Origin of the sequence: Streptomyces sp. NPDC050704 (assembly GCF_040654355.1) — a bacterium.
Taxonomy (GTDB): domain Bacteria; phylum Actinomycetota; class Actinomycetes; order Streptomycetales; family Streptomycetaceae; genus Streptomyces.
Genome location: NZ_JBFAHW010000020.1, coordinates 1 through 114,451, shown reverse-complemented (window position 1 = coordinate 114,451; position 114,451 = coordinate 1). Strand labels below are relative to the sequence as shown.

Genomic DNA, 114,451 nt, shown 5'->3' with positions numbered 1-114,451 from the left:
CCCGGTCGAGGTCCTCGTCGGTGAGGACGTCGAATTCGCACTCAGCGGTCTCCAGCCAGTGCACGAGGGACAGGTCGGCGGGCAGACCCCAGGGGCCCTCGCTCATGAACGAGGCGCGGTACCGCGGCTGCAGGCTGATCAGCGGGCGGCGGACACTGCCGAACACCACGCCGGACCCGTCATTGTGGATCTCGTACAGGGAGCGGCCGAACTCGGGGTGGTCCTGCAGGACCAGGTCTTCCTTGTGGACGATGGGCGTGTGCCCGAGGAGCATCTCCATGCCGTCCGCCTCGAACGCGATCCGGTCGTTGGCGTAAGCCAGGTAGGTGGCCGTGGGGAACAGGACGGCGACGTCCTTGCGCCGGCGGCTCGGCCCGACGAGGAAGGGCACGTGCTGCTCGATGCCCTCGGCCCGCAGCCGCACCGCGTAGACACCACTGGGCAGGTCCTCGGGCACCTCGAAGGTGAACGCCGCAGGCCACTGGGCGTCAGCGATGTCGTCGTCGTGGAAGTGGATGGCGTCGAACTCGTCGGGCGCAAGCCGGAAGTCCTCCACGACACCTTGGAAGGTGGGGCCGGTGACGCCCCGGACGGGCGCGTTGACGCAGCGGCCGTGCAGCATGTGCGGCCCCTCGTCGACCACGTCCCACAGCAGCAGCCCGTCGGGGCGGCGGCTGCGGCCGAAGTGCCAGGCAGCCACCGGCTCGCGCGCCTTGAGGGCGTCGTCGGTGGCGCGTTCGATACGGATGCCACCGATTTTCCCGTTGAAGGCGGTTGCCGCGAGCAGCCGGTCACCGTCCGCGCGAGCCAGCGCACCGATACGGAACGGCATCGAGGAAGCCGTCCAGACCGCCGAGGCGGTTGCGTTCGCCTGCTCGGGTACGGCGGCTGCGGCGGCCGGTGTCACCCGGTCCGCGCAGTGGTCCAGCGGGGCCTGCCGCAGGGTGATCTGCCCCGCCGAACTTGGCAGTTCGACCTCCAGCCGATACCACTGGTGGGCCGTCAGCTCCTGTTCCAGGGTGAGGGTCCGCCGCTGACCGCCCTCGCTCCATACGAGGGACGGTTTGCCGTCATCGAGCAGCAGGGCCCAGCCGGTCGTGGTCGCCGCGTCCCAGGTGCCCATGACCGCCTGGCGCTCGCCGGTGAAACCGACCGAGCTCTGGCTGACCCGATAGGCGCCCAGGCTTCCTGAGCGGTTGTCACGCGGAAGGGTAGGGAAGACGGCAGCGCGGATGACCAGCGCGTCGGGGTTCGCCAGCAGGCCTTTCGGGTCGGGGACTTCGACGTAGGAGCCGGGCTGGCAGGTGTAGTACTGCCCCGGGTACGTCCCGTCGATGGTGGAGGGGACCTCGTCCTCCAGGAAGCCCGGCCCCGCCTGCCCGTCGTATCCGTGTCGCAGGCGCACCAGCGCGGCGTCGTAGGCCGACGGGCCTTCACAGCTGATGTGGAACGACAGTCGCTCGCCGGGACGGGCGGAGAAGCGATCGGTGTAGCCGAAGACGTTCTGGGTCGTCGTGCGGCCGCTGGGGAGTGCCATGACCCTCCTCAATTCTTTCTAGTTCTGCAGTTCCGCGACACGCGCGGTGAAGATGTACCGCATGGCGTCTTCGTAGTCCTCGAAGGACTGCTCGGTCAGGAGCAGGTTGCCCGGCATACCCAGGACGATCTGCGCCACGTGCCAGGGGCCGTCGGGGCCTTCGGAGAAGACGATGTGCTTGCCCGAGACGGGCAGGCTGCGCAGCGCCCGCAGCACGCGTTGAGTGCGGTCGTCGTGCGGCCCCAGCGGAGCCGCGTCATGGGCAGCGACGACCTCATCGGTGCACTCCTTGCGCAGACGTTCTTCGCTGCGCAGACGGAACACTTCGAGCAGCTCGGCCGAGCGGTCTGCACTGGTACGCATCAGTTCACCTCCTGCTGCTGGGACACCGTTGCGGTGCGGCGGGACAAGGACGATGGGCTCACGGGAGGTGGCCTTTCTTGTGCTGAAGGAGCTCGCCAGCGCCGGGCAGCGACTGAAGCGCCTCGATGTGACGGTGTCTCAGACCGATGCCTGTGCTGCCCGGCGGTATGCGCGAGTGCGGTCAGGCGTCGGAGTCGCCGAGCGAACGGCCGGTGAGCTTGAAGTACGCCGCCACGCCGAGACCGATGACGAGCCAGCACGAGCCGACGATCTTGGCGTTGGAGTCCGCGTTCCACAGCGCGACCAGGAGGAGCGCGGCGCCGAGGATCGGGGAGACCCAGTGGACGAAAATGTGGCGGCTTCCGCCTCGGACGGCGAAGTGGGTGAAGACGCTGACGTGGAGAAGGACGTAGGCGGTGATCGCGCCGAAGGTCACCAGGGTGGTCAGCAGTCCCGACTGCTCCACGCCGAGGATGCCGACTCCCACCGAAAGGAGTGCGATGAAGATCATCGCGTTGAGGGGGACCTGGTGTCTGTCGCTGACCCGCGACAGGAACTTCGGCAGCTGTCCGTCGCGGGCCATGCTGAAGACCAGACGGGCGGAGGTGGCGTTGGAGGCAATGGTGTTGGCGAAGATCGCGATCAGGGCAGCAGTCAGCAGGAGGACCGTCTTGAACCAGCCCGCCATGGCCGTGCCCACCACGTTGTAGAAGGCGTTGTTGACCGGGTCGCCATCGGCGAATTCCGTCCCGCTCGGGACCAGGCTGCCCGCCACGAAGACCTGCACGACGAACAGCGCGGTCACCTGGTAGAGGACGATCATGGTGGCCTTGGAGACGGTTTTGCCGCCGCCCTCGGCTTCCTCGTTCAGTGTCGAGATCGCGTCGAACCCGATGTAACTCAGGGCGGCGACCGGAACTGCACCGAGGATCAGGGACCAGGAGCCGCCGTCGGCGGGGACGAACGGGCTGAGCGAGAGACGGGCCCGGCCCTGGAGGATGAGCACGGCTGCCCACACCAGGAACACGGCCAGCACGACCAGCTGGATGTAGAGGAAGATCTTGTTCATCGTCGCGGTGACACTGATGCCCATGATGTTGATCAGGGCGGTCGCGGCGACGAAGATCACCACCCAGACCCAGGCGGGCACCCAGGAGACCACTCCGGTCATCGCGCTGGCCGCGAAGACGCACAGCAGCGCGGGCAGCAGCAGGTAGTCGAGCAGGATGGCCCACCCGGAGACAAACCCGAGGAAGCGGTTGCTGCCCATCCGTACGTAGCTGTAGACCGAGCCGGCGACCGGGAACCGGACCGCCATCTCCTTGTAACTGACAGCACTGAACAGCATCGCGATCCCGGCCACCACGTAAACCGCGGCGACGGCGCCGGCGGACATGTTGTAGACGACGCCGAACACCGCGACAGGGGCGAGCGGCACCATGTAGATCAGGCCGTAGATGACAACGTCGGCCAGGCTGAGCGTACGGGCGAGCTCCTGCTCGTAACCGAGTTCATGCAGCCGGTCGCGGTCGTCATCTGTGCCGCCGGGTCTTTCGGACATGGCTTGCGGAGCTTCTGAAGCGTTCATGGCCGGGCCTCCTGAGGGATGAACGAGCCCCGGTCGGCAGTCGGCGCGGTGGGCGGCGACAGCGAGGGAGGACGCGGGGGTCGGCAGCAGCCGGCTCGGCGGGTGAAAACCGCCTACAGCGCGGGCTTCTCTTCACCTCGAATATGGCGCTCGGCCACCTTGCGCCTCAATACGCATTCCTACCGACAGCGGCGGTCAGCGGTCCAGGCGCAGAATCCCGTCGCGCAGCGCCGACGCCACCGCGCCGGCTCGCGAGGGCTGTCCCATCTTGTGCAGGATCCGCTCCACGTGCGTGGTCACAGTGCGCAGGGCGACGTCTCGCTGCGATGCCAGCTGCTGGTTCGAGAACCCCGCCGCCATCCCGTTCAGGATGTCGTACTCGCGCGGCGAGAGGGAATGGGGCAGGCCGGCCGTCGGAAGCTCCTGCACCAGTACGGCCGGTTCCGGCCGTCCCAGCGGATCAGCCACCTTCAGGACCTGCAGCGTGAGCCACCCTTCACTCGACGCCTGCAGCCCGGTGGCGGCGACCTGCGGCGAGGCCATGAAGCGGTGCAGGAAGCCGTTGAAGTCGGGCTGCGTGGGCGCGAGCGCCGGGGCGCACGACTCGACGGCCCAGGCACGGCCGGTGTGGTCGATCAGGGTGGCGTTCGCTCCCGAAGGTATGGCGCATCCGGTGGTTTGCCGTCGAGCCACGTCGCACATCCGCGCCAGCGCGGGCGCCAATGCCTTGAGGAGTTCGGCCGCGTCATCGCGGAACGCGCCGCGCGCCGCCGCGGAGAAGTGCAGCATGCCCGTGTACACACCGCTGTCCGAGAAGAGGCAGGCGGTCATGCCGTCTGCGAAGCCGGCAGGTCCGAGAACCTCTCGGTACATCGGGGACCGTCGGTAGTCGCCCGGCACGTCGTCGATCCGCATCGGCAGGCGCCGCTCCCGGACCAGCCGGTTCTCAGCACTCGCCGCATAGCGGTCACCCAGTGCGGCAACTGTTTCGTTGCCGTAGGTGACCGCAGCGAGCGCGCGGTGCGCATGGTCCCTCGGGTCCCAGAGCAGGAGGGCGCCGGCGTCGTGATGAGTCACCGGCTCGAGCAGCCTCAATACCGTCATCGCGGCCTCGTGCCGGTCACGGGCTCCGGCTGCATAGGCAGCCTCGGCCAGAATCCGGGTGTGGGATGGCTTCATCAGCGGATCCCTCTCGAAGCTGGGCTACCCCACCTCACGATAGCAACGTCTTCTCGGGCTCTGAGGATGAGAGCTGCGGTCGCGGGTGCACATCGCGCTCGCGGTGACCGCCTGAGTAGAGGAGTCGGCCGGCCCTGCTCTGCGGGTGGGCGACGCTGCTGACTGTCACTCAGCCATGCGCGGATTTCATCGCTGTCTGGGACGGTTCTTGCCGCGAGGACCACTCCCTCAATATGACGTCAGTGGTGTATGCTGTCAGGGTAATAAATTGCAGATGGGGGCGCATGCATGGCTTGGAAGATCGTCGTGGTCGAGCCAGCCCTTTCGTGGCTTCACGGCCTGCGCCGTACTGACCGCGACACCCTGATTCAGGTTAGCCAGGCTGTCACCGCCCTTCAGGAGGAAGGTCCCGCGCTGGGCCGCCCTCTGGTGGACACGATCAAGGGCTCGGCGCTGTCCAACCTCAAGGAGCTCCGCCCCGGCTCGGCAGGGACCACGGAAGTGCGGTTGCTGTTCGTGTTCGACCCGGACCGCCAGGCCGTGATTCTGGTCGGTGGTGACAAGGCGGGTAACTGGTCCGGCTGGTACCGCGTCGCGGTGCCCCAGGCGGAGCAGGCATACGCGGAGCATCTGAAGCGAATCGATGGAGAGGACGGGGCATGATGACGGATCACCTCAAGGACCCGCAGGCCGTCTCCTGGGGAGACCTGGCCGAGGATTTCGCCTTCACCGATGCCGAAAAGGACCAGATTCAGAAGGGGGCGCAGGCGATGGTCCTGGCCTCCCGTGTGCACCGCCTCGCCGAGTTGAGGAAGCGGCAGCACACCACACAGGTCCAGGTTGCCGAAGCCATGGGTGTCACCCAGGCCCGCGTCTCACGCATCGAGAAGGGGCAACTGGAGCGCAGCGAGGTCGACACCCTCGCTGCCTACGTCAAGGCGCTCGGCGGCAAGCTGAAGATCGTCGCTGACTTCGGCGATGAGACCTACGTCCTCGGCTGACGCGACCGATCGGCAAGCTGTGACCCAGGTTCATGCGCAGTCCCGGGGGCATGCTCGCCTCTTGACATCGGAAGCGATGCTCCGCCCCGGGATCAAGGGGTGGAGCATCATCTCGTCGGTAAGGGACTCCGCTGTGCGTAGGTTCCATCCTTGTGGCTGAACTGGGCGGACGCGGCTGCTGCTGTGGTACGCGTCCAACTCAGCGGCTTCCAGGGGCCATTGAGGGGCCACAAGGACAGGAACGCATCGACAGGCACCACACAGGACTGACACTGATCAGCAGGTCTGACCTGGGAAAACGTCAAGGATGAGCACTGATCGGCAAGGACCGCCAAGATCCTCAAAGGACTCATAATCCGTCGGCCGTGGGTTCGAGTCCCACCCGCCCCACTTCGCGCTACGCGGGAAGAAACGATCTGACCAGCAACTTCGCTGGAGGATCAGGGGAGTTGAGAGGGCTTGGCGGTCCTTCTCGATCACGGTTTCATGATCGACAGGACAAATCCGGGACGTTGATTCCCGATAAGTCGGACATGGCTTCCATGGCTCGATTCGCAGCTCTGTGGAGCGACGACCCGCGCCGGGCGGTGCCCGCCCCCTGAGCCCTGCAGCCAGGCGAGCAGGTGCTCCGGGCTGCCCACCGTCGCGGAATGCCCGATGCGTTGTACCGGTCGTCCAACCACCCGCTGCAGTCGCTCGAGTACGGCCAGCAGGTGCCATCCCCGGTCGTCCCCCGCAAAGGCGTGCACCTCGTCGACGACGATGGCGCGCAGTCCGGAGAAGAACGCCCGGTGATCGACATTGGCGCTGACGAGCATCGCTTCCAGCGATTCCGGTGTGGTCAGCAGCGCCTTCAGCGGACAGACATACAGCACCGAGGTACCGGTCCGGTTCTCCTGCGCCATCTTCGAAAGCAGTGGGAAGGAGGCGGCCTCGGTCTTGCCGCCGGCGGTCGGGGCCGGAAGAACAGCGTCCGAGCCGTCGAGCAGCGGCTCGATCGCCTCCCCCTGTAGAGGGCGTAGCCCGGGCCATCCCAGGGTGTTGACGATGTGATGGACCAGCCCGGGATGCAACCGGTCGAGTGGCTCGGGGCGCCTGTCATGGCAGCTCCAGCTCGATCTCGGCGGGGCTGTCGGCTGCCGTGTTGCGCTCGACCTCGCTCAGCTCGTCAGTTCTGTCGTGGGCCGTGGATCGCGGTCCTGCGCCAGGGAGCGTATCGAGTCGTGATCATCGAGTGGTTCTGGTGAGGTCTTTGATCCAGATCATCGAGGCGTGCAGGTGGAGACTGGCGAGGTAGCTGTCGGGAGTCTTGCCGTATCGGGTGTCTCACCGTCCCGGTTCCGGCCTCCTGGTACGTCACGCTCTGGGGCGGGTGAGGCACGTGGAGCCGACGTGAGCCGACCGGTGCACTGATGTCCGGGCGGGGACTCATGGGACATGGCCCGGCACCCGGCTCAGGTTCCGGGGAGGATACGGCGCGTCTCGTAGGCCCACATCGCGATCTCGACCCGGTTGCGGGCGCCGAGTTTGGCCATCAGGCTCGCCAGATGCGTCTTCACCGTGCTGAGGCTGATGTGCAGCGCGTCGGCGATCTCGGTGTTGGTCAGCCCGCGGGCGACGGCGAGGAGCACCTGCTCCTCGCGGGCGGTGACGGGGGAGACCGGCTGGGCCGCGGGCCGGCCGGCGGGCAGGTCCGCGAACGCCTGGAGCAGACGGACGGTGACGCTGGGCGCGATGAGCGCCTCGCCGTCGGACGCCGACCGTACGGCCTGGGCCAGAAGGTCCGGTCCCGTGTCCTTGAGGAGGAATCCGCGGGCACCCGCACGCAGTGAGCCGTAGACGTACTCGTCGAGGTCGAACGTGGTGATGACGACCACGACCAGCGGGTCGGCGACGCCCGGGCCGGCGATCAGCCGGGTGGCCTCGAGCCCGTCGAGCACGGGCATGCGGATGTCGAACAGACAGACGTCGGGGCGCAGTTCGCGGGCCAGACGTACCGCTTCGTGTCCGTCGGCGGCCTCGCCGACCACCTCGATGCCGGGCTGGGCGTTCAGCATGATCCGCAACCCGGTGCGGATGATCGCCTGGTCGTCAGCGACGAGGACGCGAATGGACACCGCTCTCGCTCCTCGCTCTCGGCAGTTCGGCTTCGACATGCCAGCCCCGGTCGGTACCCGGGCCGGCTCGTAGCGTGCCGCCGAGCAGGGTCGCGCGCTCGCGCAGTCCGGTAAGTCCGTATCCGTCGCGACCCCGGCCGGTGCGCCGGCCGTTGTCGCGCACGCTCACCCGTACCGTGTGCCGTTCCGCGGCGACCCGGACGACGAGCTCGGTCGCGTCGACCGCATGGCGAAGCGCGTTGGTCACCGACTCCTGCACGATCCGGTAGACGGCCGCGTCCACGGCCGGGGGCAGCGAGTCCAGCTCCCCGTCGAGCCCCAGGTCGACCTTGAGGCGATCACCCGGCGTGCGCACCAGGCGCTCCAGATCCGCGACGCCGGCAGGCGGCGCCAGCTCGGCGCCGACCCCGCGGTCGCGCAGCGCGGCGACCATGGCGCGCATTTCCTCCAGCGTGCGCGCCCCTTCCTCCTCGACCCCCTCCAGCGCCTCGACGGCGGCGGACGGGTCGGCGCCCGCGAGTACCCGGCCCGCCTGGGCGGTGATCACCATGGCCGACACGTGGTGGGCCACCGTGTCGTGCAGTTCCCGGGCGAGCTGCTCACGCTCGCGGGAGCGCACCTGCTCCAACTGCCGCTCGCGAGCGGTCACCCAGAACCGCACGGCAGCCCCGACCACGCCGGGCAGCAGCAGGAAGACGAAGCCCACGACCTTTTCGACGACCGGAGCCTCGTACGTGACGACACACAGCGCGCCGACCGCGAGGATCACCGCGCCGCCCAGCACGATCTCGCGTCCCGATCCCCACCGGGGCAGCGCGTACACCAGCACGAGCACGATTGCGCCGGTGTCCAGGCCGACGGGCTCGCGCGGTGCGGCGACGAGCGAGGCCACCTGGAGCAGCATCACCGAGCCGAACGCCAGCGTGATCATCGCCAGCGGGCGGGTCCGGCGCCATCGGGGCAGCAGGCACAGCCATACGGTGAAACCCACCGCCACCGGCCGCCACACGACGTTCTCGCGCAGGGTGGCCTCCAGCACCACACCGCCCAGGCCCGCGGCGAGCAGCGCCCAGTCCCGCCGCACCCGGGCGGGCGCGTCGGGCGGCCGGGGTTCGGTCCACAGGGTTCGCAGGTCGTCTCGCAGCACGGTTCTCAGCGTAGGGACCGTGCCGTGCCGCGCATCGGCCGAAAGGACGGGGCGTCACTCCGACTTGGGGCCGATGGATCCGCGGCCCGCGAGCCGATGCCGAAGAGCGCCGTGGCGACGAGCCTCGGCATCGGCGGCCGTACAAGGACGGCCGACGAGGTGGTTGGAGGACCCGATGCTCTCGAAAGCCCTGTTGCGCCTGGGCGCAAGCGCCGCCCGCCATCCCTGGCGGGTGATCGCGGCATGGCTGGTCGCCGCCACGCTCGCCGTCCTCGCCGCCGTCGCCTTCGGCGGGCGGAATGTGGATTCGATGACCGCTCCGGGACTGGACTCCCAGCGGGCCGCGGAACTGATCGAGCGGGCCGGCACCGGCCAGGAGGGGATGACCGCCCAAGTGGTCGTCACCCCCCTCGACGGCGCTGCGAGGTTCTTCGACCACGGCAGCGCGCGCACCGCTCTCACTCGGCTGCAGACCGAGGTGAAACGGCTGCCGCACGTGCTCGGCACGAGCGACCCGGCAGGGGCACTCGACGCAGGCGGGGACACCGCCGTGCGCGGCGGCCTCGTCTCGGCCGACGGGCGGATCGCGGTCGTCCGGGTGCAGTACCCCGACCAGAGCCGGCTGTCGGCCGAAGACCTCGACGCCCTCGTCGGTCTCGGCGACCGGCTGCGCGCCGAACTGCCCCTGCGCATCGAGATGGGCGGGGACCTCTTCTACGCCTTCTCCGACCCCGACGGCGGCGTGAGCGAGTTGATCGGCCTCGTCGCCGCGGCCGCGATCCTGTTCCTGGCGTTCGGTTCGCTCGTCGCCGCCGCGCTGCCGATCGGCATGGCGGTCTTCGGACTGACCGTCGGTGTCGCCACGATGACGGTACTGGCGGGGTTCACGGACGTCCCCGCCTTCGCACCGGTCCTGGGCAGCATGGTCGGGCTCGGAGTGGGCATCGACTACGCGCTGTTCGTGCTCGCCAGGCACCGGGAGTACCTCGCGCGCGGGCTCGATCCGCACGAGGCGGCCGGACGAGCGGTGGCCACGGCGGGGGGGCCGGTGGTCTTCGCCGGCGGAACCGTCGTCGTATCGATCCTCGGCATGGCGGTCGCGAACGTGCCGTTCATGACGGTGGGCGGACTTGCCGTCTCGATCGTCGTCCTGACCATGGTGCTCGCGTCGGTGACGCTGCTGCCGGCCTTCCTCGGCGCCGCCGGCCCACGCCTGGCCCGGGCCGGCCGGATCGGCCGGGCTCTGCAGACCAGGAAGCCGGGCCGACTCGCACGGCGGCGGGACCCGGCGGCAGGCGCCGCCCACGCCGCCGGGTGGCGTCGCTGGATCGGGCACGTCAGCCGGCACCCGGTGCCGTACGCGGTCGGCGCGGCGGGGCTGCTGCTGACGGCGACGCTGCCCGTGCTCGGCCTGCGTGTCGGCCTGCCCGACGACGGCTCACTGCCGCAGAGCCGGACCGAGCGCCGCGCGTACGACCTCGTCGCCGAGGGATTCGGCCCGGGCACCAACGGTCCCCTCGTCATCGCCGCGGACCCCACCGGTGATCCGGGAGTGCTGGACCGACTCGTCGCGACGGTCGCGGCGGATCCGGGCATCGCATCCGTCGCGCCGACGCACATCGATCGGGCCACCGGCATCGCGACCCTCGTGGTGTTCCCGACCACCAGCCCTCAGGACAAGGCCACTGCCGACACCATCGCCCGGCTGCGCACCGACGTGCTGCCCACGGCGATCGGGCACGGCCCGGCCAGGGCCCACGTCGGCGGCGCCGCCGCGAGCCTGTCCGATGTGGGCCAACGCACCAGCCAACGCCTGCCGGTGTTCGTCGCCGCCGTGCTGGCGATGTCGTTCCTGCTGCTGATGCTGGTCTTCCGCTCGATACTCGTACCGCTCAAGGCGGTATTGCTGAATCTGCTGAGCATCGGCGCGGCCTACGGCATCATGGTCGCGGTCTTCCAGTGGGGCTGGGGAGGCGCACTCATCGGGCTGGAAGCGACGGTTCCGATCGTGTCGTTCATCCCGATGTTCCTCTTCGCCATCCTGTTCGGCCTGTCGATGGACTACGAGGTGTTCCTCCTCTCCCGCGTACGCGAGGAGTACCTGCGCACCGGCGACAACGGCACGGCGATCGTTGAGGGCGTCTCGGGCACCGCCCGGATCATCACCTCGGCCGCCCTCATCATGGTGGCGGTCTTCCTGTCCTTCGCCGTCGCCGAGGACCCCTCCATCAAAATGTTCGGGCTCGGCCTGGCCACCGCGATCTTCATCGACGCCACGGTCGTACGCATGGTGCTGGTACCGGCGACCATGACGCTCCTCGGCCGGACCAACTGGTGGCTGCCGAAGTGGCTGGACCGGATGCTTCCCCGCGGCCCGGTCGGCACCGACGACACCGACGCGGAATCCACGGGTGAGGCCCCGCGTCCACGGCTGGTTGACCGTTGACCCAACTCCTGCCCGCCCTTGGCGTCCGGCACCTCAGCGCGTCACCTGGGGCATATCGAGTCGTGATCATCGGGTGGTCCTGGTGAGGTCCTTGATCCAGATCATCGAGGCGCGCAGGTGGAGACCGGCGAGGTAGCTGTCGGGAGGCTTGTCGTATCGGGTGGCGATGCCTCGCCACGCTTTGAGCTTGTTGATCAGGCGTTCGACGGTGTTCCGCTCCTTGTAGAGATCGGCGTCGTGGCTGACGGGTCGGCCACCTCTGGAGCCCTTCTTCTCCGGGATGACCGCCTTGATACGGCGTTTGCGCAGGTGGGCGCGGATCCGCGGGACGATTACGCCTTGTCCCCGGCGACCGCGTCCGGCCGGATGCGAGGTCGGCCGACGGGCCCGCGTACCCGTACCTTCTTCAGGACGGGGATGAACTGCGGGCTGTCCGCTGCCTGGCCTGTGGTCAGGATGAACGCCGGCGGGCGGCACTTGCGGTCGGCGGCGAGGTGGACCTTTGCTGGTCTGCCCGCCTCTGGAACGTCCGAGGAGCGCGGCCTTCAGCCGGAGTTTCCGCCGACGCCGGATGCGTCGTCGTTGTTCCAGCGCGGGATCACTTTCGGTCTCTTGCCCGTTTTGCTCTTCGAGGCCGCCCCCTTTGACCTGGCCTTCTCCTCCTCGGCCGCGGCTTTCTCCAGGGCGGTGACGACGTCCTCGTCGAGGTGTATCCCGGCCGCGTCGTGGTGGGCTCGGGCGGTGGTGGAGTCGATGCCGACCAGGGACAGGTCCACTTCACCCCGCTTCGCGGCTTCCGTGATCAGGCCCTCCAGCAGGGCCTCGAAGACGCCGGCGTCACGCCACTGCCGGAAGCGGTTGTGGACGGTCGACCAGGCGCCGAACTCCGTCGGCATCTCCCGCCACTGCCCGCCCGTCTTGAACCGGGGGCCGTCCTTTCGGCGTGACGTTCTGGCCCCCGGGGAACCATGCTCTCGTTCGCGCCGAACGCGGAGGCCGTCACGACACTTCGGCGAGGCTGTCGAGCACGCGCGAGTCGAAGTACTCCTCGATCCGTGCCACGAGCCCGTCGGAGTCGATCTCCAGCCGCATCATCGCCGGCATTCGGAACCGGCCTCCGGAGTGGAGCACCGCGGTCAGCGTGTACTGCAGGAACGCCTGCGAGCCGACTGTCGTGATGCGTCGGTCCTCACAGTTCCGGCTCGTAGAGAGGGCGCAGAGGTGACCGAGCATCGCAGCCATGGCATGGACGTCCTGCTCGGTCTCGTCGAGGCGGGCTCCGCGACATCGCCCGCGGGTAGGCTCTGCCTGATCAGGCGAAGTCGGTGGGGACGAGGCATGGGCGGGGTCGAGAAGACGCGGGGTGGCGGGGCCGAGCGGGCGACCTCGCGGGATGTCGCCCGGCTCGCCGGGGTGTCGCACACGGCCGTGTCCTTCGTCTTCAACGGGCGTGCCCAGGGCAACCTCTCCGCCGAGACGCAGGAGAAGATCCGCAAGGCGGCCGAACAGCTCGGCTACCGGCCGAACGCGGTCGCCCGTGGCCTGCGCCGGAGTCGTACCGCCGTGATCGGTCTGGTCACGGACGAGATCGCCACCTCGCCGTTCGCCGGGCGGCTGCTGCGCGGGGCCATGGACATGGCGTGGCGCAGTGAGCACCTGGTACTCACCGTCGACTCCGGGCAGGACCCGGTCGCCGAGGACGCGGCCGTCGCCGAACTGCTCGACCGGAGGGTCGACGGGATCATCTACGCCGCGCTGTCGTTGCGCCGCGCCCGAGTCCCGGAAGGGCTGCACCGCACGTTCGCCGTGTTCGCCAACTGCCTCCCCGAGGACGGCTCCCTCCCGGCCGTCATCCCCGCCGAGCGGGCCGGTGGCCGCAGCGCCGCGCGCGTCCTTCTCGACGCGGGCCACCGCCGTGTCGCCCTGGTGGGCGGCCTGGACGACATCGCGACCGCGGAACGGCTGCGCGGCTTCCGGGACGCGCTGCGGACGGTGGGGCTGACGGCCGGGAAGGACTGGGTCGTGCGCACGGGAGGGGAGATCTCCGCCGGGTACGAGGGAGCGCTGCGGCTGCTGGACGGTGTTCCCGCCGACCGGCGGCCCACGGGGATCGTCTGTTACAACGACCGGGTCGCCGCGGGCGTCCTGCACGCCGCCGCGCGCCTGGGCCTCGACGTGCCCGCCGAGCTGTCCGTCGTCGGCTATGACGACCAGGAACACATGGCGGCTTACCTCAGCCCGCCCCTCACCACGGTCGCCCTGCCCCATCGCGCGATGGGAGAGGCGGCCGTACGTCTGCTCCTGGACGCCATCGACAGTGGGACCGCGCCGCCGGTCACCACCCGGCGGCTGGAGTGCCCCGTCGTCACGCGGGGTTCGGTGGGACCAGCTCCCAGCCTGTGACCTCGACGTCCGTCCCCGTCCCCGTCACGGTCAGCTCCGCGATGTCGTCGTCGCGTCGGTACACCCGTTCCGTGGCCGCCGCCCGGTCGCCCGCGAACAGTTCCAGCAGGGAGCCGTCCACCAGGATCCGTACGGTGAGGGTCTCGCCCGGCGGGGTCGGCAGGATCAGGGGAGCCGTGCCGTCCGGGCGGGAGCGTGGCCAGGCCGTGCGGTCCAGGGTCACCGTGCCGGACGCCGGATCGAGTCGCACGGTCAGTTCGGCCCCGGACGTGGCCCGCAGCAGACTCACGGTCGCCGCCGAACGGGCGGTCACCAGCAGGTCGTACGCCAGGGGGAGTGGCCGGTGCGGTCCCGGTGCGGCCGTGAACGGGGCGGCCGCGCGCAGGAGTTCGAGCTCCGGAGCCGGTACGACCCGTAGCGTGCCGTCCTCGTGGGTGTCCATCACCCGGGGTGCCGTGAGGACGCCGGACCAGCCCGCGCGGTCCACCTCCTCGGGCGGGCGTGACTCCCAGGACCAGCCCCAGAGCAGGGCGCGGCCGGACTCCGTGTCCTGGAGGACGGAGGGGGCGTAGAAGTCGCGGCCGAGGTCCAGCGGGCCGCCGCCCGTACCGGCCGCGAACCTCAGTCCACCGTCCGCCCGCTCCACCAGGCGGCCCGTGACGTACGCGGTGCTCAGCGGGTCGCCGTCCCACAGGGCCACCGCCAGCACCCAGTCGCCGCCGGGGGTCGCCCACAACTGAGGGCACTCCCAGCCGATCGCCCGCCTGCCGAAGGCGCGGGCCGCCGCCGGGTCCCGGCCGTCCAGCAGGACCCCGGCGAACCGCCAGTCGTACAGGTCCTCACAGTCGTACACCAGGACGGACGGGGTGCCGTCGGCGTGGCCGGCGCCCATCAGCGCCCAGCGGCGTCCGGCGAAGCGGAAGACGAAAGGGTCCCGGAACATCGTCACGTCCAGGCCGGGTGGTGGACCGGCGACCACCGGCACCGGCAGTTGCTTCCACCTCTGGAGGCCGTCGTCCTCGGCCACGGCGAGACAGATCGCGCTCAGGCCCCGGTGGTCGTGGTCGATCCCGGAGTACACCGCTGTCGGTACGCCACCGTCGTCCACCACGCAGCCGGACCAGCAGCCCGCCTCGTCCGGGCCGTCGGGCGTGGGGCGCAGGGCGATCCCGTGGTCGTCCCAGTGGGCGAGGTCGGGGCTGGAGGCGTGGCCCCAGTGGACGTTCGAGTGCACGGGGGCGTCGGGGTTGTGCTGGTAGAAGAGGTGGTATCGATCGCCCCAACGCAACGGGCCGTTCGGGTCGTTCATCCAGTTGGCCGGCGGGCGGACCCTGAAACGCGGGCTGTTGGCGTCGGTCTCTTCTACCGGCGACCGGCTCACGGAACTCAACGATTGACTCCTGCTGATGTGATGCCCTCGCGCAGAGGGCGCTGGCCGACGACGAACACGAGGACGGCGGGGATCATGGAGAGGACGACTCCGGCGAGGACGACGGAGATCGAGCCGGTGCCGAGGTTGCCCTGGAGGGAGACCAGGCCCAGGGGCAGCGTGAGGTTCTCGGTGGACGTTTCGAGGATCAGCGGCCGGAAGAACTCGTTCCAGTGGTAGTTGAAGGCCAGCACGCCGACGATGGCGAGACCGGGAGCCGCCAAGGGGGCGTACACCGACCGGAAGACGCGCCACGGACCCGCGCCGTCGATCATCGCCGCCTCGCCCAGGTCCTTCGGCATGCCCATGAAGTACTGGCGCATCAGGAAGGTGCCGAAGGCCGTCGGGAAGGCCGGGACGATGAGGCCGAGCAGGGTGTCGGTCAGACCCAGCGTCTTCAGTTCCAGGAAGACCGGGACCATCGTGACCTGCAACGGCACCATCATCGTGGCCAGGACCAGCGCGAACAGCGCCTTCTTGAAGCGGAATTCGAGGCGGGCGAAGGCATAGCCCGCAAGGCCCGCGGTGATCATCTGGCCGACCGCGATCAGCGCGGTCACCAGGGTGGAGTTCAGCGCGTACAGCCAGACGTCGATCTGGTCGAAGACCCCGCGGTAGGCGTCGACGGTGGGGTCCGTGGGGATGATCTTCGGCGGCAGGTCGAAGGACTCCGCCGGCGTGCGCAGTGACGTCGACACCGTCCAGATGACCGGGCCGAGCGTCAACAGGGCGCACAGCGCCAGGGCTGCGATCCGCCCCCAGGGCGCCAGGCCGTGCCGTACGCGTGACGCGGTGGGGTTCGTGGGGTTCGTGGGGCTCGTGCGGGGACCCGGCGTCGAACCCGATGCCGAATCCGCTGCCGAACCCGCGAGGGAACTCGTACTCATCTGACTCACCCGGCTCACTGGTAGTGGACGTAACGCCGGCTGAGCCGGAACTGGAGTGCGGTGACCGCCATGATCAGGGCGAAGAGCAGGACGCCCACGGCGGACGCCTCGCCGAAGCGGAGCTGCTCGAAGGCCGTCTCGTAGATGACCATCACGACCGTGCGCGTCGAGTCGCCGGGACCGCCCGCCGTGAGGACGTACGGCTGCTCGAAGACCTGGAGGGCGTTGATGATGCCGACCACGGACGCGACCAGCAGCGTGGGCGACAGCAGCGGCAGGGTGATGGCGAGGTGTTTGCGCACCCCGCTCGCGCCGTCCAGCGCAGCCGCCTCGTGCACCTCTTTCGGGATGTTGTTCAGGCCGCCGACGAACAGCAGGAACGAGAAGCCGAACTGCTGCCAGACGTACGCCAGGACCACGGCCGCCATCGCCCCGTTCTCCGAGGTCAGCCAGGGGACCGCGGGGATACCGACCGTGCCGAGCAGCCAGTTCACGGGGCCGAAGTCCTGGTTGAACAGGTACTTCATCACCACCGAGATGGACGCGGCGGACAGCACCAGCGGGAAGAAGAACGCCGAACGGAACACGGACCGCAGCCACTTGGGCATCCGGCCGTTCACCGCGATCGCCAGCACGAGCGCGATCAGCAACTGGAGTGCGACCGCGAGCACCATGAAGACGAGCGTGTTGCGGAAGGAGACGAGGACCGTCGAATCGGTCAGGATCTCCCGGTAGTTGGCCGCTCCGGCCCACCGCGGGTCGTCGATCACGTCCCACTGGAAGAGGCTGAGGACGACCGAGCCGACGATCGGTACGACCGTGAAGACGACGATGCCGACGACGGTGGGCGCGAGGAACAGGATGGCGAGGAGGCGGGTGCCCCGGGTGCGGATGGTGGTGGCGGCCGTGGACTCGGATGCCTTACGGGTCCGACCGGTCCCGCGGCTCCCTCGGCTCTTGCGGCTCTTGCGGGTGTGGGCAGGCTCCGGCCCCACGGGCCTGATCTCGGTGTTCGTCACACTTCACGCTCCATGGCCTTCTCCAGGTCCCCCTGCAGTCGGCGCAGCGCGGGACGCACCGCGCCGGGGCTCGCGAGGGCGGTTCCGGTGTGCTTGATCAGCAGCTGCTCGACCTCGTTGACCTGCGGCGGGGCCGGTATCGGGCCGGTGGTGGGGATCTTGTCGAGGGTGTCGTAGAAGACCTGCCAGTGGGCCGGTCCCGTCTCCCGGTAGCGGGCCTCGTCGACCATGGAGCGGCGGGCCGGAGTGGTCTGGTTGGCCGCGAAGAGCTGGGTCATCACGTCCTTGCGGGCGGTGTACTTGATGAACTCCCAGGCCTCGTCCCGCATCTTCGACGTGCGCAGCATCGCGTACCCGGCGGCGCCGAACTGGTGACGCCGGGTGCGCCGGCGCGGGAAGTACCGCACGTCGTAGTCGGCCGGTTTCATGCCCGCCTCATGCAGGCCGCCCGCCCAGAAGCCGCCCGCGGGCGTGACACCGACGCGGCCGGTGGAGAAGACGCCGACGAGGTTGCGGCCGTCGCCGCCCTCCGGCCGGGTGCACAGGTCCTCCTGGACGAGGGAGGAGAGGTAGTCGTAGACCTCCGCGACGCGGTCGGAGTCGGCCAGGGGTGTCGTCCACCGGTAGCCGCCGCCCCGGCCGCTCCGCTGCGCCTCGGGATAGAAGGAGTTCCAGAGCCAGTCGCCGCCGGGGGCCTTGGACTCGGTGAGGAGGTTGGTGTCGTTGGCGAAGAGCCAGGGGACCACTCCGCCCCACAGCCGGTTGGTCCAGAAGTACGGGGTGAACCGGTCGCCGTTGCTGCGTTTCATCGCGCGCAGCAGCGTGGTGAAGTCGTCGTGGGTCCAGTCGTCGGCGGGGAGGTCGGCGCCCGCGCGTTCGAGGACCCGGCTGTTGAGGTACATGTCGGCGGCGTTGAACTCGACCGGCAGCTGGTAGAGGCTCCCCTCGTACATCATCGACTCGACCAGCGAGGGATGGACGTCGGCGAAGTACGTGCGCAGCTCGGCCGCGTCCCGCTTCGCCCACCTGTCCAGCGGCACGCCGAGCCGCTGGGCGAAGAGCTGCACGCCCTCGGTGGCGACGTACACGAGGTCGGGTGCCGTGCCCGCGGCGATCTGGGTGAGGATCTTGGAGAAGAAGTCCGACCAGTCGTAGGCCTGTACGGGGTTGATGCGGATCCTGATGTCGGGGTGGGCCTGGCGGAATCCGTCGCGCAGGGCGCGCTGCGCCTCGGGGTTGAAGGCGGAGCCCAGGGTGGCGATGACGAGCGAGCCGTCGTCGCGGCCGGGGATGTCGGCGGCGGTGAGGCGGTCCCAGCCGGCCGCGACACCGGCGAGAGCGGCGGCGCCGGCGCCGTATGCGCCGTAGCGCATCAGGGCCCGTCGGGAGAGGAGCGAGTCGGTCATCGGCGAGCCTAACTCGTGTTAGCCGAAGTTGATTTCATGATGATGAGAACCCCGCTGCGGCCCTGTCAAGGGATGTGCGCGGATGGGAAGTACGGATGGGAAGTTGCGAACGGCCGGTGCGCTAGGGCTTGACCTTTAACGAGTTAGGTATACGGTTCCGGTCCCATGAGCCGCGTCCCGACGACGACGTCGGGGGAAGGGAGCCGCACGATGCGTGGCATGAAGAGGAGTTCGCTCGGCCTGGGGGAGACCTCGGCGGAGGCACTGTCCAGGCGGTCGCTGCTGACGGCCTCGGCTGTCGGCGCCGCCGGTGTTCTGCTGCCGGACCTCGTGAGACCGGCGGTGGCGGTGGCGGCGGCCCGCGAGGCGACGGCCGCGTGCGCCGGCAGCTACCGCGCCGAGTACCACTTCACGGTCCCCGACCAGTGGATGAACGACCCGCAGCGCCCGGTCTGGATCGACGGCGAGTACCACTACTACTACCTCTACAACCCCGACTACTCGACGGGCGGCACGACGGCCGGCACCGCCTGGCGCCTGGCCACCAGCACCGACCTCGTCTCCTTCACCGACCGCGGCATCGCCGTGCCGAAGGACACGACTCCCAACGGTGATGTCTGGTCCGGCTCGGCCGTGATCGACACCGGCAACACCGCGGGCTTCGGGGCGGGCGCGGTGATCGTCCTCGCCACCATGGCGCCCGACGACGTCACCCAGGCCCAGTACCTGTACTACTCGACGGACGACGGCCGCACCTTCACGAACCACGGCACCGCCCCGGTCCTCCCCAACCCCGGCGTACGGGACTTCCGCGACCCCAAGGTGATCCGCGACGAGGAGCGCGGGCGGTGGGTGATGCTGCTCGCCGAGAACGACAAAGTCGGCTTCTACCACTCCGCCGACCTCAAGGCGTGGACGTACGTCGGCGGCTTCATCAAGGGCGGCATCGGCGTCCTGGAGTGCCCCGACCTGTTCCGGATCAGGGCGGACGACGGGACCTGGAAGTGGGTGCTGGGCGTCAGCGCCAACGGCAAGGGCTCCGGGCTGCCGAGCACGTTCGCGTACTGGACGGGTTCCTTCGACGGTACGACCTTCACCGCCGACGCGTCCGATCCCCAGTGGCTGGACCACGGCTGGGACTGGTACGCGGCGGTCACCTTCGACAAACGTGACGCGAGCGGGGCCCTGGACCCGGACGCGCGGTACGCGATCGGCTGGCTGAACCACTGGGACTACGCGAACACCACGCCCACCATCGAGTGCGACGGCTTCAACGGCACCGACTCGATCGTCCGCGAGGTACGGCTGAAGCGCGGGTCGGGTACGTCGTATTACCTGGCGTCCCAGCCGGTGGCGGCCCTGGACGACCATGTGTCGCGCACGGTGGACCTCGGCGACATCGCGGTCGACGGCACCCGACCGCTCGAATACACGGGTACCGCGTACGAGCTGACCTGCGAGATCACCTGGGACCAACTGGTGGGTGCAGGGCTCCAGTTGCGGCGGTCGGCGGACGGTGGGCGGCACATCGACGCGGGGGTCTACGGCGACTACGCCTTCGTCAACCGCGGTTACACCGTGAGCCCCGACACCTCCGGCCGCTGGCAGGAGAGCCGCACGCCGTTCGACCTGTCCGCCGGCACGGTCCGCCTGCGCATCCTCGTCGACCGCACGTCCGTCGAGATGTTCGTCGGCGACGGCCGGTATGTGCACTCGACCGAGGCCTTCCCCGACCCGTCCGACACCGCACTGGCGCTGTTCACGATCGACGGGCAGGCGGTGTTCCGGAACGTGGTGATCCGGGAGTTCACGGTCTGATCCGACGGGAGGTGGCAGGGGCGGGCCCTGAGACCTGCCAAGCCACCGACCGACACAGGAAACCGTCTGGGCGCGGGTGGAGTCACGGGCCCGCTGTTGGCGTACTCGCCCGCAGATATCAGAGGACGCGCCGATCAGAGGAGCTTGGCCAGGCCGGCGAGCGCGGACCGGTAGTCGGGGCCGACCGGGCTGAGGACGGTGGTGGTGACGCCTGACTCGAAGAGGTCCTGTAGGCGGGTGCGGACCTGGTCGGGGGTGCCCGTCAGGGCCAGTCGGTGTGCCCACTCCTCGGGTATCGTCTGGGCGAATTCCTGCGCGCTCCTGCTGGTGCGGCGCAGCGCGGCGAGCTCGTCGTGGAAGCCGAGGGGGACGATGTGGGGCGCCCAGTCGGGATCGCCCAGGGGCTGCAGGGCGGGCCGGGCCGCGGCGAGGGCGGCGTGCGGGTCGTCGTCGACGACGGTGATGTTGTAGGCGGCGAGCCGGTGCGGGCGCCGCGGGTTGATGCTGGTGAGGGCCTGGCGGACGTACTCGGGTGATACCGGCTCGGCGAGCAGGGTTCCGTCGGCCACTTCACCCGACAGGGCCAGCGACTTGGGGCCGCGTACGCCGGCGAAGATGTCGGGGACGTGCTCGGGCAGTTCGGGCAGCACCGATGGGTCCAGGCGTACTCCGTCTCCGTCGAGTCGGATGTATCGGCCGTCCGTATCGGCGGGCCGGCCTGCCAGCAGTGCCTTGAGCGTGCGGATGTACTCGCCGAGCAGTGTCAGGGGGCTGGCGGGCCAGGCTCCGACGCTGCGCATCCAGTCGGGCATGCCGTGTCCGACCGCGATGTCGAGGCGGCCGGGGTGGAGTTGGGCGAGCGTGGCCACTTCCATCGCGGCGAAGGCGACGTTGCGGGCCGCGGCGGGCAGCAGTCCGACTCCGACGCGGATCCGGCGGGTGCGGGCCAGCACGGTGGCGGCCTGGACGAGCCCGCCGCGGTAGCCGAGGTCTTCGACGACCCACAGTTCGTCGAAGCCGTAGTCGTCCGCTTCCTGCGCGAAGGGGATGAGGTCGGCCCGGGGGATGTCGCGGGGGAGGAGGACGCCGATCGTGCCGGGCGTTTCCTGCGGGCTCATGAGCGGTCTCCTTGGCGTTGGCGGTGTTGTTCCGCGGGAGGTGTGCCGGGTTGAGTGCCGGGGCGCGTGCGCTGGGCCACGTCCACATCCATATCCATATCCACGTCCACCGTGGCGGCGGCGCGGTCGCGGGTGTCGGCGGCGGGAGCGATGAGGATGGCGGCGGCCACGAACACCAGGACCACCACCATGGCCGAGCGCAGCCCGTAGTGGTCGCCCAGGAACCCGAGAGTGGGCGGCCCCACGAGGAAGGCGACGTAGCCGATGATGGCCACGAGCGAGACGCGGGCGGTCTGGTCGGGGCCTGAGTCGCCCGCCGCCGAGAGGGCCACCGGGAAGCCGAGGGAGGCCCCGAGTCCCCAGAAGAGTACGGCTGTTGCCGCTATGGCAGCGTTGTCGGAGAAGATGACCAGGAGGAGTCCGACGGCGCCGGAGACGGCGCTGGCGCGCACGACGGCGGCCCGTCCGAAACGGCTGAGGAAGAAACCGCCGCTGAAGCGTCCCAGGGTCATCGCCGCCGCGAACCCCACGAAGACGAGTGAGCCCATCGCGGCGTCGAGGCCGTGGCCGTCGACCATGAGCAGCGGCAGCCAGTCGTTGGCGGCGCCCTCGGCCAGCGCCATGGCCAGCACGATGGCGCCGATCAGCAGCAGCTTGCGGTCCTTCCACACCTGCGGCTTGGACCGTTGCGCCGGAGCTGAATGTGAACCCGGACCCGGCGTCTCCCGCGCGGCGCTGATGCCGACACCGGCGGGAACGGCACGCAGGGCGTGGACCAGGATCCCCGTCGCGATCAGGGCGACCACCATCAGATGCCAGTGGACGGGGAACGCGGCGGCGGTGGCCGCCATGCCGGCCGAACCCCCGATGACCGTGCCCAGACTGAAGCAGCCGTGCAGCGTGGGCAGCACCACGGTCCCGGTGATGCGCTCCACGTCGGCGCCGTCCACGTTGACCGCCACTTCGCCGCCGCCCATGCCCGCGCCGAACAGACACAGTCCTGCGGCGACCAGGGGTGCCGACGACACGGCGCTGCCCACGCCGATGACGACCGTGCCCGCGATGATCAGGAGAGTGCCGAGCGCGATGACCGGCCGGGTGCCGAACCGGGATACGTAACGGCCGGAACACAGGATGCCGATCATGGAACCCACGGACAGGCCGAACAGGGTCAGCCCCATCTGCCCGGTGGACAAGCCCAGTTGATCGCGGACATCGGGGGTGCGCGTGACCCAGGACGACATGGCGATGCCGGGAAGAAAGAACAGGAGGAACAAGGCTTGACGGCGTCGGCGTACGGCGCGGTCTATCAAGGGGGAGCTCCGCTGGGTTCGGAAGATGGAGTCGAAGGCGATACGGCGGATCGCCCGTCGAGTATCCGCACATCCGGCAAGCGATCGACAAGAGTAGGCAGACAGCCGGTGGGTGCCGATCCAGGGCAAGCCGAGGCGCCCTCCACACACCAGGTGATGTGTGGAGGGCGCCCCGTACTGCCTGTCGAACCCGGCCGAACCCGGCCGAAGCCGGTGGTGACGACGGTCAGACGCCGACGTCGGCCAGCCACTGGCTCGTGGTCCGGGGAGTGACGCCCAGCAGCTTCTGGGCGGAGGTCTCCGGTGTGATCGAGCGGCCCGGCATGGTGCTCATCACCTGGTAGGCCGCCGCGACATCAGCGGCAGCGCCCGCCCCCATCAGGGGTGCGAGCGCGGTGCGCAGCTGCTCGGGGGTGATCGGCTCGAAGACCACGTCCCGGCCGAGCCGGGTGGCGAACGCCGCGGCCAGGTCCGGCCCGGTGATCGCCGGGTACTGGCCGACGGAGACCACACCGCTGACGTCCGTGCGCTCGAACAGGGCGACCGCGACATCGGCGATGTCCAGGTGGGAGGCCCAGGAGACGGGGAAGTCGGCCCGGATCGCGTAGGGCAGCACACCCCGCTCACGGACCGAGTCGATGACGTAGGGCATGAGCAGGTTCTCCAGGTACAGCTCGGGTGCGATCACCGCATGGGACACGCCACTGTCGGCCAGACCGGCAACCAGTGTCGCGGAGGGTCCGCCGATGGCGGGATCGATGGGGAAACCGCTGGTGGAGAACACCACGCGAGCCGGCCGGGCCGCACGGACGGCGGTGAGGATGTTGCCCGCGAAGATCTTGCGGTCCTCTTCCGAGGACACCGGCAGGTGGACGAACACCCCTGCGGCACCGCGGTAGGCGTCGGTCAGGTCAGCGGCGGAGGAGTAGCCGGCGGCCACGACGCGCGCGCCGTCCACGACGGCGTGCTCGTTGCGGGTCAGTGCGGTCACGGGCTTGCCCGCGGCGGCGAGAGCGGAGACGACGGGGGCACCCTGGGCGCCGGTGGCGCCGTGAATCACGTAGGTCATGGGCCTCATTAGTGCATGCAATGCATCAGTTACATCAACTGCACTAATGGGCTACGCTCGAAAAATGCCTGATCCCTGTCTTCCTGAGTGCGGTGTCGCCCGGTTCCTCGTGCTGCTCAACGGCCCCTGGGCCACCTTGATCGTGCGCGAGCTCCTGCGCGGCCCGCATCGCTTCACCGAGCTGCGCGACGGCCTGCCCGGCATCAGCCCGCACACGCTGACCAGCAGGCTGCGCCAGTTCGAGACCCACGGCATCGTCATCCGCACCGCCTACGCGGAGATCCCGCCGCGCGTCGAATACCGGCTCACGCCTCTCGGCGAGGGGCTGCGCGACGTCCTCAACGCCATGGACACCTGGGCGGCGGCGGTCCCCGATCCCGAGCCCGACTCCGACCCCGAGCTCGACGCCGTCATCTGAAAGGGTCCGGCGTGTTTCGGAAGCGTCACGGGTCTTGTCACCAGTGCGGGCGGCGTGCCAGTGTCCGGCCATGGTTACGTAACCATGGCCGGTTTACACGGGTCCGAGTGTCTGTATCCGGACCTGGTTCATCACTGCCTCGACTCAAGTGACGAACCCGCACTCCGCCCTCCGCGATTCACGTCACTGGAGACGACATGCCCAAGACCCCGACGAGGTCGAGAAGACTGGCCAGTGTGCTCACGGCCGGCTTCGGCGCGACACTCATGTTCCTGACCGCCCCCGCTCCCGCCCTCGCCCAGTCGGACGCCGGGACGTCGGCCGCCTCGTACACGCCGGTGAAGTCCGCGTCGAAGGGCGGTACCAGTGACTTCCGCGGCGTGAACTGGGCGGACCCGCGGGACAACTACGCCAGTGACGCCGTGGTGCCCAGCGGGCTGAAGGTGACCGACGACTACCGCACGGTGTACCGCACCACGGGCCACATGGTGCGCGGCTTCAAGAAGAACCTGGGCGCCAACACGCTGCGACTGCCGATCAACCCGGCGAGCGTGGGCACCACTTGGTGGAAATCGTACCGCGCGACGATCGACGCGGCCACGGCCTACGGTGACAAGGTCATCGTCAGCTACTGGGAGGCCGACACCAGCAAGGACGGCCTGGTCGACGACACGGCCGCCTGGAAGAAGATGTGGAACACCGTCGTGCGGGAGTACAAGCACAACCCGCGGGTGTACTTCGAGCCCATGAACGAGCCGCACGGCTACACGCTGGACGAGTGGGTGTCCGTCACCAGCGGTTGGCTGGCCCAGCACAAGGACGTCCCGCGCGGCCGTGTCGTGATCAGCGGCACCGGCTACAACGACAACGTCACCGGTGTGGGCGCGGCGCGCGCACTGCGGGGAACGCTGCTGTCGCTGCACTTCTACGGCTTCTGGGCCGACCACACCCAGCAGGCGGACTGGGTCGCCGACCTCGAAGCCCGGATCGGCGAGTACGCCGGCCGGACCATCATCGACGAGGCCGGCTCCCCGATGACCACCGGTCTGAACTACGGCGCGTGGGACGGCAACATCTACACGTCGTATCTCGCGGCCGTGGCCAACACCGCCCGCAGCAAGGGGATGGGACTGGTCTACTGGCCGGGGCTGCGATTCGACGACGCCTACTCGATCGAGTCGCTGGACGCCGAGGGCAACCTGGTGGACAACAGCGCCACCGGAGTCGCCCTGCTGCGCTGGGGCTACGGCTTCGGCAAGACTCCGCCCGTCAACGACCTGCCGCCGGCGCCTCCCGGCGAGGTCCTGCGCGGAGTGGGCTCCGACCGCTGCGTCGACGTACCCGGCTTCAGCACGACCAACGGCACCCAGCTCGACCTGTGGGACTGCAACGCCGGCGGCAACCAGATCTGGAACTGGGACGCGGACAAGCAACTCACCGTCTACGGCAACAAGTGCATGACGGTGGGCGGCACCGGAGCCACGTCGGGAGACCCCGTGGTCATCTCCGACTGCACCGGCGCGGCGGCACAGCAGTGGAACGTGAACGCGGACCTCACCGTGACCAGCGTCGCGAACCCGGCGCTCTGCCTGAACGCGGTCGGCGGCGGCACCGGCAACGGCACGGCGGTCGATGTCTGGAACTGCGACGGAAGCACCAACCAGCAGTGGGCCAGAAGCTGATGCCAGGGCCAGGACCTGTTTCCCTCGACCACTGATCCGACCGCACGGGTCCTTCGCGTACTCTCGCCGGGCCCGTACGAGTCAGCGCCGTCGCTCTTCGCCATCCGGTGAGGGCGGCGGCGCTCCGGTGCTCGCGCGGACCACCAGCCGGGTCGGGACCAGGGTCTTGTCGATCAGGTCGGGACCGGTACGGCCGATCTTGCCCAGCAGCTTCTGAACGCTGAGCCGGCCGACCGAGGCGAAGTCCTGCCGCACGGTGGTCAGCGGTGGCCAGAAGGCGTGGGTCTCCTCCATGTCGTCGAACCCCACCACGCTGACGTCCTCGGGAATCCGGCGGCCGAGCTCGTGCAGAGCGCGCATGACACCGAGCGCCATATGGTCGTTCGCGGCGAAGATCGCCGTGACCTCCGGCCTTCGCCCCAGAGCCAACCCGTGCTGATATCCGGATCGGGTGGTCCAGTCGCCGTACAGCACCGGGGGCGCGACGACGCCGGCCTGCTGCAGGGTGCGCCGCCAGGACTCGACCCGATGGTCTGCGGAGAACGAGGTCGGGGGTCCGGCGATGTGCCATACCCGCTGGTGGCCGAGTTCCAGCAGGTGTTCCGTCGCCTGCCGGGCGCCCTGGGCCTGATCGGTGTCCACCACGGTGTAACCGGGGCCGGTGTCGGAGTCGACGACCACCATCGGAACCCCTGGCGGGAGGCTGAACTCCGCGTCGTCCAGGAGATGCGCCTCGAAGACGAGGATCACTCCGTCGACGGCTGCCTCGCTGAGCCGGTCGTAGGCACCGGACACCCTGCCCATGGTCGGGTCCGACACGGGGATGAGGGTGACGGCGTACTTGGCGCGGGCGGCTTCCTTGGTGATGGCGTCGAGGGTGCGGGTGTTTCCGAACGTCTTGAGCGTGAAGGTGATGACACCGATCGTGTTGAACCGCCCGCTCTTGAGCGCGCGGGCGGCTCCGTTCGGCCGGTAGCCCAGCGCCTGCATCGACTCGACGACCCGCTGCCTGGTCGCCGGGTCGACGTTGGTGTGGCCGTTGGACACGCGCGAAACCGTCTGCGGCGCGACACCGGCGTGCCGGGCGACATCCGCCATCGACGGCCGGGGTCGTCCGGACGTGGGTTTGTCCCCGATCGCCATGATCCCTTGTTTCCCCTGTTTCTCGGGCCCTGACAGCAGCTTAGGCCCACTCCCCGGGCGTGTGCGGGGCGAGGAAAATACCTCGGCAGTGAGGCCCACGGCACGGTGGGCCTCCAGAGGGAGCCGTGATGGCCGAATGCCGTCTGTGCACGGGTGGGTGAACGTCGTACGCTGTGCGACCTTCGGGCTCTGGGGGGTCTCGTGAACGGTCTCCGTGCAGTCACTGTCCGTTCAATGATCGTGTGCCTTGTGATCGCGTGTGGCGCGGTGGTGTCGCCGGCCGTGGCGGTGACACCGAGCTGGTCGGCGCTGCCGGTGCCGGCGGCGGTCCCGCCGATGACCGTGTCCGACCTCGCCGCCCGCGGGCCCGGCGAGGCGTGGGCGACCGGGTACGACAACGCCGCCGACGGAACGCGGCCGATGCTGTACCGGTGGGACGGCACGGCGTGGAGCCGGGACACCACCTTCCCCGGCGCCGGTGAGTGGGGCTGGCTCGGCAAGGCGCAGTTCGTCGGCGAGGAGTTGTGGATCTTCCACAGCCGTGACGGAGGGGGCGAGATCCTGCGCCGGTCGGCGGGCGGGTGGAGCGTCGTCCCGCTGCCGCAGACCATGTGGATCTACCAGGACTTCGCCGCGGTACCGGGTGCCGCCTGGGTCGTCGGTCAGGACGACGACGGACTGAAGGTGCTGCACTACGACGGCTCCGGCTGGACCGCACAGTCCACCCCGGACGGTGTGCTGTACGTGATGGGGATCACCGCGCGTACCGCCACGGACGCCTGGGCCTGGGCGGACACCAGCACCGGCACCACCCTCCTGCGCTGGGACGGCACGGCGTGGCGGGACGCGCAGGTGTCGCTGCCGCCGAACAGCAACGTGCACACGATCCTGCCCGAACCGTCCGGCCGGGTCACGATCGGCGGCAGCCAGTACGCCGACGGCGTGTCCCGCACGTACCTGATGACCTTCAACGGGCAGGCCTGGCGCACCACTTACCCACCGCTGGGCGACACCCAGACCGAGGCCATGGTGCGCGGCCCGGACGGCGCGCTGTGGCTGCCGGTGCGCAGCGACCGCGCCTTCCAGTCGAAGTACGCACGGGTGGACGGCTCCCGCACCACCTTCTCCTACGGCCCGGAGCGTACGAACGCGATCGACGTCAAACCGCGGGCACTGGCGAGGGCCGGGTCCGCACTGCTGTCCTTCGGGACCGCCGAGATCTACGGCTCGAAACCGAACCTGATGAGCGAGCGGCTGGGAGGCCGACCATGAGACGTCGGCTTTTCGTCGTGGCCCTCGCTGTCGCCATGACCATCCTGGCCATCATGACCCCGGCCGCGGCGGAAACCCCGTCCTGGCAGCACGTTCCGGTCCCGACACAGGTACGCCCCCAGGCCGGGCTGAACGAGGCCGTGGCGTTCGGGCCCGACCGGGCGTGGGCGGTGGGCGCGGACGCCGTCGGGCGCGAGGCGCCGGGCTTCCCGCTGCTGCTGCGCTGGGACGGAACCGCGTGGCAGCGCCAGAGCCTGCCCGGGACCGGCTGGCAGGGAGATCTGCTGTCCGTCGCCGCGACCTCGCCGACCGCGGTCTGGGCGGTCGGCCGCGACTCGGCGGGCGGTGCCCGCCTGCTCCGCCACGACGGAAAGTCCTGGTCGGTGAGCCGGCCGCCGAGTGGCGTCGTACTGACCAAGGTCGTCACCGGGGGCGGTGAGACCTGGCTGATCGGTTCGCGGGACGGCGCGCAGGTGCTGCTGCGCCGGGACGGGAACGGCTGGCGGGACCTGCCGGTGCCGCCGGGAGCCGTGTACGGCCTGCACATCAAGGCGGCCGACGACGTCTGGGCCGCGGGCGAGACCGTCTCGGGTGCGGCCGTGTCGCACTGGGACGGGCAGGCGTGGCAGCAGACGATCGTGGACGGGTTCCCGCGGTCGGCCGTGGGCAGTGTGCTGGCGGTCTCGCCGACGGAGGTGTGGGCGGGTGGCACGGCCGGGTTCGTCGGCGGCCCGGTGGGCCGGCCGATTCCGCCTCTGCTGGTCCGCTGGGACGGGCAGACGTGGAGCCGGGTGACCATGCCCACCGACTTCGGCTCGGTCACCTCACTGGCGCCCACCACGTCCGGCGAACTGGGCTGGGTCGCGGTGTCCCGCTCGCAGAAGAGGGACCCGGACAGCTTCCCGCCGTTCGTCCCCGGGCCGGACTTCCTTGCCTGGAACGGGCAGTCGTTCACCGGGTACAGCGAACCGGCGGTGGCCGGTGAGGGGCGCTCCACGCTGCTGCGGCTGGCGCCGGTGCCGGGCACGGGGACGGTGTGGTCGGTCGGCCGCGCCGACGGCCCCGAGACCACCTTCGCCCCGCGCATCCTGCGGTTCGGCTGAGATACGAGATGTGAGCTGACGAACGGGGCTCCGTCCGAAAGGGGCGGAGCCCCCAGTGCATGGCACACCAGGGCCTGTTGCGGTGCCCTGCCCGCACCTCGCCGCCGTGCCCTCTTCATGCATCAAGTCGCCCTGCGTGACAACCTGTTGCGTGTCGCGTCGGGCCTGCGTCTCTTCGACGTGGCGTACGTTCCGTGGCTCGCCGGACTGCGGACGACGTACCGGACCGAACCCTCGGCCGGAAAGCTGACACGGTGGTGCGAGGACCGGCTCGACGCGGTACTCGACGTCCGTACCGAGGCGCGCCGCGGAAAACCCGCACTCGTGCCGGCTCGGCCGGACGGCCATGTGGACTGGATCGCCAGGGACGCGCTCACGATGAGGGCACGGCTCACGGACCTGTTCCGCCCCCTGCTCGGCGCCCGGCAGGACCGGCGACAGCAACAGCAGCAGCAACAGCGGAAAGAGAGGGAACACACCGCATGAGTCTCATTCCTGACAGCCACAAGGACCTGCTGGAGCGGCCGCTCTTCGGCCATCTGGCCACGATCCGGGCGGCGGGCGGCGGGCCGCAGGTGAACCCGATGTGGTTCTCCTGGGACGGCGAGTACGTCCGCTTCACCAACACGACGGTCCGCTACAAGTACAAGAACGTCACGGCCGATCCGCATGTCGCGGTATCGGTCAACGACCCGGAGCAGCCGTACCGCTACCTGGAGATCCGCGGCGAGGTGGAGCGGATCGACGACGACTCGTCCGGCGAGTTCTTCGCGCAGCTCGCGGAGCGGTACGGCATGAAGCTGGACGGCCCGCCGCCGGACGTCGCGCACCGCATCGTGTACGTGGTGAGGCCGACGGCGGTCAGCTACCAGTGAGCCCGGCCCGCGGAGAGGCCCGGCCGCGAGGTCAGTGCTCGGCGGTCAGTTCCGGCCGGCCTTCGCGGCCACCAGGTCCGCGACCAGGCCGGTGCGCGCGCCGAGCGCGATGAGCCGGTCGAGTGCCTCGCGGTGCTGTGCCTCGTCCGCGCCGGCGGTGGCGTCGGAGACGACGACCACTCCGTAGCCCAGACGCAGCGCCGTGGCGGCGGTGGCCGCGACACCGTGTGCGGTGGACAGCCCGGCGACCACGAGCTCGGTGACGCCTTCGCGGTTCAGGCGGTCGTGGAGGTCGGTGCCCTCGAAGGCGTCGAGGCCGTGCTTGGTCACCAGGTGTTCACCGGCCCGCGGTTCGAAACCGGGGACCAGCTGGTTCGGGGCGGCACTGACGCCGCCGTCGGCGCCGTCCTCCCGTACGTACCGGACGAGGACGACGATCGAGGAGCCAGAGCCGGATTCGGACCTGGAGCCGGAGTCGGAGTCGGTGAAGTGCTCGCGCAGCCTTCCGCAGGTGTCGGCCACCACGTCGCCGCCGACCGGCTGCCACGGCATGTCGACGATCCACCGCTGCAGATCAATCAGGACAAGTGCCGTGCGTGCGCGGGTCATTCTGTTCCCCCAGGACGGATGATCAGCGGTCCAGCGCACCCTACCAAGGGGAAAACACAGCCAGATGGAGAGGCCAATCGCGACCCGGGACGGTCTGCGACTGTGGACGCAGACGTTCGGCGACGGCGGCGATCCGGCCGTGCTGCTGGTGATGCGCGGCACCGCGCCGGGCATCTGCTCGGCCCGCAGTTCTCCCCGGCGGGCGACGCGACCACGAACGTCCTGCGGACCCTGTCGGTCTTCGCCGTCGGGCTCCTGTTCCGACCGCTCGGCAGGGCGCTGACCGGTGCGTACTACGACCGCCACGGCCGCAGTCCCGCACTGCGGCTGTCCCTGCTGATGATGGCCGGCGGCAGCCTCCTGATCGCACTCGCCCCGCCCTGCCGGACGGTCGGCGTACTGGCCCCGGCGCCGGCGGCGGGTACCGGGAGACCAAGGACGTGGACCTGGCGGCTGTCGGAAAGGTCCAGGGCCTGTGTCGAGAGAGCACGTGCCCTCCCGCATGGATGCCGGGAGGGCGGGGTGTCAGTCCGAGGCGCGTAGTGCCGTCCAGGTCTCGCGGGCCACGATGCCGTCGGCGTTCAGCCCCTTGTCGCTCTGGAAGCTGCGCACCGCGGACGCCGTGCCGGGGCCGAAGTTGCCGTCCGCGCCGGAGTCGCCCACGCCGTACCCGCGCTTCGTCAGCATGCACTGCAACTGCAGCACGCGTTTGCCGCTGTCGCCCTCGCGGGTGCGTCCGTTGCCGGAGTAGTGCGTGCAGTCGGAGATCCAGGGCGGGGTCGCGGACTCCGGGGGCGGCGGGTCGTCGCTCGGGGACTGCGTGGGGTCGGTGGGGGCGCTGGTCTTGGCGGCGGGAGTAGCGGGATCGCCTTGGCGGCCGTCGTCGGCGGAGCCGGAGACGTCAGGACTTGAGGTGTCGTCGCCGGGGCGGGCGCCGCCGTCGGGACTCTTGCCCGACGCTTCCGGGAGAGACGTTTCCTCCGAGGTCCCGGGCGCCGGCGGCAGGGCGTCGTCGCCGGGCGTGGTGCCGGCGGCGGACGTGCCACCGGCTCCCGGGGAGGACGCGGACGCGGGGGTGTCCGGCCGAGTGAGGACGAAGACCCCGGCGGCCACCGCGCAGACGGTGATGCCCGCGGTGACGGCCAGCACCGGCTTCTTCCGTGTCCAGGAGCGCCAGGAGCGGGCTCCCGCCGGGCGCGAGCGTGCGGGCGGCGTGACGGCGGACGGACCCGCCGCCTCCACCGGTGGTTCGAGACCGGGCTGAGCGGACCGGCCCACCTGCTGGGGCTGGGGCTGCGGCTGGGGCGGCGGCTCCGCCTTCGGACGCTCGTCAGAGGGCGAGGGCGAGGGCGAGGGCTGGGGCGGGGGCGAGGGCCGTGGGTGAGCCATCCGTTCGACGGGAAGGCGGTGCAGCACCTCGTACGCCCGCTGCCGGGCCAGCACCCTGCCGCCCAGCGGCTCGGGCCAGCTCGACGTACTGGCGTGTGTCCCGGTGTGAGCCCGCGCCTGCGCCGCGGCCGCGTCGGTCAGGTCCTGGGGAGTGGGCCGCTGCTCGGGCTCCTTGGCCAGGCAGGCGGACAGCAGGGCGCCGAGCACCGCGTCCGCCGCCGAGATCTCACCGATCAGCTCCGGATTCGGCTCCTCGAACGCCACCCGGTGCATCACGTCGACACCCGTGCCGTCGCCGAACGGCGCACTCCCCGTCGCCGCGTAGACCAGCGTCCCGGCCAGCGAGAACACGTCCGACGCCGTGTCGGACAGGCCCGTCCGCAGGTGCTCGGGCGACATGTAGGCCGGCGTCCCCACCCGGTTGCCCGTGCCGGTGATCGCGCTCGCGTCCGCGGCCTTCGAGATGCCGAAGTCGATCACATGCGCGCCCCGGACGGACAGCAGGACGTTCGACGGTTTCAGATCCCGGTGCACGATCCCCGTGGCCGCGAGGTCGGCGAGCGCCCGCCCCAGCTCCGCCACCAGCCGCCAGACCGCGGCCGTCCCGAGGGCGCCGTCCTCACGTACGGCGTCCGCCAGATCGAGCCCAGGGAGGTACTCGGTGGCCATCCACAGCAGTTCGTGCTGGAAGCCCGTGCCGCACAGCCTCGGCGTGTACGGCGTACGGACCTGGGCGTGCACCGACGCCTCGTGCTCGAACCGGCGCCGGAACTGGGCGTCGTCCGCGTACTCGGGCCGGATCACCTTCACCGCGACCAGACCGGGGCTGTCGTCCGCGGGACGTGCCAGATAGACCCGCCCCATGCCACCGCTGCCGAGCAGCGCCACCGGCACATACGGGCCGACGCGGCGCGGATCGGTGGGGCGCAGGGGTGAGACACCGGTCTGCCGGAGTGCGGCGACCTCGCTCGCCGTTAAGTCCGGTGGCACCGGCCGGTGTTCTGACACGGATCCCCCGAAGTGATTTTCGCCGTACGCCAGTTCGCGCCAAAAGACGGGAAGACGAGATTAACTCAGCTCCGGCGTACCTTCAGGGTTTCAAGCACTTCCGTCACGCAGGTCACTCGGGCCGGCCTGTTCCGGGTCGGTGGATCAGGTCGCCGGGGTCGGTGTTCGCCCCGCAGAGCACGACGGCGACCTTCTCGCCGCTGCCGGGCCGGTAGCCGGTCCCGTCCGGCGCCTGGTCCGCTGCCTGGCCCGGCGCGGTGGCCAGTGCCGCGAGAGCGGTGGCGGCGCCGTGTTCGACCACCACCTTCCGGTCGTCCCACAGGGCCCGGCGGGCGCGGACGATCTCGCTGTCCGGTACGAGGACGGAACGCACACCGTCCTGCCGGGCGGCGTGCAGCGCCATCGCGGAGGTGCGGCGGGCGCCGAGGGAGTCGGCGGCCACCGAGTCCACGGTGACGTCGACCGGACGACCGGCGCCGAGTGCGGCGTTCAGCGCGCGGCAGTTCGCCGGCTCGACCGCGACGGTCCGTATGCCGTGGTGCCGGGCGGCGGTGGCCACCCCGGCGAACAGCCCGCCACCGCCCACGGCGACCAACACGGTGTCCAGGCCGGGAACTTGGGCGCGGATCTCCTCCAGCAGGGTGCCCGCGCCCGCGGCGATCAGCGGATGGTCGTAGGCGTGGGAGGGGAGCGCGCCGGTGGCGGCGGTGAAGTCCTCGCAGGCGGCCAGGGCTTCGGCGTACTCGGTGCCGACCAGGCGGACGTCGGCCCCGTAGGAGCGCAGCCTGTCCACCTTCACCGCGGGGGCGGTCGCGGGGAGGAAGACGGTCGCGGTGACGCCCTGCAGCCGGGCGGCCCAGGCGCAGGCCAGTCCGGCGTTGCCGCCGGAGGCGATGGTCACCCCGGCCGCGGGGAGCGAGCCGGCGTCGCGGTGGGCCTGGATGAAGTTCTGCGCGCCGCGTGCCTTGAAGGAGCCCGTGTGCTGCATGTACTCCAGCGCCAGCCAGACCTCGCCCGGCCGCGACCCGCTCTCGTCCACGGAGTCGTCCCGGACGAGGGTGACGGGGCGGACGCGCCCGGCGATCCGTTCGGTGGCGGCCTTGATGTCGCCGTAGGTCAACTGGTGCACTGCGCTGCTCCTGCCCGGGTCCGTGGAACTCGCGGATCGATACACCGTATCGTACGATGACCCGTATGCCACGGCACTCCGCTTCCCTGGACCTCGCCACGCCCGAGCGCATCGCCGAGACCGCCCTGGCGCTGGTCGACGAGGGCGGTCCCGAAGGGCTGACCTTCCGCACCCTGGCCGCGCGGCTGGGCATCTCCCTCGCCTCGCTCCAGCGCCGCTGCACCGACCTCGCCGGGCTGCTGGACCTGTGCACCGACCACCTGGCGGCCCGCCTGCCCGAGATCGGGCCGGGCACCGGCTGGGCGGTGGCCACCGAGACGCGGTTCACCTCGCTCTACCGGCTGCTGACGGACCGTCCGGGCCTGGTCGCCCTGCGGGGCTCCCGCCCCTGGCTCGGTCCGAACCTGCTGGCCCGCCTCGTCGAGCCGCAACTCGCCGACAGCATCGCGGCCGGGATGACCCCCGAGGAGGCGATCACCGCCTACCGGCGGATGTACCTGCTCACGCTCGGCAGCGCGAGCTTCGTGGACCACCGCGACCCCGAGGCCGCCAGGACCGCCACCCGCACCGCGCTGGCCGCGCTCGACCCGGCGGACTTCCCGGTGCTGACCGGCAACCTGGCGGCGATCCTGCCCGCCATGAGCGACCACGAGGTCTACTACGGCGCACTGCGCCAGCTCATCCACGCCGCCGACCCCGGGAGAGCGTGACCCGACCGAACGACTCGACCGGCGCGCCCGCACCGCACTCGACGAGGTCGCCCCCGTCGTGGCGACCGCGGTCCACCTGGCCGCCGTCACCCGGGCGCTCCGCGAGTCCCGCGGCCGGCTCGCCGCGGCCCGCGACGACGAGCGCCGCGCCCTGCGCCGGGAACTCCACGACCAGCTGGGCCCCGCACTGGCCGGCATCGGCTCGGCCTCGCCGCTGCGGGCAACCTGCTCCCCGCCGACTCGCCGGCCGGCCCCCTGCTGACCCGCCTGCGCACGGAGGCCGACGCCCGAGTCGACGAAGTCCGCGTCCTGGCCCGCGGGTTGGTGCCACCGGTACTCGCCGAGCTGGGCCTGGTACCCGCCCTGCGCGAACTGGTCATGCGCTACGAGGCGGACGGCCTCCAAGTCCTCGTACGGGCCGACAGCGAGGCCCCGACCGACGCACAGGCGGCGGCACGCGAGGTATCCCCGGTGCCTCCGGTAGCCCCGGATGTCGCGGGCACCGTGTACGCCGTCGTCGCCGAAGCCCTGCGCAACGTCTCCCGGCACTCCGGGGCCCGGACCTGCACGGTGACCCTGGTGGGCCTCGCCCCCGGCGCGGGCCCGCGATTGACGGTGAGCGTCGAGGACGACGGCCGGGGCGTCGGCCCGGCGGCCCGCCCCGGTGTCGGCACCCAGTCCCTGCGGGAACGCGCCGAGGCCCTCGGAGGCACGGTCACCTGGCGCCCGGGCGAGGGCGGCCGCGGCACCCGGATCGACCTCGACGTGCCGCTCGTACCCCCAGCGTCCCTCGAATCCCGCGCGTCCCTCGAATTCTTCGACCCCCTCGGACAGGAGGACGAGGTGCGCGGCCGTGTCCGGTGGGACCGTCGTGTCCGGAGGGACCGCCGTGTCCGGTGAGACCGCCGGGGGCGGGGCGCTGCGGATCGTCGTCGTCGACGACCACCCCGTGTTCCGTATGGGCATGACCGCGCTGCTCGGTTCGCTGCCCGGGCTGACGGTGGTGGCCGAGGCCGAGGACCTGGAGACGGCCGTGGCCGCGGCCGCGGCGCACGGTCCCGACGTGGTCGTCATGGACCTGCGCCTGGGCGACCGGACGCGGTCGGGTGTGGAGGCCACCCGGGAGATCCTGCGCCTGCGGCCCGCGACGGCCGTCCTCGTCGTGACCATGCTGGACGACGACGATTCCGTCTTCGCCTCGATGCGGGCCGGGGCCCGGGGCTATCTCCTCAAGGGCGCGGCACCCGCCGAGATCGAGAGGGCGGTACGGGCCGTCGCGAACGGCGAGGTGATCCTCGGCCCCGCGGCCGCCTCACGAGCCGTCGCCTACCTGACGGGGCTGCGGTCCGCGGGCGCCCCGCCCGTGGTGCTGCCGAGCTGACCGTGCGGGAGCGCGAGGTCCTGGACCTGGTGGCCAGGGGTCTGGACAACCTGGCGATCTCCCGGCGCCTCGTCCTCAGCCCGAAGACGGTCCGCAACCACTTGTCCAACATCCTCACCAAGCTCCAGGCCGCCACCTGGGCGGAGGTCATCGTCAGGGCCCGCCAGGCGGGACTGGGCGAGAGCTGAACCGCGTGGCGGTCACCTCGTCCCGGGGCCGCCGCCGCCGAACGAACCGCTGGAACCCGGGCTCCAGCGCGGCCTTCTCTGGTCCTTGCTGCGTTTGCTGCGCCTGTTGCCGAAGGCGGGCAGCTGGTGCGGGGTCAGGCGCTCGCTCTCGTCGCGCGCCACCGGTACCTCGTCGGGCTCCCGCATCTCCCGGACCTCGTGGACCGGGCCGGAGTCGGGCAGCCGTGGCTGCTCGTCGGGGCTTGGCGGTCCCGGTTCCTCGCGGCGGACCCGGATACCGAGCCGTACGGCCCAGATCAGCGCGCAGACGACGAGCAGGCCCACGATCAGCGGTGCGATGCCGCCGACCATTCCGCTTGGTGCGGCCGTTTCCATTTCCACGGTCAGGTTCTCCACAGTCAGGGCAGTCATCCGCGCCGAGTACCCGGCGGGGGCGGCGATACCCATGGATGACCCATGGATGCCGATACGCCGTGCCCCTTCCGTCAGGGCGCCTGCCCCGCTGTCCGGCCGGGCGTCGCCGTCCGCGTGCTGACGAGGGTCTCGAGGTCGTCCAGGAGCCGCCGGGTGTCCGCGATCAGCCCGCCCAGCGCGGGCGTGGCCGCGTGGCGGTCGTTCGCGAGTACGGAGGTCAGACGCCGATGCGCCGCGTTCGCCGCGTCCAGGGCCCGGCGGCGCTCGTCGGCCGCGTCGTCCTCTGTGCCGAGCACGTCACCGGCCGCGCGCAGGAGCGACGACAGGATGTCCGGTACGCCGTCCGGGAGCGTGGAGGCGTCGGTCAGCGTACGCGTCGTCGCCCTGATGTGATCGGTGATGCGGTCCCAGGTGAAGTCCCACTCGGCCGCCGGAGGCGGGAGGGCGGACCGGCGCAGCCTGCGCCCCGGATTGAGGCGGTAGCTCTCGTCGGACCAGCGCCGCTCGGTCCGCAGGTCCGTCACCACGTCGGTCAGCCGCATCGCCCTGTCGTACCGGCCCCGCGCCCGCCGCTCGTCGTACGAGTCGAACGTGTCGCCGATGTCATCCATGGCGTCCATGTCAGCCATGTCGTCGGCGACCGTGTGCAGCAACTCGGCACAGTCCCGCGGCAGCCGGTTCCGCAGATGGTGCACGCGGTGGGAGTAGACCGGCGGCAGCACCAGGGCGTTGACGCCGATACCGATGACCGCCCCGAGCAGGGTCTCCAGGACCCGGTGCAGGATGTCGAACGCGGTGTACGAGCCGTAGACGAGTACGAACAGTGCGGCGGTCGGAGCGTAGAGGCCGTGCGAGCCGAAGCGGGCGTAGTTGCCGAGGAGAGCGGTGAGGGGCAGGGCCAGCGCCATCGCCGCCATGGTGTTGTGGGTCAGCACGCCCGCACCGGCGGCGAGCAGGGTGCCCGCCACGACCACCACGAGCTGCTGCACCGCGGACAGCACGGAACGGTAGACGGTGTCCTGGACCAGGAACAGCGCGGTCCAGGGCGCCAGGAGGGCCATCGGCGCGTTCCACCACCAGCCGGTCAGCGCCCAGGCCAGCAACGCGGCACCGGCCGCCTTGAGGGACTGCACCGCCGTGTCGCGTTCGGGCCCGGCGTCCGTGACGCACCCGCGGACCGAGCGCCCCACGGCCCTGGCCTCCCAGGTCAGTGAGTGCCATGAGATGACGCTTTCCTCCCCACCTTCCTCTTCCTCTTCCTCACGAGAGCATCAGCTTCCTCACGCGTGCATCAGCCGCGGGCCTGTCGCCGACGCGACACAGGAGCGAGCCGTTTGCCCGTGCCGCCAGGGGTACCCGGACGGCACGTCCGACAGGCCTGCGGGACGAAGGCGCCGGAACGTTGAGACATACAGCGTCCGGCGCCGCATCCTCGGTCACTCATGCGCCTCGGTCACTCCTCGTCACCACGCCGCATGGGCCCCCACCGGCCCTCCTGGTCGGCGACCGCCGACCGGGCTTCCCGGATGACGTCCTCGTCGATCCAGCTGACCGGTTCCATGTCGCGGACCAGGGGCTCGTTGTCGGGTCCGCGTCCCTCCACCCGGCCCCGTAGGACCCATGGGCGTACTCCAGGGCCCTTCTCCCGCGGCAGATGCGAGTAGTCGTACAGCCGGCGGGCCACCCAGAGTTCGACCGGCCGGTCCTCCCACCAGGGTTCGACGTCGAGCGGATTGGCCGACAGCCCCGCCATGGGTACGCCGGTGAGGTCGTCCGTACTCTCGGCGGCCTTCCGGTCGGCCTCGGGGCCGTGCGACCAGCGCACATAGAGGGAGTGGCCGCGCTCCACCATGGCTCCCAGTTCGCCGAGGGTGCGCACGACGGGCAGTTCGTCCGTGCTACTCATTCAGCCGTCACTCCTTGCAGCCGCCCGTACGTGTCGCCTGTACGTGTCGCCCGTACCCGTCGCCCGGACCTGTCCGGCGCGGTTCACGGGTACCCCGGATGCCTCCGGAACACCTCGTCGGCCCCATGCGGCACGCGATGCGTGGCGGCATCGGTGCCGGGGTACTCGTCCGCGCGCCACCCCATCGGAGTGCCGAGAGGAAGGACCTTCACCATGTTGATGGCCCACCCCGCAGTGCTCGACAACCTCGTCGCGGAGTACGACGCACTCCGCCTGGTGAACGCCGAAGCCGGCCGCACCGAGGAAATCCACCGCCGGCTGGAAGACGTCTCGTACACGCTGTGCGTGGCCACCGGCACCCGGGACATCGACGCGGCCCTGATCGCGGCCCGCCACCGCCTGCCCGGTGCCCGGGTGGAGGACGACTCCCTCCTGGCCGCCGCCCCCGCACGCGAGGACCGCGTCGGGCCGTGACGCTCGCACAGCCCGACCACTACGCCGTCGTGGCCGACCCGGACCGGTCCGGGTCTCGGGCGTCCGGTCGGTCGGGCTTCGGCCGCTTGCGGTGGCTCTTGCGGTGACTGGTGTCGCACCAGGGATAGGTGCGGCTGCGCCGGCAGGTGCACAGGGCGACGCAGAACCGTTCGGAGGACACGGTCGTGCCGTCCTCCAGGACGACCTCGACGGGCCCCTCCAGGAGCAGCGGGCCGTCACGCGAGGTCGTGATCCGGCGGGGGCGTTCAGCGGATGTGTTCGGCACGGATGACCACCAGCTCTTCCTCCGAGGCAGGCTGGGCGGGCCTGTCAGACGGGCGTACGCAGCGACGACTCACCGGATCGCCAGGCGCCGAGGAGCCGCTCGGCGAGGCGGTCCTCGAGGTGGCCGGTGGCGTCCACGCCGAACGCGACATCGCCTTCCAGCTGGGGCTCCTCCTCCAGGAGGCCGGCCACGACGTCCCGGCGGACGACCTGCTCATGGACGGCGTCGGCTTCGACGTGCTCGTCGTAGAAGTGCTCCGCGGCGAGGCCCGCGCCGGTACGCCGCATCGCCTGGGCCAGCCGGCGGGAGCCGGGGGACGAGGTGATCTCGACGCTCGCGAAGTGCCCCACCAGAGCGCCCCGCAGGGCCCGGTGCAGGCCGAAGAGGGACATTACGTTGACGACCGCGAGGGCCTCGGCGCCGGCCGCGTCGAGATAGTGCCCGTACGTGGTGTCCAGGCCGAGGTCAGCCATGAGGTCGGCGAACAGCCGCGCGTGCACCCGCTCGGCCCGGCCGCCGCCGAACTCGTCGAACTCCACGGCCGCCATACCCGCCTTCGCCCGGCCCCACAGCCGTGGCAGCACCCAGGCGTGCGGGTCGGCCTCCTTCAGGTGGTACAGCGAGCGCTGCGCCGCATACTCGCGCAACTGCCACAACTCGCCCTCGTCCCGCAGGAAATGAGTGACACCAGTGCCGTCCACGGGTTCGACCAGCAGCTCGTCCAACGCGTCGGCGGCGCGTGCGTGCCGGGTCGCCGAGGCACGCAGGGCTGTGAGGAACGCCCGCTCCAGCGCCGCCCTGGCCCTGAGCAGGTCGGGGTCCCACTCACGGGACGCGGCCACGTCCGCGAAACCCCGGTAGTGCAGCTCGTAGCAGAGGTAGAGGGCGAGCTGCGGGTCGTCCCCGAAAGGGGAGGCGTCGGCGATCGCCCCCTCGTCCGGCGGCGGTCCGGTACCGCGCAGGCAGTCGGTGATCGCGGCCGATATCCGACCCCTGCTGGGCGGCAGGGGCTGTTCCTTCCTCGGCACCTTCGTTTCCTGGGACGTCGGCGCCCTCGTTTCCTCGGACATGGGCGCCGAGTACCCGAGATCGAGAAGCCTTCACCTGAGCCCTGTCAGCCGACGGCGCCTCGCCGACGCCCGGCTGCTCCTTGCAGCCGACCGGTTCGACGGGTTACACCGAAAAATGAGGCACTGGGCCTGGTACTCGAAGGATTCCTATGGAGATACCGCAAGCACATGGGCGACCTTCCTACGATTCTGAGAAGGAGATCTGGCGTACTCTCTGCGCCTATTGCGAAGCCATTGACACGGGCGATCTCGACGGGGTCGCGAGACTCTGGGAACACGGGACGTGGCCTTTTGCGGCCGAGGCAGGAGCGCAGGCGGTCGGCCGCTGGCTTGATGAGCACGTGATCCTCTACGACGGGGAGACACACACCAAGCACCAGCTCACGAATGTGGTCATCGACGTCGACGACGAGGCGGGAACCGCCTCCTTCACCAGCTACGCAAGCATCTGGCAGGCGCTCCCGGACTTCCCGCTCCAACCCATCATCTATACGCGCTTCAACGGCACCTTCGAGCGGATTGGCGGGCGGATTGGCGGGCGCTGGTGGTGGCGGACGCTCGAAGTGATGCCGGACCTGGTGGGTGACACCAGCCGACACGTTCGGCCGTGAAGCGGTCAGCGGCATGTCGGAACGGACGCTCGTCGGCCGCTCTCCACGAGAGGCACTGCGGATGCGGTTGCCGCATGGTTCGCCCGGAAGGGCATGGGTACCAGGGCGGAGCCCCGACGACCCATGGAGGTGCCATGAGCGACAAGAAGCCCCTCAAGGACGCGGCCGCCGAGGCCGTCGACGCGTTGCGCGGTGACGGCCCGCCGGACGGCGTCCCCGGCAGGCCCGGAGCCGGGCCACCGCCGGTCGCCGAGCCCACCGAACCGCGCGAACCGCTGCCGCCCAAGCCCGACCAGGGCGCGCCGGAGACGGTCGGCCCCACCGGGGCCACCCCGGACAGCATGGCCCAGGGCGACGCCTACCTGACCACGGCCCAGGGCAACCGGCTGTACGACACCGACCACTCCCTGAAGGCCGGTGACCGCGGGCCCGTCCTCCTCCAGGACCACCACCTGCGGGAGAAGATCACCCACTTCGACCACGAGCGCATCCCCGAGCGGGTCGTCCACGCCCGGGGCGCGGCCGCGCACGGCGTCTTCCGGGGGTACGGGACCGCGGCCAAGGTCACCAGGGCGGCCTTCCTCGGCGACGAGGTCGAGACACCGGTGTTCGTGCGCTTCTCGACGGTCCTCGGCTCGCGCGGCTCCTCGGACACCGTGCGCGACACCCGGGGCTTCGCGACGAAGTTCTACACCGACGAGGGCACCTTCGACCTGGTCGGCAACAACATCCCGGTCTTCTTCATCCAGGACGCGGTCAAGTTCCCGGACATCATCCACGCCGGGAAACCGCACCCCGACCGCGAGATCCCGCAGGCGCAAAGTGCCCACGACACGTTCTGGGACTTCGTCACCCTGCACACCGAGGCCACCCACCACACCCTGTGGAACATGTCCGACCGGGGCATCCCGCGCTCGTACCGCATGATGGAGGGCTTCGGCGTCCACACCTTCCGGCTGGTGAACGCCGAGGGCGCCACCACCCTCGTGAAGTTCCACTGGAAGCCCAAACTCGGCGTGCACTCCCTCGTCTGGGAGGAGGCGCAGATCGTCAACGGCATGGACCCGGACTTCCACCGGCGCGACCTCGCCGACGCCATCGAGGCGGGCGCGTACCCGCAGTGGGAACTGGGCATCCAGGTCTTCCCCGACACCCCCGAGCAGACCTTCGAGGGCATCGACCTGCTCGACCCGACGAACATCGTCCCGGAAGAGCTGGCGCCCGTGCAGGCGGTCGGCCTGCTGACGCTGAACGCCAATCCGACCAACTACTTCGCCGAGACCGAGCAGGTTGCCTTCCACCCCGGCCACCTCGTCCCCGGCATCGACATCACCGACGACCCGCTGCTGGCCGGCCGGCTGTTCTCCTACCTGGACACCCAGATCAGCCGCCTCGGCGGACCGAACTTCGCCCAGCTCCCGGTCAACCGCACCCACGTCCCCGTCAACGACATGCTGCGCGACGGCATGCACCAGACGGCCGTGCACACCGGGGCCGCCCCCTACCGGCCCAACTCCCTCGACGGCGGCTGCCCCTTCCTGGCCGGCGCGGACACCCGTGCGTACGTCGAGACGCCGGTGGAGATACCGGCGTCCCAGAAGGTCCGGCAGGCGCCCGCGTCGTTCTCCGACCACTTCAGCCAGCCCCGGCTGTTCTGGCTGAGCATGACGCCGGTGGAGCGCGAGCACATCGTCGCCGCCTACACCTTCGAGCTGAGCAAGTGCTACGAGCAGGCGATCAAGGAGCGAGGGCTCCAGGTGCTCGCCAACATCGACCCCGAACTGTGCGAGCAGGTCGCCACCGGTCTCGGCCTGCCCGCACCCGAGGCCACCGTGCCCCTGGTCGCCGCCGACCCCAGCCCCGCGCTCTCCCAGCTGGGCCACGTCTGGCCGCTGGACGGCCGCGTCATCGGCATCGTCACCGACGAGCAGGGCGACCTCGACGGCGTACGCACCGTGCGCGAGGCCGTCCTGAACGCCGGAATGGTGCCCCTGGTGATCGCCCCCGCCGGCGGCAAACTGGACGCGGAGGGCGAGCCGATACAGGTGCAGCGCACCTTCGCGACGGCCCGTTCGGTGGAGTACGACGCCATCCTGCTGGCCGGTGTCCCCGGGCCCGCCAAGGACGCCTACGGTGCGCGCGACGCCAAGGCGGGGGATGCTGGGAGTGACGGCACAGCCGATCCGCGGATCCCGCTGATGCTGGCGGAGGCCTACCGGCACGGGAAGGCCATCGGCGGCTGGGCGGGGGCCGACGGTGTGCTGGCGGCCGCGGGCATCCCGGCGGACGCTCCCGGCGTCGTGACCGCGGACAGCGGCTCGGGCACGTTGGAACAGATCACCCGGCTGCTGGGCGAGCACCGTGTCTGGGAGCGGTTCGGGACCACCCTTTGACCTCGTCGGTCGGAGACAGCGGTCAGAGACGGCCGTCGATGGTGGCGGTCGGAGACGGCCGTCGGCGGTGGCGGTCGGCGGTCGGTGAGAACCAGGACGGCCAGGACGGACGGCGCGGCGATGAAGAGCGACAGACCGGCCCAGGACGAGGCCGTCTCCACCCATTCGGTGTTCGGCGCCCCGTGCTGGGTCAGCCTGACCGTGTGCGATCTGCCGGCCGCGGAGGACTTCTATCGTGCCGTGTTCGGCTGGGAGTGGCGCTCGGGCAGCATGGGCGAGCAGTTCCGGATCGCACAGGCGGACGGAGTGCCGGTGGCGGGGATCGCCGCGGTGGCCTCCGTCTACCAGATGGCCGTCGCCTGGACCCCCTACTTCGCCGTGTCCAGCGCGGACGAGGCCGTGGCCCGCAGCCAGGAGCGCGGCGGTACGACGGCGGTGGGGCCGATCGCGTTCCCGCCGGGGCGGGCGGCGCTGCTGGCCGACCGGGACGGCGCGTCCTTCGGCATCTGGGAAGGGAAACTCGTCACGGGCTGGGAGGCGTGGCGCCGCGCGGCCCCGGCCTTCGTACGGCTGCACACACGGGACGCCTTCGACGCCGCGATCTTCTACGGAGAGGTCCTGGAGTGGGCGTCCGAGCTGCCCGGCTGCTGCGAGGTCCAGTACGAGGATGACGAGGTCGTGCTGCACAGCCGGGGTGACGTGGTGGCGCGGATCCACTCGCAGCTGCCCGGGGCGGCTCCCGATCCCGCGGTCCGGCCGCACTGGCAGGTCCACTTCGCGGTGGCCGACGTGGAGGCCTGCGCACGGGCCGCGCGGCACCACGGGGGAGCCGTCGTGGAGCGTGTGCCGGGCTCCGCCGGGGCGGTCCTCCGCGATCCGGACGGCGCCCGGTTCTCGGTCGACTCCCGCGCGGAACTCTGAGCTGGGCGGGTTTGCCGAGGTGGCTGCCTGGTAGTCGCTCTTCAACAGACCACACCGCACCAGAAGGACACCGCACACCGACCACACCGCACCCCGAGGACCGACCACCGACGACAGACGACCGCCCACCGAACGGACAGGAACATGGCCGACCGCGACGACGCCGTCCGCCGGGTCTACGAGGCCGCCGACGGTGATCCGGCCGGTGTTCCGGAACGGCTGTGCGAGGCGCTGATCGACGTCCTGTCGGCCGACGCCGCCACGCTCTGCCTGTTCACGGACACCCCGGGCCGCCAGCTGCTCTGCGCGTCCAGCCCCGAGGCGCTGCGGCTGGAGGAACTGCAGTACGAGGCGAGCGACGGCCCCTGCGTCAGCGCCGCCACGAGTGGGCGGGCCGTGGTGGTGGGCGACCTGAGCAGCGAGGTGACGCCCTGGCCGGTGTTCGGGGCCCTGGTGCGCGAGCAACTGCCGCACGTCGCCGCGCTCTTCGCCTTCCCGCTGGCCTTCGAAGGCCAGGTGCTGGGTTCGGCGGACGTACTCCTGCACCAACCCCGCACGCCCACTCCCGAGGTGGTCGAACAGGGACTCTCGGCGGCTCGCGCCGCCACCATGGTGCTCCTGAGCACCTACGAGGGGCTGACCGCCGACGAAAGCCCTCCGTGGGCGCCGAGCGAGGAGTTCGACGAGTACTGGAGCAGTCTGCGGCAGGCCGTCGGCGTCCTCGCCGCGCGGCTGGGCATCGACACGGGCGAGGCGCTGGCCCGTATCCGCGCCTACGCCTTCGGCAGCGGGGAGCCGTTGCCGGACATCGCGGACAGCATCCTGCACGGTCCGCCGCACCAGCCGTCCGGCCCGTCATAGAGGTGACCGCCACGTCACCGTCGTCCCCGCTCCCGCCCCCTCGCCCACTCCCGCCCCCTCGCCCTCGACCTCCCCGTCGTCGTACACCGTCAGCCGCACCCCGGGCCGGCCGTCCGGGAGCGGCGCCGTCGCGTCGACCGTGACGGTGATACGGGCGGTGCCGGGGCGGCGGGACGCGGCGGCGAGGGCGCGGCGGAGGGCGGCGAGGAGGCGGGCGCCGACCGGGTCGGGGACGCTCGTGTCGACGGGACCGGTGAACCGGACGGACGGCTGGAAGCCGAGGACCGCCGCGGCGCCGGCCGTCTCGCGCAGCACCCTGCCGCGGAAGGTGGTCGGCGCGTCGGCGGGCGGCTGCTGCAGCGCGAAGATCGCCGTACGGACTTCCTGGATGGTCGCCTGGAGTTCGTCCACGGCCCGGCCGAGCAGCGCGTCGACCGCCTCGTCCCGCCGCCCCTCGTTCCGTCCCTCGTCCCGTCCCGCGTCGCCCGCGCCGCGGCGCTGCGTGGACTCCAGCATCATGCCGGTCGCGAACAGCCGCTGGACGACCAGGTCGTGCAGGTCACGGGCGATCCGGTCACGGTCCTCGAAGACCGCGAGCCGCTCCCGGCCCTGCTGGGCGTCCGCGAGGACGAGCGCCAGGGCGGCCTGCGAGGCGAACTGCGCGGCCAGCAGCCGCTCGACGGAGGTGTACGGAGGATCGCCGGGCCGACGCGGGAGGGCGAGGGTGCCGATGAGCCGGCCGCCGGCCTGCAGGGGCAGCAGCATGCTCGGCCCGAACCGGTGCCGTACGCGGGTCGTCATACGCGCGTCGGTCGCCGAGTCCTCCACGAACACCGGTTGCCCGCCGAGGAGTTGCTCCAGCACAGCGCTGCCCGGCTCGATGGTCGTGCCGACGAGGTCGCCCGGGTCGTCGAGTGTCGACGCCGTGACGATCTCCATGCCGCCCTCGTCCGTGGGCTGGAGGATCACCGCCGCCGAGGCGTCGGCCAGCACGCGGGCGCGCTCGGCGACCGTCATCAGTGCGTCGGCCGCCTCACCGGTGAGCAGCGCCGTGGTCACCGCCGCCGCGCCCTCGATCCAGCGCTCCCGCCGACGGGCCGTCTCGTACAGGCGGGCGTTGCCGATCGCGATGCCCGCCTGGGCGGCCAGGACGCGCACCAGCTGCTCGTCCTCGTCCGTGAAGGGGCCGCCGCCGAGCTTCTCGGTGAGGTAGAGGTTCCCGAACACCTCGTCCCGCACGCACACCGGGACGCCGAGGAAGCTGTGCATCTCGGGGTGCTCGGGCGGGACGCCGCACGAGCGCGGGTCGGCGGTCAGGTCGGTGAGCCTGAGCGGCGCGGCTTCGCGGACGAGCGCGCCGAGCAGGCCCCGCCGCCCGTCCGGCGGATGCGTGATCCTGGCCCGCTCGGCCTCCGGCAGCCCGGCCGTGCGGAACTCCGCGAGGCCGCCACGGCCGGCGTCGAGCACCCCCAGCGCCGCGTACCGGGCGCCGGTCAGCTCGGCGGCACCGTCCACGAGGCGCTGGAGCGTGGCGGGCAGGTCGAGGTCGCTGCCGACGCGGAGTACGGCTTCGAGGAGGCGGGGGAGGGGGCGGCGGGCGCGGGAGTGGTCCCCGCCAGGGGGATGGGCGGGGTCGGTGGCGGAGTCGAGGTCGGGGTCCGGGTCGGTCATACGAGGCACCGGAGGATCTGCTTCTTCTCCTGGGGATCTACAGGGACCTACAGGGATCTATGGGGGCCTACGGGGCTCAGGTGGCCAGCGGGTCGAGGGCCAGCGGCTCGACCTTGCCCTCCAGCATGGCGCCCAGGCCGAGGACCGCGCACACCTCGGGCCGCTCGGCGATGTGCACCGGCATGCCGGTCGCGTGCCGCAGCATCTGGTCGAGCCCCGGCAGCAGCGCGCTGCCGCCGACCATCATGATCCCGCGGTCGGCGAGGTCGGCCACCAGGTCCGGCGGGCAGACGCGCAGCACCTTGCCGATGCCGTCGAGCACGGCAGTGAGCGGGGTCTGGATGGCATCGCGCACGGCGGCCGTGTCGACCTGCACGGAACGGGCCAGGCCGGTGGCCACGTCCCGGCCGTGGATCTCGGTGGAGGCGGGGCCGTGGGCGGTGAGCCCGTTCCCGGAGAGGGCGAGCTGCAGCGGCCGTACGTTCTGCGACGGGAGCATCAACTCGTGCTGGTGGCGCAGGTGCTGGACGATCGCGTGGTCGATGGCCTCGCCGCCGACGGGGATGCGTTCGGCGGTGACGATCGAGCCCAGCGACAGCACGGCGACCTGGGTCGCGGCCGCCCCGCACACCATGACCATGGTGGCCTCGGGGCGCTCCACGGGCAGCCCGCACCCGACGGCCGCGGCGATGAGCGTGTCTACGAGTTCCACGCGCCGCGCGCCGAGCCCGACGAGCGTCTCGATCGCGGCGCGCTGCGCGAGCGGGTCGGCGTCGTGCGGGGTGCAGGCGGCGGCCCGCAGCAGGGGCTTGCGGCGCAGGGTGCGGCGGATCTTGTCGCCGAGCAGCTGGCGCAGCATGCGCTGGGCCATCTCGATGTCGACGACCGTGCCGCCGGAGACGGGCCGCATGACGCGGATGTAGTCGGGCGTACGGCCCGTCATCTTCTCGGCGAACTCGCCGACCGCGATCAGCGCGCCGGTCTTGGTGTTCACCGCGGCGACGCTCGGCTGGTCGACGACGAGCCCGGCCCCCTTCACGTACACGCGTGTCCTCGCCGCACCCAGATCGACGGCGAAGTGGCAGCGGCGCAGCTGCTCCAGACTGGCGGTCATGGCAGGTCCTCCCGAGAGCACAGACCGTGGGCCGCCGGACGGCGGTCCTCCTTCGCATCGTGCGGGAACTGACGGGCCGTCGCCTTTTGTGGTGGGCCGGGCGGGGTGCGGCTGGACGGGTGGTCTTGGGCGGGTGCGCCCGGGCAGGTGAGGCTGCCGGGTGCCCGGTGGACGCCACTGCCGACACAGGTCCTAGACGTTGGGCAGGGCCTGGATCAGTGGGGCCCACGAGGTCATGGTCAGTTCGCAGCCCGCGCGGACCAGGTGCTGCTTGTGCGGCTCGGAGCGGGTGTATCCGAGGAAGCGCAGACCGAGGGCGTTCGCGGCGGTCAGCTCGGCGACCGACGAGCCGATCAGGACGGCGTCCGACGGCGAGGTGCCGAGGTGGTCGAGGGCTCGCAGCAGGCAGTCGGGATCGGGCATCAGCCGGTTGAGGTCCTCGGTGCGGCCGTGCACTCCGCCGGTCACCAGTCCGGTCAGCCGTCCGTGCGCCTGCAGATACTTCCAGACGGCACTCGGCGCGTTGTCCGCGACGACGGCGATACGCCGGCCGAGGGCGTTGAGCGTGGTGATCAGGGAGTCGGAGAACGGGGTGGGCGTCGCGGTCGCCACGGCCCGTTCCTCGATCCGGTTGAGCCGCCGGCGCAGATCGGCTCCGAGGGGATGGTCCGCGAGCGCGCGCAGCAGGTCGAGCGGGTTCGTGCGCCCCTCCAGAGGCGGCAGGGGCCCGCCCCGGGAGGACAGCGGCTCGCCCCTCAGCGCCGCGTCCGGGTGGCGCAACTCGGCGAGGAGCGCGGCGAGTTCACGGGTGGCCTGCTCCTCCTTCTCCCGTGTGTAGAGCCGGACCAGGGGCCCGTCGAAACCGAGGAGCACGCACTCGGCGTCGGTGACGGCCGCTGCCAGGGAATCCGGGGGCGAGACCGGCCTCGCCACGCGCGGAGGGGCCGACGGCTCGCCCTCGGGCGTCAGCACCACCGAGTACGCCACCGAGAGCCCCGGCACCGGCCATCTGCGCAGCCCGCGGCGGACCGCGCGGTGTGCCGCGCCCGTCCGGCGCAGCGGGTGGCGCCGGGTGATCCGCCGCGCCTCCCGGACCAGGTGGTCGAGCAGCCGGCCGGACACGTCGCGCGGCTCGCCGTGCACGAAGGCCACCGGGTCGTCGACGTGCCAGGACAGCATGACGGAGGCGGCGAAGGCTCCGCCGCCGGAACTGGGCAGCGACAGTTCGTGGGCGGCCTGGTGCGAGGTGAGGTCCACCTCGTAGTACGTGATGAGGGGCCACGAAGTGCGTCTGCCGCGGAGCTGCTCGGGGGTGAGGAGGGTCAACGTGCCGTCGGGCGGCCGGGTGTACACGATCGCGGTGCGGCCGGGCTCGGGGAGCGTGACGGACCAGAGGTCGCGGGTGGTGAACGGACCGCGTACGAGCTCGCGTTGCCCCGTTTCGGCGACGGCTGCGGCTGCGGCTGCGGCATCAGGGTCGGTCTCGGGACCGGTGTCGGGTTCCGGGGCGCCGCGTGGCTCACGGTGGAGCTCCGGCATGGTGGGGTCGGGCACGAGCCCGGTGTCGGCCGGCTCCGGCGGTACCCCGCCCAGCCGCCGCACGCTCTCCTCCCGTACCGCCGCGAACGGCTCGCCCCCGGCCGTGACACCTCCGCGCCCCGGAACCGCCACCCGGAACTCCCCGGCCGTCACTCCGGCCCGCGCGTCGATCAACGCACCCACCCGGGCCACGAGTTCGGAGGTCCGGTCGTGCGCCGTGCGCGGCAGCGTGCGCAGTAGCAGCTCGCGTACGCCCGGACGGAAGGCGTACGAACCGGCCCGGCCCGGGACCGTGGTCAGCGCGCCGCTCAGGATCACCTCCGCCAGGTGCTGCGGCTGCGGATTCGGTTCGATCGCCGCCTGGACCAGCCGCATGACGGGCAACTCGGGCGGCCCGACGGCGAGATGACCGGCGAGACGGAAGGCCTCCGGGGAGGCGAGGGAACGGAACCGCAGGAGCAGCTCCTCCGGGGACTGCTGCGCGACGTCGCTCCGGCCCTGGTCGTCGACCGGCGCGGGCGGTGGGACGGCATCCAACAGGCTCACCGCGCCCGGGAGTCGGCCCCCGTCGGCCACCAGCGCCGACCAGTTCGCCAGCCAGGGCGCCGAGGGCTCGAGGACGGGGAGCGGGAGGACGCCCGGCGGGAGGTCGTCCGTCGCGTACGAGTCGACCGTGTACGCGGAGTTGGCCGCCGCGGGCGACGGAGCGGCGATCCGCGCGGTCGTGGCGGGCAACGCGGTGGTGCGCCAAAGACGTTCGGGCAGTGGCTGGACCACGGCGACCGGCATCCTGGCCGCCCAGCGCCGCAGCGTGCCGTACCAGCGGATGCCCGCCGGGCCGTCCCGCCACTGCGGGCCCATGCAGTCGCTGATGAGCAGGGTGACCGTGCGCCCGTCGGCGTACGACTCCTGCGAGCCCGGGCGCCGTACCGTGCCGTCGGGCTCAAGACGGTGCAGCTCCACCGTGCGGAAGATGCCCGACTGGGCGAGCGCGGTGTGCAGTTCGCGGACCAGCGGCCGCCAGACGGGCATGGTCGGCCCGGCGTCGTACACGAGATGCAGGGTCAGCCAGCGTTCGGTCACCGGCCGCAGCACGGGCAGCCACCACTGCGGCGCGGCGCCGAGCCGGGCGATCCGGTGCGCGGTCTCCTCCTCGTCCAGCTCCTCCCCGAAGGGCGCGGGCACCCGGCGCTTGAGGGGGCGCAGGGCGCGCTGGAGCGCGAGGGGGTGCGTCAGCATCGGGGGCGCGGGGGCGAGGAGCGACGTGTACGAGCCGTCCGGTCGGTCCGTCCGGTCCGGTCGGTCAGGTCCGTCCGGTCCGTCCGTCGTCTCGGCGCCGGGCAGTCGCAGCGGGACCCGCCCGGAGGGGCGTTCGGGCTCGGACCCGGACTTGGACTCGGGCCTGGGTTCGGACCCGGTGGGCGGGGTGGTCTCCTGGCGACGGGTGGCGGGGGTCGACGACGGGTCCGTACGGGGGCGTGCGGGCGGCGGTGGCGGTGCGGAGGCCCCGGGGGAGTGGGCGCCGGGTTCGGGCGGGTCCGGTGCCTCCATGTGCCCGGCGAGCCAAAGGAGTTCGGCCAGCTCGACGGAGGTGGGTGGTTCCCTGCCGCCCGCCTCCGCGAGGAGTCCGGCGAGACGCGCGACATCGCTGACGGAGTCGCTCATTCCTTCACCCCCCGTGCTCCCGCTGCCACTGTCGCCAGGACCCCTACCGTCCTGACGGACGGCTCTGACCGTCCTGACCTGACCAACTCAGAATGCATCCGGTTCGTCGTGTGTGCGACTGAGATACGGCATCAGCTGCTCCGCCAGATCGTCGCGCGACGACGCGTCGATCCCCGCCGCCCCCGTGAGGTAGATGGCGTTCAGCAGCTGGTCCGTCGCCAGCTCGCCGTCCGTACCCCGGGCCAGGAAGCGGTCGATCAAGTCGCGTGCGTACGCGTCGGGTTCGCCGAGGTGGGCGCGGACGATGCGCTCCAGATGGGCGTCGCGCGGCTGGTGGAGTTCGAGGCGGACGCAGCGGCGCAGGAAGGCGGGCGGGAACTCGCGTTCGCCGTTGCTGGTGAGGACCACGAAGGGGAAGGCACGGCAGCGGACGCGCCCGCGCGAGACCCGGACCCGGTCGTCCGTGCCGTCGATCATGACCTCGGCGGAGGGGGTCTGCCGGGCGGCGCGGACCAGCTCCGGGATCTCGTACTGGCCCTCCTCCAGGATGTTGAGGAGGTCGTTCGGCAGGTCCAGGTCGCTCTTGTCGATCTCGTCGATCAGCAGGGCGCGGGGGCGGCCGTACGGGAGGAGCGCCGTGCCGAGCGGCCCGAGGCGCAGATGGTCCTGGAGCTCACCGCTCGCGGGGAGTTGGCCGTCCGCGGCAGGTCGGCCGTCCGCGGGGAGGTCGCGCGCGGCGGCGCGTCCCGCCGCGTACAGGCGGGAGAGCGGGTCGTACTGGTAGAGGCCGTCGTGGAGCGTGGTGCGGCTGGTGATGTTCCAGCGGAGGACCGGTCCGAGCCTCAACTCCCGTGCCACCGCGTACGCCAGGCTCGACTTGCCGCTGCCGGGCGGGCCCGTCACGAGCAGCGGGCGGCGCAAGTACAGGGCGGCGTTGACGAGTTGGACCGCCCGGTCCGTGGCGCGATAGGCGCGAGCGCGGTGCCGCCGGTCAGGGGACGCGGCCGAGGTGTCGCCGTCCTCGGCGGGGGTCGCCAGCTCGGGCCCGCCGTCGAAGTCGCGCCAGGGCGGTGGCGCGGGCAGTTCGGCGATACCGTCGTGGGGATCGCTCGTACCCGTGTAGACGGGCCACAGGGACATGGTTTCTCCGTTTTCACATTCACACACGTTCTCGACCAACAGGGTTCAACCAACAGGACTGTGCAGATAGCCGACGGGATCGGGCAGGCAGTCGGGGTCCTCCCACAGCAGTGCCAGGTCGTACGCCCAGTGCGGCTCCGGGGCTTCGGAGGCGTACGCCGACTCGCGCAACTCGTGGATGTGGTGCGGGAGTTCCCGTGGCGGCAGCTCCGCGAGGTGTTCGGCCAGGTGGTCCAGGAACGCGGAGCCCTGACAGTCGTCCCGCTGTCCCCACCGGTGCTCGGTGCGGCAGCCGGTGCGCGGCCACAGCATCACCGGCACGGCCGCGTTCAGGCTCGCCCGGAACAGCCGCCGGACCCCGTCCGCGCGTGGCGGCGTACCGAAACCCACCACGTCGGCGGCGTGCCGCAGCTCGATGGTCAGCTTCACCTGGTCCTGTCCGACGGCCCAGCAGTCGATGCGGCGCAGCCGTGCCGTGGGCCGGGCGTCCAGGTGCCGCCACTTCTGCCGGAGCTTGTGCTGGAGACCCCCGCTGCGCCGCCGCTCCAGGTCCATCACGACCAGCGGGGCGAAGGAGCCGAGCGGGCTGTCGTCGTCGGCGCTGCGCTGCCAGAGCGCCACGGGCGCGTTGAGCCATCGACGCGGCAGTACGAAGGCGATCAACTCCCGGGCTCCTGGCTCCAGTTCGTGGTACGCCTCGTCGATGCGCTCCAGCGCGTAGGGGCGGATCCGGTCGCCGGGGACACGGCGCGAACCCACCACCCGGCGGTGCCGGCCGTTGTACGCGGACACCTCGACCAGGAAGTGGTCCTGGCCCGAGCCGCTGGGTGCGACCTCGACGAGGATCGGCGACCACGGGCGCACGGCGGAGGCCGCGGGCCGGGCTGCGGGCGCGGGAGCGGGAGCCGGGGTGCGGCGGGCCTGCGGCAGGGGCCAGGCCCGCAGCGCGCCCCGGATCCGGGCGTCGTCCACGAAGTCGGCGAGCCGTGCCGCGAACCGGGTGACGGCACCGGCGTCCCGCACCTCGGACAGCAGATACCAGGCCGCGTCCCACAGCGAGCGGAACCCGTGCGGCGGCAGCGGCGGCCCGAGCGGCCCGACGGCGTCGAGGTACAGCCGCTCGGGGCCGCACTCCAGAGTTCCGGTTCCGGGGCCGGCTGTCCGCGGACCGCCCGGCCGCCGGTCGTGGGTGATCTGCGTGCCTGTGGGGGCCGTCCGCGCCGACGACGACGCCGATAGTCCACCACCCGTTCGAGTGAAGCCACGTGTGGGGGAGGAGCTGTCACCGCCCCGGGCCTCTGACGTGGCCGGGCTGCCGTGCCCCTCAACCGCCTCGACCAGTCGTCGCAGCCGCTCCTTCTCCGCCTGCCCGTAGTCCGGTGTCGGGATCAGTTCGCCGAGCCGCGGCCAGTACCGGGCCATGACCTGCGCGGGCAGCATCCGGCCGTTGCGGATCTCGGGGCTGCGGGCGGCCGCGGAGACCATGCCACGACGCGGCCGCTGTCCGCGAGGGTGACCGCGGCGCCGCTGAACCCGGGCACCAGCGGCTGGCCGTGCGCGGCCCACGACTCCAGCTGGACCCACTCGCCGGCGATCAACTGGTCGGCGGTGGCCCGGTATTCGGCGAGCGTCCCCTCGTCGTACCGCTTCGGGAAGCCGTAGGCCAGGAGCCTGCGCGGGGGATCGCCGTACGCGTCTGAGGGCGCGGCGAACTCCGCCGGCTTCATCGGTACCGGGTGGTCCAGTTCGAGTACGGCCAGGTCGCCGGGGTCGGTCTCGCGGCCGTCCCAGCCGCCGTGTGCGATCACCCGGGCCGGGATCGGCTCGTCGGCGCCGTGCGCGAAGGACACGGCGACCGCGTCCGTGCGGCTGCGCTCGACGACATGGGCGCAGGTCAGCACATGCCGCTCGGTGACCAGGAAGCCCGCGCCGGTGTCGCGTCCGCAGCTGATTCTCGCGTGCCAGGAAGCGCTGGTCATGAGCTCGGGGCGGTCTCCGGGGCGCCGCGGTCGGACTGCCCGGGTGACCAGGAGAGTTTGACCAGGAGATGGCCCTCGACCGAGCTCTTGGCGATCAACGCGCCCGCCTCCGCGGTGAGTTTGACCCCGAACTCGATCTCCACGGAGTCGGGTCCCAGCGAACCGTCCCGGAAGACGCGGAGCGCGGACTCCGCGGCCGCCCGCACCCCGTCCAGGGAGCCCTCGAAGGTACGGGTCGCCTGGACCGATCCGTCGTCCCGCGCGACCAGACGGGAGCCGGACTCGTCCTCGACGCCCTCGACGACGATCCGGGCACCGTCCTCCGTCTTGAATTCCACTAAACCTTCCATAACGTTCGATAACCCCCGTCATCAGTGGCCCGTGAGCACCCTCATTGTCACGGACGGTACTTGGCCCTGTCGCGGTTTCCATCTTGTCTCCGGGCAGGGTGCCCGGCCCTTCAGGGCCGGGGTGAATGCCCGCTCCCGCGAAGCGGGGCGGAGCGGCGTTCACCGTCCGCGACGGCGCGGCGTACGAGCGAGACGAGCCATGAGTTCAGGGAGCGGTCGTCGGCCTCGGCGGCGGCCTTGGCCAGCTCGTGCAGATCGTCGGGGATTCTCAGGTTCACATGCTTCATGGGACCATTATTGTACTAGAATGGTCCCATGTCACGCTTCCGTATGTACCCGACGCCGCAGCAGGAGCAGCAGATGCTCCTGCACTGCGCGCACGCCCGGTACGTGTGGAACCTCGCGGTCGAGCAGCATGCATACTGGTACAAGGGCCGTAGGCCCGCGCCGGGCTTCGCCGAGCAGTGCAAGCAGCTCACCGAAGCCCGCCGGGACAACGAGTGGCTGGCCGGCGGGAACGCGGACGTGCAGCAGCAGGCGCTTAAGGACTTCGCCAAGGCCAAGCAGGCCAAGTTCACCTCCGGGTTCGGTGAGCCGACCTGGCGCAGGAAGTACCGGCACGAGGGCTTCCGCGTCATCGGCACTGACCGGGTTCCAGAGTTCAACGGGGACGGCAGTGCCAAACTCAACGCGAAGACCGGCAGGCAGGTCATGGGCCGGTCCGTGGTGGTGCAGAAGCTCAACCGCAGGTGGGCACAGGTCAAAGTGCCCGGCTGCGGCTGGGTCCGCTTCCGACTCACGCGTACCGGACTACCCGAGGCGAAGACGTTCCGGGTCACCTTCCGCAACGGACAGTGCCATGTGGCCTTCGCGGTCATCCCCGCGCCGACGCCCGCGCCGGGGACGGGTGAGGTCATCGGTATCGACCGGGGCGTGAAGATCACTGCCGCACTCTCCGACGGCCGCACGCTGAACTGCCCTCAGCTCACCGTCAAGGAACACGCACAGATCCGCAAGCATCAGCGCAGGGCGGCACGGGCCCCGAAGAACAGCCCGCAGAAGACCGCCGCCTACGCGCGGGTTGCCAGGCTCAAGGCCCGTGAGGCCGACCGGCGTAAGGACTGGTGCGAGAAGACCAGCACCATGCTCGCCCGGACCTGTGACCGGATCCGGTTCGAGAAGCTGAACATCAAGAACATGACTCGCTCAGCCAAGGGCACCGTCGAGGAGCCGGGACGGCGCGTCGCCCAGAAACGGGGCCTGAACCGAGTGATCCTCGCCCAGGGCTGGGGCCTGCTGAGGCAGCGCACCGAACACAAAGCCCCCGGCCGGGTCGAGGACGTACCCGCCCCCTACACCTCCCTGCGGTGCAGCGCCTGCGGCTGGATCGAGAAGAACTCGCGCAAGAACCAAGCCGAGTTCTCCTGCGTATCCTGCGGGTTCACCTGCAACGCGGATACCAACGCAGCAACCAACGTCGCGGCAGGACAGGTCGCAAGACCCGCCCCCAACGGGAGCGTGCCGAAGGGTTGACTCCGCCCACACAGCGGACGAGCAACCGTGAACCTCAACTCACCTGGGTTGGAATCCCCCTCTTTTAAAAGGAGGGGGAGGATGTCAAAGAGCGTTCACCGTCCCTCTGAGGGAAAACCTCCCGGACTGCTTTCCGCCGGGTCCCGCCGGCATACGGCAGGTCTTCAGCGCATGTGTCCACTCATGTGTCCACGATGCCCTTCACGACGCCCAGCTCCACCAAGTCCTGTGGGCGGATGCGGAGTTGGTCCGCCGTGGCGCGCACCTCGCCCGCCGGTCGCTTGAGGATGGCGGCGGCGAGCTCGGGAGCGATGACGGAGAAGTAACTGTCCGGCGTGGCCCAGGTGTTGTCGGGCGCGGCCAGTGCGAGCGCGCCGCCCGAGCCGCCCTCGCCGATCAGCAGGGTGGTGATCGGCGTACGGGCGGAGGCCACGGCACCGAACAGCTCCGCGATCGCCGCGCCCGCGCCCTGCCGCTCCGCCTCCGCGTCATTGGCGGCACCCGGAGTGTCCACCAACGTCAGTACGGGAATGCGGAGTTGGCCGGCGAGCCGGATCAGCCGGGCGGCGGTGCGGTAGCCGGCGGGGCGGGTGGCGGTGCCGGTCTGGGCGGCGTAGGCGACCGTGCGGCCGTCGTGTTCGCCGAATCCGCAGAGCATTCCGGCGTCGGTGCCGCCGCCGCGGTCGCCGCTGAGGGGTGCGCGGTGGGTGAAGTAGGCGTCCAAGTAAGCCTGGGCGCAGGGGCGTTGAGGGGAGCGGGCCTGCTGGACGGCGTGCCAGCCGGTGGCCGGAAGGCTGGTGTCGCCAAGGGCGGCCGGGGGCGGGGCCTCCGCTGTGGAGGGCCGGGTCAGCAGGCGCAGCCAGAGCCCGAGCAGGCCGGGCAGCTCCTCCGGAGGAACCACCGCGTCGATCGCGCCTGCCGCCAGCTGGGCCTCGGCCGTGTATGCCGCCGGGTCCGCGTCGGGCGGGCGGACGCGTGAACCCGCGAAGCCCACCTGGGCGCCCGGGAGCGCCAGGATCACGTCGGCGCCCGCGCCCAGGGTGGCCCAGCCGCCGCCCGTCGTCGGGTCCCGCAGGACCGAGATCTGCGGCAGACCCGCCTGCCGGTTGAGCGCCGACTGCCGTGCGACACGCTGGAGTTGGACCAGCGCGAGCATGCCCTCCTGCATTCGGCTGCCGCCCGTCGCGACCAGGGAGACGACCGGGAGGCGGTGCTCGCGCGCATACGTGTAGGCCGCCTCCAGCCGGTCGCCCGTGCGCTCACCCAGCGACCCGCCGAGGAAGCCGAACTCGAACGAGATCAGCACGGCCGGGGTCCCGCCGACGGTCGCCGTGCCGCAGACGACCGACTCCTCCTCGCCGGTGCGGGCGGCGGCGCGGGCACGCGAGGCGTCGTACCCGTGCCAGGACAGGGGCCCGTCCGGCCCGTACTCGCCCACTGGGGCCGGGAGTTCGGTGAAGTCCCGGGCGAGGGCGATCAGGTCGACGGCCTCGCGGGCCGTGAACCGCTGTGCGTCGGCCGTGGCCCGTCGACCGTCGGCCATGGCCCGTCGGTCGTCGTCAGTCATGGGCCAGCGCGCGCTTCATGATCTTGCCCATGTCGTTGCGGGGCAGGGCGTCGAGGTAGTGGACGACACGGGGCCGCTTGTGGGGCGCGAGGCTGCGGGCCACCTGGTCCGCCAACTCCTCGGCGGACGGCGGCGATTGCGGGTCGGCGGACACGATCCACGCCACGATCCGCTCACCGAGATCGGCGTCCGGCTCACCGGTGACCGCGGCCTCCCGTACGCCCGGATGTTCCAGGAGCGCGTTCTCGATCTCGCCCGCGCCGATCTTGTAGCCGCCGCTCTTGATGAGGTCGGTGGCCTTGCGGCCGACGATGCGTACGTAGCCGTCGGGGTCGCGCACCGCCATGTCGCCGGTGCGGAACCAGCCGTCCTCGGTGAACGCCGCCGCGGTCGCGTCGGGACGGTTCAGGTACTCGGTGAAGAGGTTCGGCCCGCGGACCTGGATCTCGCCCACCGTCTCGCCGTCGTACGCCTCCACGGCCGTCGTCCCGTCCTCCTCCGTCAACCGCACCTCGACGCCCGGCAGCGGGACGCCGACCGTGCCCGCGCGCGGCTCCCCGTCGGCGCGGACGCTGGTGTTCATGAGGGTCTCCGTCATCCCGTACCGCTCGATGACGCGTCGCCCGGTCGCCGCCGCGATCCGCTCGTGGTCGTGCACGGGCAGCGCCGCCGACCCCGACACGAGCAGCCGCGCCCGCGCCAGGGCCTTGGCCAGCGCGGGGTCGTCGGGCAGTGTCTCGGCGATGCGGTGGTACATCGTCGGCACCCCGAACAGCATCGTGGCGCCCTCGCTCAACTCCCTTGTCACGCCCGCCGTTTCGAACCTGCCGAGATGCCGTACGGAGCCGCCGCGGCGCAGCGGGCCGAGGATGCCCAGAATCAGGCCGTGCACGTGGAAGAGGGGGAGGGCGTGCACGAGGACGTCGTCGCCGGTCCACTGCCAGGCGTCCGCGAGGGCGTCCAGGGTGGCGGCGACGGCCCGGCGGGGGATGACGGCGCCCTTCGGGGGACCGGTGGTGCCGGAGGTGTAGACGACGAGGGCGGGGGCCTCGGGGGCGGGGTCGGTGGGGGCGGCCGGCGACGCGTCCGTGGCGCGTACGCCGGCATCGATGCCGATGTCGACGCGCTCCAACGTGCCGAGTCCGGCCGGGAGTCGGGTGTCCTGCGCCGCGAGTACGAGCGTCGGCGCGCTGTCCGCCACGATGTGCCCCAGCTCGCTCTCACCCGACTTCGGGTTGAGCGGTACGGCGGGCACGCCGGCCAGCAGCGCGGCGACCACGGCGACGGCGGTCTCCAGGGTGGGGGTGGCCCAGACGGCGACCCGGCCCGCTCCCGCGACGCGCGCCGAGAGTGGGGCCGCCGCGGCCGCGAGTTCGCCGTAGGTCAGGGAGCGGTCGCCGAAGCGCAGGGCGGGCCGCTGCGCGCCCGCGCCGTCCGGGTCCGCCAGGGCCTTGGTCAGGGCCGGGAAGAGAGGGGACACGCGTCGTACTCCTTAGTCGTTCGGTCTGCTCGTCGGGCTCGTCGGGCTTGGTGGGCTCGTCGTACTCGGTGGGGCGGGTGCGCCGGTGTCACCCCCAACCGGGTACCACCAGCGCGAGCCACACCACGGCGGGGACCACGGCCACCACGATCCCTCCGTACACCATCAACTGCCGGAAGAAGCGCTCCCGGTCGACGTCGGGAGCGGCCGCAAGCACCAGCGCGCCGTTCGTCGAGAACGGGCTCACGTCCACGACCGTGGCCGACACCGCGAGCGCCGCCACCATGCCGACCGCCCCGATCTCGCCCTGCGCCAGGAACGGCATCGCCAGCGGGATCAGCGCCCCCATGATGCCGACGGAGGAGGCGAACGCGGAGACCAGCGCGCCGATGTAGCAGAGCAGTACGGCGGAGAGCAGCGGGACGCCGATGTCGCTGACGCCCTCGCCGGCCCAGTCGATCGTGCCCATCTCGTCCAGGACACCGACGTACGTCAGCACACCGCAGATCAGCAGGACCGTCGGCCAGGCGATCTGGGAGACGGCGCTCTGGCTGTCCTTGGGCCAGCAGGCGCTGAGGGCGACGGCGAGGGTGATGGAGGTGAGACCGGCGTCCAGGTCGAAGACGAGCACGGCGACGACCAGGGCGGCGAGCGCGGCGAGGGTGGCGATCCGGGCCGGGTTGAGGCGGTCGGCCGCTTCCGCCCCGGGGGTTCCTTCCCCGGGGGCGCCTTTCCCGCGTTCTCGCTCCTGGGGTTCTCCGGCGTGGGCCGTCCCGGTCCCGGTGGACGTGCCCTCGTCGGCCGCGGCTCCGGGAGGCGGGGAGCCGACCCCTGCCTTGGCCATGGACGGCCCGGAGCCGACCGCCGCCGTGGCCTTCGCCTCCGCGACGGTCTCGTCGCGGCTGAGCTTCAGCCCGCCGAACAGCACGAACACCACACCCGCGATCACGACGTTGACGACGAGCGAGGCGAGGAAGAGCGCGACCTCGTTGCCGGGCAGGTTCTCGCGCTCGACGATGCCGTTGACGATCGACCCGTAGATGCTGATCGGTGAGAAGCCGCCGCCCTGGGCGCCGTGCACCACCATCGCTCCCATCAGCAGCGGGCTGATGGAGTACCGCGCGGCGAAGCTCAGCGCGATCGGCGCCACGATGGCGACGGCGGCCGGGCTGACCGCGCCGATCGCGGTCAGCGCCCCCGTCAGGACGAACATCACCCACGGGATCAGCACGACCCGCCCGCGCACGAGCCGGATCGAGGCGTGCACCAGCCAGTCGGTGGTGCCGTTGGCCCGGGCGATGGCGAACAGGTACGTCACGCCGACGAGCACGACGAAGAGGTCCCCGGGGAACCCGGCGAAGATCTTGTCGGCGTCCAGGTCGGCGACGAGCTCGCCGACGCCGAACGCGGCGGCGAAGGCGAGCGCGCCCATGTTGATGGAGCGGGTGGTGGCGATCACGAACACCACGACGAGCACAAGGATCGAAATCAGTTCGGCGGACATACGGGCTCCCGTCTTTGGGTCCCCTGGTCGAGCGATGGGTGGCTGATTGGCCAAGTGGCTGAACCACATTGGGTGCCGAGGGAAGCGAGCGTCAAGAGACCTGACGCAAATTGGTTCAGCCACTTGGCCACTGAGCCACCAGGCCAGTCATCGTCCGGTGTTACGCTGCGGCCCCAGGGGCAAGCAGAGCAGGGCAAGGGGGACGGGCATGAGCGACGCGCTGCGCCCGATGGCGGCCAAGCCGCGCCTGTACGAGCAGGTCCTCGACCGGCTGCGCAGCTACGTCACCGAGGGCGGCCTGGGCGCCGGCGATCGCCTGCCGCCCGAGCGCGACCTCGCGGCCCGCCTGGGCGTCAGCCGCGCCTCCGTGAAGCAGGCCATCGTCGTCCTGGAGGTCCAGGGCCTGGTCGAGGTCCGGCACGGCGGCGGCACCTATCTGGTCCGCGACACCCTCGACGTCGAACCCGTGGAGCAACTGGTCGAACGCCGCCGGCGGCTCCCCGACGTACTCGACGCCCGCGAGGCCCTGGAGACGAAGCTCGCCGAACTGGCCGCCGAGCGCCGCACCGAGGACGACATCACCGGTATGCGCGCCGCCCTCGCCCGCATGGAGGCCGAGATCGAGGCGGGCGAACACGGCGTGGAGGGCGACCGGCTCTTCCACGCGGCGGTCACCGCGGCCGCCCACAGCAGCATCCTCGCCGAGTTCATGCGCTCCATCGCCGACCAGATCACCGAGAGCCGCCACGAGTCGCTGCGCCAGCCGAGCCGCCCAGGCCGCTCGCTGGCCCAGCACCGCGACATCCTGGACGCGATCGTCGCCGGGCAGCCCAAGCAGGCCGCCTCCGCGATGCGCAGACATGTGCGGACGGTGGCGAAGGTCCGGTTGCTGGACTGGGACCCGGGCGACTCGGGCGACCAGGGCGAACCGGGCGAACCGGAAGAGAACGACCAACGGCCGCTCTGACAGGGGCCGTTAGGATTCCCTGCCATGACCGCACCCCCCACGCCCCAGCCCGCCGGATCCCAGGCCGCCGCAGCCCCCACTGCCGCGACCTCGCCCGCCGCGATCCCCGCCGCCCCGAACGGAGCGGTGCCCACCGTCCTGGCCACCTCCGGTGGTCTCAGCGCCGACGGCCGGACCATGGTGAAGTTCGACGCCCTGGTGCACCACGCGGTCGAACTGGCGGGCGTCCACGGCCGCCGCCCCCGGGTGATGTACGTCGGCACGGCCCTGGGCGACGCCGAGCACGTCACGGCACGTATGACCGAGGCCGCGCGGGTGGCCGGGTTCGACCTGACACCGCTCAAGCTCTTCCCGATGCCCAACCTGGACGACGTCGAGGGCGCCGTTCTCGCACAGGACGTTGTCTGGGTCATGGGCGGCTCGGTGGCGAACCTCCTCGCGGTGTGGCGGGTGCACGGGCTCGACGACGTCCTGCGCCGGGCCTGGCGGTCGGGCGTCGTCCTCAGCGGGGTCAGCGCGGGCTCGATCTGCTGGTTCCAGGGCGGCACCACGGACTCCTTCGGTCCCGAACTGCGGCCCGTGACCAACGCGTTGGGCCTCCTGCCGTACGGCAACGGCGTCCACTACGACACCGACCAGGGCCGCCGCCCCATGGTGCACCGGCTCGTCGCGGACGGCACCCTGCCCACCACCCACTGCACCGACGACGGCGTGGGCCTCGTCTACCGCGGCACCGAACTGACCGAAGCGGTCAGCGAGTTGCCGGGCAAGGGCGCGTACATCGTGACGCGCGACGGAGACAAGGCCGTCGAGGAACGCATCGAGCCGCGCCGCCTGTCCGCGGTCGGCTGACACCCGCGTCCACCTTCCTTAGGGGCGGTGCTCGTCACGGTGGTTGGACGCGGCGTGCCAACCTGCGGCCCCAGGTCTGGCTCGGCGCTTCAACGTAGCGGTGGGTCAGCAGGCACAGGGGCAGCAGCACAGCGAAGAACGCCACCTCGAGCGCGGGATGGTCCTGCCGCCGTCGGCCGATCGTGCTGTCGATCACCGCCAGCAGCACCGGATGCACCAGGTAGACCGAGTAGCTGATCGTTCCCAGTCCGGTCAGCGGACGCGGTAACCGGCGGCGGCGCAGCGTCAGTCCGGCGCCGAAGGTGAGTACAGCCAGGAGGAATGCGACGATCCAGCCGCGCCGTGTGAAGTGGTCGCCGTCGCCGTACCCGTACGCACTCCCCACTGCGCAGGCGACCACCACGACGGCGGTGCCGGCCGCATGGCTCCAGGTGCTCTGACCGTTCTCGGCACGGTAGACGGCGGTGCCGAGGAACATCACGGCGAGGATCACCAGGCCCTCCCACAGCGGGACGGTGCCGTTGAAAGCGACCAGGACGAGCGCCAGCACCCCGCCCAACACACCCCCGAACCACCGGAGTACGGGTGAAACGGCGCTCGCACAGCAGATGGCGACCACCATGGCGATCGAGGCAGACACGATCAGTGGGCCGGTGCCGACCGCGTCGGACAGGGCAGAGGCCGGCAGCACCACCCCTGCCGCCACGCTCACAGCGGCGAGCACGGCCAAGAGGACGGCGACCGCCGAAGAGTGCCGGTGAAGGCGGGCCGTGAAAAGAGCGACGACCAGCAGGTAGAAGGCCATCTCGTAGGAGAGCGTCCACAGGATGAGCAGGAGATTGGGTGTCCCCAGCAATTCCTGAAGCATCGTGACGTGCGCGAGAGCCACCATGGCAGCGCTCAGCCGGCCGAAGTCACGTATCTCCGCGATGCCCAAGATGTTGACGGCGAGAACTGCCGTGACGACAGCTGCCCACAGTGGGTACACGCGGGAGATCCGTCCGATCCAGAACGTCCGGACGCAGCCCCGGCGCTCCAGCGAGGCGGGAATGATGTAGCCGCTCACCAGGAAGAACACCATGATGCCGTAGCGGCTGGTGTTGAACTGCGGCATCAACTCCCGCCGGAAGTCCGCCATGAAGGTATAGGACGAGTGGTCGAACACCACGACGAGTGCGGCGACGCCGCGCAACGCGTCCAGCCAGCCCAACCGCGACGAACCAGCCGCCGTAATGGCGGTTAGTAGTTTCGGTTTAACGGAGGGTGAGCGCCCTGGTGAAGTAGGGACCAAGGGTGGGGATTCCATGCGCAGACCGAGTCCTCTTTGGTTGCCTGGCGGCCCGCGGGAATTCGGCTCCGCGGCTCGCAGCACCGAGTTCAGTGGCTGGAGCATTGTTCGGCAGTGCCGTTCCGGCGGCCGAACAATGAGACGGATCCGCGAGCCTTCCGTGTGTCATAGGGGTGCATGGACTGGCTGCACGCTCTGATGCAGGGCGGCTGGAGGGGGTGAAGGTGTGGCGGGGCGTCGTGAGGTTCCGTTGGATCCGGCGGCGGGTCCGGTGCAGCGGTTCGCGTCCGGGTTACGCGAGCTGAGGGCGGAGGCGGACGGGATCACTTACCGTTCGTTGGCCCGGCGGGCGGGCTACTCGGTGACCACGCTGTCGCAGGCGGCGGCCGGCGAGCAGTTGCCGACGCTGCCGGTGGCCCTGGCCTATGCGGGGGCGTGCGGTGGAGACCTGGCGGAATGGGAGGCCCGGTGGAAGGAGGCGGTGGAGGAATCCGCCGGTGACGGCTTTCGGGGCGCCGACGAATCACTCACGCCGTACCGGGGTTTGGCACGGTTCGAGGCCGGGGACAGCGGTCTGTTCTTCGGCCGGGAACAGCTCACCGCCGACCTGGTCGACCTGCTGCGCCGGCAGCGGTTCGCCGCGGTCTTCGGCCCTTCCGGCAGCGGTAAGTCCTCCCTGCTGCGGGCCGGCCTGATACCCGTACTCCGGCGTGTCCGGGAGCCCGGCCTGCGCCCGGCCGCGATCCGGATCCTGACACCGGGCGAACGCCCCGCCCGCAGCCACGCACCCCTTCTCGTACCCGCAACTCCCCGCGACGGCAGCGCCGGGGTGGACACGTTCGTGATCGTCGACCAGTTCGAGGAGGTCTTCACCCTCTGCCACGATGCGGACGAACGCGCTCGCTTCATCGATCTGCTGCTGACGGCCCGGCAGCCCGACAGCCGCCTGCGGGTGCTGTTGGCGGTGCGCGGCGACTTCTACGGCCGCTGCGCCGAACACCGCGACCTGGCCGACGCACTGCGCGATGCCAACCTCCTGGCCGGAGCGATGAGCCGGGCGGAACTGCGCGACGCCGTCGTCAAGCCGGCCACGGCCGCCGGACTGACCGTGGAACGCACGCTTACCGCCCGGCTGGTCAAGGAGGTCGCCGACGCGCCGGGCGGCCTGCCGCTGCTGTCCCACGCGTTGCTGGAGACCTGGCGCCGCCGCCGCGGCAAGACACTGACCATGGCGGGATACGAGGCGGCCGGATGCCTGGACGGCGCGATCGCCAAGACCGCCGAGGAGGTGTACGGCCGGTTCGCCGAGGACCAGGCGGCCGCGGCCCGGCGGGTGTTGCTGCGCCTGGTGGCCCCCGGTGAGGGAACCCCCGACACCCGCCGTCCCGTCGAGCGCGCGGAACTGCCCGGCACCGGCCGGGATGACACCGCCCAGGTGGTGGAGGCACTCGCCGGGGCGCGGCTGCTCAGCCTGGACGGCGACACGGTCGAGATAGCCCACGAGGCCCTGATCACGGCCTGGCCCCGGCTGCGCGGGTGGATCGAGGAAGACCGCGAACGCCTGCGTGTGCACCGGAACCTGACCGAAGCGGCCCACGCCTGGCAGGAACTCGGTCGCGAGAAGGGCGCTCTGTGCCGGGGCAGCAGGCTCGCCGCCGCCCAGGAGCACTTCGGCGGCGCACCGCGCGAGGACCTGAACGATTTGGAGCACGCCTTCCTCGACGCCAGCCGCGACCACGAGCAGAAGGGCCGTCGCCGTTACCGGCTGGTGCTCACCGCCGTCACCGCCGCCCTGTGCCTCGCCCTCGTCGCCGCCGGCCTCGCCGTGGGGCAGTGGCAGAGCGCGGTCACCGCCCAACACCTGGCCCAGTCCCGGCAATTGGCCGCCCAGTCCAGTGCACTGCTGCACTCCGAACCCGACCTCGCCGCACTGCTCGCCGTCCACGCCCACCGGACCAGCCCGACCCGCGAAGCCACCACCGCCCTGTATGCCGCCGCGGCCCTACCGCTGCGCAAGCGCCTGACCGGCGGCACCGAACCCGTGGATGCCATCGCCCTCAGCCCGGACGGACACACCCTCGCCACTCACAGCGCAGACGGCGCGGTGCGGGTCTGGAATCTGCCTGGGGGCGGGCTCCGACACACATTCACTGACCACAAGACCGGCGATACCGCGGTGTTCAGCCCTGACGGACGCATCCTCGCTGTCGCTATGGCCAGTGGTGCCGGCGCGGAGATAGGCCTGTGGGATCCGGTCACCGGCAGGAAACTCAGAACCCTCGCCGTTCCACACGGTTCGGTACGCGGGATGGCCTTCAGCCCCGACGGTCGTAGTGTGGCCGCCGCCTCCCCGGCGGCTGTACGGGTGTGGGACGTGGCCACCGGCAGGCGGCACAGCTTCAAGGGCCACCCCGACCCGCGGGCGGTCGCCTTCGGCCCTGACGGACGTACCGTTGCCGTGGCAAGCCGCAACGGAGTGGTGCGGGTGTGGGACGTGGCCACCGGCCGCACCCGGACCGCTCATGACAGCCGGATCGAGGGCCATGCGGTGGGGTTCACCACTGATGGCCGGACGTACGCGGTTATCCGCACCGATGGTTCGGTGCAACTGCGAGAGGTAGCCACTGGCGTCGTCCGGCGCACCCTGAAGGACGGTCCCGTCGAGTTGAGCGAGGCGGTCTTCGCCCCGGACGGGCGGACCCTCGCCATTCCCGGCCCTGGGGACACGGTGCGACTGTGGGACACCGCCTCCGGCACGGTGCGGGCCACCGTGACCGCCGGTCACCACGGGCTGGGGGCGATGAAGTTGGCCCTCAGCGCGGACGGCCGCACCCTGGTCACCAGCAGCAACTCGGACCCCACCGTCCGCGTCCACCGGCTGTCCGCCGATCAGCCGCAGACCACTCTGTCAGGCCATGCCAGTACGTACATCGCCGACGTGGTCTTCAGTCCGGACGGACGCGCGGTGGCCACGGTTCACCAAGGGCCGCCTGGCCGTGGGTCGGTAGAGCTTTGGGATGTCAGGACCGGTACTCACGGAGCCACACTGGCGCTCGACACCGACCTGGCACTCCGGGGAAAGCAGCTGCCGTTCCCGGGTTCTCGCCTCGGGGCCGTGGGGTTCAGCCCGATCCGGCGCGCCCTGGCTGTCAGGGTCGTAAAGAACAGGGTGGAGGTCCGGGACGTGGCCACGGGCCGTCTTCACCACAGCCGCGCCCTGGGCGCCATCGACACGGCGGTCTTCAGTCCCGACGGGAGACGGCTCGCCATCGTCGGCAGGAACGGATCGGTGTGGATCTGGAACCTTTCAACCGGCGCACTACTCACCGCCCACGCCGGCCACGGCCAACCCGTCAGGGCAGTGGCGTTCACCCCGGACGGCCGCACACTCGCCGTCGTGCACATCGGGGGCGGCGACGTGGTCACGCTGCTCGACGCCGCAACCGGCCGCGCACAGCGCACCATCAAGCCGGGCGGCCCGAGCCCGCTGTCCCTCGCGTTCAGCCCGGACGGGCACATCATGGCCACCGCAAGCAGCAGCAGCGGACTCGTGAAGACGTGGGATACGCGGACCGGTCAGCTCCGAGACAGTTTCAGTCTCAGCGGTGAGGTGAGGTCGCTGGCTTTCAGCCCCGATGGGCGCACCCTGGCCGTAAGCAGCGTGAGAGGAGTCCAGCTGTGGGACCTCGCCACCAGTCAGAACAGAATCACCCTGCCGACCAGCTCGCTCGCGGCAGTGGCGTTCAGCCCGGACGGACGGACCCTCGCCATCGGCACGGGCAGCTCCGTCGGGCTGTGGAACGTCGATCTGCCCGACCCGGCCCGCGCGATCCGCAGCATCTGCGACGCCGTCGACACCACTCTCACCTCTCTGGAAAGGTCCCGCTACCTGCCCGACCAGTCCCCTGAAACCGGCTGTCAGACGGCCGTTCGATAAGACCTCACCGCCTTGACCACGGACCAGGCATCCCGTGGAGTCGGTGTCAGTTCCGATGTCAGTGGTGGCTGGGATGCTGGCGGCATGATCCCTTGGAACCTGCTCGATCTCGACAAGGCCCTGCGGGCCGGCTGGGGTGCCGACACCTGTTCGCCCGACGATCAGGCCGACTGGCAGCCAGGCAACCCGGCCTTGGGACACTGTGACATCACGGCCTTGATCGTCAATGACGTCTTCGGCGGCGATCTCATGGTCGGCGAGGTGCACCTTGACGGGACCCAGCGCGGCTTCCACTGGTGGAACCGGCTGCCCAGTGGTGTTGAACTCGACCTGACGCGCGAGCAGTTCCAGCGGGGCCAGACCGTCACCTCTGCCCGTGTCGTCGAGCGCCCGCCGGGCCCGCTGCCCCGTCGCTGGGAGGAGTACCTCCTGCTGCGTGAGCGTGTCGTCGAGCACCTCGGTCATCTTCCGGAACCCGTCTGAGAGGGGCCGGACCAGCCGGGCCGGTTCAGCGGGACGGGGCCCTGCCCGGCTGGTGGGCGTACTAGGCGTACTAGGCGTACTACTGGACGGCCGCCCCGCTCCCGGCCGTCAGCACGTCCGCCACCACGCAACTCACGTTGTCCGGGCCCCCGGAGTCGTTCGCCGCCGCGACCAGGGCGTGGGCCGCCTCGGCGGGGGTGGGGGCCGAGGTGAGGAGTTCCCGGATGGCCGTCTCGGGCAGGACTGTGGAGAGGCCGTCGGAGCAGAGCAGGTAGCGGTCGCCGGCGAGGGCGTCGTGCAGGCGCAGGTCCGGAGTGGGCGCGGGGGCGGACCCGGTGCCGGGCAGGGCCTTCAGGAGCAGGGAGCGCTGCGGGTGGGCGGTGGCCTCCTCGGGGGTGAGGCGGCCCTCGTCGATCATCGACTGGACGACGGTGTGGTCGTGGGTGATCAGGAAGAGCCCGCCGTCGCGCAGAAGGTACGCACGGCTGTCACCGATGTGGACCAGGGCCAGCTGCGAGCCGGTCCACACCATCGCGGTGAGCGTGGTGCCGTCCTCGTCCGCCGGGCCCGCGACGTCCCGGACCGCCTGGGTGGCCCCCTGGACCGCGTCCTCCAGGAGGTTGAGCACGCGGCCGGCCGCGAGCGGCTCGCGGTCGAGGAACTTCAGGGCCTCGACGGCGGCCGCACTGGCGGGCGCGCCCCCGGGGCCGAAGCCGTCCGCCACGGCCAGCACGCGGGTGCCCGCGTATGCCGTGTCCTGGTTGGACGGGCGGACGAGGCCGGTGTCGGAGAGGGCGGAGTAGCGGAGTTCCAGCATGGTGGTGTCCTTCCTTGGGACGTTCCCGGGGGCGCTCCCCGGAACGTTCGAGAGGTGGTCGACGAGGAAGGCCGCCAGGTCCCGGCGGGTCGCCGTCTCGGCCTCGACCCGGGCCCAGAACGCGCGGATCTCCCGCGCGGCGGCCGCCGGTTCGAGGGAGCGGACCCGGCGGATGCCGGCCAGCGGCATCCCCAGCCGCCGCAGCCACGCCACCAGCCGGGCCTGCTCCAGCTGCTCGGGCGCGTAGTAGCGGTAGCCCGTCTCGGGGTCCACCCGCGCGGGGCGCAGCAACTCCAGCTCGTCGTACAGCCGAAGCGCCTTCGGCGACAGCCGGCAGGCCTTCGCGAAGGCCCCGATCGTCAGCATCTCCATGCGCGCGCACCCCCACGAGCGGCCTGTCGGTCGACCGCTCCTCGTCTCGCCACCCATGCTGTGGCTTCACCAAAGGTGAAGGTCAAACGCCTTGCCCCGGTTCCCCGGCCTGTTGTTGGCTACGGACTCGCTACGGATTTACGGACACGCAGAGGAGCCAGCCGTGGAGCGCACCACCACCCGCATCGCACTCGTCACCTGCCGGGAGGTACAGGAGTCCGGGTACGACCGCGACCTGCCGGTCCTCGCGGGCGCGGTGGAGCAGGCCGGGGCGGAGGCCGTCGTCGTGTGCTGGGACGACCCGGCGGTCGAGTGGGGCGGCTTCGACCTCGCCGTCATCCGCTCCACCTGGGACTACAGCTGGCGGGCCGCCGAGTTCGTGGCGTGGGCCGAGCGGTGCGGGGCCGCGACGACGCTGGCGAACCCGGCGGAGGTCGTGCGCTGGAACACCGACAAGCGGTATCTGGGGGATCTGGCGGCCGCCGGGGTCCCCGTCGTCGACACCCGCTACCTCGCTCCGGGCGACGCCACCGACCCGGCCGGTCTGCTGCCCGCCGACCACGAGTACGTCGTCAAGCCCACCTCGGGGGCCGGCGCCCGGTACGCCGCCCGCTACACACCCGAGGAGCACGACACGGCCGTACGGCACCTGGAGCGGATGCACGCGGAAGGACTGACCGCGATGGTCCAGCCGTACGTACGGAGCATCGACACGGCGGGCGAACGGGCCCTGCAGTTCATCGGCGGGCGGTTCCTGCACGCCATCCGCAAGGGTGCCGTCCTGGAGTCCGGGACGGCGTACGACGAGGACAAGGTGCCCCATCCGCAGCTCAGGACCTGGGAGCCGACCCCCGCCGAACTCGCCGTCGCCCGGCGGGCGTTGGCCGCCGTGCCCGGTTCACCCGAGCTGCTCTACGCCCGCGTGGACCTGGTGGACGGCGACGACGGGGCACCCCGCGTGATGGAGCTGGAACTCGTCGAGCCGAACCTCTTCCTCTTCCTGCACGCCGACTCCGTACCGGTGGTCGCGGAGGCGATCGTCAAGGCGGCCCGGTAACCCGGTAACCGGGCCGCACGATCGTCAGCCGTCACGGCTGTCCGTGACGGCCACCCGCTGCAACAGCCCCCAGGTGAACTCCGCCACGCACTCCCGCCGTACGCCCGTCCCGTCCGCGCCCGCGAACCTCAGCCCCCACCGGGTCGGGGCCGTCCCCTCCAGGGGCCGGGCGGGAGCGAAGGCGCGGGCCGCCTCGTCGACCGTGCAGGACCAGGGGCGCAGGTCGTCCAGGGTGCGCAGCTCAGGCCCCGCGGCGCCCGGCGCCCGGACCAGCCACTCGTTCCAGGCCACGCCGTTCGGGGCCACCAGCACCTCGAAGCGGAGGTCCGGCCAGAGGGGGACCGGCCACAGGTACGCCTCGCAGGACAGGTCGCCGATCCGCCGGTCCGCCACCGGCTCCGGATCGCCGAGGATCGAACGGTAACGGGAGACCGCCCCTCGGCTCCTCGGAGCGTGCCGCATCGCCTGCCAGCGCCGGTTGGCCTCGCGCATGTCGGCGACCGAGGCGCCCAGTGCGTGGCGGGCGTCCTCCACGAGGTCCTGGTTGTGGTCGGCCATGCGGCGCAGCAGGACGAGCTGGAAGTCGAGCGGGGTGAAGGGGGCGGGCGGCCTAGCGGGCCGTTTGGCGGGGGGCATGCGTCCCATCGTCGCGTACGCGCTCGCGCTGTGTGCGGCGCGTGTCGCCTGGGCGGCGGCCGTCCGGGAGGAAGAGGACGGAGTTCACGTACCGGACGTACCCGCGGCCGCGGAACGGCAGCACCCGGCGCAGCAGGCCCTGGGAGACGACGTGCGAGGCGTGCTCCTGGTGGGCCTCCAGGTCGAAGGAGGACAGCGGGAGCCAGGTGTCGCCGGGCAGGACCCAGCCCTGGTAGCCGCGCTCGGAGAGGTGGGACACGACCGGGGTGATCGGCTGGATACGGGTCTCCAGCTCGATGAACAGGGCCGGGCGGTCGCGGGTGAGGAGGGTGGTCGCACCGCGCAGCACCGCGAGTTCGTTGCCGTCCACGTCGATCTTGACGAAGTCGACGTCGTGCAGGTTCAGGCTGTCCAGGGTGACGCAGGGGACGTCCAGGGCGCGGGCGTGGATGTCCCGGCGGACCAGCGAGGAGACCCCCCGGTCGCCCTGGTCGCCGGGCGGCAGCCAGAGGCGGGCCGTGCCCCGGCGGTCGCTCGCGGCGGCCTGGACCACCCGGACGTTCCCGGGGGTCGCGGCGGTCAGCAGACGGGCCAGGTGGGGGACCGGTTCGACGGTCACCACGTGGTGCGCCCGGTCCGAGAGGCGCCGCGTCCAGGGGCCGTACCAGCCGCCGACGTCCACCGCCGTGCCGCAGCGGGGCGGGCAGAGGTCGGCGAGCCGGGCCAGTTCCGGTTCGAAGCGCGGATAGACGAACCGGGCGGCCGCGGCGACCCAGCGCACCGGCACAAAGGGGGCCAAACGGGCTGCCAGGGTCATGGCGTCATCATCCCGGGGGTCTGGGGATCGCGGTGGGAGTCGCCGAGGTCGCTGCCGCCGGACATCCGCAGCAGCAGCTCCTCGTGCTGGTCCTCCGTCACCTGTTCACCGGAGGACGGGAGGAGCTGCGGGATGCCGTCGACGATCGGGTAGCGGCGGTGCAGACGCGGGTTGTAGAGCGCCTCGCCCTTGGAACCGTCGGAGCCGTCCTGGGCCTCCTCCCCGGCCGCCTCGGGCGGGAGGAGGTGCAGCGGCCCTTTGTCGAGCGGGCACGCCAGTATCTTCAGCAGCGGGTCGTCTGGATTCATGACTGGGTCAACTCCCTGGTCGGGGCGGGGGGTTGGGGCTTCGACGGTGGGTCGTGCTTCGGCATCGCGAGGAGTACGGAGACCGCCAGCGCCGTACCGCCGATCCGCAGCGCGAGCCGCAGCGGATCCTCGGGCAGCGCCTCGCCGAACGCGAGCGTGCCGAGCACCGCCGTGAACAGGCAGGTCACCGTCGTGCAGACCGGCACGATCAGCGAGGCCCGGCAGCGCTGCAGCGCCGCCTGCGACATGACGAGGCCGAACGGGCCGGTGAAGAGCAGGAGATAGGGGTACGGCGAGCGCAGCAGGTCAAGTACCGCACCGCCCAGGCCACTTGTGGTGAGGTAGCTCGACACGCCCTTGATCGCCAGCGAGCTCACCCCGTACAACAGGCCCACCGCCACGCCGTATTCGACGCCGGTCGTCGGCATCCGGTGCCGGTGGCGGGCGCGGCGCTCGGCGGAGGCGTACAGCCAGACGCCCAGCGCCAGCGACGGCACGCAGACCAGCAGGATCAGCGGGGCGGGCGCGCTGAGGCTGACCGTGTCGGAGCCCTCCTTCAGGGACAGCACCACCATGAGCAGCGCGGCGAGGATCGCGCCGATCGCGTACCGCTCACGGCCCGAGGTCTCCTCGCCGAGCAGCACCGAGGAGAACAGCACGAGGAGCACCAGGCCGGAGACGAAGATGCCCTGCGCGGCGGCGATCGGGAGGGTGCGGTAGACGGCCAGCTGCGCGCCGAAGCCGGACGCCAGGGCGAGGGAGCCGCCGATCCAGAGCGGACTGGCGAAGACCAGCCGCAGGAGCTGGGCCGGGCGGCGGATGTTCACCTCGGGCATCGTCGCCAACGCCCGTTTCTCCAGGACGAATCCGATGCTGTACAGAACGTTCGCCAGCAGGGCCGCGGCCACTCCCCACCACATGGCCTACGTCCTTCGCGCGTGCAGCAGCAGGATCGAGGCCGCCGACGGGACGCGGCATGCCAGTCGGTCCAGCGGGCGCATCGGGCGCGGCACGCCGTGGAAGGGCGCGCCCCGCAGCTGGACGACCTCGAAGCCGGACGCGTTCACGAACTCCCGCAGCGCGCGGGCGGTGTAGAGCCGCAGATGGCCCACGACCTCCGTGCCGGGGCGGCCGTGGATCGCCCGCAGGCTCACCTCGGAGAAGACGGGCTGGACGCCCGCCAGGAGCAGGGCCCGGTTGTACCAGGCGGCCAGGTTCGGTGTGGAGAGCATGAGATGACCTCCGGGGCGCAGGATCCGGTGGATCTCGTCCAGCGCCGAGTCCGGGTCCACGAGGTGCTCGACGACCTCGCTGAACAGCACGGCGTCGGCGGAGGCGGACCTGAACGGCAGTCCGCCGTCGGTGAGTTCGCCGCGTACCGCGTACGGGAGGTGGGCGTGGGCGCGCCTGAGGGCGTCCTGGGACCAGTCGACGCCGACGACGCGGTGACCGGCGAGCAGCGGTGCCGCGGTGGCGGCCGCGCTGCCGTCGCCGCAGCCGATGTCGATGACGGTCCGCGGGCCCGCCGAGGCCGGGCCGAGGGCGGCGGCCAGCATGCGGGCCTGGCGGAGGCTCCGGGAGGGCCCGGAGGCGACCGGCACGGCGGGGTTCTCGTAGAAGTCCCGTAGTCCGCGCGGTGGCCGGCGGGGCGGGGCCGTGGTCATGGGGCACTCTCCGTGGCGTGTTCCGTCGCGTGCAGGTAGTGCTCGAAGAGATCGCGGAGGTGGGCGCCGTCACCGTGGCTCAGCAGGGTGCGCGACCAGCGCAGCGCCAGGTGCAGCCGGCCCGCCGTGGCGGCCGTGGTGACCGTCAGCCCGCGCGGCATGCGGGCCGGGGCCGAGAACCACACCGCGTGCGCGCGGCCCGCCTCCTCGCCGAAGTCGAGGGGGTACGGGATACGGCCGATGTTGCTCAGCAGGGTGGTCGACGTCCAGGGCCCGGCGGCCCGCCGCAAGCCCCTGGTGAGCGCGGCCCGCCAGGCCACGGGGACGACCGGAGCCGTCAACAGGGAGGCCCCGTGGCCGAGTTGGGGGCGCGGCTGCGCCTTCAGGGCCCGGGTGCGGTCCGCCGTACGGCGCAGCAGACCTGCCATGTCCGAGGCGTCCAACTCCTCCGGCGCGAAGGGCACTTCGACCAGGCGTGTGCCGTTGCCGATGGGCATGTCCGTGCCGCGGGGGCGGTCGTCCACCGGCATGGTGATGCGCAGCGGCCGGGGGCGGGCGCCGTGCTCCCGGTTCCAGTGGCTGATCATCAGAGCGGTGGCCACCATGAGCTGGTCGTTCACGGTGTACGGGGAGCCCTTGGGCCGGTGCGGGACGCTCAACTCGGTGACGAGCATGCCGTTGCCGGGGGAGGGCTCGGGGCTGCCGTGGGCCACCCGGGCGGGCGGGGCCCAGCCGGAAGGGGTCTCGACGGCCCGGGGAGCCTCGGCCGTCGTGCGGGTCGGGGGCGCCGCCGGGGAGTTGTCCCGGCCGCCGTACAGCTCCGCCGCGGTCGCCAGGACCCGCAGGCAGGCAGGGCCGTCCAGTGCGGTGTGGTTGATGGTGACGAAGAGGACGGTGTCGTCGGCCTCCGGATCGAGGACGACCTCAAGGCGGATCGGCGGCGAGGCCGACAGGGGCGGGCAGTCGCGCAGCGCCCGGTCCCGGGCGTGCTTCAGCGCCTCCCGGTCCGCGGGCGGGAACAGCACGACCTCCACGTCCGGATCGGGGGTCAGCTCCCACTCGTAGCGCCGCCGGTACCAGGGGCCCGCCGCCTCCCGCATCAGGATGCGCGGGTGGCGGCGCAGCGCCTCGGTGAACGCCGTCCTCAGCCGGTCCGGGTCGAGGCGGCCCGGCAGGTGGACCTCGATGTGGACGGTCTCCGGTTCCTCCTCCTGGAGGCAGTGGCGGGCGACCTCGTCCACAACGGGGAACGGGATCCTGTCGGGCGGCCGTACGGGGCCGTCCGTGCCGTCGCGTGCCGGGTGGTCCAGCGTGGTCATGTGGGTTCGCCTTCCCCCGTCTCTTCTGGGCGAGCCGGCCGCGCGTCCTCGGGCTGGGACTCGGGCCGGTTCGCCTTCGTCCCTTCGGCCCGCAGCACACTGGTCTCGTCGGGCGGCGTCGCCTTCGACTTCGGTTTCCGGAAGGGGATCCGCGAGGTGGGCGGGTCGGGCTCCCGCTGCGCGGACCCCGGCCCGCGGGCGGACACGGTCGGCCCGGACTCCGGCCGCGGAGCGAGCGGCCGGGTGCCCTCCTCGGACTCGGGCCGGGCGGCCGGCCCAGCCGTGGCCCCGGAGCCCTCCTGCGAGGCGGGTCCTGAACCCCTCTCCGGAACGGTGCCCGGCTGCTGCGGTGTCGCGGGCGGCGGCAGTATTCCGGGCGGCCCGGACGGCAGCGGTGCTCCGGGTGGCGGCGGCGTCCCGAGCGGCATGGGCGACCCCGACGCACTCTGAACCCCGGGCGGCTCGGGTGCCCCAGGACCGCCGCTCTCGCCCCGCACCCGCTGGGGCAGCGGCGTCGTCGGCGCCTCGGACCCCGGCGGCGGAGGCCGTAGCGCGCCCGTCCCCCAGGCCGCGGGCTCCCGTGCCCCGTACGAGTTCTCTCCCACCGACACCAGGCCCGCGAACAGCCCTATCAGCGCCAGCAGTTGGGCCGTGGGTCCGAACGCCCCCGCACCCTCCGAAGCCGGTTCCCCGGCTCCGGTCGCGGCGGCGATCCCGGCCCCGGCGAGCGCGAGGAACGCGATCGGCACCAGCAGCGCGTGCCGCCGCCAGGCGAGCAGCGCGAGCAGCGGCACCAGCAGCGCGAAGAACCCGGCGATCACGATCCCCACCAGGGTGAGCGCGACCGTGCCCAGGATCAGCCCGGGCGGCGGCGGCACGGGCGTGGGCTCGTCGAGGTTGGGCGAGCGCCGCCGGTAGAGCACGAGCCCCGCGAGCGCGAGGACCGCGACCCCACCGCCGATCAGCCCGGCCTCGTACAGCACGGACGGCTCGTAGGAGAGCTTGACCGTGCCGCCCTCGCCGGCCGGGACGCGCCAGCCCTGCTGCCAGCCGTCGAGCCGCACCGGGTTGAGCTCCCTGCCGTTGAGCGTGGCCTTCCAGCCGTCGTTGAAGTTCTCGTACGTCGTCAGATACGAGGCGGCGCCGGAGCCGACCGTCACCTCGCGGCGGTCGCCGAGCCAGTCACGTATCCCCAGTTCACGATCGACCGCGGTCGGTGTGGTGACCGTGCCGCGGGTCAGCGTCACGTCGGTGACGGCCAGCGGACCCGCGTCACCCGCCTCGACCCGGTGCTCGCCCGCGTCGAGGGACAACCCGGCGTCGGCACGCCCTTCCTGACAGAGCGTCAGCTCGATGGGCCGGCGCTCCACGAGATCCAGTACGGTCCCCCGCGCGCTCGTCTGGTACAGCTCGCCGTCGACGGCGAGGTCCGGGCCCTGGCCGCACGGGAGGCTGAAGGTGCGCCGGGGCGAGGGCTGCGGGGTGCGGTACTGGTCGAGCGCGGGAACGTACGCCTCGGTCAGGCCGACCGGCAGTTGCAGGTCCTCGTCGGCGAGCGGGTTGTGGACGGTCATCGGGGCCGTGTCGGTGATGGTGATGTCGAGCTGGTCCGTGGTGATCGGGTCGAAGCGGATGTTGCCGTTCTCGTCGACACCGGCGATCTCCGCCCCGTCCGGCGAGCTGATGCTGACCTCGGTGGGCCGGGTGGACAGACCGCCGGCCGGGGCCAGGACGACCTCGCCGACGGCCTGTTTGCCGGGCCAGCGCAGGTGGATGGTCGGGTTGTCCCCGGCGATCCACGCGGTGGTCAGGTCACCGTCGGTGAGGTTGCGCGGCGACAGTCCGGTACCGAGCCGGGCCGTCGAGTCGGCGGTCGCGGTGATGCGGTTCTGCTGGTCGGGCGCGACCTCGTACAGCATCCGGTCGAACGCGTCGCCCGGCACCGGGACCGCGCTCGCCTTCACCTCGTACGTGCCCGCCGCCTCCGAACTCCAGCGGCGGTGCAGCCCGGCCTCCGTGCCCGTCGGGGAGAACCCGCCCGGGTCGTTGGCGCGGTGCAGCGAGATGACCTCGGCGGCCGCGTCGGTGCGCTCGGCGTCCGTCGGGAGCCGCAGCATGCGGGTCACCTGGACGTCGGGAATGCTGATCTCGGAGAAGCCCGCACCGGACAGACCGGCGTGCCGGGCCACCGAGTCGACGATGGTGATCTTCAGCCAACTCGTCTCCCCTGCGGGAGCCTTGATGCGCTGCCGGGTGCCGTCGGCCTGGAGGAAGCTCGTCTCGGAGCCGCGCTCCGTCTCCACCCGCACCCGGGTCGGCGCGGACCGCACACTGTCCTGCGGCAGCGGGGTGACCCGGATCGACGACGCGAGGTCCGTCGGCTCCGTGAAGCCGATCCGCAGCCACTGCCCGTCCGCCGAACCCGCCGCGCCCTCGGCCCAGGCGGTGTTCGGATCGCCGTCGAAGGCGTGCACCGGGTCGTACTGCGGCAGGTAGAACAGCCAGTTGCCGCTCGACGACGCGCTCACCGAGCGTGCGCCGCGCAGCTCCGCCACCGTCTGGTGCTGTATCCCCTCCGTCGGCAGGATCTGGTGCGGTTTCTCCCCGGCGTCCTGGAAGCTGTCGGAGTGATTGCGTTCGTTACGGGTGTACGTGTACGAGGTGTTGGCGTTGACCAGGCCGAACCGGGTGTCGGCGCGCCGCATCCCGTCGCCCACCACCTGGACCTCGGGGGCGCCGAGACCGGGATGGTTGTCGCCGGTCAGCACGGCGGCCCGGTCCCGCATCGTCGGGTCGGCGGACATCGGCAGCAGCGCCTCGGGGCCGCCGGACACGACGGCCGTGTCGGCGACCGCCTTCAGACCGGCCTGCCCGGGCCGCGGCACGTCCGTGCTGGCGGGCTCGTAGATCTCCACGGCCCGTTGCCGCGGGTACAGGCCCTCGATCTGCAGCGGGGTGCCCTCGGGGATGCGTCCGCCCGTCATCTGCGGGCCGAAGCCGGTCACCCGCCGGTAGCCGGACTCCTCCAGGGTGCGCTTCACGGTCGCGGTCGGCACATAGCCGAGCTGGTCCGGGTCGAGGTCGTTGCGTACGACGACGTAGTAGAGGCCCGCCCGGCTCAAGTAGTCGGCCAGGCCTGGGACCTGACCGCCCGTCAGCAGGGACTGCTCGACCGCGTCCATCGCCCGCCGGTTGCCCGCGGTGCCGAACGGCACGTAGTCCCGCTGGGCCCAGCGGGACTCGGCGAGCACGTCTAGGGGCTGGTCGATGGGGGAGCCCCAGGTGTAGATGCCGTGCGCGGTGGCGGGCACGACGAGGGCCCGGGAGTCGGGCGAGTACTCCTCCAGCCAGTTCGCCGTGGACTGCCAGTACTTGGGGAGCTCCTGGAACGAACCCGGTTGCAGGATCGACCCGTTGAGATAGGGCCAGGCCAGACCGGGGAGGATGAGGACCGCCGCGATCAGCGGGGCGAGCCGGCGGCCGGGCACGGGACGGGCGCCCCGAGTCTCGGAGGCGACCCCGACCAGGTGCATCAGCCCCAGGACGAGCGCGAGCGCCAACCCCACCTGGAACTTGTAGATGTTGCGGAAGGGCACAAGCCCGCCGTCCAGCCAGTCCTGGACCACCCCGTGGAAGGGCGCGCCGAACGAACCGCCGTACCCGGCCAGCGTGACGAGCGCGACCGACAGCACGGTCAGCACCAGCCAGCGCCGCTCCGGCATGTCCCGCCGGGCCAGGCCCGCGAGACCGAGCCCCGCCGCGAGCGCCGAGGAGACGATGACGACCACCGAGGCCGCCACGCTCCAGCCGGCGGGCAGCCAGGCGTCGCCGAAGTGCAGATACGCGACCCAGTTGCCGGCGCCGCGCAGGGTCTCCGTCGCCGACATGGTGTCCGTGGTGGTCTGCGCGCTCTCCACGTACGGCAGGAAGTTCTCGCCGTAGGCGCCGAGCAGCAGCAGCGGGACCACCCACCAGGCCGTCGCCAGGATCACTCCCGGGACCCACCAGGCGATCAGCTTGCGCTGCCGGGGGCCGCGCGGCCGGGACAGCAGATAGAGCCCGACCGGCAGCAGGGCGGCCAGGGTCGAGGACGCGTTCACGCCGCCCATGAAGGGAATGATCAGCGCCGAGCGCAGGGCGGCGACCCGGGCGCTGTACCGCTCGTTCGTCAGCGGCAGCAGCACCCAGGGCAGGAACGCGCCGGGGAGGGCGGCCGCCGAGGTCGAACCGACGACGATGGTGAACACCGGCCACAGCGCGTACGCCACCGCGCCGAGCAGCCGGGACGAGCCGCTGCCGATGCCAAGACGCTCGGCCAGCCGCAGCGCACCCCAGAAGGCGACCGTCACGATCAGCGAAAGCCACAGCCGCTCGGCCAGCCACACCGGCACCTGGAGCAGGTCGAACAGACCGTAGAACGGCAGCATCGGCCACACGTAGCCGACGTACTGGTCCGCGATGCCGCCGAAGCCGCCCCGGTCGTGCCACAACTGACCCAGGTCGGAGAGGAACTGCCAGGGGTCGAGCACGACACCGAGCTTGGTGTCGAAGGTCGTCCGGCCCGGGTCCACGACCAGGAACAGCACGAACGCCACGGCCCAGAACCCCAGCAGCCATCGCCGCGACCGCGGGCCCTCAGGAGGGCCCGGTGCCGGGACGAGGGGGCGAGTAGTCGCCGGGGGAGGAATCTGGACCGCACTGGTCATGGACACCGCCGGAGGATGAGGAGGAGATTCCAGGTGGCGAACTCACGCAGTCCCGGCGCCTTCGCGACGGTTTCCGCGAGGAACGGCCAGTAGCGTGAGCGCGCCGAGACGACCGTGATGTCGTCGCGGGCGCGCACCTGCCGAAGGGTGGGGCCGATGTGTACGGCGAAGAGGTTCTCGCCGAGGGTGTGCTTGGCGGGTTTCCCCGTACGGCGCGTGTAGCGGGCGCGGGCCCGCTCGGCGCCGAGGTAGTGCCAGGGCGCCCACTCGTGACCGCCCCACGGGGACAGCCAGTTGGTGAACGACACGTAGATCAGACCGCCGGGCTTGGTCACCCGCACCATCTCGCTGAGGAAGGTCTGCGGGTCGGCGACGTGCTCGAGGACGTTGGAGGAGAAGCTGACGTCGGCCACCGCGTCCGCGAGCGGCAGCAGATAGCCGTCCGCGACGACCGCCCCGTCGGGCGGCTCCGCTCCCAGCTCGCGCACGTCCGGCTCGAAGAGATAGCCCTGCGCGCCGCGCCGCCGGAACTCCTCGGTGAAGTAGCCGCCCCCGCCGCCGATGTCCACGACGGTCCGGCCCTTGACCGGACCGTCGTACGCCTCCACCTGGTCGACGGCGTCGCGGGCGAGCAGCGAGTAGCAGGCCTCCGGGTCGTCCTGCTCATGGCGGAACGCGCGGAAGAGGGCGAGGGAGCGGCGCAGCGAGGGGTCCTTGAGGCCGGTGCCTTCTCCCGGGCCTCTGCTTCTACCTCTGCCGGTCGGTGCGGTCATGGCGTCCAGCTCCTCACCGCCTCCGCTGCCACCGCCCTGAACTGGCGGACTGTGCGGTCCCAGCGGTACTGGGCGGCGCGGTCGTTCGCGGCCTTGCCCATCAGGGTGCGGCGGTGGGTGGACAGGGCGAGCGTGCACCAGGCCGCCGCGAACGAGGACTCGCCGCGGGCCAGCAGGCCCGTCTCGCCGTCCACGATCGAGTCGCGCAGGCCGGGCACGTCGAAGGCGATGGCGGGTGTCTCCCGGGCCGCCGCCTCCGTCACCACCAGGCCCCAGCCCTCGACCGCCGAGGGGTGCAGCAGCAGCCAGGCGGCACAGAGCAGCCGGTGTTTCTCGGCTTCGGAGACATGACCCCGGAACTCGACACCGGGGCCCGCGAGCTGTTCCAGACGTGCCCGCTCGGGTCCGTCGCCGACGATCACCAGCCGGCCGCCGGTGACCGGGCGGACCCGCTCCCACAGCCGCAGCAGCAGATCGATCCGCTTGTACTCGACGAGCCGGCCCATCGCCAGGAACAGGGGCTCCGAAGAGCGCTCGGACGGCGGGCCCGGCTCCTCGACGCCGTTGTGCACGACGCGGATGCGCTCGCGCTCGACCCCGATGGCGCGCAGCGCGTGGGCCGTCGAGGGGGAGACGGCGACCAGCAGTCCGCGGCGCTGCGGGGCGCCTGCCAGCGCCCAGTGTTCAAGTCTTCGGCCGAGCCGGGCGGCGGGCGCCAGCGGTCCGCCGAACCGCATCCGCCACAGATCGGTGTGCACGTGGTTGACCAGGCACAGCGTCGGCCCGCGATGCCACAGCGGCGCCAGGTACGGCATGCCGTTGCAGACCTCGACGAGCAGGTCGCAGTCGCCGACCTGGCGCTGGAACGCCGAGCGGGCCCGCAGATAGTGACCGAGGTCACCGCCCGCCGACACGACACGGTAGTCGCGGTACGCCGCCGGGCCCCCGCACAGCAGGGTGACCTGGTGGCCCAGATGGGTCAGGCCCTCGGCGAGTTTGTCGACGAGGAGTTCGGATCCGCCCGCCGCTTCGTTGCCGAAGTCGCGGCGGGCAAGGAAAACGATTCGGCGCGGCTGTGGGGGGAGCGCCGGGTGTCGTTGCGCGGAGCGGGGGAAGGCGGCGCGCAACGACGAAGGCACGTGCTGGGGCATGGGTGCTCCAACTCGTCTCGGGGTGCGGAACCAGCGTGTGTGGGGGTGTGGCATGTGGGGGGTGGGGCACTCGGCACGGTGCGGTGCCGGGTGCCCCGGGGTCTCGCGATGCGGATCGGTCGACGTCGGGCCGGACTCGCGCCGCGGTACCTGAAATTCCCGCGGCGCGAATCCGTATGGATCTGCGGATGGATCTGTACGGACGGTCTGGACGAACGGTCGGTGCGGACGGTCTGTGCGGATGGTGGGTGCCGGCTGTGATGGGGTTGTGGTCGGGCTGTGTTCGGGTGGGGGTGGATAGTTTTCGCCCGCTGGATCGTCGCGGCTACTCACGGAAGTGATAATTTCCGGGCTTTATCCACCTGACGTCTCATCACATTGTGAGCGGCTGCTGGGAATTCTCGGACGATTCGGGACGCGGGCGTCCGCGCGCGACCAAAACGACACCCGTGACGGCGAGGACGAATCCGAGCACACCCGCACCGATCGGTACCGTCCGTCCCACCGCGCGCAGCTGCCCGCTGTCGGTCTTGGCCTGGTCCACTGCGGTCTTCTGGGTGTCTGTGGTGAAGGCCACCTTCTTGGTGTCCAGGAGCACCGCGGCGTCCTTCTCGCCGCCCGGGGCGCGCAGCGTGCGGCGCGGGCCGGTCTGCGCGTAGAGCACCCGGCCGGTGGCCTGGTCGACGACGAGCTCTACGCCGTGGTTGGCGTACCACTCCTCGGCGAGCACGTCGCCGCGCTCGGGCTCGCCGATGATCCCGCCCGGCACCAGCCGGGTCCCGGTCTTGGCGGCGGGGACGGTTCCGGTGAAGCGGTAGCCCTCGTAACCCTGGATCTTCTTCACACCGCGATAACGCAGAGTGACGGTGTTCCCGAGGGTGTTGTCCCACCAGCGGTACGAGCGTTTCTGCACGTCGAAGGGGAACTTGAGGTAGGCCTCGCCCTCGATGTACGGCTTCTCCTCGCAGCAGTGCACCGGCCGGTTGGTCTTACGGTCGGTGACATACCGGTGCGGTGTGAAGTCGAGGGCGTCGTGCGGGTCGGCCGCGGGCAGCGACTTGTCCGTGTCGACCGTGGTCGTCACGTCCCAGACCGCGTTCCCGCTGCGCTCGCTGTCGGAGACGTCGCCGCGCACCCGCTGGGTGATGGTGATCGGCGTGTCGGGCACGGTCTCGACCTTGTCGACGTCGAAGACGCTGCCCGTGCCCTGGTAGATCGCGGTCGTGTCGATGTCGATCGGGTTCACGGCGGCACGTGGTTCCACGTACCAGGCGAGCATCGGAGCCAGGACGAGCAGAAACGTGCCGAGGCCCAGCAGGATCAGTGAGAGAGGTGACGCTTTCCGGCGCATCCGGGCACTCCAGGAGGCTCGTGGTGAGGGCGCACGTGCGGTATGGGCCGGGAACCGTAGGCGCACCCTTGACTAAGTGTCAATGCGTTGTCGAAACTGGAGGCCGCCGGACGGGGTGGGACCGGTGGTGACGGGGATGTACTGTGCCCCGCAGGGGATGTGCCGTGCCCCGCAAGGGGCGCGGGGAACTGCGCGATCAGCCACAAATCGGCCCGCAGATTCCGTACGGCGCTCCCAGCGGAGCGTTTCGGTGGGGACGACCTCGACAGAGAGGCTGACCCGCTATGCCCAGACTGCTTGCCGCCCTGCTGACCGTCACGGCCGCCGCCGTGCTCGCCGTGGGCGCCGCCCTCGGTATCGTCGCGCTCCTGGAGGCGACGCCCGACCAGCCGAACACGCCGCTCGTCACGTATGAGACGGCCGGCCGGGAGCGCTGACCATGGCCCTTCGCCGGGGACCACTCATCGTCCGTTCGGCGTGGCACGAGGTGCCGCGCCTCCAGGTGCGGCAGTTCGCCGCCCTCGCCATGGCCGAGGCGCCCGCGCTCGCCGAGGAGATCCTCCAGGAGATCCGCCACGAGTATCCCCATCTGCCCGTCATCCTCGACGACTCCGGCGAGCCGATGGCGCTGATCGGGATCAGGCGGGCCATCGAGGTGTTCGTCCAGCACCTGGAGACCGCCGAGGGCCGCCCGCGCGTGCACCCCGAGGTCTTCCAGGAGTTCGGCCGCGGCGAGGGCCTGCACGGCCGCAGCCTCGACTCGCTCCAGGCGATGTACCGGCTCGGGGTGCGGCTCGCCTGGCGCCGCTTCGCCGAGATCGGGCAGCGCGTGGAGATCCCGCCGCCCGCGATGTACGAGCTGGTCGACGCCGGGTACGAGTACCTGGACGGACTGGTCGACCAGTCCGTACGCGGTTATGCCGAGGCCGCCGCCCGGCAGGCCGGGGAGCGGCTGCGCCTGCAGCGCCGGCTGATGGAACTGCTGCTCGCCGAGCACCACCGCGGCGATCCCGCCGAGGCCCTCGCCGAACGGGCCGCCCGGATCGGCTGGCCGCTGCCGGACAAGGTCGCGGTGGGCGTCCTGCTGCGGCCCGCCCGGGAGGCCGTGGCCCCCGCGGTGAGCCAGGGAGTGCTGCTGGACATGGAGTACGAGCAGCCCCGGATGGTCGTCCCCGAACCGGCCGCCGCCGGGCGCCCGGAACTGCTGCACCGGGCGCTGACGGGATGGGCGGGCGCGATCGGCCCGCCGGTGCCGCTGGCCGACGCGGCGAAGTCGCTGCGCTGGGCCGAGGCGGCGGTACGGCTGATGGAGCGCGGGCTGCTGCCGTCGGGCGGGGTGCTGTACTGCACGGAGCACACCGAGGCACTGGTCCTGCTCCAGCCCGAGGAGCTCATCGACGACCTCGCCCTGCGCTGTCTGGAGCCGCTCGCGCACTGCGGACCGACCCACGGCCGCCGGCTCGCCGAGACGCTGCTGGCCTGGCTGGAGACCCGCGGCGGCGCTCCCGAGGTGGCCGCCCGCCTCGGCGTCCACCCCCAGACCGTGCGCTACCGCCTGAGGCAGATCCGCGAACTGTGGGGCGACGAGATCGACGACCCGGACCGCCGCTTCGAGCTGGAACTGGTCCTGCGCGCCCAGCGGCTGCGCGGGGATCTCGGCGACCCCAGAACCCGCCGCTGAGGCCGGCCGGGCCGGTCACCGAGAGTCCGTAACCCGTCACGGGGACCTGTTACCGGTACCTTTCCCGACAAGCCCCCGAGACGCAGCCGTTACGTGACCATTGCCCGGGCAAACTCACATGAGTAGCCTGTGTTCGTCATGCCGATCATCTGTTGAAATATCGAACACAGAGAGGGGGCCAGTTGTGGGACGCCTCGTACCTGCCGTGACTCGGGCTCTCGACATACTCGAGCTCTTCCTCGACGGGGACGGCACGCTCTCCGCCCCCGACATCGTGCGCCGGCTCCAGCTGCCGCGCACCACCGTGCACGAACTGGTGACGACACTCGCCGCGCGCTCGTACATCGCGCCCGTGCCCGGTCAGCCGGGACGCTACCGGCTGGGCGTGCGGCCGTACCAGCTCGGCAGCCGGTACGCCGAGCAGCTCGACCTCGCCGCCGAGGGCCAGCAGGTCGCCCGGTCCGTCGCGGAGACCTGCGACGAGACCGTCCACGTGGCGATCCTGGAGGGCACCGACGTCATCTACATCGCGAAGGTCGACTCCACGCACGCCGTGCGCATGGTGTCCGCCGCGGGCCGCCGGCTCCCCGCCCACTGCACCTCCGTGGGCAAGATGCTGCTCGCCTCGCTCTCCGAGCCCGAGCTGACCTCACGGATTCCGGTCGACGCGGACCTGGTCAGGATGACGCCCAACAGCATCACCGACCCGGCCGCCCTGCGCGAGGCTCTCGTCGAGATCCGCGCCCGGGGCGTCGCGGTGGAGCGCCGCGAGTCGAACCCCGACGTCAGCTGCGTGGCCGCGCCGGTGCGCGACCGAACGGGCCAGGTCGTCGCCGCGCTCTCCATCTCCGTACCGATGATCCGGTGGAGCGACGAGCGCCGGGTCGAGCTGGAGCAGCTCGCCGCGAAGGGCGCCGCCCAACTGTCCGAGCGGCTCGGCCACCGGAGCGTGGCATGACCGGGACGACGCACGCGTACGAGGTGGCCGTGCGGGCGGAGGCGGCCCTCGGCGAGGGACCCACCTGGGACGCCGACGCCCAGCGGCTGATCTGGATCGACATCCTCGGGTCCCGGGTCCACACGTACGACCCGGTCTCCGGCCGCCGCACGGTCATGGTCACCGAACAGCACGTGGGCGCCGCGAAGCCGCGCGCGGGCGGCGGCCTGGTCGTCAACCTGCGGGACGGCGTGGGGCTCTACGGGCCCGGAGGCGAGGACTTCCGCTGGCTGCACCACGATCCGGTGCCGGGGCGCCGCGCCAACGACGCGGCGGTCGCGCCCGACGGCTCCCTGTGGGCGGGCACGATGCGCTACGACGAGGCGACGGGCGGCGGCACGCTCTCCCGCTTCGCCCCCGACGGCACCGTGGACGTCGTCCTCGACGACGTCACCGTCAGCAACGGCACGGGCTGGAGCCCCGACGGACGGCTGATGTACTACATCGACACACCGACCCGGCGGATCGACGTCTTCGACTTCGACGGCGAACAGGCCACCAACAGGCGGAAGTTGGCAGACATCGAGGAGGGCGCGGGCTTCCCCGACGGCCTGACGGTGGACGCCGACGGCTGTGTGTGGGTAGCCCTCTGGGACGGCGGCGCGGTCCGCCGCTACACGCCGTCCGGCGACCTGGACCGGGTCGTGGAACTCCCCGTACTCCGCCCGACGGCCTGCACGTTCGGCGGCCGGGACCTGGCGGACCTGTACATCACGACGGCACGTACGGGTCTTGACGCCCCGCACCCGCTCTCGGGCTCGGTGCTGGTGGTCCCCGGCGCGGGGAAGGGGCTCGCGCAGCCGGCGTTCGCCGGTTAGCGGCTCCAGTAGCGGTTCCTGAGCCGGTCGGCAGCTCCTCGGAGGTCCCCTCGGTAGCTCCTCGGAAGTCCCTGTCCGACCCCGGGCGGGGACTTCCGATGTACGCGAACCATTGACGAGTAAGCGCTTTCTGTCTACGGTCCAGCCGCCAGCCTCACCCAAGCCATCCGCGACTCACCGCGCCCGAAAGGTGAACCATGAGCACCGCCCGCTTCACCCTCGACCCCGCCTTCACCGTCGGCGAGGTCAACCCCCGTCTCTTCGGCTCCTTCGTCGAGCACCTCGGCCGCTGCGTCTACACCGGAATCTTCGAGCCCGGCCACCCCGCGGCCGACGAAGCGGGCCTGCGTACGGACGTGCTGGAGCTGGTACGCGAACTCGGCGTCACCGCCGTCCGCTACCCCGGCGGCAACTTCGTCTCCGGCTACAAGTGGGAGGACTCGGTCGGCCCGGCCGAGGAGCGGCCCCGGCGGCTCGACCTCGCCTGGCGGTCGACGGAGACCAACCGCTTCGGCCTCTCCGAGTACATCGCCTTCCTGAAGAAGATCGGCCCGCAGGCCGAGCCGATGATGGCGGTCAACCTCGGGACCAGGGGAGTGGCCGAGGCCCTGGAACTCCAGGAGTACGCCAACCACCCCTCCGGGACGGCCCTTTCGGACCGGCGGGCCGCCCACGGCGACAAGGACCCGTTCGGCATCAAGCTGTGGTGCCTCGGCAACGAGATGGACGGCCCCTGGCAGACCGGCCACAAGACCGCCGAGGAGTACGGCCGCGTCGCCGCCGAGACGGCGCGCGCCATGCGCCAGATAGACCCCTCCGTCGAACTGGTCGCCTGCGGCTCCTCCAGCCAGTCCATGCCGACCTTCGCCGAGTGGGAGGGGACGGTCCTGGCGGAGACGTACGACCTCGTCGACTACATCTCGCTGCACGCCTACTACTGGCCGACCGACGGCGACCTCGACTCCTTCCTCGCCTCCGCCGTCGACATGGAGTCGTTCATCGAGAACGTCGTCGCGACCTGCGACCACGTGGGCGCGAAGCTCAAGTCCAAGAAGAAGATCAACCTCTCCTTCGACGAGTGGAACGTCTGGTACCTGGACGAGTGGGAGCAGTCCGCCAAGTCCGACCCGCTGGACTGGCCGGAGGCCCCGCGGCTCCTGGAGGACAACTACTCCGTCATGGACGCGGTCGTCTTCGGCTCGCTCCTCATCGCCCTGCTGCGGCACGCGGACCGGGTGACCGTCGCCTGTCTCGCCCAGCTCGTCAACGTCATCGCGCCGATCATGACCGAGCCCGGCGGCCCGGCCTGGCGGCAGACGACGTTCTTCCCGTTCGCACAGGCCTCGCGGTACGGGCGCGGCCAGGTCCTCGACGTACGCGTCGACTCGCCCACGTACGAGACGAAGAAGTACGGCGAGACGGACCTGCTGCACGCCACCGCCGTGCGCGCCGAGGACGGCTCGGTCACCGTCTTCGCGGTCAACCGGAGCCGGACGCAGGCGCTGCCGCTTGAGGTGGCGCTCGGCTCGCTCGGCCTGACGACGGTCGTCGAGCACAGTGCGCTGGCCGACGCGGACCCCGAGGCCCGCAACACCCTCGACGACCCGGAGCGGGTCGCACCCCACGAGGTCACGGGCACGACCCTCCAGGACGGCACGCTCAGCGCCACGCTGGAGCCGCTGTCCTGGAACGTGATCAGGCTGGGCTGACTGGGCTGAGGTGTCGGCGGGGAAAGCTTTCGCGAACCGGGAGGCGTGCGCGAACCGGAAGGCTTGTGGCTTGTGTGAACCGTTGACGCGCAGGCGCTTCGAATCTACGGTCCGTCCGAAGTTGCGAGCAAGGTTCGGCATTTCGGACAACTGAAGGACGGGCCGTGAACGATGAGCGAGTCGAACGACATGAACCACGCCTGACCAGAAGGAAGTTGATCGCCGCCACCGGGGCCGCCGCCGGAGCCGTGGCCCTGGGAGCCGCGGGCTGCGCCGCGCCCTCCTTCGGGGCCGAGGGCAGGACCCGGATGCGGTACTGGCACCTCTTCGGCGGCGGCGACGGCGCCAACATGACCGCGCTGGTCGATGCGTTCGCCGAGGAGCACCCCGGGATCGAGCTGGAAGCCACTCAGCTCCAGTGGGGCACTCCGTACTACACGAAGTTAGGCATGGCCGGGGCCGGCGGGCGGGCGCCCGAGGTCGCGGTCCTCCATCTGGCCAGGCTCGCGGGCTTCGGCCCCGGCCGGCTGCTCGACCCCTTCGACCTGGACCGGCTGGGCGAACTGGGCGTCGGGACCGACCAGTTCCCCGAGGAGATCCTCAAGCGCGGTGCGGTGGACGGGAAGCAGTACGCGATCCCGCTCGACACCCACCCCATGGTGCTCTACTACAACACCGACGTCTGCGAGAAGGCCGGGCTGCTCGGCGACGACGGGAAGCTCCGACCCATCGGCAGCGCACGGGAGTTCACGGACGCACTGCGTGCCGCGAAGAAGGTCACGGGCGTGCCCGCGGTGACCTCCGAGACGACCGGCCCCGACTGCACCACGCCCTGGCGCCTCTTCGCCACCTTCTACTCCCAGCTGGGCGGCACGGTCCTGTCGGCGGACGGCAGGCGGCTCACGCTCGACGACGCCAAGGCCCTGGAAGTGCTCGACTTCATGGCCGGGCTCACGACGGACGGACTGATGGTGCGCCGCGTCGACTACCCGGGCTCCATCGGCGTGTTCAACGCGGGCAAGACGGCCTTCCACCTCAACGGCGAGTGGGAGGTGTCCACCTTCACCGCCGCGAAACTGCCGTTCTCCATGACCCGCGTGCCCGCGCTCTTCGGACGCCCCACGGCCCAGGCCGACTGCCACTCCTTCGTGCTCCCGCACCAGGAGGACCGCTCGGACGCGGCGACCGAGGCGGCCCACGCCTTCGTCGCCTGGATGCTTCAGCACTCCCTGGACTGGGCCAAGGGCGGCCACGTACCCGCGTATCTGCCGACCCTCGACGACCCGGCCTATCTGGAGCTGGAGCCGCAGTCCGAGTACCGGTCCGTCATCGACGACGTGGTCCTCGACCAGCCCGCCTGGTTCGCGGGCTCGGCCTCGCAGATGTGGATCCAGCTCGGGGCGGTCTTCTCGGGCGTCCTCACCGGATCGCGTTCACCGTCGGACGCCCTGCGCGAGGCGAAGAAACGGCTGCGGAAACTGCTCGACACCCCCGATCCCCTGGGCAGCGCCGGAGGTGGTGCCGCGTGACCACGACGCCCACGCCTACGCCCACCGTCCCGGGCCCGGTCTCGGCGGAGCAACCGGCGGCGAGGCCCGTCACCGTCCGCCGCAAGTGGACCGAGCACGGCCTTGTGTTCATCGCCCCGTTCTTCCTCACCTACGCGCTCTTCCTCCTCTGGCCGCTGGTCTCCGGCATCGGCATGAGCCTGCGCAACGACAACATCACCGCTGAGGGAGGGGAGTTCGTCGGCTTCGACAACTACGTCGAGGCCCTCCAGGACCCCAACGTCTGGTCGTCCCTCTGGAACACGCTCTGGTTCACGATCCTGTCCACGGTGCCGCTGGTCCTGACGGGCCTGGTCATGGCCCTGCTCTCGCACCATCTGCGCTTCGTCCAATGGCTGTGGCGGCTCTCCTGGTTCGCGCCGTTCCTGCTGCCGTCCGGCGTGATCGGACTGCTCTTCCTCTGGGTGATCTACCCGTCCGACTTCGGCTTCGCGGACCAACTGCTCGCCCGGTTCGGCCTGCACCCGGGGATCGGCTGGCTGACGGACGAGCGGTACGCGATGCTCTCGATCGTCCTCGCCACGGTGTGGTGGACGGTCGGCTTCAACTTCCTGCTCTACCTGGCGGCGTTGCAGTCCATCCCCCAACACCTGTACGAGGCGGCGGAGTTGGACGGAGCGGGTGCCTGGCACAGGCTGCGACACGTGACGCTCCCCCTGCTCAAACGCACCACCGGAGTCGTCCTGGTCCTCCAGATCCTGGCCTCCCTCAAGATCTTCGACCAGGTGTACATCATGACCGGCGGCGGTCCCGACGACTCGACCCGCCCGATCCTCCAGTACGTCTACCAGTCCGGGTTCACCGGCTACCGGATCGGCTACGCCTCGGCGGTCTCGTACCTCTTCTTCGCACTGATCGTGATCGTGTCGCTGGTGCAGCTGCGGCTGTCGCGTCGGAACGGGGAGCCGTCATGAGCGCAATGACCGACAGGAAACTCCGCACGGGCGCCATGGCCGACAGGAGAGTCCGCAGGAGCGGCGCCCCGACCGACGATGGCCGCAGGGCGCGCTGGACGCCGGGCCGCTTCGCGATACTGGCCGCGGCCGTGCTGCTGGCCGTCGTCTGGGTGCTCCCGCTCGCCTGGGCCCTGGCGACCTCCTTCAAGCCGGAAGGAGAGGCGACGAAGACACCACTCCACTGGCTGGGCTCGCAGTTCACCTTCGACGCCTACCGGAAGGTGTGGGAGGCCGGGGACATCGGCCGCTGGATGTTCAACACGGCCTATATCTCGGTGATGACGACGGTCCTGACGGTCCTGCTCTGCGCGATGGCTGCGTACGGCTTCTCGCGCACCGAGTTCCGCGGCCGCAAGGTGCTGTACGCCCTGGTCCTCGGCGGAATCATGGTCCCGCCCCAGGTCCTGATGGCGCCGCTGTTCGCGGAGATGGTCCAACTCGGCCTCGTCGACACGTACTGGGGCGTCATCCTCCCCCAAGTGGCCGTCCCCGCCATGGTGTTCATCCTGGTCAAGTTCTTCGACGGCGTCCCCCGCGAACTGGAGGAGGCCGCCTTCGTCGACGGCGCCGGCCGCTGGCGCGTCTTCTGGACGATCGTGATGCCGCTGTCCCGCCCGGTCCTCGCGGCGGTCGGCATCTTCACCTTCATCTCGACCTGGAACAACTTCCTCTGGCCGTTCCTGGTGACGACCGACCCCAACGGCATGACCCTCCCCGTCGGCCTGGTCAACGTCCAGACGTCCTACGGGCTCCGGTACGAGCAGATGATGGCGTCGGTCGTCATCGCGGGCCTGCCGCTCCTGATCGTGTTCGTGCTGTTCCAGCGGCAGATCGTGAAGGGGGTGGCGCATACGGGGCTGGCGGGCAGCTGAGCCGGCGGGCTCACGCCACCGCCGTAGGTGCGAGTTCCCGCAGTTCCCGTAGCGCGGCCGCGATCGCCGGGCGTTCGTGGCCGCCTGCGCGCGTGCAGGTGAGGAGCTTGCGGTGCGGGTTGCCGGCGCAGCGTACGCGGGTGATCGGCAGGTGCGGGGTCAGGTGGGCCAGGCGGGGGATCAGGGCGACGCCGAGTCCGTTCGCGACCAGGTGGGCGGTGACGTTCCAGTCCAGCGCGTGGTGGACGACGTCCGGCGTGAACCCGGCGGCGCCACACGCCGAGAGGACGTGCGGACGGCAGGGGCTCTCCGGCACCGGGGCGATCCAGTCGTCGCGGGCGGCGTCCGCGAGGTCGACCCGCTCCCGCGCCGCCAGCCGGTGCCCGTTGGGGACGACCAGGTCGAACGGGTCGTCCAGGAGCGGCTCCTGGTCGAAGCGGGCGTCGCTGAGGGGCGGGTTGTTCGGGGTCGCCTCGACGATCGCGAGATCGATCTCGCCCTCGAAGAGCCGGTCGAAGCTGTCCGGGACCCCCAGCTCCTGAATCCTGACGGTGAGCCGCGGATGGCGCTCGCGCAGATGGGCCGCCATCGGGGCGAGCAGCACCGAGATGGCCACCGGGAAACCGCTCACCCGCAGCGGCCCGGCGGGCTCGCCGTGGTCGGCCCGCAGGTCGAGTTCGGCCCGCTCCCAGCGGGCCTGGATCGCGTCGGCGTGCGCGAGCAGACTCTCCGCCGCCGGAGTGAGGCGTACCCCGCGCCCCTGCGGTTCCAGCAGGTCGACCCCCAGGTCACGGGCGAGCTGGCGGATTTGCTGGGAGGCCGCGGACGGCGTGAAGTGCAGGGCGTTGGCGGCGGCGGTGACCGTGCCGTAGTGGTCGACCGCCCGCAGGACATGAAGCCGGCGCAGGTCAATCATGAAGTCCACGCTTCAAGGTGAGCTCCAGAAAGTCAACCTGGACGTACACGATGGCGCCGATAGACCCTGGTCATGTCGCGACGGTAATCCAAGCCAAACCAAGCCACCTGCAAACCAAGCCATCTGTACGAGGAGTTGCAAGATGACCAGCACAACCCACAGCAGGCTCGGCCGCGACGCGTGCCCGCACTGCGGCTGGCCGGACCGGGCCGAGCCCTTCCAGGTGGTGTCCCGGCACACCACCTCGGCCGGCCACACCGTGTGGACACGCTGCGGGTGCGGCTCGGTTCAGGTACGTGTCGTGGACGCCACCGGCATGCGCGTCGTCTCGCGCAGCCGCCCCGCCGACCGGGGCATGGACCGGCACCGCCCGAGCACGGACCCGACCCGGTGCCGGACGTGACGGACCCGGTGCGCGTGGACCGCGGTTGAGGAAGGATTCGAACGTGCGGGAAATCGCGCCCACCGCGCCCATCGAACTCATCGAAGCGCCGTCCGTGCTCGGACTGCGGCCCTCCGGCGTCCAGGAACTGTCTCGGGCGCTGCTCGCCGTCGGTCTGCTGGACGGACTCGGCCCGGTTCGGGCGGGCAGGGTCGAGCCGACGGCGTACGACCCGAAGCGGGACGCGGACACCGGGGTCCTCAATCCGGCCGGTATCGCCGAGTACTCGGTCCGGCTGGCCGACGCGGTCGGCGAGGTCCTCGGGCGCGGCGGCTTTCCCGTGGTGCTCGGCGGCGACTGCAGCATCCTGCTCGGCAACCTCCTCGCGCTGCGCCGCCGCGGGCGCCACGGCCTGCTGTTCCTCGACGGCCACACCGACTTCTACCAGCCGTCGGCGGAACCGTTCGGCGAGGCCGCCTCGATGGACCTGGCCCTCGCCACGGGCCGCGGACCCGCACTGCTCACCGACCTCGAAGGCCGCGGACCTCTCGTCCGGGACGAGGATGTCGTCGCCTTCGGCTTCCGGGATGCCGAGGAGTCGGCGGAGGCGGGCATGCAACCCCTGCCGCAGGGGTTGCACGCGAGCGACCTGGACGCCGTACGAGCCCTCGGCGCCGCGGAAGCCGCGCGCCGGGCGGTGGACGGACTCACCTCCGGTGGGACCGCCGGCTACTGGGTCCACCTCGACGTCGACGTCCTGGACGACGCGATCATGCCGGCGGTGGACTACCGCCAACCCGGCGGGCTGAGTTGGGCCGAGCTGGAGACCGTGCTGCGCACGGCACTGGCCCACGACCGTGCGGTCGGCTTCGACGTCACGATCTTCAACCCGCGCCTGGACCCCGGGGGAGCCATCGCGGGACGCCTGGCCGGCTGCCTGCGCGAGGTGCTGCGCGGGAAGGCCGGCGGGTGATCCCGCACTCGGTCGCACCGCTGGAGCCGACGCTGCCGGACGGTCATTCGGCGTGGTGACCACAGCGGTTGGTGTGAACCGATGGCGGCGGACACCAACAGCTCTCTAGCGTTGGTCACATGAACGACAACCGGATCGAACTGGCCGACGCCGTGCAGGCCGTACGGGACCAACTGATCACTGCGGCGGGGCGTTCGTCCGGGCAGGACGTGACCTTCGAAGTGGGCGACATCGAGCTGGAGTTCAGCGTCGAGCTGCGTAAGGAGGTCGCGAGCGGGGTCAAGGTGAAGGCCTGGGTGGTGGAGGCCGGGGTCGACGGAGTCGGAGGTACGACTCGGACGCATCGAGTGGCGATGACGCTCAGAGCGCTGGACGTGCGGACCGGGGAGCCGTGGAAGGTGCGGAACGAGAGCAGGGGGAGTGTGGCCCGGTTCGGTAGGGACGGCGACGAGCAGTGATCGCGGGCGGGGTCGCGGACCTGGTCGTGGCGGTCCGTGGGGCGGGGCAGGGCAGCGGAGTACTGCTCGGCCTCAACCTGGTGCTCACCGCGCGGCACGTGGTGGACGGCAGCGGTGTCGTGGAAGTGATCCACCCGTCGAGCGGGAGACCGGTGGAATGCGAGGTCATCTGGGCCGACCAGGCCCTCGACGCCGCTCTGCTGAGGGCTGAGTCGGCGGTGATCGGCGCCGAGCGCGCCGCGCCCTTGGGGCGGCCCCGGGTGGGCCGCGTCGCCCTGGCATCTCCGCTGTCACACTGCCAGATCGTCGGGTTCCCCCAGATCCAGCGCTACGGCAACCAGGGCGACGACCTCGAGTACGAGCAGTACCGCGGGACCGTGCTGCCCATGGCCGGACGCATGAGGAACGTCCTGGTCTGCGAACTCGACGTGCCTGCCGCAGACGAACGAGGCAGTGAGGTATCACCGCTGGCGGGGCTGTCCGGGGCTCCGGTCTTCGCCGGAGCGGTGCTCCTCGGGGTGGTGACCCAGGTGCCCCGGAGCCGCCACCACCTCAGGATCGAGGCGGCCCCGATCGACGCCGCGATGACATCCGTTCGGCGGATCCGCTGGAATCCCACGTTCGAGGAGGTCACCGATGTCCACCCCAAGGACGAGCTGTTCGAAGCCCGGTACGCCCAGGATCTGGCGGCGCAGTACCGCAAGACGGAGATCTTCGGCATCGAGGAACTCGGCCGTACCGAGTCCCGCTGGGATCTCGACACGGCCTATCTGAGTCTGGAGGCCGAGGCCGCCACCCCGGACGGGCACCAGGAAGCAAGACCCTCCGCGCAGCGCATCGAGTCCCTGCTGAAGACACGCCCTCGCGCCCTGCTACGCGGTCAGGCGGGCGCCGGCAAGACCACTCTCGTCTGGTGGCTGGCAGCCCACGCGGCGAACGGCACCCTCAACATGAAGCTCGCCCAGTTGAACGGCCTGGTGCCCTTCGTCATCCCGATGCGCGAGGTGTACGCGCGGGGCGGACGGTACCCGGTGGTGTCGGAACTCCTGTCCGCCGGACGAGTCATCTCGGACGATGCCCCCGAAGGCTGGGCCGGCCGTGTCCTGGAGGCCGGCCGAGGGCTGCTCCTGGTGGACGGCCTGGACGAAGTTCCGCCGGAGGAACGGGAGAAGGCCCGCCGCTGGCTCTCCGTACTGCTCGACCGGTACCCGGAAACCCGGTGCCTGGCCACCGTCCGCCCCGACGCGGTCGAGGAGGACTGGCTCCGCTCCGAGGGCTTCACCGAGCTGACACTGCTCCCCATGAGCGACGAGGACATCCAGTCCTTCGTCACCGCCTGGCACAACGCCGCCCGCTCGGAGGCCGAGCAGGTCTACGACGCCCACCGGTGCGGCGACGAGAGGGAACTCCTCACCTCCCTGGAACAGGACCTCGCCCACCAGCTGCGGCAGAACCCGGCACTACGCGATCTCGCCCGCACTCCGCTCCTCTGCGCCGTGATCTGCGCCCTGCACCGGCGCCGCCGCGGCCTGCTGCCCACGACGCGCTGGTCCCTGTACCGAGCTGCCCTGGCCATGCTTCTCGGCGGCCGTGACGCCGCGCGCGGTGTGCCCCGCCCCGACGACATCAGCCTTGACTCGGACGAACAGCACGCCCTGCTCCAACGGCTCGCCATCTGGCTGGTGCGGACCGAGCAGCAGCAGATGACCCATGAGCAGGCGACGCTACAACTCGACCTCGCCATGCGGGACATGTCGCAGATCCGTGCCCAGGCGACACCCGAGCGAGCGCTGCGCTTTCTCATCGCACGCAGTGGTCTGCTGCAGGAGCGGACGCACGACGCGATCCAGTTCATCCACCGGACGTTCCAGGATTTTCTCGCGGCGAAGGAGTTCCACGAGAGCGGGTATGTCCTCGAACTTCTGAATCACGCGGGCGACGAGACCTGGCGGGACGTGATCGTGCTGGCCGTGGGCCATGCGACGCGGACGGACGCGCAGCTGCTCATCGAGAGGCTGGTCCAGTTCGGGGACGTCGTGGACGGGCGGGAGGAGAAGTGGTATCTCCATGTGCTGGCCGCCCACTGTGCCACCAGCCTCTTGTCACTGGACGCGGCGCTGATGGAGGTCGTGAGGGGGCGCGTTCGGGCCCTGATGCCTCCGCGGAACAACTCGGAGGCCGGAGACATCGCCGGCCTGGCTGCCTGGGCCGTCGAACTGTTGCCGGGGCCGGGGGAGAAGGACGGTCCCAGCGAGTTCTTCACTGTCGAGGCTCTCACGAGGATCCGTACGGCGGACGCACGGCAGAAACTGAAGCAGTTCGCGTTGTATCCCGGGATCGACGTTCGGGTCCCGATCGTTCTGGGTTGGGTTCACCAGCCCGCCGAGGAGTACGCCCGCGAAGTACTGGCCGTGTGCCGTAATTACTCGCTTCATGTTCAGAACAGCTCGCAGCTGGCTCAGCTGTCCCACTTGGAACCGATTTCCCACATCACTGTGGACGGGTCCTACACTGCGGAGGAACTCGACGCTCATCTGCCTACGGAGAACGTCGAATTGCTCAGCCTGACGAACAACCGGAAGATCACCCACCTTGACTTCCTGCGGACCCGGAAGCAGCTGCAAGTATTGGGTCTCGACCTGCCGGTGGGAACGCTGGACCTGCTGACCACCCTTGCGCCGCTGCCCAGTGTCCGGCATCTGGAGCTCAACGGGCTGCGGGACTACACGGACATGAGCCAGTTGCCTCGTGTCTTTCCGTGCCTGACGGGACTGACACTCCAACTGGAGGAAGGCGCCGCGGAACCGCCCGACCCGAAGGTTCTGGGCGCCGAAGCGCTCGGCGCCCTCTTCGGGCATCAGCTGCGGGTGGAGGTGCGGTAGGAGTCAGGCCGGCCGGTTGCGGTCGAGCAGGTCCTGGATGCCGCCGGAGATGGCATGGCCCGCCTCGTCGACCGGCGTGAGACGTTCGACGATCGCCCGGCTCCTGGCCGTGTCGTCCGCGTTGATACGGTGCACCACCTCGTCCAGCGTCGAGCGCAGACGGGCCCTGTGCCGCTGGTGGTGCTCCTCGGCCGCGTCGATCAGGAGCCGGCCCTGGACCCGCACCATCTCCTCGAAGCCGATGCGGGCCTGCTTCGCCTGTTCGTCGATCATGGCCTTGCGTTCCTGGCGGGCCTGCTGGATCTTGGACTCCCGGTCCTTGAGGACGTCCGTGATCCTGGCGATGCCGATGGCGGCGAGGACGGCCGCTCCCACGGGGAGCGCGATGGTGGCGAGACTGAGACTGGTCGTCAGCCAGACGGCTCCGCCCGCGAGGGGACTGGCCACACCAAGTGTGTTCGCCGCGGTCTGGACCATGGAGTACGCCCGCCAGGGGCGACCCAGGTCCGTCTGCGCCGGGATGGCCTCGGGGTCGAGCGGCTCGGGCGCGACCAGCTCGGATCCGGCGTCCTCGTCCTCGAGCTCCGACCGCAGGATCTGCCGGGCGAGCTCGTCGAGCGCCTCGCGTTCGCCCTCCCACAGCGTGCCGGGTCCTGCCGGCCCGGTCATCCACTCGTTGAAGAGCTGGACATAGCGGACGTCGATGTCGTGGGCGTGCTCGGCGCTCAGGTTGCCCGAATCGATCAACTCGTCCAGACCCCGGTGCAGTTCGTCCGCCAGGCCGCCGAACGGTCGCTGGGCGATACGGATCCTGCGGTCCAGTTCGTCGTTCAGTTCCGCCCGCATCCGTACGACGGAGTCGTCCATGCCGCCCAGACGGTCACGGAGATGGTCGCGCTGCGCCTCCAGGTCGTCGACGGTCACGCGGTGTGCCTCAAGCATGTCGGCGATGCTTCGCCGTCGTCGCCGGACGAGCCAGCCCGCCTCTTCACCGACCTGCTTCAGGTGCTTGTAGCCGGCGCCGGACTCCAGCAGGGCCTGGAGACGCTCGCGCAGCTCGCCCATGCGGCTGCGTCGTCTGAGCACGCTTCCGTCACGGTTGTTGGCCTCCTCGTACTCGGCCCTGGCCTCCAACGCCGCCGAGACGGGGAGGAACCCGTCATTGACGAAGTCTCTGGATCTGCGGTGACGGTCGCGCAGATACTGGTTGTTGGTGGTCAGCACGTTCTTCCAGGCCGCCTGGCCGCGCTCGCGCTGTGCGGCCCGGTCGATCCCGGAGAGGACCCACAGGACCGGTTTGCCCCCGGGTTCCGCGTGGACGTACAGATCCTTGATCAGGCTCAGTTCGTGGGAGCTCAGGGCCTCGGTGGCCTGGCTCACGTAGATGAAGCAGTCGGCCTCCTTCCATGCCTCGTACAGGATGTCGTCGTGTGTCTCGTTCACGGACTCCGAGCCGGGCAGGTCGAAGAGCTTGATCGGCAGGCGGGTCCGGGAGAGGAGCAGTTCGATCCGCTCGACCTGGTGGTTGACGTGCTCGGGGCGGCGATCGGCGACGTTGCCGTCCTCGGCCACGTAGGCGGCCACTTCGGCGCGGTGCAGGTTCGTGCCGATCTCCACCCAGTCGGCGATCCCCTTGAACTTCACCTGCAGCAGCCCGCGACCCGTCGCGTCGACCCCGGGATCGTCTCCCACGGGGACGACCGTCGAGGGGCAGGCGGTGGTCGGGCTCGCGGACGAGGGGAGGAGGCCGAGATACTCGTCCGACTGCTCGCCGTCCTCGTCGATGATCGGGACGTACTCGAGGTGGCCCTGGAGACCGCTGATCAGGAAGCTCTTCCCGGAGGACTGCCGCCCCAGCAGTGCCACGTTGAGCATGGCCGACAGGGCGCGGGTGCTCATGGCCCGGATGCGCTCGACATCTGATTCGAGATCGGCGGTCGCCGTCTCCGGAAGGATCTCCGAGGCCTCGGCAACCGTGCCCAGCCACTGCTCACAGCGGTCCAAGAGGTGCTTCAGCTCGTCCCTTGCTTCTTCCACCGGCATCATGAGCCCACTTGTACCTCGGGGGCCCGTCGTCCGACCGGGGAACGGTGCAGGCTTCCCGGAACCCACACCTCGGTGACACCGGTTCGTGTGAGAACCATTGACGCGCAAGAGGTTCGATTCTACGGTCCCGTCCGAAGTGGCGATCGATGGCCGAAATGTCGAACACGGCATGGACTCCCCCCACCCGCAAGGAGGATCCACGTGAGCCGCACCTCCCGTACCTCCCGCACTTCCCGCCTGTCCCGCCGAACCGCCCTCTTCGCGCTGCCCGCCGCCGTCCTGCTCGCCCTGGTCCCGTCCTCGGCGTCGGCGTACCCCGACCCCGGCCGGGTCACCGGCTCCGTCGTCACCCACGATCCGACGATGATCCGCACCTCGTCCGGCCAGTACCTGCTGTACGCCACCGGCGGCGGCATCGCCGCCAAGACGTCGTCCGACCGCACCGCCTTCAGCGCGGGTGCCGACGCCTTCTCCTCCCGGCCGAGTTGGTGGCGGAACTACTCCTCCGTCCCCGAGGCCTGGGCGCCGGACATCTCGTACCAGGGCGGCAGGTACCTGCTGTACTACTCCGTCTCGTCGTTCGGTTCGAACACGTCCGCCATCGGCCTCGCCACCTCCGGTACCGGCCGACCCGGCAGCTGGACCGACCAGGGCACCGTCTACACGTCCACCGCCTCCAGCGACTACAACGCCATCGACCCGAACCTCTTCGCGGACGGTGACGGCAAGTGGTGGCTGTCCTTCGGCAGTTGGTGGACCGGGCTGAAGATGATCCAGATCAACCCGTCGACCGGCAAGCAGCTCTCGGGCAACACCACCCGGTACTCGATCGCCTCCCGGCCGACCGGCACCAAGGCCGTCGAGGCGCCGACCGTCGTCAAACGGGGCGGCTACTACTACCTGTTCGCCTCGTACGACACCTGCTGCGCCGGCACCGGCTCCACGTACAAGGTCAAGGTCGGCCGGGCCACCAGCGTCACCGGGCCGTACCTCGACAAGAACGGTGTCTCCATGATGAACAACGGCGGGACGCCCGTCCTGGAGTCGCACGGCCGGTACATCGGCCCCGGCGGCCAGTCGATCACGGCGGACTCCGACGGTGACCTGATCGTCTACCACTACTACGACGGCCAGGACAACGGCACTCCCAAACTCGGCATCAACCTTCTGAACTGGAGCAGCGGATGGCCCGTCGCCTACTGACCCTGCTGACCGCCCTGCTGCTCGCCCTCTCCCTCGGGCAGTCGTCGGCGAGCGCGGCCTCGTTCACCAACCCGATCAAGTCGGTCAAGGGCGCGGACCCCTGGATCTCGTACCACGACGGCAACTACTACCTGGTGTCGACGAGTTGGACCGACGTCATCACCATGCGGAAGTCGCCGACCCTGGCCGGGCTCTCGACCGCGCCCAGCGTGGAGGTGTGGAAGGGCGACGCGGCCTCGCGCTGCTGCAACATCTGGGCGCCCGAGCTCTTCTACTCCGGCGGCAAGTGGTACCTGTACTACGTGGCCGGGCAGAACATCACCGACTACAACGCGACCCAGCGCACCCACGTCCTGGAGAGCGCGGGCTCCGACCCGATGGGCCCTTACACGTACAAGAACCAGCTCAACAGCGCCTGGATGCTGGACGCGAGCGTCCTGAACGTCAGCGGGCAGCTCTATCTGCTGGGCAGTGCGATGGGCGGCGGGACGCAGAACCTCGTCATCGCGCCGATGTCCAACCCGTACACGCTCAGCGGGTCCTTCTCGACGATCTCCACGCCGACGTATGCCTGGGAGCGGTCGGGCGGCACGGTGAACGAGGGGCCAGAGGTGCTTCAGCGCAACGGCACGACGCGGATCATCTACTCGGCGAGCGGCTGCTGGACCCCCGACTACAAACTGGGGCAGCTGACCCTGACGGGCTCCAACCCGCTCTCCGCGTCCTCCTGGACGAAGAAGTCCACGCCGGTCTTCCAGCGCAACGACGCGGCGGGTGTGTACGGTCCCGGGCACAACGGGTTCTTCAACTCCCCTGACGGTACCGAGAGCTGGATCGTCTACCACGCCAACGACAGCGCGAGCGACGGCTGCGACAACGGGCGGACGGCCCGGGCGCAGAAGTTCACCTGGAACTCCGACGGTTCACCGAACTTCGGTACGCCGGTCGCGCTCGGCACGAGCATGCCCGGACCGTCCGGGGAGCCTTCGGCCGCCTCGACGACGTACACGATCACGAACCGCAACAGCGGCAAGTGTCTTGAGGTCGCGGGGAGTTCGACGGCCGACGGGGCCAATGTCCAGCAGTACGCCTGCAACGGCGGCAACAACCAGAAGTGGCGCGTGCAGGACCAGGGCGACGACACCAGCCGGCTCGTGAACGTCGCCTCCGGCAAGGTCCTGGACACCGCGGACTGCTCTGCCGCCGACGGGGCCGATCTGCGCCAGTGGGCCTGGCTCGACAACACCTGCCAGCGGTTCAGGTTCCTCGCCACGAGCGGCGGTCACGTCCGTATCGTCAACCAGGCCACCGGCAAGGTCGCCGATGTCGCCGACTGCTCCACGGCCGACGCCGCGGATGTACGCCAGTGGACTTGGCTGAACAACAACTGCCAGCAGTGGCGGTTCAGCCCGGCGTGACGCTCCGCGGGTAGGGTGGTGTGTTTTCTGCGGGCCGGTGGGGGCCGGCCGCGCAGTTCCCCGCGCCCCTAAAGACGAAAGACAGGGGGCGCAGCCCCCGTCTTTCAGGGGCGCGGGGAACTGCGCGCTTAGCCCCCACCGGCCCGCGCACAACGAACCGGCCCTACCTGCGGAGCAACCCGCGGAGCGGACGGGTCCGGTCGGCCGGGGGCCTCGGCGGGAGGTAGAGGCCCCCGGTCACCGGCGAACCGGTCCGGGGGTCAGCCGGCCCGGTTGGCTGGGGCCGCCGGCCAGCCGGTGGGGGCGGCGGGCGCGTTCGGCCAGCCCGTGGGCTGCTGCGGCATGGGCTGCTGCTGGGGCGGCTGCGGAACCGCCTGCGGCTGAGGCTGGGCCTGGGGCTGCTGCGGCTGGCCCTGAGGGGCCACGGCGGTCAGACCGCCCGGCATACCGTTGGTGCCGCGCACCTGGGCAGCGGTCAGCCCCTGCCCGCGCCCCCTGCTCATGCCGCCCGCGGCCGGCATGCCCTGTGGCATCCCTTGTGGCATGCCCTGCTGCATACCTTGTCCGGCCATACCTTGTCCGGCCATACCTTGTCCGGCCATACCCTGTCCGGCCATACCCACCGCGGCGGGCATACCCTGCCCGTCCATGCCGACCGCGGCCGGCATGGACTGCGGCATGGACTGTGGCATGGACTGCGGCATGCCCTGCCCGCCACCCATACCGCCGCCCATACCGCCGGAGGCGGAGGCAGCGGCCGCGAGCCCCGGATATCCCGCCCCGTTGGTGGAGCTGACGAGCCGGTCCACGGCCGCCGTACCCGAGCTGTAGCTGGTCCCTGTGCCCAGCTCGGGCACGGCGGCTCCCCTCCTGGTCCCGTAGAGCACCTGTTCCAGGCCGGACACCAGGCGACGCACATCCACCTGGGGGCGCACCACGAGTCTCAGGAAGCGGCTGGACGAGCCGATCTTGTTGCCGCACTCGCGGACCAGGATCCGGTGTTCGGTGAGCAGCCGGTCCCGGACCACGGTGCCTTCGGCGCCCACGGGGAGGCGTACGAAGAGGAAGTTGCCCTGCGACGGGTAGACCGTCAGACCAGGCAGCGCGGAGAGCTGACGGGCCATGTCGAGCCGGTCCCGGCGCACCATGTGCAGGCTCTCCAGGTACTCGGGACCGTGGTCCCTGAGCATGAACACCACGGTCTCCGCGAAGGAGTTGAGGTTCCACTTCGGCAGCATCGAGCGCACCTTGCCCGCGAGCGACGGGTTGGCCACCATGTAGCCGAAGCGCACGCCGTGCAGCCCGAAGTTCTTGCCGAGGCTGCGCAGCACGATGACGTTGGGCCGCAGCACCGCGTCCTCGACGACACTCGGCTCGGACTCCGCGTCGGCGAACTCCAGGAACGACTCGTCGATGACGATCAGGTCCAGATCGGCGAGCGCGTCGCAGAAGGCCATGATCGTCTGCCGCGGCAGGAAGCCGCCGTCGGGGTTGTTCGGGTTGCAGATGACGGCGGCCCGGGTGCCCCGGGCGCGGATGAACTGGATGTACTGCGCCGGGTCCAGCGCGAAACCGGCACTCTCCTGGAGCGGGAACATGTCGACCCGCTTACCGGTCTCCATCGGCTGGTCGGTCCAACGCCCGAAGGTGGGGACGGGGATGGCGAGGGACTCGCGGACCAGCAAGTGGTCGATCCAGGTGATGAGTTCGGTGGAACCGTTGCCCATCGCCACGCACTGCGGGGGGAGTTGGAGCAGGCTGCACAGCTCACTGGTGATCGTGTCCGCGCTGCTCGGGTAGTACGTGATGATGTCGCGCAGGCGATGCGTGAGCTCGTCGAACATCGCCGGCGTCGGGAAGTACGGATTGCACGGGATGCAGAAGTCCAGCGGACCCGCCTCCCCGCTCTCGCGTGCCAGCGCGGCCATCGAGGGGCTGTGCGCGCCGGTGCGGAACAGCGAGGTGACATTGTCGGCCATGGACCCTCCGTCCTTGAGGGGCGGCTCGGGCGGGGATACCCGGGCCGCCCCTTAGTACGGGCGCGGATGTGTCTCTGTTCAACAGCTGTGGGTCGGTGTGGAAATTGTGAATCAGCTGTGAAGGAGAGTCACGAGCCGAACGAGTGCACCGTCGTCGTCCGGTACGTCCGACCTGGTCGGAGCACCGTCGACGGGAACTCGGGCTGGTTCGGCGAGTCCGGGAAGTGCTGGGTCTCCAGGCAGAGCGCGTCGCCCTGGCGGTAGATGCGGCCGCCGGTCCCGACGAGGGTGCCGTCCAGGAAGTTGCCGGAGTAGAACTGCAGGCCGGGCTCGGTCGTCGCCACCTTCAGAGTGCGGCCCGAGGACGGGTCGTGCAGGGTCGCGACGTGCTCCGGGCGTGCCGTGATCCCCTTGTCGAGGACCCAGTTGTGGTCGAAGCCCTGGCCGTGCAGGAGTTGCTGGTGCTCCCGCCGGATGTCCTCGCCGACCGTCTTCGTACGGCGGAAGTCGAAGGGGGTGCCGGCCACCTTGGCGAGCTCGCCGGTGGGGATGAGGCCCTTGTCGACCGGGGTGTAGCGGGACGCGGCGAGTCTCAGCTCGTGGTCCTGGACCGAGCCGCTGCCCTCGCCCGTCAGGTTCCAGTACACGTGGTTGGTGAGGTTGACGACCGTGGCCCTGTCCGTGGTGGCCTCGTAGTCGATGCGCCAGTCGCCCTGCCGGGTGAGGGTGTATGTGACCTTCGTCCGAAGGGTGCCCGGGTAGCCCATCTCGCCGTCGGCGCTGGTGTAGCGCAGGACGAGGCCGACGTCAGGTCCTGAGGTGAAGCTCTCCACGTCCCAGACGCGCTTGTCGAAGCCTTTGGTCCCGCCGTGCAGGCTGTTCTCGCCGTCGTTCACGGAGAGCTGGTGGCTCTTGCCGTCGAGGGTGAACTTCCCCTTGTCGATGCGGTTTCCGTACCGGCCGATGAGGGCTCCGAAGTACGGGCTGGACGCCACGTAGTCCTCGACGGTGTCGAAGCCGAGCGACACGTTGGCGTAGCGGCCGCGGCGGTCCGGGAGTTCGAGGGACTGGACGATGCCGCCGTACGACAGGACCTTCAGCCGGGTGCCGCCGTTCTCCAGCGACCAGCGGTGGACCTTCGTTCCGTCGGCCAGCTTGCCGAAGAGTTCCTTCACCGGCTTCCTGCCTCCCGAAGCGTGGGCCGTTCCTGCTGTTCCTGTTGTTGTTCCTAGAGTGGCGGCGGTGAGTCCTGCGGCCGCCGTCGCCGCGATGAAAGTGCGCCTGTTGCTTTCGGGGATTTTCCTGTCGAGCCTGTTCCTCTCCATGTGCGGCTCCTCCGAAGTGAGAAGGGCCCCGCGGAACGTGTGTCCGCGGGGCCCGGCTGACTTACGAACCGACCTTGCGCTTGTTGTACACGTCGAAGCCGACCGCCGCGAGGAGCACCAGGCCCTTGATGACCTGCTGCCAGTCGGAGCCGACACCGACGAGGTTCATACCGTTGTTCAGCACGCCCAGGACGACACCGCCGATGATCGCGCCGAGGACCGTGCCCACACCGCCGCTCATCGACGCGCCGCCGATGAACGAGGCCGCGATCGCTTCGAGTTCGAAGTTCACACCGGCCTTGGGCGAGGCCGCGTTGAAGCGGGCCGCGAAGACCAGACCCGCCAGGGCCGCGAGCATGCCCATGTTCAGGAACACCAGGAAGGTGACCTTCTTGTCCCGCACACCGGACAGCTTGGCCGCGGGCAGGTTGCCGCCGATCGCGTACACGTGGCGGCCGATGACCGCGTTGCGCATGACGTAGCCGAAGCCGACGACCAGGACGCCGAGGATGAGCAGCACCACCGGGGCGCCCTTGTAGCTGGCCAGCATCATCGTCACCGTGAGGACGGCGGCGACCAGGGCGACGATCTTCAGAAGGAAGAGCTTGAAGGGCGGTACCTCGAGCGCGAACTCCTGCTGCCGCCTGCGGTCACGGACCTCCTGCAGCACCACGAACGCGATCACGGCGAAGCCGAGCAGCAGCGTGAGGTTGTGGTAGTTGGTGTCCGGGCCGACCTCGGGAAGGAAGCCGTTGGAGACGTCCTGCAGACCCTGGGGGAACGGGCCGATCGTCTGGCCCTCGAGGAAGATCTCGGTCAGACCGCGGAAGAGCAGCATCCCGGCGAGGGTGACGATGAACGACGGAATGCCGAGATACGCGATGAAGAACCCTTGCAGTGCACCCGCGGCGGCGCCCAGGAGCAGGCACAGCACCACGGCCACCGGCCAGGCCACGTCGTGATTGACCATCAGTACGGCCGCCACCGCGCCCACGAACGCCGTGAGCGAGCCGACCGACAGGTCGATGTGGCCCGCGATGATGACGAGCATCATGCCGATCGCGAGGATCAGGATGTAGCTGTTCTGCAGCACCAGGTTGGAGACGTTGCGCGGCAGCAGCAGGTCGCCGTCCGTCCACACCGCGAACAGCACCACGATCAGGCCGAGCGCGATCAGCATGCCGTACTGCCGCATGTTGCGGCGCATACCGTCCAACATCAACTGCAGCAGGCCGTCGCCCCCGGTCGACCCGCCCTTGCCGGCGGGCGCCGGGGTCGGGGTCTTTTCGGTCACATTCGCGCTCATCGCTCGTCCCTCTTGTCCTTCGTCATCTGGCGCATCAGCACTTCCTGCGTGGCCTCGGCCCGCGGGACCTCACCGGTCAGCCGACCGGCGGCCATCGTGTAGATGCGGTCGCACATTCCGAGCAGTTCCGGCAGCTCGGAGGAGATGAAGACGACCGCCTTGCCCTCGGCGGCCAGTTTGTCGATGACCGTGTAGATCTCGAACTTGGCGCCCACGTCGATCCCGCGGGTCGGCTCGTCCAGGATCAGCACGTCGGGACCCGCGAAGATCCACTTGCTGAGGACGACCTTCTGCTGGTTGCCGCCCGACAGCTTGCCCACCGGTTCGAAGACCGTCGGCGCCTTGATGTTCATCGACTTGCGGAAGCCCTCGGCGACCTGCCGCTCCTCGTGCTCGTCCACGACACCGCGCTTGGCGACCTTCCCCAGGGCACTGAGGGAGATGTTGCGGTTGATCGTGTCGATGAGGTTGAGGCCGAAGTGCTTGCGGTCCTCGGTGACGTACGCGATCCCGTGCTTGACCGCCTCGGGCACGGTCTTCGTACGGATCTCGATGCCGTCCTTGAGGACCGTGCCGCTCGCGTACCGGCCGTACGTGCGCCCGAAGACGCTCATCGCGAGCTCGGTGCGCCCGGCGCCCATGAGCCCCGCGATACCGACGATCTCCCCGCGTCGCACAGAAATTGACACATCGTCAACTACCTTGCGCTGCTGGTCGATCGGGTGGTGCACAGTCCAGTTGCGGATCTCCAGGGCCGGAGCCGCGCCCACCTCCGTCTCGTGCGGGGTGCGCTCCGGGAAGCGGTGGTCGAGGTCGCGCCCGACCATGCCGTTGATGATCCGGTCCTCGGTGGTCTCGGCCGCCTTCACGTCGAGGGTCTCGATGGACCGCCCGTCGCGCAGGATCGTCACCGAGTCCGCGACACTCTCGATCTCGTTGAGCTTGTGCGAAATGATGATCGAGGTGATGCCCTGCTCCTTCAGCCCCAGGATGAGCTGGAGGAGCTTGCCGCTGTCCTCGTCGTTCAGAGCCGCCGTCGGTTCGTCGAGGATCAGCAGCTTCACCTTCTTCGACAGCGCCTTCGCGATCTCGACGAGCTGCTGCTTGCCCACGCCGATGTCCGCGACACGGGTGTCGGGGTGCTCGTCGAGCCCGACCCTGCGCAGCAGTTCGGTCGCGTGCTTCAGCGTCTCGGTCCAGCTGATGAACCCGCGGGTGGCGTGTTCGTTGCCGAGGAAGATGTTCTCCGCGATGGAGAGATACGGCACCAGCGCGAGCTCCTGGTGGATGATCACGATGCCGTGCTGCTCGCTCGCCCGGATGTCCTTGAACTCGCAGGACTCACCCTCGAAGAGGATGTCGCCCTCGTAGGTTCCGTGCGGGTGGACGCCGGAGAGGACCTTCATCAAGGTCGACTTCCCGGCGCCGTTCTCCCCGCAGATGGCGTGGACCTCGCCCGGACGGACGCTCAGGGAGACGTCCGACAGCGCCTTGACGCCGGGAAAGGTCTTGACGATCGAGCGCATTTCCAGGACGGGTCCCGCCATGGTCGTGCCTTCCAATCCCTAGGGGGTGGCGGTTAGTTGACTGCGCCGGCCTTGACGTAGCCCGAGTCGATGACCACCTTCTGGTAGTTCGTCTTGTCGACGCTCACCGGGGTCAGCAGGTACGCGGGCACGACCTTCGCGCCGTTGTTGTACGACTTGGTGTCGTTGATCTCGGGCTTCTTGTCGTTGAGCACCGAGTCGACCATGTTCGCGGCGACCTTCGCGAGCTCGCGGGTGTCCTTGAAGACGGTCGCCGTCTGCTCGCCCGCCTTGATCGACTTCAGCGAGGCGACCTCGGCGTCCTGTCCGGTGACGACCGGCATCGGCTTGCTCTTGCCGTAGTCGTCCGACTTCAGCGCCGACAGGATGCCGATGGAGATGCCGTCGTACGGCGAGAGCACCGCGTCGACCTTGTCCTTCCGGTAGGCCGCGGTCAGGAGCTCCTCCATGCGCTTCTGGGCGGTGCCACCGTCCCAGCGCAGCGTGGTGACCTGGGTCAGCTTCGTCTGGCCCGACTTGACCACGAGCTGCTTCTTGGCGATGTAGGGCTGGAGGACCTTCATCGCGCCGTTGAAGAAGTACTGGGTGTTGTTGTCGTCGTTCGAACCCGCGAAGAGCTCGACGTTGAACGGGCCCTTCTTGGAGCCGTCCTTCAGACCGAGCTTCTCGACGATCTGGGTGCCCTGCAGCTCGCCGACCTTCTCGTTGTCGAACGACGCGTAGTAGTCGACGTTCGGCGAGTTGAGGATCAGGCGGTCGTAGGAGATCACCGGGATGTCGGCGTCCTTGGCCTGCCGGAGAACGTTGTCGAGCGACTTGTTGTCGATCGCCGCGATGATCAGCGCGGAGACGCCCTGCGTGATCATGTTCTCGATCTGCGAGACCTGGGTGTCGGGGTCGTCCTCGCCGTAGGCCAGCTTGGTCTTGTAGCCGGCCGCCTTCAGGTTCTTCTCCACGTTGGCGCCGTCGGCGATCCAGCGCTCGGAGGACTTGGTGGGCATCGCGATACCGACTGTGGAGCCCTTCGCGTCGGCCTTGTCACTGCCCTCGCTGCCGCCCTCGCTGTCCTGCCCGCAGGCGGACAGGGTGAGGGCCAGAGAGGCGGCCGCGGCTATCGCCGAGAGGGCTGCTTTGCGATTGCGCATGATCATCTTCCTCGATGTTTTGGACGGGGCTCGGTCTGGCGCTGCGTGATGGTACGAGGTGGTGCCAGGAGAAGACCGAGAAGAGGTGTGTCGGATTGTGTGCGGCTGCGTCGTCTTTTGTGAAGGGGGTGTGTTCGGAACGTTATGAGGGAATGTCGAACCGCTTGAGCTCCCCGGGCAGCCGCGAGCCGAGGGGTGCCATGTCGCCGTCCGCTCCGTGCCGCGCGAGCAGGTCGAGGGCGAGCCGCCCGCGCCGCACTCTCTCCCGGGCGGTGGAGAGGGTCAGCTCCCGCATGTGGTGACCATACGGGTAGATCGAAGGAGCTTTCGACAGACCGAACTTGAGGTACAGCGGAGAGCCGCGGCGGATCAGTTCGGCGACCTCGTACATGCGGACATAACCGCCGAGATCGTCGGGGGCCTCGATGTACATGTCCATGGGTGCCGCGCTGACCCGGCGGATCTCCGTCAGGTGGTCGAGCGTGAGATCGCTTGGCACGTTGAGGGAGTCGCCGCCGAGCTGTTCGTACACGGCGTACGCGGCCGGGTTGACCGGACCGATCAGCGCCGAGACCTTGAGCGTCGTGTCCGCCGGAATGATCCCGGCGACGCGCGCCCGGTGCAGTGCCCACAGCACGCCCTCATCCGCCACGAGGAGGCACTTTACGCCCAACTCCGTTGCACGGACGGCGTCTTCGACGCAGCCGGCCACCGCATCGTGACCGCGGGCACGCAGCCCGCCGCCGCGCGAGTCGGTACGGGTCGAGCCGCCGATGTCCCACGTGCCGCGCGGGCCGGTGAAGAGGCAGAGCTCGATGTCGCGCTCGTTCGTGGAGTCGACCATCTCGGTGATCTCGGCGTCGGTCAGCATCCAGACGCCGCTGCCCTGGCTGATCCGGTGGATCGGAACATCGAGCCGCGAGGCCTCCTTGAGGACCACGGCCAGCGCCTCGGGCCCCTCGCAGGAGGGGATCTCGGTGCGCCAGCGGCCACCCCCGGGAAAGGCGTGCGGTGAGGCGTCGGCGGGGGAGAGGTCGGGCGCGCCCAGGCCGAGCGCGGCGAGTGCCTGCTCACCGGGTCGACGGGCCGCCTTGGGAGAAGCGTCGGTCACTGGGCTGTCCTTAGCTCTGGCTAGATGTGTGTTCGACATGTCGGACATGGTTCGCATCGATGGATGTACGCCGGTACGGAGCGTCAGGTCTCCGTACCGGCGTACGGATCGGGGGAGGGCGGCCGGTGCCGCGGGCCCTAAGGCCGCAGCAGCACCTTGCCGACCTTCGGGTCGCCGGACCCCACCAGCTCGATGGCGTGAGCGAACTCGTCCAACGGCAGCTCGTGCGTGACCAGCGGAAGCGGATTGAGCAGACCGGCACCGAAGACCCGCACCGTGTGCGCCCAGGCATCCGGCGGCGCGCCGAAAACGGTGTGCACCTCCAGCTGCCGTACGACGAGATCGGTGGGGTCGAGTCCCTCGGCGCCCGGGGCCGGGATACCGGTGAGGACGAGCCGTCCGCCGCGCCGGAGCAGGGCGGCGGCGGTGGTCGCGGCGGACGCCGACCCGGCCGTCTCGATCACGACGTCGAAGTCGTCCGGCAGTTCCTCGTCCCGGGTACGGAACTCGGTGGCGCCGAAGGTCTTCGAGAGCTCCGCGCGGTCCGGGCGGGTGCCGACCACAAGGAGCTCCGAGGGCGAACCCGCCTTCAGGAACTGCACGGCGAACATGCCGAGCGTGCCCGTGCCGACGACCGCCACCCGCTCACCGGGCCGCGCGTTCGCCTTGAGCGCCGCCGCCGCGATGCAGGCCGCGGGCTCCAGGAGCGCCGCCGCCGTCAGATCGGCGTCGTCCGACAGGACGTGCAGCAGCCGGGCGGGCAGCGTCAGCGTGGTGGCCATGGCGCCGGGCTGGGTGAAGCCCGTCTCCTCGTACCCGGCCGTGCACAACGTTGTCTCGCCCGCGTGGCAGCGGTCGCAGACCTGGCAGTTGCGGAAGCCCTCACCCACCACCTTGCGGCCCACGAGGCTCTCCGGGACCCCGGTCCCGACCGCCTCGACCGTGCCCGACCACTCGTGCCCGGGCGTCAGCGGATAGCGGACGTAGCCCTCGGGCCGGTTGCCCTCGTACACCTCGCGGTCACTGCCGCAGATACCGCTCGCGTGCACCCGTACGAGCGCCTGGCCTGCACCGGGCGCGGTGGGCTCGTGAGGGGCCAGCCGGTGCTCGCCCGGCCCTTCGATGACAACCGCGATGCTCACTTGGATCCCTTCGGCTGGCGCTTCTCCCAGCCGTCCGCGAACAGGTCGAAGCGGGCCTGCTGCTGCGGGAACTCGGCCGCGGCCTCGGCGTCGAACTCGACACCGAGTCCCGGCTCGTGGGAGAGCTGGAAGTAGCCGTCGACGACCTGCGGGGCGCCCTTGACCAGCTTCTTGATCTCCGAGTCCGCGAAGTCGTTGAAGTGCTCCAGGATCTTGAAGTTCGGGGTGCAGCCCGCGACCTGGAGGGAGGCGGCCGTCAGGACGGGACCGCCGACGTTGTGCGGGGCGACCAGCACGTAGTGGGTCTCGGCGGTCGCCGCGAGCTTGCGGGTCTCCAGGATGCCGCCGATGTGGCCGACGTCCGGCTGGATGATGTCCGCGGCCTGCGACTCGAAGAGTTCGCGGAACTCGATCCGGTCGTGGATGCGCTCACCGGTGGCGATCGGCATGTCCACCTTCTCGGCGACCTTCTCCAGCGCCTTCAGGTTCTCCGGCGGCACCGGCTCCTCCAGCCACGCGGGCTTGAAGGGCGCCAGCTCGCGCGCCAGCCGGACCGCCGTGGAGGGGTTGAACCGGCCGTGCATCTCCAGCATCAGCTCGGTCTCCGGGCCGATCGCGTCCCGTACCGCCTCGATCAGGGAGACCGCGTACAGCGTCTCCTTGTGGTCCAGCTCCATCCGGCCGGCCCCGAAGGGGTCGATCTTCAGCGCCTGGTAACCGCGCTCCATGACGCCCTGGGCCGCCTTGTGGTACGCCTCGGGCGTCCGCTCGGTGGTGTACCAGCCGTTGGCGTACGCCTTGATCTTCCCGTCCGGATGGGCCAGGCCGCCCAGCAGCTGCCACACCGGCACGCCGAGGGCCTTGCCCTTGATGTCCAGGCAGGCCATCTCGACGACCGCGATGCCGGACATCACGATCTCGCCGGCCCGTCCGTAGTCGCCGTACTTCATACGGCGGACCAGGTCCTCGACAGCGAAGGGGTCGGAGCCGAGAATGTGGTTGGCCTCCGCCTCCCGCAGGTAGCCGATCAGCGCGTCGGTGTGACCCAGCATGCGGGTCTCGCCGACTCCGGTGATGCCTTCGTCGGTGTGCACCTGGACATAGGTCAGGTTGCGCCAAGGCGTCCCGACCACGTGTGTGCTGATCCCGGTGATGCGCACGGAAATTGCCCCTTGTGTTCTTCGGCTCTGTTCGAAATTTCGTCACACGTTCGAAATCCTGGCGTGACAGTAAGGACGGGGCGGTGGCAGTGTCAATGGGTCGAACGCATAACGGTTTCGACGCGAAGGCGGAAGATGGCGGCGAATAGTCCGGCCTGTCGTCAACTTCCATGTCGGAACGGGCAGTTCCGCACACAACTTTCACAGCTGTGACTAGGAACGTTACCTATACGGAATTTAGTCTTCCCGCGTCATGGACTACTGCCACCCGTGCCAACGGCACCTCAATGGCGCCCTCGCTTGCCCGGGGTGCGGTACATCGGCCGAAGCGTGCCGGGAGTACGCGGCCTCTCTGGAGGACCGCGAGGACGTCGACGCGCGTGACGACGCCTCCGGCGGTGATGAGCCGGATGGTGGTGGGCGGCGTGGTCGGCGTCGTGGTGCCGGGCATGGCGGTCACGGTGGTGCCGGGCGCGGTGGGGCCCGGGCGGGTCGGCGTGACCGGCGGGCCGCGCTGCATCGGCGGCGGCGTAAGCGGGTGCTGCTCGTGGGGGCGGGGCTGTTGCTTGCCGCGGGTGGGCTGAGTCTGGCGGAGCTCGGTATGGAGGCGCCGTCGTCGGAGCCTCGGACGGCGGCGGCGGAGGATGCGTCCGGGGGGTCCTCCTCCGCGTCGGCGGACGGTTCTGCGAGGGCCGGTGACGCGGCGGGTGCCCCGGCGGGCCCGAAGTCTCCGGGTGCGTCGGCGTCTGCGTCTCCGTCGCCCTCGGAGTCGAAGAAGCCCAAGAAGAAGGGCGACAAGGATTCGGACGAGGAGAAGGAGAAGGATTCCTCGCCCGGCCCGGTCGGGGCCGGGACGGTGGATCCCGCGTCCTCCGCCCCGCCTGCGGACCCGACTCCGCCGGACGGTTCCACCGGATCGGGGGCCGACAGTCCTGACCCCACGCCCACAACGGAGAAGCCGTCCCCCGAGCCGAGTCCTTCGGAGACCTGCACGCGGTTTTTGTGGTGGTGCTCGTAGCTCCGCTGGTTGGGCGGTTGGTTGTCTGCGGGTGGGTGGGGGCTGGTCGCGCAGTTCCTCGCGCCCCTGGGGTGGTGGGTGGTGGGGTCGGTGCCGCGACGGGATATCCGATCGCC

Annotated in this window: 99 protein-coding genes and 2 pseudogenes (1 of these 101 cut by a window edge); 43 read left to right on the top strand and 58 right to left on the bottom strand. The window is 70.7% G+C overall.

What is annotated here, in order from left to right; genetic code table 11:
* From AB0I18_RS14435 to AB0I18_RS14420, 4 genes are all read right to left on the bottom strand, one after another.
* Positions 1-1,537, bottom strand: partial view of a N,N-dimethylformamidase beta subunit family domain-containing protein gene (locus AB0I18_RS14435; RefSeq protein WP_363105766.1) — the 5' portion only. The gene continues 779 nt to the left of window position 1, outside the view; only the first 1,537 of its 2,316 coding nucleotides appear in the window; it begins with the start codon at positions 1,535-1,537; its stop codon lies off the left edge, out of view.
* Between the two features lie 18 nt (positions 1,538-1,555).
* Positions 1,556-1,900, bottom strand: a complete 345-nt coding sequence (locus AB0I18_RS14430) for a hypothetical protein (RefSeq protein ID WP_363105765.1) — start codon at positions 1,898-1,900, stop codon at positions 1,556-1,558.
* A 181-nt stretch (positions 1,901-2,081) separates the two neighbouring features.
* Positions 2,082-3,461 carry an APC family permease gene (locus tag AB0I18_RS14425; RefSeq protein WP_363105764.1) on the bottom strand — a complete coding sequence of 460 codons (1,380 nt, stop codon included), beginning with the start codon at positions 3,459-3,461 and terminating at the stop codon, positions 2,082-2,084.
* Positions 3,462-3,683: 222 nt separating this feature from the next.
* Positions 3,684-4,667 (bottom strand): LuxR C-terminal-related transcriptional regulator, encoded by a 984-nt coding sequence (locus tag AB0I18_RS14420; protein ID WP_363105763.1) that lies wholly within the window; start codon positions 4,665-4,667, stop codon positions 3,684-3,686.
* 288 nt (positions 4,668-4,955) lie between these two features.
* On the opposite strand from AB0I18_RS14420, the gene AB0I18_RS14415 reads away from it, so the two are divergent.
* A complete protein-coding gene (locus AB0I18_RS14415) occupies positions 4,956-5,330 on the top strand; it encodes a type II toxin-antitoxin system RelE/ParE family toxin (RefSeq protein ID WP_363105762.1) in 375 nt (124 codons plus the stop codon).
* Positions 5,330-5,668, top strand: coding sequence for an XRE family transcriptional regulator (locus tag AB0I18_RS14410; RefSeq protein WP_079662454.1), 339 nt, complete (start codon positions 5,330-5,332; stop codon positions 5,666-5,668). The genes AB0I18_RS14415 and AB0I18_RS14410 overlap by 1 nt, the downstream gene beginning before the upstream one ends.
* Positions 5,669-6,231: 563 nt before the next feature.
* Here the strand turns inward: AB0I18_RS14410 and AB0I18_RS14405 are convergent.
* The 3 genes and pseudogenes from AB0I18_RS14405 to AB0I18_RS14395 form a co-directional block, all read right to left on the bottom strand.
* Positions 6,232-6,741, bottom strand: a pseudogene (locus tag AB0I18_RS14405) (DEAD/DEAH box helicase); the annotation flags it as partial.
* Positions 6,742-7,122: 381 nt separating this feature from the next.
* Complete coding sequence (locus AB0I18_RS14400) at positions 7,123-7,785, bottom strand: response regulator transcription factor (protein WP_363105761.1); 663 nt, start codon at positions 7,783-7,785, stop codon at positions 7,123-7,125.
* Positions 7,760-8,932, bottom strand: a complete 1,173-nt coding sequence (locus AB0I18_RS14395) for a histidine kinase (RefSeq protein ID WP_363105760.1) — start codon at positions 8,930-8,932, stop codon at positions 7,760-7,762. The genes AB0I18_RS14400 and AB0I18_RS14395 overlap by 26 nt, the downstream gene beginning before the upstream one ends.
* A 175-nt stretch (positions 8,933-9,107) precedes the next feature.
* Here AB0I18_RS14395 and AB0I18_RS14390 point away from each other — a divergent pair, with 175 nt between their 5' ends.
* Positions 9,108-11,378, top strand: a complete 2,271-nt coding sequence (locus AB0I18_RS14390) for an MMPL family transporter (protein WP_363105759.1) — start codon at positions 9,108-9,110, stop codon at positions 11,376-11,378.
* Between the two features lie 66 nt (positions 11,379-11,444).
* On the opposite strand, the pseudogene AB0I18_RS14385 reads toward AB0I18_RS14390, so the two are convergent.
* Positions 11,445-12,274 (bottom strand): annotated as a pseudogene (locus AB0I18_RS14385) (IS5 family transposase).
* A 103-nt stretch (positions 12,275-12,377) separates the two neighbouring features.
* On the bottom strand, positions 12,378-12,620 hold the full coding sequence (locus AB0I18_RS14380; protein ID WP_363105758.1) for a hypothetical protein: 243 nt from the start codon (positions 12,618-12,620) through the stop codon (positions 12,378-12,380).
* A 96-nt stretch (positions 12,621-12,716) separates the two neighbouring features.
* Between AB0I18_RS14380 and AB0I18_RS14375 the strand changes: the two genes are divergently transcribed.
* Positions 12,717-13,781, top strand: coding sequence for a LacI family DNA-binding transcriptional regulator (locus AB0I18_RS14375; protein ID WP_363105757.1), 1,065 nt, complete (start codon positions 12,717-12,719; stop codon positions 13,779-13,781).
* Here AB0I18_RS14375 and AB0I18_RS14370 read toward each other — a convergent pair.
* The 4 genes from AB0I18_RS14370 to AB0I18_RS14355 form a co-directional block, all read right to left on the bottom strand.
* Positions 13,744-15,162, bottom strand: coding sequence for a glycoside hydrolase family 32 protein (locus tag AB0I18_RS14370; protein ID WP_363105778.1), 1,419 nt, complete (start codon positions 15,160-15,162; stop codon positions 13,744-13,746). The two genes, AB0I18_RS14375 and AB0I18_RS14370, sit on opposite strands and share 38 nt — an antisense overlap.
* 5 nt (positions 15,163-15,167) lie before the next feature.
* Positions 15,168-15,947: a carbohydrate ABC transporter permease gene (locus tag AB0I18_RS14365; protein WP_363105777.1), complete on the bottom strand. Its 780-nt coding sequence runs from the start codon at positions 15,945-15,947 to the stop codon at positions 15,168-15,170.
* Between the two features lie 164 nt (positions 15,948-16,111).
* Entirely contained in the window at positions 16,112-17,116 is a 1,005-nt protein-coding gene (locus AB0I18_RS14360) for a sugar ABC transporter permease (RefSeq protein ID WP_363105756.1), read from the bottom strand.
* Complete coding sequence (locus tag AB0I18_RS14355; RefSeq protein WP_363105755.1) at positions 17,113-18,522, bottom strand: extracellular solute-binding protein; 1,410 nt, start codon at positions 18,520-18,522, stop codon at positions 17,113-17,115. Before AB0I18_RS14355 ends, AB0I18_RS14360 begins: the two co-directional genes overlap by 4 nt.
* A 210-nt stretch (positions 18,523-18,732) precedes the next feature.
* Between AB0I18_RS14355 and AB0I18_RS14350 the strand changes: the two genes are divergently transcribed.
* Entirely contained in the window at positions 18,733-20,340 is a 1,608-nt protein-coding gene (locus AB0I18_RS14350; RefSeq protein ID WP_363105754.1) for a glycoside hydrolase family 32 protein, read from the top strand.
* 134 nt (positions 20,341-20,474) lie between these two features.
* Here AB0I18_RS14350 and AB0I18_RS14345 read toward each other — a convergent pair whose 3' ends face one another.
* The 3 genes from AB0I18_RS14345 to AB0I18_RS14335 all read right to left on the bottom strand — a co-directional run bounded on the left by AB0I18_RS14345 (position 20,475) and on the right by AB0I18_RS14335 (position 23,840).
* On the bottom strand, positions 20,475-21,458 hold the full coding sequence (locus AB0I18_RS14345) for an LLM class flavin-dependent oxidoreductase (RefSeq protein ID WP_363105753.1): 984 nt from the start codon (positions 21,456-21,458) through the stop codon (positions 20,475-20,477).
* Entirely contained in the window at positions 21,455-22,771 is a 1,317-nt protein-coding gene (locus AB0I18_RS14340; protein WP_363105752.1) for an MFS transporter, read from the bottom strand. Before AB0I18_RS14340 ends, AB0I18_RS14345 begins: the two co-directional genes overlap by 4 nt.
* Before the next feature lie 226 nt (positions 22,772-22,997).
* A complete protein-coding gene (locus AB0I18_RS14335; protein WP_363105751.1) occupies positions 22,998-23,840 on the bottom strand; it encodes an NAD(P)H-binding protein in 843 nt (280 codons plus the stop codon).
* 64 nt (positions 23,841-23,904) lie between these two features.
* Here AB0I18_RS14335 and AB0I18_RS14330 point away from each other — a divergent pair, with 64 nt between their 5' ends.
* Positions 23,905-24,258, top strand: a complete 354-nt coding sequence (locus tag AB0I18_RS14330; RefSeq protein WP_363105750.1) for a helix-turn-helix domain-containing protein — start codon at positions 23,905-23,907, stop codon at positions 24,256-24,258.
* A gap of 197 nt (positions 24,259-24,455) precedes the next feature.
* Positions 24,456-25,940 carry a ricin-type beta-trefoil lectin domain protein gene (locus AB0I18_RS14325; RefSeq protein ID WP_363105749.1) on the top strand — a complete coding sequence of 495 codons (1,485 nt, stop codon included), beginning with the start codon at positions 24,456-24,458 and terminating at the stop codon, positions 25,938-25,940.
* Positions 25,941-26,021: 81 nt separating this feature from the next.
* Here the strand turns inward: AB0I18_RS14325 and AB0I18_RS14320 are convergent, their stop codons facing one another.
* Positions 26,022-27,083 (bottom strand): LacI family DNA-binding transcriptional regulator, encoded by a 1,062-nt coding sequence (locus AB0I18_RS14320; protein WP_363105748.1) that lies wholly within the window; start codon positions 27,081-27,083, stop codon positions 26,022-26,024.
* A 234-nt stretch (positions 27,084-27,317) separates the two neighbouring features.
* Between AB0I18_RS14320 and AB0I18_RS14315 the strand changes: the two genes are divergently transcribed.
* The 4 genes from AB0I18_RS14315 (at position 27,318) to AB0I18_RS14300 (ending at position 30,333) form a co-directional block, all read left to right on the top strand.
* The gene (locus tag AB0I18_RS14315; protein ID WP_363105747.1) at positions 27,318-28,355 is read left to right on the top strand and encodes a hypothetical protein; all 1,038 of its coding nucleotides are present in this window, start codon (positions 27,318-27,320) and stop codon (positions 28,353-28,355) included.
* Positions 28,352-29,458, top strand: coding sequence for a hypothetical protein (locus AB0I18_RS14310; RefSeq protein ID WP_363105746.1), 1,107 nt, complete (start codon positions 28,352-28,354; stop codon positions 29,456-29,458). Before AB0I18_RS14315 ends, AB0I18_RS14310 begins: the two co-directional genes overlap by 4 nt.
* Positions 29,459-29,575: 117 nt before the next feature.
* Positions 29,576-29,944, top strand: coding sequence for a hypothetical protein (locus tag AB0I18_RS14305; protein ID WP_363105745.1), 369 nt, complete (start codon positions 29,576-29,578; stop codon positions 29,942-29,944).
* On the top strand, positions 29,941-30,333 hold the full coding sequence (locus AB0I18_RS14300; RefSeq protein ID WP_363105744.1) for a PPOX class F420-dependent oxidoreductase: 393 nt from the start codon (positions 29,941-29,943) through the stop codon (positions 30,331-30,333). Before AB0I18_RS14305 ends, AB0I18_RS14300 begins: the two co-directional genes overlap by 4 nt.
* 45 nt (positions 30,334-30,378) lie before the next feature.
* On the opposite strand, the gene AB0I18_RS14295 is transcribed toward AB0I18_RS14300, so the two are convergent.
* Positions 30,379-30,942: a cysteine hydrolase gene (locus AB0I18_RS14295; RefSeq protein WP_363105743.1), complete on the bottom strand. Its 564-nt coding sequence runs from the start codon at positions 30,940-30,942 to the stop codon at positions 30,379-30,381.
* Between the two features lie 102 nt (positions 30,943-31,044).
* On the opposite strand from AB0I18_RS14295, the gene AB0I18_RS14290 reads away from it, so the two are divergent.
* The gene (locus AB0I18_RS14290; RefSeq protein ID WP_363105742.1) at positions 31,045-31,485 is read left to right on the top strand and encodes a hypothetical protein; all 441 of its coding nucleotides are present in this window, start codon (positions 31,045-31,047) and stop codon (positions 31,483-31,485) included.
* On the opposite strand, the gene AB0I18_RS14285 is transcribed toward AB0I18_RS14290, so the two are convergent.
* Together AB0I18_RS14285 and AB0I18_RS14280 are read right to left on the bottom strand one after the other, a co-directional pair.
* On the bottom strand, positions 31,468-33,321 hold the full coding sequence (locus AB0I18_RS14285; protein WP_363105741.1) for a protein kinase: 1,854 nt from the start codon (positions 33,319-33,321) through the stop codon (positions 31,468-31,470). The two genes, AB0I18_RS14290 and AB0I18_RS14285, sit on opposite strands and share 18 nt — an antisense overlap.
* Before the next feature lie 130 nt (positions 33,322-33,451).
* Positions 33,452-34,468: a threonine/serine dehydratase gene (locus AB0I18_RS14280; protein ID WP_363105740.1), complete on the bottom strand. Its 1,017-nt coding sequence runs from the start codon at positions 34,466-34,468 to the stop codon at positions 33,452-33,454.
* A gap of 65 nt (positions 34,469-34,533) precedes the next feature.
* Here AB0I18_RS14280 and AB0I18_RS14275 point away from each other — a divergent pair, with 65 nt between their 5' ends.
* The 5 genes from AB0I18_RS14275 (at position 34,534) to AB0I18_RS14255 (ending at position 36,747) form a co-directional block, all read left to right on the top strand.
* The gene (locus AB0I18_RS14275; RefSeq protein ID WP_363105739.1) at positions 34,534-35,178 is read left to right on the top strand and encodes a TetR/AcrR family transcriptional regulator; all 645 of its coding nucleotides are present in this window, start codon (positions 34,534-34,536) and stop codon (positions 35,176-35,178) included.
* Between the two features lie 58 nt (positions 35,179-35,236).
* Positions 35,237-35,440: a hypothetical protein gene (locus AB0I18_RS14270; RefSeq protein ID WP_363105738.1), complete on the top strand. Its 204-nt coding sequence runs from the start codon at positions 35,237-35,239 to the stop codon at positions 35,438-35,440.
* A gap of 62 nt (positions 35,441-35,502) precedes the next feature.
* Complete coding sequence (locus AB0I18_RS14265; protein WP_363105737.1) at positions 35,503-36,078, top strand: ATP-binding protein; 576 nt, start codon at positions 35,503-35,505, stop codon at positions 36,076-36,078.
* Positions 36,068-36,559: a response regulator transcription factor gene (locus AB0I18_RS14260; RefSeq protein ID WP_363105736.1), complete on the top strand. Its 492-nt coding sequence runs from the start codon at positions 36,068-36,070 to the stop codon at positions 36,557-36,559. Before AB0I18_RS14265 ends, AB0I18_RS14260 begins: the two co-directional genes overlap by 11 nt.
* A gap of 2 nt (positions 36,560-36,561) precedes the next feature.
* On the top strand, positions 36,562-36,747 hold the full coding sequence (locus tag AB0I18_RS14255; protein ID WP_363105735.1) for a LuxR C-terminal-related transcriptional regulator: 186 nt from the start codon (positions 36,562-36,564) through the stop codon (positions 36,745-36,747).
* A gap of 12 nt (positions 36,748-36,759) precedes the next feature.
* On the opposite strand, the gene AB0I18_RS14250 is transcribed toward AB0I18_RS14255, so the two are convergent.
* From AB0I18_RS14250 to AB0I18_RS14240, 3 genes are all read right to left on the bottom strand, one after another.
* Positions 36,760-37,122, bottom strand: a complete 363-nt coding sequence (locus tag AB0I18_RS14250) for a DUF6479 family protein (RefSeq protein ID WP_363105776.1) — start codon at positions 37,120-37,122, stop codon at positions 36,760-36,762.
* 110 nt (positions 37,123-37,232) lie between these two features.
* Positions 37,233-38,351, bottom strand: coding sequence for a hypothetical protein (locus tag AB0I18_RS14245; RefSeq protein ID WP_363105734.1), 1,119 nt, complete (start codon positions 38,349-38,351; stop codon positions 37,233-37,235).
* 263 nt (positions 38,352-38,614) lie between these two features.
* On the bottom strand, positions 38,615-39,067 hold the full coding sequence (locus AB0I18_RS14240; RefSeq protein ID WP_363105733.1) for a DUF6098 family protein: 453 nt from the start codon (positions 39,065-39,067) through the stop codon (positions 38,615-38,617).
* 213 nt (positions 39,068-39,280) lie between these two features.
* Between AB0I18_RS14240 and AB0I18_RS14235 the strand changes: the two genes are divergently transcribed.
* Positions 39,281-39,541 carry a DUF5133 domain-containing protein gene (locus tag AB0I18_RS14235; protein WP_363105732.1) on the top strand — a complete coding sequence of 87 codons (261 nt, stop codon included), beginning with the start codon at positions 39,281-39,283 and terminating at the stop codon, positions 39,539-39,541.
* Between the two features lie 19 nt (positions 39,542-39,560).
* Here the strand turns inward: AB0I18_RS14235 and AB0I18_RS14230 are convergent, their stop codons facing one another.
* The gene (locus AB0I18_RS14230; RefSeq protein WP_363105731.1) at positions 39,561-39,827 is read right to left on the bottom strand and encodes a CDGSH iron-sulfur domain-containing protein; all 267 of its coding nucleotides are present in this window, start codon (positions 39,825-39,827) and stop codon (positions 39,561-39,563) included.
* Between the two features lie 44 nt (positions 39,828-39,871).
* On the bottom strand, positions 39,872-40,897 hold the full coding sequence (locus AB0I18_RS14225; protein WP_363105730.1) for an iron-containing redox enzyme family protein: 1,026 nt from the start codon (positions 40,895-40,897) through the stop codon (positions 39,872-39,874).
* 149 nt (positions 40,898-41,046) lie between these two features.
* Between AB0I18_RS14225 and AB0I18_RS14220 the strand changes: the two genes are divergently transcribed.
* From AB0I18_RS14220 to AB0I18_RS14205, 4 genes are all read left to right on the top strand, one after another.
* Positions 41,047-41,508, top strand: a complete 462-nt coding sequence (locus AB0I18_RS14220) for a nuclear transport factor 2 family protein (RefSeq protein WP_363105729.1) — start codon at positions 41,047-41,049, stop codon at positions 41,506-41,508.
* 134 nt (positions 41,509-41,642) lie between these two features.
* Positions 41,643-43,901: a catalase gene (locus tag AB0I18_RS14215; protein WP_363105728.1), complete on the top strand. Its 2,259-nt coding sequence runs from the start codon at positions 41,643-41,645 to the stop codon at positions 43,899-43,901.
* A gap of 120 nt (positions 43,902-44,021) precedes the next feature.
* Positions 44,022-44,822 carry a VOC family protein gene (locus AB0I18_RS14210; RefSeq protein ID WP_363105727.1) on the top strand — a complete coding sequence of 267 codons (801 nt, stop codon included), beginning with the start codon at positions 44,022-44,024 and terminating at the stop codon, positions 44,820-44,822.
* 144 nt (positions 44,823-44,966) lie between these two features.
* Positions 44,967-45,683, top strand: a complete 717-nt coding sequence (locus AB0I18_RS14205; protein ID WP_363105726.1) for a GAF and ANTAR domain-containing protein — start codon at positions 44,967-44,969, stop codon at positions 45,681-45,683.
* Here AB0I18_RS14205 and AB0I18_RS14200 read toward each other — a convergent pair.
* The 8 genes from AB0I18_RS14200 to AB0I18_RS14165 form a co-directional block, all read right to left on the bottom strand.
* Positions 45,678-47,354: a GAF domain-containing protein gene (locus AB0I18_RS14200; protein WP_363105725.1), complete on the bottom strand. Its 1,677-nt coding sequence runs from the start codon at positions 47,352-47,354 to the stop codon at positions 45,678-45,680. The genes AB0I18_RS14205 and AB0I18_RS14200 overlap by 6 nt on opposite strands.
* A gap of 76 nt (positions 47,355-47,430) precedes the next feature.
* The gene (locus AB0I18_RS14195) at positions 47,431-48,468 is read right to left on the bottom strand and encodes a rod shape-determining protein (protein ID WP_363105724.1); all 1,038 of its coding nucleotides are present in this window, start codon (positions 48,466-48,468) and stop codon (positions 47,431-47,433) included.
* 192 nt (positions 48,469-48,660) lie between these two features.
* Complete coding sequence (locus tag AB0I18_RS14190) at positions 48,661-51,672, bottom strand: SAV_2336 N-terminal domain-related protein (RefSeq protein ID WP_363105723.1); 3,012 nt, start codon at positions 51,670-51,672, stop codon at positions 48,661-48,663.
* Between the two features lie 87 nt (positions 51,673-51,759).
* Positions 51,760-52,812 (bottom strand): MoxR family ATPase, encoded by a 1,053-nt coding sequence (locus tag AB0I18_RS14185; RefSeq protein WP_363105722.1) that lies wholly within the window; start codon positions 52,810-52,812, stop codon positions 51,760-51,762.
* A 45-nt stretch (positions 52,813-52,857) separates the two neighbouring features.
* Positions 52,858-54,297, bottom strand: coding sequence for a serine protease (locus AB0I18_RS14180; protein WP_363105721.1), 1,440 nt, complete (start codon positions 54,295-54,297; stop codon positions 52,858-52,860).
* The gene (locus AB0I18_RS14175; RefSeq protein WP_363105720.1) at positions 54,201-54,791 is read right to left on the bottom strand and encodes a serine protease; all 591 of its coding nucleotides are present in this window, start codon (positions 54,789-54,791) and stop codon (positions 54,201-54,203) included. The genes AB0I18_RS14180 and AB0I18_RS14175 overlap by 97 nt, the downstream gene beginning before the upstream one ends.
* A complete protein-coding gene (locus AB0I18_RS14170; RefSeq protein WP_363105719.1) occupies positions 54,788-55,141 on the bottom strand; it encodes a CU044_2847 family protein in 354 nt (117 codons plus the stop codon). Before AB0I18_RS14170 ends, AB0I18_RS14175 begins: the two co-directional genes overlap by 4 nt.
* A 110-nt stretch (positions 55,142-55,251) precedes the next feature.
* Positions 55,252-55,428 carry a YlcI/YnfO family protein gene (locus tag AB0I18_RS14165; RefSeq protein WP_363105718.1) on the bottom strand — a complete coding sequence of 59 codons (177 nt, stop codon included), beginning with the start codon at positions 55,426-55,428 and terminating at the stop codon, positions 55,252-55,254.
* Positions 55,429-55,456: 28 nt separating this feature from the next.
* Here AB0I18_RS14165 and AB0I18_RS14160 point away from each other — a divergent pair, with 28 nt between their 5' ends.
* Positions 55,457-56,674: a transposase gene (locus AB0I18_RS14160; protein ID WP_363105717.1), complete on the top strand. Its 1,218-nt coding sequence runs from the start codon at positions 55,457-55,459 to the stop codon at positions 56,672-56,674.
* A gap of 181 nt (positions 56,675-56,855) precedes the next feature.
* Here AB0I18_RS14160 and AB0I18_RS14155 read toward each other — a convergent pair whose 3' ends face one another.
* The 3 genes from AB0I18_RS14155 to AB0I18_RS14145 form a co-directional block, all read right to left on the bottom strand.
* The gene (locus tag AB0I18_RS14155; protein ID WP_363105716.1) at positions 56,856-58,241 is read right to left on the bottom strand and encodes a carboxyl transferase domain-containing protein; all 1,386 of its coding nucleotides are present in this window, start codon (positions 58,239-58,241) and stop codon (positions 56,856-56,858) included.
* The gene (locus AB0I18_RS14150; protein ID WP_363105715.1) at positions 58,234-59,721 is read right to left on the bottom strand and encodes an acyl-CoA synthetase; all 1,488 of its coding nucleotides are present in this window, start codon (positions 59,719-59,721) and stop codon (positions 58,234-58,236) included. The genes AB0I18_RS14155 and AB0I18_RS14150 overlap by 8 nt, the downstream gene beginning before the upstream one ends.
* An 88-nt stretch (positions 59,722-59,809) precedes the next feature.
* Entirely contained in the window at positions 59,810-61,225 is a 1,416-nt protein-coding gene (locus AB0I18_RS14145) for an SLC13 family permease (protein WP_363105714.1), read from the bottom strand.
* Positions 61,226-61,433: 208 nt separating this feature from the next.
* On the opposite strand from AB0I18_RS14145, the gene AB0I18_RS14140 reads away from it, so the two are divergent.
* Together AB0I18_RS14140 and AB0I18_RS14135 are read left to right on the top strand one after the other, a co-directional pair.
* A complete protein-coding gene (locus AB0I18_RS14140; RefSeq protein ID WP_363105713.1) occupies positions 61,434-62,192 on the top strand; it encodes a FadR/GntR family transcriptional regulator in 759 nt (252 codons plus the stop codon).
* Positions 62,193-62,369: 177 nt separating this feature from the next.
* Positions 62,370-63,044: a peptidase E gene (locus AB0I18_RS14135; protein WP_363105775.1), complete on the top strand. Its 675-nt coding sequence runs from the start codon at positions 62,370-62,372 to the stop codon at positions 63,042-63,044.
* Between the two features lie 34 nt (positions 63,045-63,078).
* Here the strand turns inward: AB0I18_RS14135 and AB0I18_RS14130 are convergent, their stop codons facing one another.
* Positions 63,079-64,350: an acyltransferase gene (locus AB0I18_RS14130; protein ID WP_363105712.1), complete on the bottom strand. Its 1,272-nt coding sequence runs from the start codon at positions 64,348-64,350 to the stop codon at positions 63,079-63,081.
* A gap of 208 nt (positions 64,351-64,558) precedes the next feature.
* Between AB0I18_RS14130 and AB0I18_RS14125 the strand changes: the two genes are divergently transcribed.
* Together AB0I18_RS14125 and AB0I18_RS14120 are read left to right on the top strand one after the other, a co-directional pair.
* On the top strand, positions 64,559-68,269 hold the full coding sequence (locus tag AB0I18_RS14125) for a helix-turn-helix domain-containing protein (RefSeq protein WP_363105711.1): 3,711 nt from the start codon (positions 64,559-64,561) through the stop codon (positions 68,267-68,269).
* Positions 68,270-68,353: 84 nt separating this feature from the next.
* Positions 68,354-68,752, top strand: coding sequence for a hypothetical protein (locus tag AB0I18_RS14120; protein WP_363105710.1), 399 nt, complete (start codon positions 68,354-68,356; stop codon positions 68,750-68,752).
* A 79-nt stretch (positions 68,753-68,831) separates the two neighbouring features.
* On the opposite strand, the gene AB0I18_RS14115 is transcribed toward AB0I18_RS14120, so the two are convergent.
* Positions 68,832-69,941 carry a MerR family transcriptional regulator gene (locus tag AB0I18_RS14115; RefSeq protein ID WP_363105709.1) on the bottom strand — a complete coding sequence of 370 codons (1,110 nt, stop codon included), beginning with the start codon at positions 69,939-69,941 and terminating at the stop codon, positions 68,832-68,834.
* 184 nt (positions 69,942-70,125) lie between these two features.
* Between AB0I18_RS14115 and AB0I18_RS14110 the strand changes: the two genes are divergently transcribed.
* The gene (locus tag AB0I18_RS14110; RefSeq protein WP_363105774.1) at positions 70,126-70,998 is read left to right on the top strand and encodes a hypothetical protein; all 873 of its coding nucleotides are present in this window, start codon (positions 70,126-70,128) and stop codon (positions 70,996-70,998) included.
* Positions 70,999-71,022: 24 nt separating this feature from the next.
* On the opposite strand, the gene AB0I18_RS14105 is transcribed toward AB0I18_RS14110, so the two are convergent.
* From AB0I18_RS14105 to AB0I18_RS14060, 10 genes are all read right to left on the bottom strand, one after another.
* The gene (locus AB0I18_RS14105; RefSeq protein ID WP_363105708.1) at positions 71,023-71,643 is read right to left on the bottom strand and encodes a hypothetical protein; all 621 of its coding nucleotides are present in this window, start codon (positions 71,641-71,643) and stop codon (positions 71,023-71,025) included.
* Positions 71,609-72,451, bottom strand: a complete 843-nt coding sequence (locus AB0I18_RS14100; protein WP_363105707.1) for an FkbM family methyltransferase — start codon at positions 72,449-72,451, stop codon at positions 71,609-71,611. The genes AB0I18_RS14105 and AB0I18_RS14100 overlap by 35 nt, the downstream gene beginning before the upstream one ends.
* A complete protein-coding gene (locus tag AB0I18_RS14095; protein WP_363105706.1) occupies positions 72,448-72,759 on the bottom strand; it encodes a Trm112 family protein in 312 nt (103 codons plus the stop codon). Before AB0I18_RS14095 ends, AB0I18_RS14100 begins: the two co-directional genes overlap by 4 nt.
* Positions 72,756-73,667, bottom strand: coding sequence for a hypothetical protein (locus AB0I18_RS14090; protein ID WP_363105773.1), 912 nt, complete (start codon positions 73,665-73,667; stop codon positions 72,756-72,758). Before AB0I18_RS14090 ends, AB0I18_RS14095 begins: the two co-directional genes overlap by 4 nt.
* A gap of 15 nt (positions 73,668-73,682) precedes the next feature.
* A complete protein-coding gene (locus tag AB0I18_RS14085) occupies positions 73,683-74,423 on the bottom strand; it encodes a class I SAM-dependent methyltransferase (protein WP_363105705.1) in 741 nt (246 codons plus the stop codon).
* Entirely contained in the window at positions 74,420-75,742 is a 1,323-nt protein-coding gene (locus AB0I18_RS14080; RefSeq protein WP_363105704.1) for a condensation protein, read from the bottom strand. The genes AB0I18_RS14085 and AB0I18_RS14080 overlap by 4 nt, the downstream gene beginning before the upstream one ends.
* Positions 75,739-80,448 carry an alpha-(1->3)-arabinofuranosyltransferase family protein gene (locus AB0I18_RS14075; protein WP_363105772.1) on the bottom strand — a complete coding sequence of 1,570 codons (4,710 nt, stop codon included), beginning with the start codon at positions 80,446-80,448 and terminating at the stop codon, positions 75,739-75,741. The genes AB0I18_RS14080 and AB0I18_RS14075 overlap by 4 nt, the downstream gene beginning before the upstream one ends.
* Entirely contained in the window at positions 80,445-81,221 is a 777-nt protein-coding gene (locus tag AB0I18_RS14070; RefSeq protein ID WP_363105703.1) for a class I SAM-dependent methyltransferase, read from the bottom strand. Before AB0I18_RS14070 ends, AB0I18_RS14075 begins: the two co-directional genes overlap by 4 nt.
* Positions 81,218-82,372 carry a glycosyltransferase family 4 protein gene (locus AB0I18_RS14065; protein ID WP_363105702.1) on the bottom strand — a complete coding sequence of 385 codons (1,155 nt, stop codon included), beginning with the start codon at positions 82,370-82,372 and terminating at the stop codon, positions 81,218-81,220. The genes AB0I18_RS14070 and AB0I18_RS14065 overlap by 4 nt, the downstream gene beginning before the upstream one ends.
* A 373-nt stretch (positions 82,373-82,745) precedes the next feature.
* On the bottom strand, positions 82,746-83,723 hold the full coding sequence (locus AB0I18_RS14060; protein WP_363105701.1) for a DUF3068 domain-containing protein: 978 nt from the start codon (positions 83,721-83,723) through the stop codon (positions 82,746-82,748).
* A gap of 284 nt (positions 83,724-84,007) precedes the next feature.
* Between AB0I18_RS14060 and AB0I18_RS14055 the strand changes: the two genes are divergently transcribed.
* The 8 genes from AB0I18_RS14055 (at position 84,008) to AB0I18_RS14020 (ending at position 92,324) form a co-directional block, all read left to right on the top strand.
* On the top strand, positions 84,008-84,160 hold the full coding sequence (locus AB0I18_RS14055) for a hypothetical protein (RefSeq protein WP_363105700.1): 153 nt from the start codon (positions 84,008-84,010) through the stop codon (positions 84,158-84,160).
* 2 nt (positions 84,161-84,162) lie between these two features.
* Complete coding sequence (locus AB0I18_RS14050) at positions 84,163-85,404, top strand: helix-turn-helix domain-containing protein (RefSeq protein ID WP_363105699.1); 1,242 nt, start codon at positions 84,163-84,165, stop codon at positions 85,402-85,404.
* A 184-nt stretch (positions 85,405-85,588) separates the two neighbouring features.
* Positions 85,589-86,362: an IclR family transcriptional regulator gene (locus AB0I18_RS14045; protein ID WP_363105698.1), complete on the top strand. Its 774-nt coding sequence runs from the start codon at positions 85,589-85,591 to the stop codon at positions 86,360-86,362.
* Complete coding sequence (locus AB0I18_RS14040; protein ID WP_363105697.1) at positions 86,359-87,219, top strand: SMP-30/gluconolactonase/LRE family protein; 861 nt, start codon at positions 86,359-86,361, stop codon at positions 87,217-87,219. Before AB0I18_RS14045 ends, AB0I18_RS14040 begins: the two co-directional genes overlap by 4 nt.
* A gap of 197 nt (positions 87,220-87,416) precedes the next feature.
* Positions 87,417-88,928, top strand: a complete 1,512-nt coding sequence (locus AB0I18_RS14035) for an alpha-N-arabinofuranosidase (RefSeq protein WP_363105696.1) — start codon at positions 87,417-87,419, stop codon at positions 88,926-88,928.
* Positions 88,929-89,092: 164 nt separating this feature from the next.
* The gene (locus AB0I18_RS14030; protein WP_363105695.1) at positions 89,093-90,457 is read left to right on the top strand and encodes an extracellular solute-binding protein; all 1,365 of its coding nucleotides are present in this window, start codon (positions 89,093-89,095) and stop codon (positions 90,455-90,457) included.
* Positions 90,454-91,410 (top strand): sugar ABC transporter permease, encoded by a 957-nt coding sequence (locus AB0I18_RS14025; protein WP_363105694.1) that lies wholly within the window; start codon positions 90,454-90,456, stop codon positions 91,408-91,410. The genes AB0I18_RS14030 and AB0I18_RS14025 overlap by 4 nt, the downstream gene beginning before the upstream one ends.
* A 35-nt stretch (positions 91,411-91,445) precedes the next feature.
* Positions 91,446-92,324, top strand: a complete 879-nt coding sequence (locus AB0I18_RS14020) for a carbohydrate ABC transporter permease (RefSeq protein WP_363105771.1) — start codon at positions 91,446-91,448, stop codon at positions 92,322-92,324.
* A 10-nt stretch (positions 92,325-92,334) separates the two neighbouring features.
* On the opposite strand, the gene AB0I18_RS14015 is transcribed toward AB0I18_RS14020, so the two are convergent.
* Positions 92,335-93,240, bottom strand: coding sequence for a LysR family transcriptional regulator (locus tag AB0I18_RS14015; RefSeq protein WP_363105693.1), 906 nt, complete (start codon positions 93,238-93,240; stop codon positions 92,335-92,337).
* A 142-nt stretch (positions 93,241-93,382) separates the two neighbouring features.
* Here AB0I18_RS14015 and AB0I18_RS14010 point away from each other — a divergent pair, with 142 nt between their 5' ends.
* The 4 genes from AB0I18_RS14010 to AB0I18_RS13995 all read left to right on the top strand — a co-directional run bounded on the left by AB0I18_RS14010 (position 93,383) and on the right by AB0I18_RS13995 (position 97,935).
* Positions 93,383-93,643 carry a hypothetical protein gene (locus tag AB0I18_RS14010; protein WP_363105692.1) on the top strand — a complete coding sequence of 87 codons (261 nt, stop codon included), beginning with the start codon at positions 93,383-93,385 and terminating at the stop codon, positions 93,641-93,643.
* 43 nt (positions 93,644-93,686) lie between these two features.
* Complete coding sequence (locus AB0I18_RS14005) at positions 93,687-94,595, top strand: arginase family protein (RefSeq protein WP_363105691.1); 909 nt, start codon at positions 93,687-93,689, stop codon at positions 94,593-94,595.
* 119 nt (positions 94,596-94,714) lie between these two features.
* On the top strand, positions 94,715-95,053 hold the full coding sequence (locus AB0I18_RS14000; protein WP_363105690.1) for a trypco2 family protein: 339 nt from the start codon (positions 94,715-94,717) through the stop codon (positions 95,051-95,053).
* Entirely contained in the window at positions 95,050-97,935 is a 2,886-nt protein-coding gene (locus AB0I18_RS13995) for an NACHT domain-containing protein (protein WP_363105689.1), read from the top strand. The genes AB0I18_RS14000 and AB0I18_RS13995 overlap by 4 nt, the downstream gene beginning before the upstream one ends.
* Before the next feature lie 3 nt (positions 97,936-97,938).
* Here AB0I18_RS13995 and AB0I18_RS13990 read toward each other — a convergent pair whose 3' ends face one another.
* A complete protein-coding gene (locus tag AB0I18_RS13990) occupies positions 97,939-99,981 on the bottom strand; it encodes a dynamin family protein (protein WP_363105688.1) in 2,043 nt (680 codons plus the stop codon).
* Positions 99,982-100,182: 201 nt separating this feature from the next.
* Here AB0I18_RS13990 and AB0I18_RS13985 point away from each other — a divergent pair, with 201 nt between their 5' ends.
* Positions 100,183-101,184, top strand: coding sequence for an arabinan endo-1,5-alpha-L-arabinosidase (locus tag AB0I18_RS13985; RefSeq protein WP_363105687.1), 1,002 nt, complete (start codon positions 100,183-100,185; stop codon positions 101,182-101,184).
* Positions 101,166-102,602, top strand: coding sequence for a family 43 glycosylhydrolase (locus AB0I18_RS13980; protein WP_363105686.1), 1,437 nt, complete (start codon positions 101,166-101,168; stop codon positions 102,600-102,602). Before AB0I18_RS13985 ends, AB0I18_RS13980 begins: the two co-directional genes overlap by 19 nt.
* 260 nt (positions 102,603-102,862) lie before the next feature.
* On the opposite strand, the gene AB0I18_RS13975 is transcribed toward AB0I18_RS13980, so the two are convergent.
* The 8 genes from AB0I18_RS13975 to AB0I18_RS13940 all read right to left on the bottom strand — a co-directional run bounded on the left by AB0I18_RS13975 (position 102,863) and on the right by AB0I18_RS13940 (position 113,317).
* Complete coding sequence (locus AB0I18_RS13975; RefSeq protein ID WP_363105685.1) at positions 102,863-104,581, bottom strand: aminotransferase class I/II-fold pyridoxal phosphate-dependent enzyme; 1,719 nt, start codon at positions 104,579-104,581, stop codon at positions 102,863-102,865.
* Positions 104,582-104,709: 128 nt separating this feature from the next.
* On the bottom strand, positions 104,710-105,906 hold the full coding sequence (locus AB0I18_RS13970; RefSeq protein ID WP_363105684.1) for an aldose epimerase family protein: 1,197 nt from the start codon (positions 105,904-105,906) through the stop codon (positions 104,710-104,712).
* 61 nt (positions 105,907-105,967) lie between these two features.
* On the bottom strand, positions 105,968-107,212 hold the full coding sequence (mmsB, locus tag AB0I18_RS13965) for a multiple monosaccharide ABC transporter permease (protein WP_363105683.1): 1,245 nt from the start codon (positions 107,210-107,212) through the stop codon (positions 105,968-105,970).
* Positions 107,209-108,759 (bottom strand): multiple monosaccharide ABC transporter ATP-binding protein, encoded by a 1,551-nt coding sequence (gene mmsA / locus AB0I18_RS13960; RefSeq protein ID WP_363105682.1) that lies wholly within the window; start codon positions 108,757-108,759, stop codon positions 107,209-107,211. Before mmsA ends, mmsB begins: the two co-directional genes overlap by 4 nt.
* Positions 108,760-108,791: 32 nt before the next feature.
* Positions 108,792-109,904: a multiple monosaccharide ABC transporter substrate-binding protein gene (gene chvE / locus AB0I18_RS13955; RefSeq protein WP_363105681.1), complete on the bottom strand. Its 1,113-nt coding sequence runs from the start codon at positions 109,902-109,904 to the stop codon at positions 108,792-108,794.
* A 142-nt stretch (positions 109,905-110,046) separates the two neighbouring features.
* Positions 110,047-111,015 (bottom strand): hypothetical protein, encoded by a 969-nt coding sequence (locus tag AB0I18_RS13950; protein WP_363105680.1) that lies wholly within the window; start codon positions 111,013-111,015, stop codon positions 110,047-110,049.
* Between the two features lie 137 nt (positions 111,016-111,152).
* A complete protein-coding gene (locus tag AB0I18_RS13945; RefSeq protein WP_363105679.1) occupies positions 111,153-112,157 on the bottom strand; it encodes an alcohol dehydrogenase catalytic domain-containing protein in 1,005 nt (334 codons plus the stop codon).
* On the bottom strand, positions 112,154-113,317 hold the full coding sequence (locus AB0I18_RS13940; RefSeq protein ID WP_363105678.1) for a mandelate racemase/muconate lactonizing enzyme family protein: 1,164 nt from the start codon (positions 113,315-113,317) through the stop codon (positions 112,154-112,156). The genes AB0I18_RS13945 and AB0I18_RS13940 overlap by 4 nt, the downstream gene beginning before the upstream one ends.
* A gap of 380 nt (positions 113,318-113,697) precedes the next feature.
* Between AB0I18_RS13940 and AB0I18_RS13935 the strand changes: the two genes are divergently transcribed.
* Positions 113,698-113,901, top strand: a complete 204-nt coding sequence (locus AB0I18_RS13935; protein WP_363105677.1) for a hypothetical protein — start codon at positions 113,698-113,700, stop codon at positions 113,899-113,901.
* The last annotated feature ends 550 nt before the right edge of the window (positions 113,902-114,451 follow it).

Excerpts from the sequence above, each read along its gene's own strand:
- AB0I18_RS13980 (WP_363105686.1), top strand. The coding sequence starts at position 101,166 with ATGGCCCGTCGCCTACTGACCCTGCTGACCGCCCTGCTGCTCGCCCTC.
- AB0I18_RS14140 (WP_363105713.1), top strand. The coding sequence starts at position 61,434 with ATGAGCGACGCGCTGCGCCCGATGGCGGCCAAGCCGCGCCTGTACGAG.
- AB0I18_RS14195 (WP_363105724.1), bottom strand. The coding sequence starts at position 48,468 with ATGACCGCCAGTCTGGAGCAGCTGCGCCGCTGCCACTTCGCCGTCGAT.
- AB0I18_RS14160 (WP_363105717.1), top strand. The coding sequence starts at position 55,457 with ATGTCACGCTTCCGTATGTACCCGACGCCGCAGCAGGAGCAGCAGATG.
- AB0I18_RS14420 (WP_363105763.1), bottom strand. The coding sequence starts at position 4,667 with ATGAAGCCATCCCACACCCGGATTCTGGCCGAGGCTGCCTATGCAGCC.
- AB0I18_RS14325 (WP_363105749.1), top strand. The coding sequence starts at position 24,456 with ATGCCCAAGACCCCGACGAGGTCGAGAAGACTGGCCAGTGTGCTCACG.
- AB0I18_RS14070 (WP_363105703.1), bottom strand. The coding sequence starts at position 81,221 with ATGACCGCACCGACCGGCAGAGGTAGAAGCAGAGGCCCGGGAGAAGGC.
- chvE (WP_363105681.1), bottom strand. The coding sequence starts at position 109,904 with ATGCGCAATCGCAAAGCAGCCCTCTCGGCGATAGCCGCGGCCGCCTCT.
- AB0I18_RS14305 (WP_363105745.1), top strand. The coding sequence starts at position 29,576 with ATGCATCAAGTCGCCCTGCGTGACAACCTGTTGCGTGTCGCGTCGGGC.
- AB0I18_RS14210 (WP_363105727.1), top strand. The coding sequence starts at position 44,022 with ATGAAGAGCGACAGACCGGCCCAGGACGAGGCCGTCTCCACCCATTCG.
- AB0I18_RS14320 (WP_363105748.1), bottom strand. The coding sequence starts at position 27,083 with ATGGCGATCGGGGACAAACCCACGTCCGGACGACCCCGGCCGTCGATG.
- AB0I18_RS14020 (WP_363105771.1), top strand. The coding sequence starts at position 91,446 with ATGGCCGACAGGAGAGTCCGCAGGAGCGGCGCCCCGACCGACGATGGC.
- AB0I18_RS14145 (WP_363105714.1), bottom strand. The coding sequence starts at position 61,225 with ATGTCCGCCGAACTGATTTCGATCCTTGTGCTCGTCGTGGTGTTCGTG.
- AB0I18_RS14155 (WP_363105716.1), bottom strand. The coding sequence starts at position 58,241 with ATGACTGACGACGACCGACGGGCCATGGCCGACGGTCGACGGGCCACG.
- AB0I18_RS14350 (WP_363105754.1), top strand. The coding sequence starts at position 18,733 with ATGCGTGGCATGAAGAGGAGTTCGCTCGGCCTGGGGGAGACCTCGGCG.
- AB0I18_RS14010 (WP_363105692.1), top strand. The coding sequence starts at position 93,383 with ATGACCAGCACAACCCACAGCAGGCTCGGCCGCGACGCGTGCCCGCAC.
- AB0I18_RS14335 (WP_363105751.1), bottom strand. The coding sequence starts at position 23,840 with ATGACCTACGTGATTCACGGCGCCACCGGCGCCCAGGGTGCCCCCGTC.
- AB0I18_RS14215 (WP_363105728.1), top strand. The coding sequence starts at position 41,643 with ATGAGCGACAAGAAGCCCCTCAAGGACGCGGCCGCCGAGGCCGTCGAC.
- AB0I18_RS14130 (WP_363105712.1), bottom strand. The coding sequence starts at position 64,350 with ATGGAATCCCCACCCTTGGTCCCTACTTCACCAGGGCGCTCACCCTCC.
- AB0I18_RS14075 (WP_363105772.1), bottom strand. The coding sequence starts at position 80,448 with ATGACCAGTGCGGTCCAGATTCCTCCCCCGGCGACTACTCGCCCCCTC.
- AB0I18_RS14095 (WP_363105706.1), bottom strand. The coding sequence starts at position 72,759 with ATGAATCCAGACGACCCGCTGCTGAAGATACTGGCGTGCCCGCTCGAC.
- AB0I18_RS14105 (WP_363105708.1), bottom strand. The coding sequence starts at position 71,643 with ATGGGACGCATGCCCCCCGCCAAACGGCCCGCTAGGCCGCCCGCCCCC.
- AB0I18_RS14085 (WP_363105705.1), bottom strand. The coding sequence starts at position 74,423 with ATGACCACGGCCCCGCCCCGCCGGCCACCGCGCGGACTACGGGACTTC.
- AB0I18_RS14200 (WP_363105725.1), bottom strand. The coding sequence starts at position 47,354 with ATGACCGACCCGGACCCCGACCTCGACTCCGCCACCGACCCCGCCCAT.
- AB0I18_RS14330 (WP_363105750.1), top strand. The coding sequence starts at position 23,905 with ATGCCTGATCCCTGTCTTCCTGAGTGCGGTGTCGCCCGGTTCCTCGTG.
- mmsB (WP_363105683.1), bottom strand. The coding sequence starts at position 107,212 with ATGAGCGCGAATGTGACCGAAAAGACCCCGACCCCGGCGCCCGCCGGC.
- AB0I18_RS14220 (WP_363105729.1), top strand. The coding sequence starts at position 41,047 with ATGGAGATACCGCAAGCACATGGGCGACCTTCCTACGATTCTGAGAAG.
- AB0I18_RS14225 (WP_363105730.1), bottom strand. The coding sequence starts at position 40,897 with ATGTCCGAGGAAACGAGGGCGCCGACGTCCCAGGAAACGAAGGTGCCG.
- AB0I18_RS14250 (WP_363105776.1), bottom strand. The coding sequence starts at position 37,122 with ATGGAAACGGCCGCACCAAGCGGAATGGTCGGCGGCATCGCACCGCTG.
- AB0I18_RS13970 (WP_363105684.1), bottom strand. The coding sequence starts at position 105,906 with ATGGAGAGGAACAGGCTCGACAGGAAAATCCCCGAAAGCAACAGGCGC.
- mmsA (WP_363105682.1), bottom strand. The coding sequence starts at position 108,759 with ATGGCGGGACCCGTCCTGGAAATGCGCTCGATCGTCAAGACCTTTCCC.
- AB0I18_RS14120 (WP_363105710.1), top strand. The coding sequence starts at position 68,354 with ATGATCCCTTGGAACCTGCTCGATCTCGACAAGGCCCTGCGGGCCGGC.
- AB0I18_RS14390 (WP_363105759.1), top strand. The coding sequence starts at position 9,108 with ATGCTCTCGAAAGCCCTGTTGCGCCTGGGCGCAAGCGCCGCCCGCCAT.
- AB0I18_RS14275 (WP_363105739.1), top strand. The coding sequence starts at position 34,534 with ATGCCACGGCACTCCGCTTCCCTGGACCTCGCCACGCCCGAGCGCATC.
- AB0I18_RS14315 (WP_363105747.1), top strand. The coding sequence starts at position 27,318 with ATGATCGTGTGCCTTGTGATCGCGTGTGGCGCGGTGGTGTCGCCGGCC.
- AB0I18_RS14345 (WP_363105753.1), bottom strand. The coding sequence starts at position 21,458 with ATGAGCCCGCAGGAAACGCCCGGCACGATCGGCGTCCTCCTCCCCCGC.
- AB0I18_RS14175 (WP_363105720.1), bottom strand. The coding sequence starts at position 54,791 with ATGACCAGCGCTTCCTGGCACGCGAGAATCAGCTGCGGACGCGACACC.
- AB0I18_RS14040 (WP_363105697.1), top strand. The coding sequence starts at position 86,359 with ATGACCGGGACGACGCACGCGTACGAGGTGGCCGTGCGGGCGGAGGCG.
- AB0I18_RS14205 (WP_363105726.1), top strand. The coding sequence starts at position 44,967 with ATGGCCGACCGCGACGACGCCGTCCGCCGGGTCTACGAGGCCGCCGAC.
- AB0I18_RS14065 (WP_363105702.1), bottom strand. The coding sequence starts at position 82,372 with ATGCCCCAGCACGTGCCTTCGTCGTTGCGCGCCGCCTTCCCCCGCTCC.
- AB0I18_RS14050 (WP_363105699.1), top strand. The coding sequence starts at position 84,163 with ATGGCCCTTCGCCGGGGACCACTCATCGTCCGTTCGGCGTGGCACGAG.
- AB0I18_RS14415 (WP_363105762.1), top strand. The coding sequence starts at position 4,956 with ATGGCTTGGAAGATCGTCGTGGTCGAGCCAGCCCTTTCGTGGCTTCAC.
- AB0I18_RS14235 (WP_363105732.1), top strand. The coding sequence starts at position 39,281 with ATGTTGATGGCCCACCCCGCAGTGCTCGACAACCTCGTCGCGGAGTAC.
- AB0I18_RS14170 (WP_363105719.1), bottom strand. The coding sequence starts at position 55,141 with ATGGAAGGTTTAGTGGAATTCAAGACGGAGGACGGTGCCCGGATCGTC.
- AB0I18_RS14295 (WP_363105743.1), bottom strand. The coding sequence starts at position 30,942 with ATGACCCGCGCACGCACGGCACTTGTCCTGATTGATCTGCAGCGGTGG.
- AB0I18_RS14000 (WP_363105690.1), top strand. The coding sequence starts at position 94,715 with ATGAACGACAACCGGATCGAACTGGCCGACGCCGTGCAGGCCGTACGG.
- AB0I18_RS14180 (WP_363105721.1), bottom strand. The coding sequence starts at position 54,297 with ATGGTCTCCGCGGCCGCCCGCAGCCCCGAGATCCGCAACGGCCGGATG.
- AB0I18_RS13990 (WP_363105688.1), bottom strand. The coding sequence starts at position 99,981 with ATGATGCCGGTGGAAGAAGCAAGGGACGAGCTGAAGCACCTCTTGGAC.
- AB0I18_RS14375 (WP_363105757.1), top strand. The coding sequence starts at position 12,717 with ATGGGCGGGGTCGAGAAGACGCGGGGTGGCGGGGCCGAGCGGGCGACC.
- AB0I18_RS14135 (WP_363105775.1), top strand. The coding sequence starts at position 62,370 with ATGGTGAAGTTCGACGCCCTGGTGCACCACGCGGTCGAACTGGCGGGC.
- AB0I18_RS14100 (WP_363105707.1), bottom strand. The coding sequence starts at position 72,451 with ATGACCCTGGCAGCCCGTTTGGCCCCCTTTGTGCCGGTGCGCTGGGTC.
- AB0I18_RS14410 (WP_079662454.1), top strand. The coding sequence starts at position 5,330 with ATGACGGATCACCTCAAGGACCCGCAGGCCGTCTCCTGGGGAGACCTG.
- AB0I18_RS14080 (WP_363105704.1), bottom strand. The coding sequence starts at position 75,742 with ATGACCACGCTGGACCACCCGGCACGCGACGGCACGGACGGCCCCGTA.
- AB0I18_RS14015 (WP_363105693.1), bottom strand. The coding sequence starts at position 93,240 with ATGATTGACCTGCGCCGGCTTCATGTCCTGCGGGCGGTCGACCACTAC.
- AB0I18_RS14425 (WP_363105764.1), bottom strand. The coding sequence starts at position 3,461 with ATGTCCGAAAGACCCGGCGGCACAGATGACGACCGCGACCGGCTGCAT.
- AB0I18_RS14055 (WP_363105700.1), top strand. The coding sequence starts at position 84,008 with ATGCCCAGACTGCTTGCCGCCCTGCTGACCGTCACGGCCGCCGCCGTG.
- AB0I18_RS14380 (WP_363105758.1), bottom strand. The coding sequence starts at position 12,620 with ATGGCTGCGATGCTCGGTCACCTCTGCGCCCTCTCTACGAGCCGGAAC.
- AB0I18_RS13975 (WP_363105685.1), bottom strand. The coding sequence starts at position 104,581 with ATGGCCGACAATGTCACCTCGCTGTTCCGCACCGGCGCGCACAGCCCC.
- AB0I18_RS14060 (WP_363105701.1), bottom strand. The coding sequence starts at position 83,723 with ATGCGCCGGAAAGCGTCACCTCTCTCACTGATCCTGCTGGGCCTCGGC.
- AB0I18_RS14240 (WP_363105733.1), bottom strand. The coding sequence starts at position 39,067 with ATGAGTAGCACGGACGAACTGCCCGTCGTGCGCACCCTCGGCGAACTG.
- AB0I18_RS14115 (WP_363105709.1), bottom strand. The coding sequence starts at position 69,941 with ATGGAGATGCTGACGATCGGGGCCTTCGCGAAGGCCTGCCGGCTGTCG.
- AB0I18_RS14355 (WP_363105755.1), bottom strand. The coding sequence starts at position 18,522 with ATGACCGACTCGCTCCTCTCCCGACGGGCCCTGATGCGCTACGGCGCA.
- AB0I18_RS14165 (WP_363105718.1), bottom strand. The coding sequence starts at position 55,428 with ATGAAGCATGTGAACCTGAGAATCCCCGACGATCTGCACGAGCTGGCC.
- AB0I18_RS14430 (WP_363105765.1), bottom strand. The coding sequence starts at position 1,900 with ATGCGTACCAGTGCAGACCGCTCGGCCGAGCTGCTCGAAGTGTTCCGT.
- AB0I18_RS14310 (WP_363105746.1), top strand. The coding sequence starts at position 28,352 with ATGAGACGTCGGCTTTTCGTCGTGGCCCTCGCTGTCGCCATGACCATC.
- AB0I18_RS14190 (WP_363105723.1), bottom strand. The coding sequence starts at position 51,672 with ATGAGCGACTCCGTCAGCGATGTCGCGCGTCTCGCCGGACTCCTCGCG.
- AB0I18_RS14300 (WP_363105744.1), top strand. The coding sequence starts at position 29,941 with ATGAGTCTCATTCCTGACAGCCACAAGGACCTGCTGGAGCGGCCGCTC.
- AB0I18_RS14185 (WP_363105722.1), bottom strand. The coding sequence starts at position 52,812 with ATGTCCCTGTGGCCCGTCTACACGGGTACGAGCGATCCCCACGACGGT.
- AB0I18_RS14035 (WP_363105696.1), top strand. The coding sequence starts at position 87,417 with ATGAGCACCGCCCGCTTCACCCTCGACCCCGCCTTCACCGTCGGCGAG.